Annotated in this window: 110 protein-coding genes and 3 tRNA genes (1 of these 113 running past the window's edge); 38 read left to right on the forward strand and 75 right to left on the reverse strand. The window is 63.7% G+C overall.

Annotated features, from left to right (window positions below; translation table 11 throughout):
- From DVO78_RS14835 to DVO78_RS14865, 7 genes are all read right to left on the reverse strand, one after another.
- The coding region (locus tag DVO78_RS14835) for a metallophosphoesterase (protein ID WP_157984068.1) at positions 1 to 2,313 on the reverse strand (2,313 nt) is incomplete at its 3' end.
- A gap of 113 nt (positions 2,314 to 2,426) precedes the next feature.
- The gene (locus DVO78_RS14840) at positions 2,427 to 3,431 is read right to left on the reverse strand and encodes an endonuclease/exonuclease/phosphatase family protein (RefSeq protein WP_120005946.1); all 1,005 of its coding nucleotides are present in this window, start codon (positions 3,429 to 3,431) and stop codon (positions 2,427 to 2,429) included.
- Positions 3,415 to 4,107, reverse strand: a complete 693-nt coding sequence (locus tag DVO78_RS14845; protein ID WP_120005948.1) for an HAD family hydrolase — start codon at positions 4,105 to 4,107, stop codon at positions 3,415 to 3,417. The genes DVO78_RS14840 and DVO78_RS14845 overlap by 17 nt, the downstream gene beginning before the upstream one ends.
- On the reverse strand, positions 4,104 to 5,183 hold the full coding sequence (locus tag DVO78_RS14850) for an ABC transporter ATP-binding protein (protein ID WP_120005950.1): 1,080 nt from the start codon (positions 5,181 to 5,183) through the stop codon (positions 4,104 to 4,106). The genes DVO78_RS14845 and DVO78_RS14850 overlap by 4 nt, the downstream gene beginning before the upstream one ends.
- Positions 5,180 to 6,088: an ABC transporter permease gene (locus DVO78_RS14855; RefSeq protein WP_120005952.1), complete on the reverse strand. Its 909-nt coding sequence runs from the start codon at positions 6,086 to 6,088 to the stop codon at positions 5,180 to 5,182. Before DVO78_RS14855 ends, DVO78_RS14850 begins: the two co-directional genes overlap by 4 nt.
- Positions 6,076 to 7,041: a spermidine/putrescine ABC transporter permease gene (locus DVO78_RS14860; RefSeq protein WP_157984069.1), complete on the reverse strand. Its 966-nt coding sequence runs from the start codon at positions 7,039 to 7,041 to the stop codon at positions 6,076 to 6,078. The genes DVO78_RS14855 and DVO78_RS14860 overlap by 13 nt, the downstream gene beginning before the upstream one ends.
- Positions 7,038 to 8,171, reverse strand: coding sequence for an ABC transporter substrate-binding protein (locus DVO78_RS14865; RefSeq protein WP_120005956.1), 1,134 nt, complete (start codon positions 8,169 to 8,171; stop codon positions 7,038 to 7,040). Before DVO78_RS14865 ends, DVO78_RS14860 begins: the two co-directional genes overlap by 4 nt.
- Before the next feature lie 345 nt (positions 8,172 to 8,516).
- On the opposite strand from DVO78_RS14865, the gene DVO78_RS14870 reads away from it, so the two are divergent.
- Positions 8,517 to 9,278 (forward strand): GntR family transcriptional regulator, encoded by a 762-nt coding sequence (locus DVO78_RS14870; RefSeq protein ID WP_120005958.1) that lies wholly within the window; start codon positions 8,517 to 8,519, stop codon positions 9,276 to 9,278.
- A gap of 27 nt (positions 9,279 to 9,305) precedes the next feature.
- On the opposite strand, the gene DVO78_RS14875 is transcribed toward DVO78_RS14870, so the two are convergent.
- From DVO78_RS14875 to DVO78_RS14885, 3 genes are read right to left on the reverse strand one after another with little or no spacing between them, the layout of a single operon-like run.
- Complete coding sequence (locus DVO78_RS14875; protein WP_120005960.1) at positions 9,306 to 9,815, reverse strand: hypothetical protein; 510 nt, start codon at positions 9,813 to 9,815, stop codon at positions 9,306 to 9,308.
- Entirely contained in the window at positions 9,808 to 11,538 is a 1,731-nt protein-coding gene (locus tag DVO78_RS14880) for an asparagine synthase-related protein (protein ID WP_120005962.1), read from the reverse strand. Before DVO78_RS14880 ends, DVO78_RS14875 begins: the two co-directional genes overlap by 8 nt.
- Entirely contained in the window at positions 11,535 to 12,743 is a 1,209-nt protein-coding gene (locus tag DVO78_RS14885; RefSeq protein ID WP_120005964.1) for a glycosyltransferase, read from the reverse strand. The genes DVO78_RS14880 and DVO78_RS14885 overlap by 4 nt, the downstream gene beginning before the upstream one ends.
- Before the next feature lie 37 nt (positions 12,744 to 12,780).
- Between DVO78_RS14885 and DVO78_RS14890 the strand changes: the two genes are divergently transcribed.
- The 5 genes from DVO78_RS14890 to DVO78_RS14910 are packed head-to-tail and all read left to right on the forward strand — an operon-like array spanning position 12,781 to position 19,373.
- A complete protein-coding gene (locus DVO78_RS14890; RefSeq protein ID WP_120005966.1) occupies positions 12,781 to 13,887 on the forward strand; it encodes a hypothetical protein in 1,107 nt (368 codons plus the stop codon).
- A 32-nt stretch (positions 13,888 to 13,919) separates the two neighbouring features.
- Positions 13,920 to 15,281, forward strand: a complete 1,362-nt coding sequence (locus tag DVO78_RS14895) for a glycosyltransferase (RefSeq protein WP_120005969.1) — start codon at positions 13,920 to 13,922, stop codon at positions 15,279 to 15,281.
- Positions 15,278 to 16,900, forward strand: a complete 1,623-nt coding sequence (locus tag DVO78_RS14900; RefSeq protein WP_120005971.1) for a glycosyl hydrolase family 28-related protein — start codon at positions 15,278 to 15,280, stop codon at positions 16,898 to 16,900. The genes DVO78_RS14895 and DVO78_RS14900 overlap by 4 nt, the downstream gene beginning before the upstream one ends.
- Positions 16,897 to 18,144, forward strand: coding sequence for a glycosyltransferase (locus DVO78_RS14905; RefSeq protein ID WP_157984070.1), 1,248 nt, complete (start codon positions 16,897 to 16,899; stop codon positions 18,142 to 18,144). Before DVO78_RS14900 ends, DVO78_RS14905 begins: the two co-directional genes overlap by 4 nt.
- Positions 18,141 to 19,373, forward strand: a complete 1,233-nt coding sequence (locus DVO78_RS14910) for a polysaccharide pyruvyl transferase family protein (RefSeq protein WP_120005975.1) — start codon at positions 18,141 to 18,143, stop codon at positions 19,371 to 19,373. The genes DVO78_RS14905 and DVO78_RS14910 overlap by 4 nt, the downstream gene beginning before the upstream one ends.
- Here DVO78_RS14910 and DVO78_RS14915 read toward each other — a convergent pair.
- The 3 genes from DVO78_RS14915 to DVO78_RS14925 all read right to left on the reverse strand — a co-directional run bounded on the left by DVO78_RS14915 (position 19,367) and on the right by DVO78_RS14925 (position 24,314).
- Positions 19,367 to 20,554: an ATP-grasp domain-containing protein gene (locus tag DVO78_RS14915; RefSeq protein WP_157984071.1), complete on the reverse strand. Its 1,188-nt coding sequence runs from the start codon at positions 20,552 to 20,554 to the stop codon at positions 19,367 to 19,369. The two genes, DVO78_RS14910 and DVO78_RS14915, sit on opposite strands and share 7 nt — an antisense overlap.
- 68 nt (positions 20,555 to 20,622) lie before the next feature.
- The gene (locus DVO78_RS14920) at positions 20,623 to 23,412 is read right to left on the reverse strand and encodes a glycosyltransferase family 2 protein (protein WP_120005979.1); all 2,790 of its coding nucleotides are present in this window, start codon (positions 23,410 to 23,412) and stop codon (positions 20,623 to 20,625) included.
- Between the two features lie 83 nt (positions 23,413 to 23,495).
- Positions 23,496 to 24,314, reverse strand: coding sequence for a methyltransferase domain-containing protein (locus DVO78_RS14925; RefSeq protein ID WP_120005981.1), 819 nt, complete (start codon positions 24,312 to 24,314; stop codon positions 23,496 to 23,498).
- A 183-nt stretch (positions 24,315 to 24,497) separates the two neighbouring features.
- On the opposite strand from DVO78_RS14925, the gene DVO78_RS14930 reads away from it, so the two are divergent.
- Entirely contained in the window at positions 24,498 to 25,433 is a 936-nt protein-coding gene (locus DVO78_RS14930; protein WP_120005983.1) for an ABC transporter permease, read from the forward strand.
- Positions 25,434 to 25,443: 10 nt separating this feature from the next.
- Complete coding sequence (locus DVO78_RS14935) at positions 25,444 to 26,490, forward strand: ABC transporter ATP-binding protein (RefSeq protein WP_238385341.1); 1,047 nt, start codon at positions 25,444 to 25,446, stop codon at positions 26,488 to 26,490.
- 205 nt (positions 26,491 to 26,695) lie between these two features.
- On the opposite strand, the gene ndk is transcribed toward DVO78_RS14935, so the two are convergent.
- The 4 genes from ndk to ileS are packed head-to-tail and all read right to left on the reverse strand — an operon-like array spanning position 26,696 to position 32,364.
- On the reverse strand, positions 26,696 to 27,106 hold the full coding sequence (gene ndk, locus DVO78_RS14940) for a nucleoside-diphosphate kinase (protein ID WP_120005985.1): 411 nt from the start codon (positions 27,104 to 27,106) through the stop codon (positions 26,696 to 26,698).
- Positions 27,103 to 27,606 (reverse strand): DUF4233 domain-containing protein, encoded by a 504-nt coding sequence (locus DVO78_RS14945; RefSeq protein ID WP_120005986.1) that lies wholly within the window; start codon positions 27,604 to 27,606, stop codon positions 27,103 to 27,105. The genes ndk and DVO78_RS14945 overlap by 4 nt, the downstream gene beginning before the upstream one ends.
- Complete coding sequence (locus DVO78_RS14950; protein ID WP_120005988.1) at positions 27,606 to 29,054, reverse strand: bifunctional folylpolyglutamate synthase/dihydrofolate synthase; 1,449 nt, start codon at positions 29,052 to 29,054, stop codon at positions 27,606 to 27,608. The genes DVO78_RS14945 and DVO78_RS14950 overlap by 1 nt, the downstream gene beginning before the upstream one ends.
- Positions 29,047 to 32,364 (reverse strand): isoleucine--tRNA ligase, encoded by a 3,318-nt coding sequence (gene ileS, locus DVO78_RS14955; protein WP_120005990.1) that lies wholly within the window; start codon positions 32,362 to 32,364, stop codon positions 29,047 to 29,049. The genes DVO78_RS14950 and ileS overlap by 8 nt, the downstream gene beginning before the upstream one ends.
- Positions 32,365 to 32,739: 375 nt before the next feature.
- Here ileS and DVO78_RS14960 point away from each other — a divergent pair, with 375 nt between their 5' ends.
- Together DVO78_RS14960 and DVO78_RS14965 are read left to right on the forward strand one after the other, a co-directional pair.
- Entirely contained in the window at positions 32,740 to 33,255 is a 516-nt protein-coding gene (locus tag DVO78_RS14960; RefSeq protein WP_120005992.1) for a GNAT family N-acetyltransferase, read from the forward strand.
- 325 nt (positions 33,256 to 33,580) lie between these two features.
- Positions 33,581 to 34,288, forward strand: a complete 708-nt coding sequence (locus DVO78_RS14965) for an MgtC/SapB family protein (protein WP_120005994.1) — start codon at positions 33,581 to 33,583, stop codon at positions 34,286 to 34,288.
- Positions 34,289 to 34,383: 95 nt separating this feature from the next.
- On the opposite strand, the gene valS is transcribed toward DVO78_RS14965, so the two are convergent.
- Positions 34,384 to 37,011: a valine--tRNA ligase gene (gene valS / locus DVO78_RS14970; RefSeq protein WP_120006150.1), complete on the reverse strand. Its 2,628-nt coding sequence runs from the start codon at positions 37,009 to 37,011 to the stop codon at positions 34,384 to 34,386.
- Positions 37,012 to 37,106: 95 nt separating this feature from the next.
- On the opposite strand from valS, the gene DVO78_RS14975 reads away from it, so the two are divergent.
- The gene (locus DVO78_RS14975; protein WP_120005996.1) at positions 37,107 to 37,868 is read left to right on the forward strand and encodes an SDR family oxidoreductase; all 762 of its coding nucleotides are present in this window, start codon (positions 37,107 to 37,109) and stop codon (positions 37,866 to 37,868) included.
- Between the two features lie 101 nt (positions 37,869 to 37,969).
- Positions 37,970 to 38,569: a mycothiol-dependent nitroreductase Rv2466c family protein gene (locus DVO78_RS14980; protein ID WP_120005998.1), complete on the forward strand. Its 600-nt coding sequence runs from the start codon at positions 37,970 to 37,972 to the stop codon at positions 38,567 to 38,569.
- 11 nt (positions 38,570 to 38,580) lie between these two features.
- Here the strand turns inward: DVO78_RS14980 and DVO78_RS14985 are convergent, their stop codons facing one another.
- The 20 genes from DVO78_RS14985 to DVO78_RS15080 all read right to left on the reverse strand — a co-directional run bounded on the left by DVO78_RS14985 (position 38,581) and on the right by DVO78_RS15080 (position 55,568).
- Complete coding sequence (locus DVO78_RS14985) at positions 38,581 to 40,014, reverse strand: mycothione reductase (RefSeq protein ID WP_120006000.1); 1,434 nt, start codon at positions 40,012 to 40,014, stop codon at positions 38,581 to 38,583.
- Between the two features lie 3 nt (positions 40,015 to 40,017).
- Positions 40,018 to 40,824 carry a ParA family protein gene (locus DVO78_RS14990; RefSeq protein WP_120006002.1) on the reverse strand — a complete coding sequence of 269 codons (807 nt, stop codon included), beginning with the start codon at positions 40,822 to 40,824 and terminating at the stop codon, positions 40,018 to 40,020.
- A gap of 71 nt (positions 40,825 to 40,895) precedes the next feature.
- Positions 40,896 to 41,225, reverse strand: coding sequence for a putative quinol monooxygenase (locus DVO78_RS14995; protein WP_120006004.1), 330 nt, complete (start codon positions 41,223 to 41,225; stop codon positions 40,896 to 40,898).
- 41 nt (positions 41,226 to 41,266) lie between these two features.
- Entirely contained in the window at positions 41,267 to 41,884 is a 618-nt protein-coding gene (locus DVO78_RS15000; RefSeq protein WP_420799098.1) for a MerR family transcriptional regulator, read from the reverse strand.
- A 106-nt stretch (positions 41,885 to 41,990) separates the two neighbouring features.
- Entirely contained in the window at positions 41,991 to 42,542 is a 552-nt protein-coding gene (locus tag DVO78_RS15005; protein ID WP_120006006.1) for a bifunctional nuclease family protein, read from the reverse strand.
- Between the two features lie 25 nt (positions 42,543 to 42,567).
- On the reverse strand, positions 42,568 to 43,323 hold the full coding sequence (gene ftsR, locus DVO78_RS15010; protein WP_120006008.1) for a transcriptional regulator FtsR: 756 nt from the start codon (positions 43,321 to 43,323) through the stop codon (positions 42,568 to 42,570).
- A gap of 97 nt (positions 43,324 to 43,420) precedes the next feature.
- A complete protein-coding gene (locus tag DVO78_RS15015; RefSeq protein ID WP_238385342.1) occupies positions 43,421 to 43,861 on the reverse strand; it encodes an FHA domain-containing protein in 441 nt (146 codons plus the stop codon).
- A gap of 64 nt (positions 43,862 to 43,925) precedes the next feature.
- Positions 43,926 to 44,309, reverse strand: a complete 384-nt coding sequence (gene gcvH, locus DVO78_RS15020) for a glycine cleavage system protein GcvH (protein ID WP_120006012.1) — start codon at positions 44,307 to 44,309, stop codon at positions 43,926 to 43,928.
- Positions 44,310 to 44,392: 83 nt separating this feature from the next.
- A complete protein-coding gene (locus DVO78_RS15025) occupies positions 44,393 to 45,064 on the reverse strand; it encodes a response regulator (RefSeq protein ID WP_120006014.1) in 672 nt (223 codons plus the stop codon).
- A gap of 74 nt (positions 45,065 to 45,138) precedes the next feature.
- Positions 45,139 to 46,401, reverse strand: coding sequence for an ABC transporter ATP-binding protein (locus tag DVO78_RS15030; protein ID WP_120006016.1), 1,263 nt, complete (start codon positions 46,399 to 46,401; stop codon positions 45,139 to 45,141).
- Positions 46,402 to 46,427: 26 nt separating this feature from the next.
- Positions 46,428 to 47,267 (reverse strand): carbohydrate ABC transporter permease, encoded by an 840-nt coding sequence (locus DVO78_RS15035; protein WP_120006018.1) that lies wholly within the window; start codon positions 47,265 to 47,267, stop codon positions 46,428 to 46,430.
- A complete protein-coding gene (locus DVO78_RS15040) occupies positions 47,267 to 48,253 on the reverse strand; it encodes a carbohydrate ABC transporter permease (RefSeq protein WP_238385343.1) in 987 nt (328 codons plus the stop codon). Before DVO78_RS15040 ends, DVO78_RS15035 begins: the two co-directional genes overlap by 1 nt.
- The gene (locus DVO78_RS15045) at positions 48,250 to 49,530 is read right to left on the reverse strand and encodes an extracellular solute-binding protein (RefSeq protein WP_120006020.1); all 1,281 of its coding nucleotides are present in this window, start codon (positions 49,528 to 49,530) and stop codon (positions 48,250 to 48,252) included. The genes DVO78_RS15040 and DVO78_RS15045 overlap by 4 nt, the downstream gene beginning before the upstream one ends.
- Positions 49,531 to 49,618: 88 nt before the next feature.
- The gene (clpX, locus tag DVO78_RS15050) at positions 49,619 to 50,911 is read right to left on the reverse strand and encodes an ATP-dependent Clp protease ATP-binding subunit ClpX (RefSeq protein ID WP_120006022.1); all 1,293 of its coding nucleotides are present in this window, start codon (positions 50,909 to 50,911) and stop codon (positions 49,619 to 49,621) included.
- Positions 50,912 to 51,171: 260 nt separating this feature from the next.
- The gene (locus DVO78_RS15055; protein WP_238385344.1) at positions 51,172 to 51,849 is read right to left on the reverse strand and encodes an ATP-dependent Clp protease proteolytic subunit; all 678 of its coding nucleotides are present in this window, start codon (positions 51,847 to 51,849) and stop codon (positions 51,172 to 51,174) included.
- 59 nt (positions 51,850 to 51,908) lie between these two features.
- A complete protein-coding gene (locus DVO78_RS15060; RefSeq protein ID WP_120006024.1) occupies positions 51,909 to 52,517 on the reverse strand; it encodes an ATP-dependent Clp protease proteolytic subunit in 609 nt (202 codons plus the stop codon).
- A gap of 538 nt (positions 52,518 to 53,055) precedes the next feature.
- Positions 53,056 to 54,477, reverse strand: coding sequence for a trigger factor (gene tig, locus DVO78_RS15065; protein WP_157984072.1), 1,422 nt, complete (start codon positions 54,475 to 54,477; stop codon positions 53,056 to 53,058).
- A gap of 100 nt (positions 54,478 to 54,577) precedes the next feature.
- A tRNA-Pro gene (locus DVO78_RS15070) sits at positions 54,578 to 54,651 on the reverse strand.
- Between the two features lie 188 nt (positions 54,652 to 54,839).
- A tRNA-Lys gene (locus DVO78_RS15075) sits at positions 54,840 to 54,912 on the reverse strand.
- Positions 54,913 to 55,025: 113 nt separating this feature from the next.
- The gene (locus DVO78_RS15080; RefSeq protein WP_120006028.1) at positions 55,026 to 55,568 is read right to left on the reverse strand and encodes a hypothetical protein; all 543 of its coding nucleotides are present in this window, start codon (positions 55,566 to 55,568) and stop codon (positions 55,026 to 55,028) included.
- A 49-nt stretch (positions 55,569 to 55,617) separates the two neighbouring features.
- Here DVO78_RS15080 and bcp point away from each other — a divergent pair, with 49 nt between their 5' ends.
- The 5 genes from bcp to DVO78_RS15105 all read left to right on the forward strand — a co-directional run bounded on the left by bcp (position 55,618) and on the right by DVO78_RS15105 (position 60,268).
- Positions 55,618 to 56,085: a thioredoxin-dependent thiol peroxidase gene (gene bcp, locus DVO78_RS15085; protein ID WP_120006030.1), complete on the forward strand. Its 468-nt coding sequence runs from the start codon at positions 55,618 to 55,620 to the stop codon at positions 56,083 to 56,085.
- Between the two features lie 48 nt (positions 56,086 to 56,133).
- A tRNA-Leu gene (locus tag DVO78_RS15090) sits at positions 56,134 to 56,215 on the forward strand.
- Between the two features lies 1 nt (position 56,216).
- Positions 56,217 to 57,878, forward strand: coding sequence for an ABC transporter substrate-binding protein (locus DVO78_RS15095; RefSeq protein WP_120006031.1), 1,662 nt, complete (start codon positions 56,217 to 56,219; stop codon positions 57,876 to 57,878).
- 92 nt (positions 57,879 to 57,970) lie between these two features.
- The gene (locus DVO78_RS15100) at positions 57,971 to 59,467 is read left to right on the forward strand and encodes a malate:quinone oxidoreductase (protein WP_120006033.1); all 1,497 of its coding nucleotides are present in this window, start codon (positions 57,971 to 57,973) and stop codon (positions 59,465 to 59,467) included.
- Between the two features lie 18 nt (positions 59,468 to 59,485).
- Positions 59,486 to 60,268: an alpha/beta fold hydrolase gene (locus DVO78_RS15105; protein WP_120006035.1), complete on the forward strand. Its 783-nt coding sequence runs from the start codon at positions 59,486 to 59,488 to the stop codon at positions 60,266 to 60,268.
- Here the strand turns inward: DVO78_RS15105 and DVO78_RS15110 are convergent.
- From DVO78_RS15110 to DVO78_RS15120, 3 genes are read right to left on the reverse strand one after another with little or no spacing between them, the layout of a single operon-like run.
- A complete protein-coding gene (locus DVO78_RS15110; RefSeq protein WP_120006037.1) occupies positions 60,210 to 60,740 on the reverse strand; it encodes a hypothetical protein in 531 nt (176 codons plus the stop codon). The two genes, DVO78_RS15105 and DVO78_RS15110, sit on opposite strands and share 59 nt — an antisense overlap.
- Positions 60,737 to 63,760: an AAA family ATPase gene (locus DVO78_RS15115; protein ID WP_120006039.1), complete on the reverse strand. Its 3,024-nt coding sequence runs from the start codon at positions 63,758 to 63,760 to the stop codon at positions 60,737 to 60,739. Before DVO78_RS15115 ends, DVO78_RS15110 begins: the two co-directional genes overlap by 4 nt.
- Positions 63,757 to 64,974: an exonuclease SbcCD subunit D gene (locus DVO78_RS15120; RefSeq protein ID WP_120006041.1), complete on the reverse strand. Its 1,218-nt coding sequence runs from the start codon at positions 64,972 to 64,974 to the stop codon at positions 63,757 to 63,759. Before DVO78_RS15120 ends, DVO78_RS15115 begins: the two co-directional genes overlap by 4 nt.
- A 71-nt stretch (positions 64,975 to 65,045) precedes the next feature.
- Here DVO78_RS15120 and DVO78_RS15125 point away from each other — a divergent pair, with 71 nt between their 5' ends.
- Positions 65,046 to 65,888, forward strand: coding sequence for a hypothetical protein (locus tag DVO78_RS15125; protein ID WP_120006043.1), 843 nt, complete (start codon positions 65,046 to 65,048; stop codon positions 65,886 to 65,888).
- Here DVO78_RS15125 and DVO78_RS15130 read toward each other — a convergent pair.
- From DVO78_RS15130 to DVO78_RS15160, 7 genes are read right to left on the reverse strand one after another with little or no spacing between them, the layout of a single operon-like run.
- Positions 65,803 to 66,927 carry an exonuclease domain-containing protein gene (locus DVO78_RS15130; protein WP_238385345.1) on the reverse strand — a complete coding sequence of 375 codons (1,125 nt, stop codon included), beginning with the start codon at positions 66,925 to 66,927 and terminating at the stop codon, positions 65,803 to 65,805. The two genes, DVO78_RS15125 and DVO78_RS15130, sit on opposite strands and share 86 nt — an antisense overlap.
- Complete coding sequence (gene rdgB / locus DVO78_RS15135; RefSeq protein WP_238385346.1) at positions 66,928 to 67,587, reverse strand: RdgB/HAM1 family non-canonical purine NTP pyrophosphatase; 660 nt, start codon at positions 67,585 to 67,587, stop codon at positions 66,928 to 66,930.
- Positions 67,584 to 68,324 (reverse strand): ribonuclease PH, encoded by a 741-nt coding sequence (gene rph, locus DVO78_RS15140; protein WP_120006047.1) that lies wholly within the window; start codon positions 68,322 to 68,324, stop codon positions 67,584 to 67,586. Before rph ends, rdgB begins: the two co-directional genes overlap by 4 nt.
- Positions 68,325 to 68,344: 20 nt before the next feature.
- The gene (locus DVO78_RS15145) at positions 68,345 to 69,130 is read right to left on the reverse strand and encodes an MBL fold metallo-hydrolase (protein WP_120006049.1); all 786 of its coding nucleotides are present in this window, start codon (positions 69,128 to 69,130) and stop codon (positions 68,345 to 68,347) included.
- 18 nt (positions 69,131 to 69,148) lie between these two features.
- Positions 69,149 to 69,784, reverse strand: coding sequence for a DUF2017 family protein (locus DVO78_RS15150; protein WP_120006051.1), 636 nt, complete (start codon positions 69,782 to 69,784; stop codon positions 69,149 to 69,151).
- 2 nt (positions 69,785 to 69,786) lie between these two features.
- Positions 69,787 to 70,086 carry an ATP-dependent Clp protease adapter ClpS gene (gene clpS, locus DVO78_RS15155; RefSeq protein ID WP_120006053.1) on the reverse strand — a complete coding sequence of 100 codons (300 nt, stop codon included), beginning with the start codon at positions 70,084 to 70,086 and terminating at the stop codon, positions 69,787 to 69,789.
- A gap of 31 nt (positions 70,087 to 70,117) precedes the next feature.
- Complete coding sequence (locus tag DVO78_RS15160; RefSeq protein WP_238385351.1) at positions 70,118 to 71,395, reverse strand: nicotinate phosphoribosyltransferase; 1,278 nt, start codon at positions 71,393 to 71,395, stop codon at positions 70,118 to 70,120.
- A 142-nt stretch (positions 71,396 to 71,537) separates the two neighbouring features.
- On the opposite strand from DVO78_RS15160, the gene DVO78_RS15165 reads away from it, so the two are divergent.
- Both DVO78_RS15165 and DVO78_RS15170 read left to right on the forward strand, forming a co-directional pair.
- Positions 71,538 to 72,182, forward strand: a complete 645-nt coding sequence (locus DVO78_RS15165; RefSeq protein WP_120006055.1) for an isochorismatase family protein — start codon at positions 71,538 to 71,540, stop codon at positions 72,180 to 72,182.
- A 2-nt stretch (positions 72,183 to 72,184) separates the two neighbouring features.
- A complete protein-coding gene (locus tag DVO78_RS15170; RefSeq protein ID WP_120006057.1) occupies positions 72,185 to 72,550 on the forward strand; it encodes a VOC family protein in 366 nt (121 codons plus the stop codon).
- A gap of 29 nt (positions 72,551 to 72,579) precedes the next feature.
- Here the strand turns inward: DVO78_RS15170 and DVO78_RS15175 are convergent, their stop codons facing one another.
- The 12 genes from DVO78_RS15175 to leuC all read right to left on the reverse strand — a co-directional run bounded on the left by DVO78_RS15175 (position 72,580) and on the right by leuC (position 85,588).
- The gene (locus DVO78_RS15175; protein WP_120006059.1) at positions 72,580 to 73,899 is read right to left on the reverse strand and encodes a S41 family peptidase; all 1,320 of its coding nucleotides are present in this window, start codon (positions 73,897 to 73,899) and stop codon (positions 72,580 to 72,582) included.
- Positions 73,896 to 74,087 carry a hypothetical protein gene (locus tag DVO78_RS15180; protein ID WP_120006061.1) on the reverse strand — a complete coding sequence of 64 codons (192 nt, stop codon included), beginning with the start codon at positions 74,085 to 74,087 and terminating at the stop codon, positions 73,896 to 73,898. Before DVO78_RS15180 ends, DVO78_RS15175 begins: the two co-directional genes overlap by 4 nt.
- A gap of 228 nt (positions 74,088 to 74,315) precedes the next feature.
- A complete protein-coding gene (locus DVO78_RS15190; RefSeq protein ID WP_157984073.1) occupies positions 74,316 to 75,377 on the reverse strand; it encodes a hypothetical protein in 1,062 nt (353 codons plus the stop codon).
- A gap of 240 nt (positions 75,378 to 75,617) precedes the next feature.
- Positions 75,618 to 76,583, reverse strand: coding sequence for an NAD-dependent epimerase/dehydratase family protein (locus DVO78_RS18255; protein WP_120006067.1), 966 nt, complete (start codon positions 76,581 to 76,583; stop codon positions 75,618 to 75,620).
- A gap of 207 nt (positions 76,584 to 76,790) precedes the next feature.
- Positions 76,791 to 78,590 carry a DEAD/DEAH box helicase gene (locus DVO78_RS15200; protein WP_120006069.1) on the reverse strand — a complete coding sequence of 600 codons (1,800 nt, stop codon included), beginning with the start codon at positions 78,588 to 78,590 and terminating at the stop codon, positions 76,791 to 76,793.
- A 118-nt stretch (positions 78,591 to 78,708) separates the two neighbouring features.
- Positions 78,709 to 79,050, reverse strand: a complete 342-nt coding sequence (locus DVO78_RS15205) for a DUF3039 domain-containing protein (protein WP_120006071.1) — start codon at positions 79,048 to 79,050, stop codon at positions 78,709 to 78,711.
- A 9-nt stretch (positions 79,051 to 79,059) separates the two neighbouring features.
- Positions 79,060 to 80,208 (reverse strand): D-alanine--D-alanine ligase family protein, encoded by a 1,149-nt coding sequence (locus DVO78_RS15210; protein WP_120006073.1) that lies wholly within the window; start codon positions 80,206 to 80,208, stop codon positions 79,060 to 79,062.
- Positions 80,205 to 81,254 carry an NAD(P)H-dependent glycerol-3-phosphate dehydrogenase gene (locus DVO78_RS15215; RefSeq protein WP_120006075.1) on the reverse strand — a complete coding sequence of 350 codons (1,050 nt, stop codon included), beginning with the start codon at positions 81,252 to 81,254 and terminating at the stop codon, positions 80,205 to 80,207. Before DVO78_RS15215 ends, DVO78_RS15210 begins: the two co-directional genes overlap by 4 nt.
- The gene (locus tag DVO78_RS15220) at positions 81,251 to 82,012 is read right to left on the reverse strand and encodes a lysophospholipid acyltransferase family protein (protein ID WP_120006077.1); all 762 of its coding nucleotides are present in this window, start codon (positions 82,010 to 82,012) and stop codon (positions 81,251 to 81,253) included. Before DVO78_RS15220 ends, DVO78_RS15215 begins: the two co-directional genes overlap by 4 nt.
- Before the next feature lie 76 nt (positions 82,013 to 82,088).
- Complete coding sequence (murA, locus tag DVO78_RS15225) at positions 82,089 to 83,411, reverse strand: UDP-N-acetylglucosamine 1-carboxyvinyltransferase (protein ID WP_120006079.1); 1,323 nt, start codon at positions 83,409 to 83,411, stop codon at positions 82,089 to 82,091.
- A 107-nt stretch (positions 83,412 to 83,518) separates the two neighbouring features.
- Positions 83,519 to 84,118 (reverse strand): 3-isopropylmalate dehydratase small subunit, encoded by a 600-nt coding sequence (gene leuD, locus DVO78_RS15230; RefSeq protein ID WP_120006081.1) that lies wholly within the window; start codon positions 84,116 to 84,118, stop codon positions 83,519 to 83,521.
- Between the two features lie 12 nt (positions 84,119 to 84,130).
- Entirely contained in the window at positions 84,131 to 85,588 is a 1,458-nt protein-coding gene (gene leuC, locus DVO78_RS15235) for a 3-isopropylmalate dehydratase large subunit (RefSeq protein WP_120006083.1), read from the reverse strand.
- A gap of 168 nt (positions 85,589 to 85,756) precedes the next feature.
- Here leuC and DVO78_RS15240 point away from each other — a divergent pair, with 168 nt between their 5' ends.
- Entirely contained in the window at positions 85,757 to 86,560 is an 804-nt protein-coding gene (locus tag DVO78_RS15240) for an IclR family transcriptional regulator (protein ID WP_420799099.1), read from the forward strand.
- A 188-nt stretch (positions 86,561 to 86,748) separates the two neighbouring features.
- Positions 86,749 to 88,101, forward strand: coding sequence for a UDP-glucose dehydrogenase family protein (locus tag DVO78_RS15245; protein ID WP_120006085.1), 1,353 nt, complete (start codon positions 86,749 to 86,751; stop codon positions 88,099 to 88,101).
- Between the two features lie 73 nt (positions 88,102 to 88,174).
- Here the strand turns inward: DVO78_RS15245 and thiL are convergent, their stop codons facing one another.
- On the reverse strand, positions 88,175 to 89,272 hold the full coding sequence (gene thiL / locus DVO78_RS15250) for a thiamine-phosphate kinase (RefSeq protein WP_162301600.1): 1,098 nt from the start codon (positions 89,270 to 89,272) through the stop codon (positions 88,175 to 88,177).
- A 40-nt stretch (positions 89,273 to 89,312) separates the two neighbouring features.
- Between thiL and DVO78_RS15255 the strand changes: the two genes are divergently transcribed.
- Positions 89,313 to 90,539, forward strand: a complete 1,227-nt coding sequence (locus tag DVO78_RS15255; protein WP_120006089.1) for an aminotransferase class I/II-fold pyridoxal phosphate-dependent enzyme — start codon at positions 89,313 to 89,315, stop codon at positions 90,537 to 90,539.
- Positions 90,540 to 90,549: 10 nt separating this feature from the next.
- A complete protein-coding gene (locus DVO78_RS15260; protein ID WP_120006091.1) occupies positions 90,550 to 91,743 on the forward strand; it encodes a trans-sulfuration enzyme family protein in 1,194 nt (397 codons plus the stop codon).
- A 265-nt stretch (positions 91,744 to 92,008) separates the two neighbouring features.
- Here DVO78_RS15260 and DVO78_RS15265 read toward each other — a convergent pair whose 3' ends face one another.
- Positions 92,009 to 92,374: a type II toxin-antitoxin system VapC family toxin gene (locus DVO78_RS15265; RefSeq protein ID WP_120006093.1), complete on the reverse strand. Its 366-nt coding sequence runs from the start codon at positions 92,372 to 92,374 to the stop codon at positions 92,009 to 92,011.
- Positions 92,371 to 92,616 carry an AbrB/MazE/SpoVT family DNA-binding domain-containing protein gene (locus DVO78_RS15270; protein ID WP_120006095.1) on the reverse strand — a complete coding sequence of 82 codons (246 nt, stop codon included), beginning with the start codon at positions 92,614 to 92,616 and terminating at the stop codon, positions 92,371 to 92,373. The genes DVO78_RS15265 and DVO78_RS15270 overlap by 4 nt, the downstream gene beginning before the upstream one ends.
- Positions 92,617 to 92,738: 122 nt before the next feature.
- Here DVO78_RS15270 and DVO78_RS15275 point away from each other — a divergent pair, with 122 nt between their 5' ends.
- The gene (locus DVO78_RS15275; protein WP_238385348.1) at positions 92,739 to 93,716 is read left to right on the forward strand and encodes an alpha/beta fold hydrolase; all 978 of its coding nucleotides are present in this window, start codon (positions 92,739 to 92,741) and stop codon (positions 93,714 to 93,716) included.
- On the forward strand, positions 93,713 to 94,471 hold the full coding sequence (locus tag DVO78_RS15280; protein ID WP_120006099.1) for a phosphotransferase: 759 nt from the start codon (positions 93,713 to 93,715) through the stop codon (positions 94,469 to 94,471). Before DVO78_RS15275 ends, DVO78_RS15280 begins: the two co-directional genes overlap by 4 nt.
- Positions 94,472 to 94,561: 90 nt before the next feature.
- Here DVO78_RS15280 and DVO78_RS15285 read toward each other — a convergent pair whose 3' ends face one another.
- Both DVO78_RS15285 and DVO78_RS15290 read right to left on the reverse strand, forming a co-directional pair.
- Complete coding sequence (locus tag DVO78_RS15285) at positions 94,562 to 95,473, reverse strand: SDR family NAD(P)-dependent oxidoreductase (protein WP_238385349.1); 912 nt, start codon at positions 95,471 to 95,473, stop codon at positions 94,562 to 94,564.
- A 57-nt stretch (positions 95,474 to 95,530) separates the two neighbouring features.
- Positions 95,531 to 96,088: an alpha/beta fold hydrolase gene (locus tag DVO78_RS15290; RefSeq protein WP_238385354.1), complete on the reverse strand. Its 558-nt coding sequence runs from the start codon at positions 96,086 to 96,088 to the stop codon at positions 95,531 to 95,533.
- On the opposite strand from DVO78_RS15290, the gene DVO78_RS18080 reads away from it, so the two are divergent.
- Positions 96,002 to 96,190 carry a hypothetical protein gene (locus DVO78_RS18080; protein WP_238385355.1) on the forward strand — a complete coding sequence of 63 codons (189 nt, stop codon included), beginning with the start codon at positions 96,002 to 96,004 and terminating at the stop codon, positions 96,188 to 96,190. The two genes, DVO78_RS15290 and DVO78_RS18080, sit on opposite strands and share 87 nt — an antisense overlap.
- 5 nt (positions 96,191 to 96,195) lie before the next feature.
- Entirely contained in the window at positions 96,196 to 96,837 is a 642-nt protein-coding gene (locus tag DVO78_RS15295; RefSeq protein ID WP_120006103.1) for an alpha/beta hydrolase, read from the forward strand.
- 24 nt (positions 96,838 to 96,861) lie between these two features.
- Here the strand turns inward: DVO78_RS15295 and DVO78_RS15300 are convergent, their stop codons facing one another.
- The 7 genes from DVO78_RS15300 to DVO78_RS15330 all read right to left on the reverse strand — a co-directional run bounded on the left by DVO78_RS15300 (position 96,862) and on the right by DVO78_RS15330 (position 100,583).
- Positions 96,862 to 97,257 (reverse strand): type II toxin-antitoxin system VapC family toxin, encoded by a 396-nt coding sequence (locus tag DVO78_RS15300; protein ID WP_120006105.1) that lies wholly within the window; start codon positions 97,255 to 97,257, stop codon positions 96,862 to 96,864.
- On the reverse strand, positions 97,254 to 97,481 hold the full coding sequence (locus DVO78_RS15305; RefSeq protein ID WP_120006107.1) for a FitA-like ribbon-helix-helix domain-containing protein: 228 nt from the start codon (positions 97,479 to 97,481) through the stop codon (positions 97,254 to 97,256). The genes DVO78_RS15300 and DVO78_RS15305 overlap by 4 nt, the downstream gene beginning before the upstream one ends.
- Before the next feature lie 532 nt (positions 97,482 to 98,013).
- Positions 98,014 to 98,394, reverse strand: coding sequence for a type II toxin-antitoxin system VapC family toxin (locus tag DVO78_RS15310; protein ID WP_120006109.1), 381 nt, complete (start codon positions 98,392 to 98,394; stop codon positions 98,014 to 98,016).
- Positions 98,391 to 98,648, reverse strand: coding sequence for a ribbon-helix-helix domain-containing protein (locus tag DVO78_RS15315; RefSeq protein ID WP_120006111.1), 258 nt, complete (start codon positions 98,646 to 98,648; stop codon positions 98,391 to 98,393). Before DVO78_RS15315 ends, DVO78_RS15310 begins: the two co-directional genes overlap by 4 nt.
- Before the next feature lie 112 nt (positions 98,649 to 98,760).
- Positions 98,761 to 99,174 (reverse strand): methyltransferase family protein, encoded by a 414-nt coding sequence (locus DVO78_RS15320; RefSeq protein WP_120006165.1) that lies wholly within the window; start codon positions 99,172 to 99,174, stop codon positions 98,761 to 98,763.
- Positions 99,175 to 99,345: 171 nt separating this feature from the next.
- Positions 99,346 to 99,969 (reverse strand): hypothetical protein, encoded by a 624-nt coding sequence (locus DVO78_RS15325; protein ID WP_120006113.1) that lies wholly within the window; start codon positions 99,967 to 99,969, stop codon positions 99,346 to 99,348.
- Entirely contained in the window at positions 99,960 to 100,583 is a 624-nt protein-coding gene (locus DVO78_RS15330; protein ID WP_202912214.1) for a uridine kinase family protein, read from the reverse strand. The genes DVO78_RS15325 and DVO78_RS15330 overlap by 10 nt, the downstream gene beginning before the upstream one ends.
- Before the next feature lie 89 nt (positions 100,584 to 100,672).
- On the opposite strand from DVO78_RS15330, the gene DVO78_RS15335 reads away from it, so the two are divergent.
- The 3 genes from DVO78_RS15335 (at position 100,673) to DVO78_RS15350 (ending at position 102,529) form a co-directional block, all read left to right on the forward strand.
- Positions 100,673 to 101,227 carry a pyridoxine/pyridoxamine 5'-phosphate oxidase gene (locus tag DVO78_RS15335; protein WP_120006167.1) on the forward strand — a complete coding sequence of 185 codons (555 nt, stop codon included), beginning with the start codon at positions 100,673 to 100,675 and terminating at the stop codon, positions 101,225 to 101,227.
- 121 nt (positions 101,228 to 101,348) lie between these two features.
- Complete coding sequence (locus tag DVO78_RS15340) at positions 101,349 to 101,774, forward strand: NUDIX hydrolase (RefSeq protein ID WP_120006115.1); 426 nt, start codon at positions 101,349 to 101,351, stop codon at positions 101,772 to 101,774.
- A 191-nt stretch (positions 101,775 to 101,965) separates the two neighbouring features.
- Positions 101,966 to 102,529, forward strand: a complete 564-nt coding sequence (locus tag DVO78_RS15350; protein WP_120006117.1) for a dihydrofolate reductase family protein — start codon at positions 101,966 to 101,968, stop codon at positions 102,527 to 102,529.
- Positions 102,530 to 102,582: 53 nt separating this feature from the next.
- Here DVO78_RS15350 and DVO78_RS15355 read toward each other — a convergent pair whose 3' ends face one another.
- Positions 102,583 to 102,783 (reverse strand): hypothetical protein, encoded by a 201-nt coding sequence (locus DVO78_RS15355; RefSeq protein ID WP_120006119.1) that lies wholly within the window; start codon positions 102,781 to 102,783, stop codon positions 102,583 to 102,585.
- Positions 102,784 to 102,892: 109 nt separating this feature from the next.
- On the opposite strand from DVO78_RS15355, the gene DVO78_RS15360 reads away from it, so the two are divergent.
- The 6 genes from DVO78_RS15360 (at position 102,893) to DVO78_RS17635 (ending at position 109,559) form a co-directional block, all read left to right on the forward strand.
- Entirely contained in the window at positions 102,893 to 103,648 is a 756-nt protein-coding gene (locus DVO78_RS15360; RefSeq protein ID WP_120006121.1) for a MerR family transcriptional regulator, read from the forward strand.
- A gap of 132 nt (positions 103,649 to 103,780) precedes the next feature.
- On the forward strand, positions 103,781 to 104,548 hold the full coding sequence (locus DVO78_RS15365) for an arginase family protein (protein WP_202912215.1): 768 nt from the start codon (positions 103,781 to 103,783) through the stop codon (positions 104,546 to 104,548).
- A gap of 110 nt (positions 104,549 to 104,658) precedes the next feature.
- Positions 104,659 to 105,768: a low temperature requirement protein A gene (locus tag DVO78_RS15370; protein WP_202912216.1), complete on the forward strand. Its 1,110-nt coding sequence runs from the start codon at positions 104,659 to 104,661 to the stop codon at positions 105,766 to 105,768.
- Positions 105,765 to 107,141, forward strand: coding sequence for a DUF2252 domain-containing protein (locus tag DVO78_RS15375; RefSeq protein ID WP_157984075.1), 1,377 nt, complete (start codon positions 105,765 to 105,767; stop codon positions 107,139 to 107,141). The genes DVO78_RS15370 and DVO78_RS15375 overlap by 4 nt, the downstream gene beginning before the upstream one ends.
- Before the next feature lie 1,022 nt (positions 107,142 to 108,163).
- Positions 108,164 to 108,571: a RidA family protein gene (locus DVO78_RS15380; RefSeq protein WP_120006126.1), complete on the forward strand. Its 408-nt coding sequence runs from the start codon at positions 108,164 to 108,166 to the stop codon at positions 108,569 to 108,571.
- A 28-nt stretch (positions 108,572 to 108,599) separates the two neighbouring features.
- Positions 108,600 to 109,559, forward strand: a complete 960-nt coding sequence (locus DVO78_RS17635; protein WP_157984076.1) for a hypothetical protein — start codon at positions 108,600 to 108,602, stop codon at positions 109,557 to 109,559.
- Between the two features lie 193 nt (positions 109,560 to 109,752).
- Here the strand turns inward: DVO78_RS17635 and DVO78_RS15390 are convergent, their stop codons facing one another.
- Together DVO78_RS15390 and DVO78_RS15395 are read right to left on the reverse strand one after the other, a co-directional pair.
- Entirely contained in the window at positions 109,753 to 110,250 is a 498-nt protein-coding gene (locus DVO78_RS15390; protein WP_120006130.1) for a GNAT family protein, read from the reverse strand.
- Complete coding sequence (locus DVO78_RS15395) at positions 110,250 to 110,726, reverse strand: hypothetical protein (RefSeq protein WP_120006132.1); 477 nt, start codon at positions 110,724 to 110,726, stop codon at positions 110,250 to 110,252. Before DVO78_RS15395 ends, DVO78_RS15390 begins: the two co-directional genes overlap by 1 nt.
- A gap of 1,065 nt (positions 110,727 to 111,791) precedes the next feature.
- Between DVO78_RS15395 and DVO78_RS15400 the strand changes: the two genes are divergently transcribed.
- Positions 111,792 to 112,370, forward strand: the 5' portion of a protein-coding gene (locus DVO78_RS15400) for a hypothetical protein (protein WP_157984077.1). The gene runs 366 nt beyond the window's last position; only the first 579 of its 945 coding nucleotides appear in the window; it begins with the start codon at positions 111,792 to 111,794; the stop codon falls past the right edge of the window.

A 112,370-nucleotide genomic window follows, 5' to 3' on the forward strand; every position in this document is an offset into this window, starting at 1 on the left:
GGAGTCCGGAGATTCGGTGGGTTCCTGAGTAGGTTCCGGGGTCTCAGTAGGTTCCGGATCCGGTTCGGGTGCACGTTCACCGTCGAAGGGAACCAGTGGATTGGGAATCGTGATCTCGCGCATCTGCTCGCCTTCCTGATGGAAGTCATAAGATCTGATCACGACACGGTCGCCATAAGAATCCAGCGTCAAGCCCTGATTGATATCCCTGGTGACCACTTCACTCACGTCCTCGGTATTCTCACCTTCTGCATCCCATTCGTTGTGCATAGCCAGGGTGCTGATGGCCCAGAAACCGTCCGGGTGTCCGTTCTCGGTCCTGCGCTGCACGGCCCAGTCTCCCAGCTCCGCGGGGTAGTGGACGTGGCCCGCCAGCAGGATCGCATTGGGATAGTTGGCCAGCGTCTCGGTCAAGAGGTCATTGTGCTGGTGATGGTCGCTGTACCACGGCAGCCAGGATGCTGAGGTGGTGTTTCCCAATGGGTAATGGTTCATCAGGATGACCTGCTTGTTCTGTTCAGTCCAGTACTGCAGGCGATCGATGACGAACTGCACCTGTTGAGTGCTCATCGGCACATCAGGTGGGTCAGCAGAGTCCTGACCGAATACGATGAGCGGCAGATCGCCGGAAGGACCTTCTAAGACATACTCACCCCAGACCTCGTCACGCTCGGCGAAGTCCAGGAATCGATCCCGGTTCGCTTCGAAACCGCCTGGGAAATATCGCTCATGGTTGCCGATAGATGCTATGACCTGCCGCGGCAGAATGTCGGCTGCATCATCCATGACCTCATAGATTTCGTCCCATTCCCACGGAGCGCCGGTGTCGACGATGTCTCCGGCCATCAGCAGGGCATCGGCATGAGGCAACAACTCGTTGTAGATAGGCAAGGCCTGGGCGAGATCGTGGGGATGACCTTGAATGTCCGAGACCACCCATGCACTAGTGGGGTCGGAAGTGGCGGGCAGCAGGTGCTGGTGAACGGCTACGGAATCAATACCCCAGTAGCGGGCGTCCTCACCGCCGGTGAAGGTCCAGGAGAAAACCGCCTCATGTGCCCCTTCCGGCACTTCCACGGTGGCTTCCTGCATGGAGTTCATGTGCCGGGCATCGTAGTCGTTCTCCACGCTGTTCTCGTCCAGACGCAGGATCTCCTGGGGCTCGCTACCATCAAAACTCACCGTGACGACACCGGATTGCCCGGCTGCGCCTCGATAATGGCTGTCGAAGGTCAGTCGAAGAGCGAGCTCGCGGTCAATCGGCACTGGAGCACTGTGGAGTGTCGAAGAGAAATACTCACCTCCGTATTGCTCAGCATCGGCAACCACTATGGTCTGGTCGGAGCGGCCGAAACGGTCGCGCATCAGATCAAGATCCTGGGACCAATGTGAACGGCTGCTGAAGGTCCAACCCTCCCAGGACTCCGCACCCCCGGCTGTGGATTCATCGACAGTGATCGTCCAATCCTGGGGAGCCTCATGTGAACCTGGGAGCTGGTTGTTGAAGTCTTCGCGCCAGATGACGCCGTCAGTCTCGGGGCTGGTGCTCTGCAGAGTGATGGGATCGAGATTCAATGCCTCTGGGTCGAAGTCGTAGCTGTCCTCAGGGTCATCCTCGTCGGCGGAACCGGTGTTGACGGTGAATGCGACGGCGTCAGTCAACGGCTCATACCCATCCTCTGCAAGGAACCAGGCCAGATAGTCGCCGGGTTCCAGACCTGCAGTAGAAAACTCCACCTGCCCCTCGCCCTCGGGGGTGTATTCCCACATCAGCGATGGGACAGGTCCGGGAGTCATGTCATCGCGGTAGATCCCGATCCAGTTCTGCGGATCAGGGGTGTCCGTGGAGTACGTGACAGTCAGTGTTTCTCCCTGATCCAGGGCAGAAGCACTGAGGTCGACATGAGAGTCCTCAACGCCCTCGTCCTCATCATCCTCGGAGGTCACGATGGTGAACTCGACGGGGTCAGCGAGACGATCATAACCGTCATCGTGAAGGTATTCGATGCGGTAACTGCCTGCAGGTAGCGGGTCATCGTCGCGATCGTTGAGCTCCAGTGACGCCGTTCCAGACTCTCCTGGCGCGTAGGCCCACGCCATCCCTGCTTCAGGGGCAGGATCTGGCTGATCCTCGGTATAGACGGCCACCCAGTTTGTGTCGGCAGGCTGGTCGGTGAGGTACTCAACATCGATGGAGCCGGCTTCGAGGACCTCAGTGGTGCTCAGGACGATTTCGGATCCCTCTGGCTCCTCTGCGAAAGCTGCAGGAGAGATGGAGAGGGCCATCACCATCGTCATTAATGCGGCAGTCATAGCTTTGAGACTCAAGGGCGAGGGCGGAGCGGGTGGTGAATGTGTCTGGGACACAGATCTTCTCCTCTTATGTGTTATGTATTTAGGTTTCGTCAAGTGGTTTTGAAGGTTGTCTATGTGCCCGGATGGCGGAGGGTTGCTCGGACGGCTAGATGGTCTGAGGGAAAGGCGTTGTTGCGGTGATCCGGGATGTGACGGCAGATGCCTCCGTATTCGGTGAAGCCGGCGTCCTCGCGGGTATCGGCGCTATCAGCCGCGCCGCCCAGATGGTCGGCCTCCACCACTTCCAGTCCCTTGACGTAGATGAAGTCGATCCGGTCCCGCGGTTCCGTTTCTCGCAGCTCAATCTGCGACCAGGTCAACCCCGGGGACGCCCCCGGATCCGGATGCACCGCACGGAAGGCATCGGTGAAGCCGTCTCCCATGAAACGCTGCGGTGCCGGCCACTGGGCCGCGGGGCTGTGCTCACCGTTCCAGTCCAACGAGGACGGTACATTGAAGTCACCGGCGATCACCACCGGCGCATCGCCCAGTTCCTCCAAGAGCCGGTGCGTCTCAGCCAGCACGTGCTCCGCTTGAACTGTTCTCTGCTGCTCGCCCGCTTGGGCGAACACATCCTCTGCCGCCTCAGGAAAATCCCCGGCGCGATACGGGCCGTAGTCGGCAGAGGCCAGATGCACCGACCAGGCCAGCACATCTCCCATGCGCGTCTGTACCAGAGCCGCCGTGGCGAAGGGCGCCGTTTCAGTGGGCAGTAGCCGCACCGGTGCCGCGCTGAGCACCGCACAGTTGAAGTCCTGCTGGGCCACCGTCATCCCTGCTGTGCGCCCCAGCCGCATTCCTGCAGTGCCGAAGCATTCCTGGAGCAGCACGATGTCGGCGTCTTGGGCATTCAGCACAGCAGCTTGCTTGGCCGCGGCGTCGTCGATCTCCCGGCCGCCGAACCAGAGGTTCCATGAAAAGACCTTCAGCGAGCGCAGCTCACGCAGCTTGGCGTGGAAAGCCTCCTCCGCAGTGAGACACGCAGAGGTGTTCTGACCGGTGGGAGTATCGGCCAATGTGTCCTGGGGCCGGCGAGAGTTCTCAGGTGGGAGCGTGCGCTCAGCGGGATGGGACATGCTGCTCCCTCAGGCGTATGTGGTCCAGGCTCTCCACCCGGTGCGTGCAGGGCAGCTTAATCTGCGGGTTCGCGTTGACCCCCACCACCAGCAGTCCCGCGGCCAGAGCCGCCTGAGCCCCGGCGGGAGAGTCCTCGAACGCGACAGCCTGCTTCCTCTCTGCACCCAGGTGCTGGCAGGCCTGTTCGTACAGGTCGGGGGCAGGTTTGCCGGCAGCAACATCCTCCAGGGTGAAGACTGCCTGTGCCAGATCCATCAGCCCGGAGTTGGACAGCATAGCGGTCACATCGACGCGAAGCCCGTTGCTGGCCACCGCTACAGGCACCTGCTTGGCCAGCGCGGAGAAGAGCCGTACGGCCCCCGGCATCGGGGACACCCCGGCCCCCAGCAGTGAGGAGTAACGGTGAGTGAGCTGGTTCGCAATCGCCCCAGCTTCGTCTTCGCTGGTGAAATGCTCAGCGAGCCGGCCGGCCGTATCATCCACCGACAGGCCCAGGAAATCCTCGGCCTGGGCCTGTGGAGTCTGATGCTCGGCCAGCCAGTCCGAGATCATGTTCAACCAGATGGACTCGGAGTCCACCAGCAGTCCGTCACAATCAAAGACCGCCGCGGAGATCCGGATCTCCGCCGGCCCGGCAGTAGTGTCCAGGTGCAGCAGAGCGTGCCGCCGGCTCACGGGGCGACCCGCTCGCGCACCTCATGGGCAAAGACGCGCAGAGCAGCGTCAGACATCACATGGGGAGTGACGCGAGTGCCTGGTGTCAGGTCGGCGGCCTCCGCCGCGGAGACTGAAGAGGTCACTTCCAGTCCCTCCACCGCAGTGGTGGTGTTGACTACGGTGCGCTCGCCGGTATAAATCTGCGAGACCACGGTACAGGTACCGTCCTCGTCCGGGATCAGGGTGATGTCCTCGGGCCGGACGAACAAAGTGTCGAGATCCTTGGCCGGGGCCTGGACCGGAAGCTCACCGCCGCGGTAGTCGGCAGGTACTCCCACCTCGGTGACCGAGCCCACGAACCGGGCCACGAACTCGGTGCTCGGGTGTTGGTAGACCTCCCGCGGCTTATCGATCTGCTCGATCACACCGGAGTTCAGCACCGCCACACGATTGGCGATGGCCAGCGCCTCTTCCTGGTCGTGGGTGACGAACATGGTGGTGATGCCCAGCTGCTGCTGCAGCCGGCGGATCTCCTCACGGATCTGCACACGCACGATGGCATCCAGCGCTGAGAGCGGCTCGTCCAGCAGCAGCACCTCCGGCTGGGTGGCCAGGGCGCGGGCTAGGGCGACTCGCTGTTGTTGGCCGCCGGAGAGCTGGTGGGGGAAGCGGGGGGCGAATTGGCCCAGGCCGCACATCTCCAACATGTCCGTCGCAGTCTTCCGGCGCTTCTCCGCTGCGATCTTGCGCACCCGCAGTCCGTATTCGACATTGTCCTGAACACTCATATTGGGGAAGAGGCTATAGGCCTGGAACACCATGCCGATGCCCCGCCGATTAGGGGTCACGGAGGTGATGTCCTTGCCCCCGACCAGCACACGCCCGGTAGTGGGTTTCTCAAAGCCGGCCAAGATGCGCAGCGCGGTGGTCTTCCCGCAGCCGGAGGGTCCTAGCACCGTGATCAGCTCACCGGCTCCGATGCGCAGGTCCATGTTCTGCAGGACAGTGGTGGGGCCGAACGCTTTGGAGATGCCGTCGAACACCACTTCGTTGGAGGCCTGGTCAGTGACAGTCCGAGTCGCAGGTGTACTCATGAGGCAGCAGCTTTCTGTTTCTGAAGGGAATGTTCGGCTCGGGCCGCTCGTCCTGCCGGAGAGAACCGGTCGGCCGAGAGGGTGGCGATGAACAGCAGCGCCCAGGTGGCGAGGTTCAGCAGCACTGCGATGGCGATCGAGGCCCGGAAGTTGTTGGAAGACACGTCGTAGAGCCAGACCGGGATGGTCTGCTGACCCAGAGTGGCCGCGATCGAGAACTCGCCAAAGCACAGGGCAGTGGTGAAGAACACGGAGAACAGCATGGATCCGCGGATGTTCGGGATGACCACCCGCCAGATAGTGCCCCAGATACTGGAGCCTAAGATGGCCGAACCCTCCACCATGGCCTTCAAGGGAATGGTCCGCAGCCCGGCGTCTATGGAACGGAAGGTGAAGGGCAGGCAGAGCACCACATAGGTGCCCACCAGGATCAGCGGCAGATCAGGGTTCTGCAGGAACTGGCTGATCTGGCTGGGCACGGAGCCGCGGCCCTGCTGGGCGCCCCAGCGCAGCAGGGCGATGACTCCTGCGGCGATAGCGATCGGCGGGACCACCAGTGGCAGGGTGCACAGGATTTCCAGGATGGGCCGCAGCTTGGGCGCCCACAGGTGTACCGCCACCAGGGCAGGAACCAGCGTGGCGACCAGCACCACAATGGTCAACCCGGTGATCAGGAACGTACGGCTGGCTGCGGCGGCCAGGCTTGCGTCCTCGGTGATCACCGAATAGGCGGCCAGTGAGAAGTTCCCGCCCGGGAAGACGGCGTAGTAGATGCTGCACAGTACCGGGATGGTGACATACAGCGCCACAGCGATCACCGGCAGCCAGCGCGAGGTGCGCACTGCAATGCCCGGCCCTGATGTCTGCTGGCCGGACTTTTCGGCCTCGGTGGTTACTGCACCCATCGGGCGCTCCTCCTCTGCAGTCGGTTGAAGCCGAAGAGGACGACCACCGCGATGACCACCATCGTCACGCCCAGCGCCATGGCTATCGGCTGGCTCGCGGGGCTCTGTCCCAGCAGCGAGGAGATCGACAGTGGGATCAACGGGAAGCCGCCGGCGCCGATGAGCACCGCGGCGGAGGCGTGAGTGGCGAAGGCGGCGCCGAAGCACAGGATCCAGCCGCCCAGCAGTGCGGGCATGGCGATCGGCAGACCCACGCGCGTCCAGAAGGTCACGGCAGAACCGCCGAGCGCGGCATTGGCCTCACGCCATTCCTTGCGGATGCCCACAAAGGTGGGCAGGGTCACCATGACCATGGTGGGGATGAGGAAGTACTGGTACATCACCACCAGACCCTGCCAGGAGTAGAGGGAGAACCCGATGGCTTCCAGATTCAGTGCGGCGTAGATGATTCCGGCGTTGCCGAGGGTCACGATGAAGGAGAACGCCAGCGGAGCGCCGCCGTCGTTGGCCAGCACCGAGGAGAAGACGGCGACCACGGAGTCTAGCTTCTTGGACTTGATCTGGGCGATGCAGAACGCCGTCAGGGTGCCGACCACAGCTGCCACAGCGGAGCCCACCAGGGAGACCTGCACGGAATTGAGGACCGCCTGGGAGTGCGAGCCGCTGGTCAGTGCTATGAAGTTGTCCAAACCCACTGTGCTCCCGCCGTCGTCGGTGCTGACAGTGAAGGCGATGATCGCCATCCCGACGATCGGCAGGATGAAGAACAGCAGCAGGATCAGCCCCAGTGGCAGCAGTGAGAGCGCGGCGGGGGAGCACAGCGCTCCACCCACGCCTTTCCAGCGCTCACGGCTGAACAGCGGAGGCCTGACAGCAGCCGGGCTGCGGCCACCGGGGCCATTGCCTCCGGTGGCGCCGCCCGGACCAGCAGGCTGAGTGAGCGGGAGACTCACTGCACCGTACCGTCCCACTGCTCGTTGACGAGCTGCTGGTTGGCCTCACGCTGCTCCAGAGTAGGCTGCGGAGCCTCGATGCCGTCCTGGCTGGGCAACTCGGCCAGAGCATCCTCATTGACGGTGCCCTGCTCAATCATGGCGTCCAGGCGGACCGGGGAGACGTAACCCTCCAGCAGGATGTTCTGGCCCTCATCGGAGAAGAGGAACTCGAAGAACAGGCGAGCCACAGCCGGGTGGGGGGCGTCGTCATTAATGGAGGCGGCGTAGAAGGAGGAGACTTGGCCATCCTCCGGCAGGTTGATCTCCAGCTCGATATCGGCATCGGCCTCCAGATCGTTGGCAATCGGCTGCAGCAGGTAATCCCAGTCGATGACGATGGGTGTTTCGCCGGTCTCGATGGTTCCGGCGTCGGCCTCAACCGGAATCAGGTTGCCCATCTGGGAGAGCTCTCCGAAGAACTCGATACCGGGCTCGATATCGTCGAAGCTGCCACCATTGGCCTCGGCCGCGGCGTGGACGATCATGAAGGAGCCCTCCGAGGCGGTCGGGTTGGAGGGCAGAGCGACCTGACCGGAATACTGCTCATCCAGCAGGTCGGAGAAGTTCGTGGGGCATTCCTCCACGCGGGAAGTGTCGCAGCCGATGGCGATGGTGCCGCCCAGGTGGTTGATCCAGGTGCCGGACTCGGAGACGAACTCCTCGGGGATATCGTCAATGGTCTCCGGGGTGTACTCGGCGAGCAGACCGTCCTCGGCGGCCTCTTCTGCGAAACTGACGCCGGTGTCCAGGTAGTCCAGGGAGTTGTCCTGGCCCTGCCGGTTGATCACGGCGTTGATGAGGTCTTGGCTGGAGCCGGTGGAGGTGTCGTTGTTGATCTCGATCCCGTACTCCTCGGAGAAGGCCTCCAGCAGACCGCCGTAGTTGGCCCAGTCCTCGTAGAGGCCCATGGCGTTGAAAGTGCCTTCGGCCTGAGCATCTTCGATAAGCTGCTCCATGCCGCCGCCGTCCTCCACGGAGGTGGCATCGCGCCAGTGCTCGGTGTCGGTGCCTTCGCCGTCTCCGCTGCCGCAGGCAGTCAGGCCCAGGGCCAGCACAGTGGTGGTTCCGAACAGGATGCGAGTATTCATTCTGCTTGTCAGTCCTTTGCCTCGTGTGGGCGCGGCGGGGAGTCGGTCGGTGCTGCGCCCCCTTGACACGGCCGCTCCTGGCGGCCCTTACCTTTCCATCCTCACTAGTGAACTACTAATGGTCAAGTGAAAGTTCACCAGTGAATATGACATTTGTGTGAACTCTCGGTGACTGGCCAGGACCGTAGAACAGCGTAGTGAAGGGGCTACAGCCGCGCCGGGTGTCAGGATTCTGCGCGGCATCGTAGACTTTTGGGCTGATACACATCGTGAGACAACTCGCTGCAGAGAACGACGACGGCGGAAGACGCCAGCGTTGTCCGGACTTTTTCAGGAGGATGCCTGGTGGGGACATTCGCATTCGCGGAGATCGCTCAGGCCATGGTCGAGGAAATCCGGGAGGGCACCTATCCCCCGGGCAGCTCGCTGCCATCGGAGCGTGAGCTGAGCCAGCGCTTCGGCGTCTCCCCCGGCACAGTTCGCATGGCACTTCGTGAGCTGGTGGCCGACGGCACAGTGGACGGTGCCCGCGGCCGGCCCAAACGCGTGGTGCGCGTACCCCGGCGCCCCGCCCCCTTCGATGAGTTCCGCAGCTTCGCCCAGTGGGCGCGCCGGCAGGGCTACGCACCCGGTGGCGAGGTGATTCTCTCCCAGTGGCGGATCGCCGATGCTCAGGATGAGCAGATGCTGGACGCCGCGCAGGGGCACCGGGTGCTCGACGTGGTGCGTGTGCGCACCCTGGACGGGGAGAAGGTCATGCTGGAGCACACCCATTACCCGGAGTGGCTGGGGGAGATCGTGGAGACGATCGCCGACGACGCCCCGTCGGTGACCTCGCTGCTGGCCGAAGAGCACCACGTCCACTTCAGCCACGCCGAGCACGCCTTCGGCGCAGAGCGGGCCCGGGTGCGCGACGCCGAGCACCTGGGAATTGCGCGCAACTCGGCGCTGCTGGTGCACCGCCGGGTCTCCCGGGACCCCAAGGGCCGCCCGCTGGAGTGGTCCACGGACCGTTACATCGCCGGGAAGATCATGCTCTCTGTGGGCAACTCCTGGCACTCCAACCCGCTGCAGTGGATCACTCCCGAGGCCTTCGGGGCACAGTAGTGAGGCTCAGTGCGAGGGCCTGGGCAGCTAGGACTTTTCGACCGGTGTGTGTGTTCTGGTCAGCTCCAGCAGAGCTGCCGTCTGCTCCCGGCTGCTGCCCAGCTGGTCCAGCAGCGCCGAGCGTTCCGCTCCGGCGAATCCCTCCACTGCGGAAAACAGATGCTGGTCGGCAGTCACCAGGTGGGTCACCACTGCTGCCAGCGGGTGGTTGAGATCGGCTGCGGAGTCCACCAGAAGCACCGTGGGTATGCTGTGCTGCTCGGCGGCAATGAGCGCCTCGCGCCAGATGCCCGGGATGCTCGCCCGCTCGGGAACGCCGACGACGATGACGTCGCAGCGCCTGAGGCGGGCCCGGCCGCTGGGGCCGGTGAGACCGACGGCGGAGGCGTTCAGGGGCACCGCTCCCACAGCTCCTACCTGCGGGGCGAGCCTGCTACGTGCGGCGCGGCCGAGCTTGCGCCCGGCTCTTCTGGCCCGGCGGGCTGTGGGGAACACCCGGGTGCCTAGCCAGCTGGTCTCCAGGGGTTTGTCAGGCACGAGCGATCCCTTCTGGATCCGCCGAGCGCAGCCGTGATCCGTATTCGTCCAGCCAGAGGGTGAGCATGGCCAGCCCCCGGATCAGATGCTGTGGCCGTTGGGAGTTCAGCAGCCTCTGCCAGGCCACCAGCCCCTGGGGATCTGCGGGGTTCAGCGCCGCAAGATCCGGGGAGAGCAGCCCGGAGACTGATTCGCGCTGAAGGAGGCCGGCAAGGTATCTGGCGCCTTCCCGGCTGGCGATCCGCCGCTTGTGATGACGGGTACCGGTGAGGTCGTCAGCTGTGGGCATACCCCGCAGTCTCTGGTCAGCGGCCACCAGAAGCTGCGGATACCATGCCCCCTCAGTCTTCACCGCATGTGGCAGCTGCAGGGCCAGGCTGGCCACCTCATCGATCACCATCGGCATCACCGTGGGTTGGGCACCACCGAGCACCTTCGCCGGCGCCTGGGCGATCCCGGGAACCGTCCGCAGCAGATAGGAGGTCAGGGTGTGGGCGTTGGGATGGTCGGCGTAGCGCGCCGCAGTCCCCCCGGCCCCGCTGCGCGCCCGCTCCCCCACCGCCGAGGTCATGTCGCGGCGCAGCACCTTCGGCGCATCGCTGAGGTAGCGTGAGCGGGCCCGCACTCTGGCGGCGATCAGCTCCTGACGGCTCATCCGATGCCCATCCTGAGGATCGGCGAAACCGCCTCCGAGCAGCACCCCGCCGCCGATCCCGTCGAAGACTGGGCCCGGGTGGCACCGGAGCCGGCGCGCCACTGGCATCAGCCAGAAATGGAGGGACGACTGATGGTCGACGGCATCGGCGTAGTCGGCGAAGTCCTGGCCGAACTGGTCATAGTGCCCGGTGACAATCCGGTGGTCGATGCCCAGAGTCTCGGCGACCCGCGCGGCCACGAGCTCCTCCAGCGCCGAGCCGGCGTCTGAGCTGGTGGACCAGGCCGTCAGCAGCTGTGGTTCTGCGGCCTCCCGCAGGGCCAGTGCAGTGAGCATCCTGGAGTCCCTGCCGCCGGAGAGCATGGGATTCCCGGCCCCGCGGAGGTGGGGCCTCATGTGTTCGGCCATGGCCTCCACGGTCGCTCCGGTGGTCTCTGCCAGGTCCGCGGACCGCTGGGGGAGGTAATCTTCCCACGGCCAGTGAGCCTGCTTCAGCTGCGCAGTGTTGTCCTTGCCCTCAGCGGCGTCCCCGACTTCCACGTACTCCATGGGCATCAGTCGGCGAATCTCGGTGAAGGTGGTGCGCCCTGACAGCGGAGCGCCGAAGGCCAGGATCTCACTCCAGGCCTGCCAGTCGGCAGTGAGCTGCTCAGCAGTCTCGGCCAACCAGCGCAGCCGGGTGGAGAAGAACACCGCGTGATCAGTGATATGCACGTAGAGCACCTGACACCCGGAGACGCTGCCGTGGAGGACTCCGGTCCCCCGAGCCGCTGCCCGCAGGCCGCAGAGGTCTCCCCGTCTGGCGGTCTCTTCCCAACTCCGATCCAGCAGGGTCTGATCAACCGCCCCTGCGGCATTCCAGGCCGCGGTGATGCTCCGCTCATCGCGCTGAAACGCCGCTGATGAGGTCCTGCGCAGAGTCAGGCCCGGCAGCAGGTGCGAGGGCTCCCAGCGGACTCCCTCGGATTCTGCGATCTCGGCCATCCGATCAGCACGCTGCCGGTGGGCCTCGGTCATCCGGCCGAGGACTCCGCAGACTGCGCCGGGCTGCAGCCGCTGCGCGATCATGAGGCGCTGACTCCGAGTTCCTGCAGACGCTGCAGGTGACGGGTGGGCCCGTGCTCGGCAGCGAACAGCTGACCCCGGCGGGACTGCTCCAGGTAGGCTTCCTGGTCCTCCCAGTACCGGTTCACCAACGCGAGGACCTCTGACGGTTCAGCGTAGAGTGCCGCCTCGCCGAAGATCTCTCGCAGATATCCGGGAAGCACCACCACACATCCGGCCGCGAGCGCCTCCATGATGGCGCGGCCGAAGGCCTCCCGCCAGCTGTGATGATGCATGTAGACCCAGAAGTCGATGCGCTGGAGAAACGCCGCCGGCTCCTCCGCGCCGAAAGGCTGCACATGCCATGCCGCCGGCACCGCGCCGAGGATCTGCTCGGGGATTTCAGCCCCGCCCAACACCTCGACCCGGTAGTCGCTGCTGTCTGGGTACGCCGCCAAAATCCCTCCGGCGGTGGCAGGCCATTTCTCCGGCTCAGGTCTGGAGTGCCGGCCGATCACCGGTTTCTCGTCGACGAAACCCGTTCGCGGCGTCGTCGTCGGCACTGTCCCGAAGATATTGACCCAGTCGTCTGCAGCAAGTCTGATGTCCCGGTGGTTCTGCGCCAGGATGCTGGCGCGCACCACCGGACTGATCGGGGCCCACTCCGGTGTGACCCCGAATTTCTCGCGGGCCCTTTGGTCAACCAGCGCCACCCTGTAGTGCCAGCTGCCCTCGGCGTCGACCGCAGCGTGGTTGGCCACCACCACGACCTGATCCGCTGTGAGCCTCTCCAGGGTGGGGGCACTGGTGGCTATCACATGCGGATGCCGGATGATCAGCAGTCTGACATGGGTCTCGGAGCGCGGTGAGACAGCACAGACACCGGGGAACTCCAGTGCCGACCGGATGTGGTCGCTGAAACCCATGATCGAATTGGTGACCCCGGACTGGACATGGATCAGTGCGGTGGAGATCCCTGCTGCCGACTGCACCTGGGCCTCCTGGGCAATCGAGGCCGTGGTGCCCCCGCGGAGGCGGAAATCGGAGAGGAGGCCCACCTCTGCGGCCGCTGGAGGCTGCCATCCGGACTGGCGCAGCTGAGCTGCCAGTGTGCTCACCTCGCCGGACAGTTCAGCCACCCGATTGCGCAGCATGTCGAGATCGTCGCCGGTGACCCGTTGCCTGATGCGTCCCAGGCGACGCCGCAGCCCATAACTTTTGCCCATCATCCACACTTTATCCTCTGTGCCCATTAAGCTGTGGATCGTGCCTGCGCTGACAACTGTGCCCGATGCCCAACGGCCTACCGGCAAATTCATCACCGAGTATGTGCTGCCGCGCTGGGAGCAGCTGAACTCTTTTCGCAGCCTGCTGAGACACAGCCGTATGATGGCCCTGATGCTCAGGCGCCGGCGAGTGCATGTCCATCAGGTGCAGGGCATCATCGCCGCCTACCTCTTCAACGGAGAGACCGTGGGCGGACAGTACGGGCGCCTCACCACGCTGGTCAGCGATCAGGCCTTTGAGGCCTGCCACTCCAAGAGCCTGGCCCGCCGGTACTTCGCCGCGGCCGGTCTTCCGGTTCCCGAAGGACGAAGCTTCAGTGCTGATCAGAAGGGGGCCGCGGCTGACCTGATCTCCGGCACCGGCCCCTGGGTGATGAAGCCAGACGCGGCCCGGCACAGCCGAGGAGTGAGTTTCGGGGTCACCGAGAGCACCTTCGAGGCAGCCTGGGCCGGTGCTGTGGAGGCGAACCCCCGCTCAGCTGCGCAGGTGATGATCGAACAGTTTCAGGATGCGATCAGTCTGCGCTTCTACGTGGTGGGCAGCATGGTCCAGGCGGTTGCCGCTCGGGTGCCGCTATTCGTGGTCGGCGACGGGACCAGCAGCCTGAGGCAACTGCTGGCCGCGTCCTTCGAGGCACGCCAGGTCAACCCGTTGCTGCGGATCACCCTCCCCGAGATCTCGCAGGGACTGCTGGGGAGCTCCGGGCGGTCTCTGGACGAGGTGCCCGGCCCCCACGAGCTGGTGCTGCTGAGTGAGGACGGCAACCTGCGGCTGGGCGGCATCCCCGTCGATGTCACTGAAGCGGTGCACCCGGCGCTCAACGACCTGGCCGTCAGCGCTGCGCATGCGATTCCGGGGCTGGGTGCTGCCGGGGTGGATCTTCTCACCCCAGATGTGGGCAGCACCGAGGACGCGGTGGTGCTCGACGCCGACGCCTGGTCCAACACCAGGATGCACCGCTACCCGGCGTTGGGCCGGCCCCGCCGTGCAGGGGCGATTGCCGCGGCCGAACAGATACTGCTCAGGGCAAAGTACTGGGACAAACCGGTACTGCCCCCGGAGTCTCAGGACCCCGACGACGACTAGACTCGGAGACCAGTTCAACGAATGGGAGATCCATGGACGTTCTGACAGCTCTCCGGCGCCGCACGCTCGGCGCCGCGCGACGGGTCAGGAAACTGGTGCGGCGGCAGACTGCCCCAGCACCCACCAGAGCCAGTCCTGAGGAGGCGTCGGCCGCGCTGTTCGTCGGACACACCCGTTTCAGCGTCCATCAGTTCGGCTCCCGCTACTTCAACGCCACCCGTGAGGGTCAGGCCGGTGCCGGATTCACCGAGGACCAGTACACCGCCTGGCTCTACAGCGATGAGCGGCTGAACCCGCGAACGGAGATCTTCACCCAGCTCAGCCTTCCTCAGCTGGCCGAAGCCGCCAAGGACTTCAACGTGGTGCACTACGTCTCATACTCCCCCTCGCTGCCGCAGAGGCACAAGGACGCTCTGCTGGCAGCGGCAGAACGCTATGACTTCCTGGAACTGAATGAGACGGAGAGAACAGTCTCATCCACGCCGGTCAACAGCCTGATCCGCAGAGCCGCACAGAAGCACGGCTTCGAATCGGGAGCAATCGGGGTGTATCGGCTGGACGACGACGACGTCCTCTCCGTGAACTACTTCCACCTGATGGCACCGTATGTGCGCAGCAGCCATATCGGCTGGTGGGCCTCCCAGGGACGCGGGGTGGCCGGCATCAGGGTCGGTGACGAATACGTCTATGTCCGCGACTACTACTATCCCAAGAGCGCCTTCGGCCCGCTGTGCATCGCCGGCTACGACCAAGGGGACGTCACTCATACCCGGGCACCCAAACACACGATCATGGACCACACCAATCCCACGATTCTGGACTCGCGGGAGCCTGCGTACTTCCATATCCGGCACCGGGGCCAGGACAGCACACTGGGGGGAAAGCCCATGCCCTTCTACCCAGAGGCGATGATGCGGATCCGCAGCCAAGGGCCTGCAGACCTCAAGCAGGTGCAAACCCTTTTCCCACTCCTGGCAGATAAGCTGCATCTGACCCCGGGCCGCGAGCAGGAGGCCACCGACGTAGCGTCCTCTCCGTTCACTGTGACTCAGGAACCGGTCACCTTCGGCTGGGAACAGCCGGGCTCGATCGCGCTGCGCCTTGAGCTGGAGGAAGGCAGGAAGCTCACTCCGCAGCAGGTCCGTGTGCTGTTCTCCACCGAGCAGGATGAGGGCTGTGAGTACTCCCCGGAACAGGAGCGGGAGTTCTTCGCGGCGGCAAAAGTCCAGTCAGAGCACCGGGGCTACTGGACGTGGATGCCTCACCAGAGCACCGGGCTTGGCCACCTGCTGGTGATCGAGCCCCCAGAGGGAGTCCAGGTGAAGAGTCTGAGCCTGCAAGCAGAGCACGGTGAGACTTTGGATATTCTGCGGCTGACCGCCTACCCGCTATGACCAGATTCTCTGTGATGAAGCGTCTTCGGGGTCTGTTCATCCCCCAGCGGGTCTCCCATCCCGAGCAGCTGTGGCGTGAGTACACCGCGAGCCCGGACACCCACCCGCTGCTGCCGAATATCTCCCACGCAGGTTACCGCTCAGGCGATACCCCCATTCCGGACCGAGACGGCCCAATCTTCGATGTCCGGGACTTCGGCGCTCAGCCGGGCGCCACCAGCGGCTCAGATGAGGCGGTTGCCGCCGCTGTTGCTGCTGCCGAAGAGGCCGGGGGCGGCGTCGTGCTCTTTCCCGAAGGGACGTTCTTCCTCTCCTCGGTGATCTGGCTCCACTGCTCTCATACAGTGATCCGTGGAGCAGGCGTGGGGAAGACCACCTTGTCCTTCACTGCCCCGCTTCAGGAGGCCTACCGCCGGTCCCGCATGGGTGAATGGTCCTGGACCGGCGGGTTGGTCTGGTTCATTCCGCGCCAGCTGCGCAGCGAGCTCGAAGCCTCCGACTGGACGTGGGGCTCCAACGAAGGGTGGACCGGCGCCGAGGAACTTGCCTCAGTCTCACAGCCTGTCCGCCGTGGCGCCCGGGAGATCTCGGTCTCCGATGCCTCGGCGATCACTGCCGGTGACTATGTTGTGCTGACCGTGACCAGCCCACCGGACAACAGCCTGCTTGCGCACTTGTGCGGGGATCTGCCTCCGGGCAGCTATGACTTCGCCGCGCTGGCCAGCTCCCTGCACCGGCAGAGGAACTACCGGCACTACCGATGGCCGGTTCAGGTGCAGGATGTCCGTGGCAACCACCTGATCCTGGCTCAGCCCACCAAGATCGACCTGCGCTCTGAGTGGAGCCCCACGGTGATGTCACTGGGGCCCCATATTGCCGAGTCGGGCATTGAGGATCTCACCATCCGCATGCCGGCGGCGCAGCAGCAGCCGCATAACCAGGACCTCGGGTTCAACGGACCGCATTTCCAAGCCGCGCTGAACTGCTGGGCCCGACGCGTGGAGATCATCGACAGCGAGAACGGCTTTGGACTGACCTCCGCCAAGGGCATCACACTGACTGAGGTTTCGGTTGCCGGGAAGGCTCGGCACCACAGCTTCATCTGCCGTGAGCAGACCCACGACTGCCTGGTCCATCGATTCTCCATTGCCCCGGCCACCACCAAGCTGGCAGAAGGCGCCCAGACCCACGGGCTCAATGTGGAGGGCTACTCCTCGGGAAACGTGTGGTCTGCAGGCGATATGGAAGGGACCTTCGACTCACACCGGAGAATCCCCTTCGAAAACGTACGAACTGATATCAGGGTCACCAACACAGGCTCACTAGGCGGCGCCAAGAAGGCAGGACCGCACTGGGGAGCACGGTTCGTCCACTGGAACATTGAGGTGACCAACCGGCGGGCCTACGCTGTGCGCCTGGAGCAGCATGCACCGTACAGCGCCATGGTCGGGGTGCGGGGCCCAAGTAAGCCCCACCCCCGGCCGAGTGAATATTCTGGTGACCTCCAGTCAGTCCTGCTCCATGCCGGCCCTGAGATCTCACCCAGCAATCTCTACCTTGCCCAGCTGAGGCACCGGCTGGGATCTGCTCCCACCCGGACGAGGAAGGAACCGCAGTGAACACTCTCTTCATCGGATACACGAGGTTCAGCGTCCACCAGTATGAGTCGGGGAGCTTCAACGCCACCCGAAAGACTGGTGGCTTCTCCAAGGAGGAATACACCAACTGGCTCTATGACCGTCAACGGCTGGATACTCGCACCGACATCTTCCTCCAGGAGAGCCTGCCCCAGCTTCAGCAGGCTTCGCACAGCTGCGATCTGGTCCACATCGTCACGATCTCACCCTCTCTGCCGGAGAAGTACAAGGAGGCGCTTCAGCAGGCGCGCTCACGGTACAGGTTCCTGAGAGTCCATGAGACCAAGAAACGTGCCGCACCCAGTCATCCCAGCCTCCCCTTGGTGAAGACCATGCTGGTCAAACGCGGTATGCAGGGCCGGAGCTTCGGGATGTACCGGCTTGACGATGATGATCTTCTTCCGATCGACTACTTCGAGCGGATGGCCCCCTACATCACCGACGAGCATGTGGGATACCGGGTCTCTTTCCCGCAGGGCATCGGCGCCGTTCGCGCACAGAACGGATACGTGCTTCCCTGGACCTTCTACGAGGCGAAGTCCTCGGCCGGCTTCCTGACCGTGCACAAGCTCTCTTCCGACGGGCAGAAGATCTATGGACTGGAGGCCCGCCATCATCTCAAGGGGCACCACCGGGCCGACCGGAACTTCCCGGTCATCCTCGATGGCCGCAGTCCCGGGTTCTTCCGCGCTCGTCATGAGACCCAGGACAGCACACTCAGCTCCTCTGCCGGACCGTTCTTCACCCGGGTGGTCAACCAGGTGATGGACCGCCCACGTGCCGAACAGGACGCCATCGGGTCCTTCTTCCCCCACGTGGCGGCACGCATTAGCGCCTCTGCCGAACACCTCCCTGCCAGTGAGAGTCTCCTTTCAGCCCCTGCTCAACTGGCGGTAGGCTTCTCCGCCGAGTGCCACTACCAGCAGCCCATGCTGCTCAGCGGAAGCCTCCACAGCTCTGTCTCCTCCCCGGCGGTGCATCTGGGCATCACCGTCGATCAGCAGCAGAGTGCCGGGGCCGAAGAGTTCTTCGCGGAGGCCGGCTTCACCCGGGAGGCGGAGAATCGATACGTGCGGCCGCTGCGCTGCGCCGAGAAGCAGATCACCGATGTGCTCGAGCCTGCACACGGAACGACTATCACCGAATTCGACCTCTCCAGCTCTGAGGAGGGCGCTCTGACGTCTCTGTTCGCTGCCCCTCTGAAATCTCAGGGAGTTCTCACATGACATCTGGTCCTGATTCATCGGCGATGGGGACCCTCCGCAGACAGGCGATGCTCAGTCTCAGAAGCAGGCGGCTGCTGGGGCGGCCGGTCTCAGATGCGCGCTCGATGACCTGGCCCCTCAGCACCGCTCAGGGCGAGGCAGAACTGGTTCTGCGCAGCTCCGGGGCGAAAATCACCCTGGAATGCCGCAGCCATGACCCCCTGACGGCCCGCTCGCTGCGGGCGGCATTGGTCGCCGATGCCCGATTGGTCGCAGAGCCCCACGAGCATCATGTGCTCGCCACCTTAGGGTCAGAGAGCAGGGGGTTTGCTAAGCGGGCGCTGCGCGAGACGACCGCCTGGGCCACCACCGTGCAGGAGCGAACTGCACGCAGCAAGCAGATCAATGGCGGGGACACCGCGCTGCAGCACCTCGTGGCCCAGGGCATCTGGTACGACCGGCGGCCCAACTTCGGTGATGCGGTCGGCCCTTGGTTGGTGGCAACCATGACCGGCAAGGAGATCGTCAACGTCCGGAAAACCCGCGAAACCCCCTCGAAGGCTCGGGGACGCGCCACTTTGCTGGTGGGGTCCATCATCCAGATGCTCAATCGGCACAATGTTGACATCTGGGGAAGCGGTCTGATGCGCCCCCTGTCTCAGGAGCAGGTGGTGGCGTTCTCCCGGCTGCGGAAGATTCGGGTCCGTGCAGTCCGCGGCACACTGACCGCAGACGAGCTGCGGACCAAGCTCGGTTGGGAGGTGCCAGAGGTCTACGGCGACCCCGCGCTGCTTCTGCCGAGGTTCCTTCCGGTACAGACCCGCGGAGACCACATCACGGTTGTTCCGCACCTGAAGCACCGAAACGCCATGACTGACCTGCACAGCGGCAGGCTGCTGGTGGCAGACGTCCGCGAGGACCTTGAGACGGTGGTGGCCCAGATCGCCTCTGCGCGGGCCTGCATCTCCACGTCACTGCACGGAATCATCGTGGCCCAGGCCTACGGGGTCCCCTGGCTGTGGCTGAATGTCACCGACTCCCCGGTCGACGGCAGGGACTTCAAGTTCGACGATTTCTTCACCACGATCGACTCATCGGCCGTCGCGCAGACCGATGTGCCGCTCCACGATCTGGCCGGACTGGACTTCGCTGGATTGGCCGAAGGGGCAACGCTTCCTGAGCTCAGAACCGACCTGGACCTGCTGGAGGCTGCACTGCCGATCCGCAAAGCCTCTCAGCAGCGTCAGTAGCACCAGTTGCTGCAAGGCCGATGAGTGCGCTTCCACGCCGAGACGTGCTCCTGCTCTGCAGACGGTGACAGCTCGCCGTACCACCAGGGATACTTTCGCCGACCATAGAGAGGACCGTAGGGCCTCCCTGCAGCGAGGTCTTCCTCAAGCCTGACTTGGGCTTTGATCCACTCCGCCCCCATGAACGCATCATGTTCTCCCCGGTAGCGCTGACGGCCGCCGGGGGTGGGGGTCAGCTCGCCCAGGACGAGTCCTCGAGGGGACTGGTACAGATCGACGCGGATAAACGGCGTCCCCACAGCTCGAGACAGGTGCTCTGCAGTCCCGACGACTTCTTCCAGGCTCTCTGGCACAGGGATCCCCGGATCGTGGGTGCCCATCTCTGCGACCTTGCCGAGGTCCTCTCCCTGGGCCCCGATGTACCGCCGGGTGAAGGTTCGCCGGTCCATCGACCCCTCTGGACCCGCCTGCATCAGCAGAATCTGCAGCACTTGACCATAGGCGGTGTAGACCTTGATGTCCTCTGGCACCACAGACGCTGAGACGCTCTCCAGAAACTCCTCGGCAAAATAAGGTCCGTGCCAGGTCTCCAGGCGGTCGAGGATCTCTTGGGGCGGCTGATCGCCCGGGAAATGGAATGCCCCGTCCAATGTGCGCCACCCCTTGCCCTCACGCTGGAGGATGAAGACCCCATGACCGCTGTGACCGCCGTCTGACTTCAGGACAAACCTGTCAGAGGCGATAGATCTCAGATGGATCTCCTCTGGGCGGTGCCACACCTGAAACACCTCAGGCACATCGACGCCGTGGCTCTGAGCCAGCGAATAGTTGCGCAGCTTATAGGGAAGCTGCCACATGGAGACCCGGCCCGGGGACAAGCTGGTGAAACGCTGCTCGTAGAGCTCCCGGTAGGCGGTCAGCAGGGCCAGGAACGAGGGCGAGTCCAAGCGACCGCGCGAGCGCTGGAGGTCCTTCTCGAGGCGCCGGATGCTCCTGCTGAGCTCCTCAGTCTCCTGGTGGTGCTGGTCCAGGAGTTCGATCCTCTGACGCTCCAAGCCCTCACTGCGCTCACGAAAGGTCTCCACGCGGCGCAGCGCTCTGCCCACGCGGTCCTCGAGCCGAAGCCGTTCAGCCTCGTTCCACCGGACTTTGCCCTCCAGCCGCCGAGTCTCGGTCTCCAACGCGTTGATGGTGCGCTCTCGGCGGGCAACCGGCGGAAACCGTCGAACCGCTCGTGCCCCTAAACGTCTCATGAGACCAACTGGCCCTCCAGGATCTGGTCTGCGGAAGCGTACTTGATGCGAGCCAGATAGTCCGAAGCGCTGCGATTCTGCTGGAGAAAAGCAATACCGCTCTGCTGTTGCCGAGCATAGCTTTCGGGGTCCTCCCACAGCTTCTTCAGCGTGCGCCGCACATCCTTGGGCTCAGCGTAGACCGCAGCCTCGCCGTAGACCTCTCGGTACTCTGGGCTGAGAACCACGACCACTCCGGTCTTCAGCGCCGCCAAGACGCTCGGTTCCACCGATTCGTGCCAAGGGCGCTCATCGAAGCAGACCAAGAAGTCCAGAGCCTGCAGATAGTCCAGGAAGCTCTCCTCCCCCGGAGGCTCAACGGTCCAGGTCGGGGGCACTCCGTCGGGGCCGATCACGCCCCTCTGGCGCAGGGCTTCCGGCTGGGCCCGGAGCTCAACTCTGATATCGCCTCCACTGGGATAGATCTGGGACCTCAGCGTCCTGCTGGGCCAGTGCGACTCCGTCTCATAGACCGGCCTGCCAATCACCGGTACGCGGGCGACGTCGTGCTCGTCGTGCCTCAGCTGCGGCACATAGCTGATCACGGAAATCCAGTTGTAGTCCAACAGCTCCTGAGGCGGCAGCTGACCGGTCAGATAGCTCCGGGCCAGAGCAGACTGCGGTGCCCACAACGGTTGCTGGCCCAAAGCCGCCAGGCAGTTCCGGCTCACCTGGTCGATCGAGTAGTACCGGTCGTCCGAGGACAGCGCGGCGGGAAGCTGATTGGCCACCACCACAATCTGAGCGGCATCGACTTTCGAGACCAGACCGGGGTCCAGCTGCAGCACCGTCGGCCAGTGGATGACCATCAGCGGGGTGATCGCTGCTCGATCCAGACTGAGCCAGTCGATCCGTCCTTGCAGAAACAGCCGCTCCACCTCCGGTACCAGGCGGCGCTTGGCCGCGGAGGGCACCAGCCCGTTCTGCAAGGCGATGAACCCGACCGTGAGGCCAGCTTCAAGGGCCGCTTCGATTTCTTGCACCAGCCCCAGGGTGTTGCCGCCGAGGGCACCGAATTCGGACAGGTAGATCACGTCATAGTGCGGAATATGGGTCTTGTCCCGCTCCGGAAGAAACGAAGGCGGTGCCACGAACAGCCGCTTGTCCGGGTTCATCGGCATATACGCGCTGGCGCCGGCCCGAATGTCCTGATGCCAGGCCCCGTACGCCCGCTGATAGATCTCCCGGTCAGGGTGGCGGTACCCAAGCCCGAAGTCCGCAGACGTGAGATTGTCCTCACCCAGCAGTGAGAAGGCCAGGGGAATGGGATCATCGGCGACAAGCTTGGTGTTGAACACCAGCTCGAACCGCTTCTTGTACTCGTTGTCGGCCGATTTGCGGACAGCGTCCCAGTAGCCGAGCTTCTCCTTCACTGTTTCCCTGCGGAACATGATGGAGGCGAAGCTGGGATGAATCACCCGGTCGGGCCCCCAGCGGACCTGGAACTTCAGGTGCTCATCCACCCGTACCCACTGGACAATGTTCGCGTGTTTCTCCGGATGTCTGATCAGATCACGAACCTGCCGCTCAATACGCTGAGGGTGGTGCCAGTCATCCTTATCCGCGATCGTGACAAACTCACCGGTGGCCAGCTCAAAGGCCTCGTTGCGGACCGAATAGGCCCCGCGGTTCTGCTCACACAGGATGAGCCGGATCCGGCTGTCCTGTGCGGCCCAGCCTTCAAGCTGTGCCCGGTACGCAGTGGGGCTGCCCTGCTCGTCGTGCTGCGGGGAAGCATCATCAATGATGATGATCTCCAGATTCGACCACGACTGATTGAGCAGCGATCGGATGGCCACATCCGTGGCAGCGTTGGGTTCATAGATGGGCATGATCACGGTGACCAGCGGCAGGTTCTTGCCTTGCGCGGGCGGAGCCTCGCACCGGATCTGGTAGAACGACGGCGCGGCGGGGTCTTCGAACGTTGGCTGGGCAAGGTGGTACCTGCCGAACTCTTCGGCGAGTAGGGAACCCCACTGCCCCGCCTGGTGCCTATCACCGGTGACGTTCGGGTTGACGGTGTTCAGGCGCAGATAGCGTTGGGAGTAATCCCGCTCAGCATCGGGGTCCTGATAGTCCAGCACCTCATCGGCCTTGGAGAATTCACCGTTCCAGGTCAGCAGGTCCGAGTAGTGGGAGCGGTCCACGCCGTCTGTGAAAACGCGCAGTCCGTAAAGTTCCTCAGCCAGTGCGTACAGAGAGAGACAGGTGAAGAGATCCCTGTTGTCCAGACGCTGGCTGTAGAGCACCCGCGCCAGCGACAAATACGCCGGAAGCCACAGCAGTTCCTTGAACTGTGAACGCCGTTGCAGATCCGTTGAACGAAACCGCAATGACTCGATCTCCCTGGCCAAGGCCCGGTAGTCGTAGGTTCCGGAGGTGGCGCTCAGGGCCAGCACATCGCGGGCACCGGTCAGACGGGTCTCACGTGCCGTATTGGCGAACCACTGCAGCCTGCCACCGCGTCGCAGCTCCTTGGCCCACTGCAGCAAGGTCGGGTCATGGCCGGCTGCCGCCCGGTCGGCAGCTCCGCTGTGCTGGAGCACCGGGGCGGGCAGGTCGAAGGCATTCCCGAACAGACGCCGCCTGGCCTCCTCATTGCCGTAGATGACAAGGCAGAGAATTCCTACCAGCAGGGCAGTGAGGCATATCAGCGCCAACTCCCACAGCTGGAAAAGCCCGGCGGCAACGGCGAACAGCGCCAGAGGTCCCGCCAGAGCCAGGGTGATTTTGTGGATGCGGCTCATCCGCCGGACTCCCCGCTTGACCTGCCCAATTATGCTCAAGACGCTGAACTTCCTTCATCGACACTGGCCTCGTTAAGGCAAGTCTAATGCCCCGGAGAGGCCCGCCGGGCAATGAAGAAGATCCGGCGGAAGGAAAGAATGGTGCCGATCCGGGTTCTCGGATACGCCTCGCGCAGGGCCGCCTTGTATTCAGCAGTGAACTGTTCCAGCTCCTGCGGCGGAAGAGCCGAAAGCACCGGGCGTGCTGCGGCGCCGGATATCCAGTCGAACACCGGGTCTTCGCCCTGGAGAATGTGCTGATAGGTGGTCTCCCAGGCTTCGACCTCCCAACCGTCGCCGGCGACATCGAGCATATAGTCGATGACTCCGGCGGTCGGGTTCAGCAGCGAACCTGGAACGATATGCTCTGCGTAGGGGCTGCGCCCGGCAAGTTCGTAGAGCAGCCGATGGCTGGGGGCGGCGAAGTTCCCGGGAATCTGGACCGCCAGTACACCGCCGGGGGCGATATGCCGCTGAATCTCCGGCAGCAGGTCACGGTGATCCGGCAGCCACTGCAGGGCAGCGTTGGAGACCACAAGGTCCACCTGCTCAGCCGGGGCGAAGGTGCGGATGTCTGCGCGCTGGTAGGTGATCTTCGCGTCGTCGCGCGTGTACTCCCTGGCGGCATCCAGCATCTGGGCGCTGGAGTCCACTCCGGTGATGTGTGCGGCCGGCCAGTGGTGCCGCAGCACCGGCATCCCATTGCCGGGGCCGCACCCATAGTCGATGATGCTGCGCGCATTCGGGTGGTTGACCCTGCTGAGGAGATCGATGAAGGGGCGGGTGCGCTCAGAGGCGAATGCCAGGTAGCGCGACGGGTTCCAGGCTGTCTCAGCGGACTCGCCGGAGGCGGGTGTGGGCATGAGCTGATTCTAGGGTTCCGGCAGCATTGCCACTGCAGACCATGACATGGAACGCAATGAATGAGTCAGATCTCACCTGTGCGGGGTGCTGCTTCCACGGCTCATCAGAGGCCCACTGATAGAATGGGCTGCGCTTTGCCCCGCCGTGAGCGGAGCACGCACTTCACCCTCGGGAGGACTTTCATGGCAGCACCGGCCGCTGAACGGCATGCGCCCAGTTTCCAGCTCGGGCCCCAACGCGTGATCCAGATGGACGGCAGCACGCTGGTCCGAGTCGGGGCACGTCCCTCGCTGCTGCAGTACGTCAGAGACATCTGGACCTTCCGTCACTTTCTGCGGTACGACGCCCACGCCCGGACTTCCTCGCAGAACAACCTGGACTCCATGGGCCGGGTGTGGATGGTGCTCAACCCCATCCTGCAGGCTGCGGTGTACTTCTTCATCTTCGGCTACATCCTGGAGACCCACCGTGACGTGGTGAACTTCATCGGGTACCTCATCATCGGGGTGCTGACCTTCCGCTTCATCTCAGGGGCGGTGACCAGCGGCTCCAACTCGATCGCCAATAACCAGCAGGTGGTGCAGGCCTTCAACTTCCCGCGCGCCTGCCTGCCGATCTCTGCGACAGTGCGCGAGCTCTTCGCCACCGTACCCACATTCTTCGTGATGGCAGTCCTGGTGTACTTCATCGGTGATTATCAGGTCGGAGATATGGAGCGCGCCGAAATCGTGTTCAACTGGAAGTGGCTGATGTTCTTCCCGGCGATCTTTCTCGCGCTGCTGGTGATGACCGGGTTCAGCCTGATCCTGGCCCGGCTGGTCTCCAATTTCAACGATGTGAAGCACATCATCACCATCGGCACCCGGCTGTGGTTCTACGCCTCCGCCGTCATCTTCAGCGTGGAACGCTTCGCTGACGTGGGCCATGACTGGATCATCACAGTGATGTACTTCAACCCGGCGTTCTGTGTGCTGGACATCATTCGCGATGCCTGGCTCTACGACGGTCTGGGTGATCCGTTCCGTTGGATCGTCTTGGCCAGCTGGGGCGTGGGTTCGCTGGTAATCGGGCTGATCATCTTCTGGCGCGGCGAAGAGACCTACGGACGGGAGCGCTGAGCCTGAACTGATGAGCACACCTGCTTCAAACTACACCCCCCGCCGGGCCAACTGGATGTCCACCAACGGCAAGACCAGCGACGGGCTGGACCTGGACCCGGAGAGCTTCGACGAGGGCTTCGGGTTCGACGAGATCGAAGAGATCGCCTGGGACGATCATCCGCTGACCCAGAGTGCTCCCCTGGTGGAGACGGTGGACCCCAAAAACGTCTCGGTGGTGGTGGACGCTGCGTCGAAGACCTACCGCATCCGCTCCGGCAACGAGCACCTGAAGTCCACCAAGCGCCTCAGCAAGCAGGTCCAGAGGGTTCTGGGCTCCGGCTGGTCAGAGGTGCATGCACTGGATGAGCTGAGCTTCGTGGTCAACCGCGGTGAAACAGTGGGCGTCATCGGGACGAACGGATCTGGAAAGTCCACCCTGATGAAGCTGCTGACCGGCAAGATCCGGCCCAGCACCGGAGAGGTCTATGCCACCTCCACCCCGATTATGCTCGGTGTCAATGCGGCCCTGGTGAAACAGATCTCTGGGCGGGAGAACATCCGCCTCGGTTGTCTGGCGATGGGCCTGTCACCTAAGCAGGCTGAGCAGAAGTTCGACATGATCGTCGAGATCTCTGGCCTCAAGGATGCGCTGGATATGCCGCTGAAGGCCTATTCCTCCGGCATGGCCTCACGTCTGCAGTTCGCCATCGCGACCAGTGTGGACCCGGACATCCTGCTCATCGACGAGGCGCTGAACACCGGTGACGCCCAGTTCCGCGCCAGGACCAAGAAGCGGCTGGACGAGGTCCGTTCCCAAGCCGGCTGCGTCTTCCTGGTCTCCCACTCACTGGGGACCATCAAGCAGATGTGCACCCGGGTGATCTGGATCGAGCAGGGCAGGATGCTCGCTGACGGTGACCCCGAATGGGTGTGTTCGCAGTACCAGGAATACACCGACCACAAGTCCAACGGCCGGATGCGCTCAGCCCAGATCGTCTACGACCGCACGCTGCTGAAGCTCTCCCCCCTCCAGATCGAGTTCGCCGATGGCACCCGCCCCACCAAAGCCGGGTAGCCAGCGGCGGGTGCGCCCGGCCTGCAGATGAGCAGTGTGCTTGCGCGCTGCGACTTCAGGACGTGAAGTCCGGCGGAAGCCGGACAAGAGGGGCCGGGTGACCCGATTGGGCCGAGTGAAGACTCGAGCTTGCGCGATATCTTCCGAGGCGATTGAGGGTTGGAGCACCGTGGGTGCGGCACATGTGCCCGGCCCCGGAACTGGCTCAGAACCAGATAGAAATCTCGCGCTCGGCCGACTCCACCGAGTCGGAGCCGTGGACGAGGTTCTTCTGCACCTTCTCGCCCCAGTCCCGCCCCAGATCCCCGCGGATGGTCCCTGGGGCTGCCACCGTCGGATCAGTCTGGCCCGCCAGGGAGCGGAAGCCCTTGATGACCTCATCGCCCTCCACCACAGCTGCCACCACGGGCCCGGAGAGCATGAAGTCCACCAGCGGCTGGTAGAACGGCTTGCCCTGGTGCTCTGCGTAATGGGCGGCGAGCTGATCCTCAGACGCCGAAAGCTGCTTCAGCTCTGCGATCCTGTATCCCTTGGCCTCGACGCGGCGCAGAATCTCACCGGTGAGTCCGCGGTCCACCCCATCGGGCTTGATCAGCACCAGAGTGCGTTCGCTCATTCTTCGTTCTCCTCACTGTTCGCGTCTTCAGGGCCGGGGGCGCCTTGACGCTCGCCGTGCAACTGTTCTTCCACCCTGTATCTTTTCATCTTTTCCTCATCGAGCTGAGCGCCCTTTGACACCGCGTACCACCAGCAGACGGCAAAGGCGATACCTGGCAGCACCGCCAGCGGCACCACCAGCCCCTGCGAGGTGATCAGAGCGACCATGGCGAAGCTGAAGATGATGGCCCCCTGCATCACCCAACCCGCCGGATAGCCCCAGCGCTTGTGCAGCACACCGCAGAGGGCCACGCAGAGCAGGGCAATCGCGCAGGCCGCGCCGAAGAGCCACCACGCATAGGGCTCGTTCTGGTTCAGTCCCCAGGCGGCCAGCCCGAAGAAGAACATCAGAGCACCTTCTAAGCACAGCACCGTGGAGGCGAAGAGTGCCTTGACCGAACGCGGGGGCCGTGTCTGACCTGACTCCCATTCGCGCTGGGCACGGGTTTGCCGGGCCATCAGTCATCACCTCCCGGAGCGTCACCGTCCGGTATGCCGGTGTCGACGGCGCCGAATAGCGCGCGGGCCTCGGCCACCAAGGTGATCGACCCGGTGATCAGAAGTCCCCCAGTCTCGGAGGCCTGGCGCTCATCGATGCGCGTCACCGACCAGGCGATGGCCTCGTCGAGCTGATCTGTGGTGTGGATCTGCTCCTCGCGGAAGCCGGCATCCAGCGCCAGCTCTGCCAGCTCCGCCGCGGGGACGGCCCGGGCTGACGTGGACTGAGTGAGACAGAGGTCACTGGCCAGTCCGCTGTACTGGTCGAAGAGCGTCTGGAGCATCTGCCGCGCATCCTTGTCCTGCAGCACGCCGATCACCAGCACCAGCTGCGTGAACTCGAAGCTCTCCTTCAGCGCCAGAGCACTGGCCTCGAGGCCGGCCGGATTATGGGCAGCGTCGACGAGGATGGCCGGGGAGGAGCGCAGCGTCTCCAGCCGCCCAGGTGAGGTGATGTGCTCACATGCTGTGCGAAGGTTCTCGATGTTCAGCGGACGCTCCCCGCCGCCGATGAACGCCTCCAATGCGGCGACGGCGAGCGCGAAGTTCTCCGCCTGGTGGGCCCCCAGGAGAGGAACCAGCAGATCCGGGTATCGGCCCGCCAGGCCTTGGACAGTGACCTGCTGACCGCCGACTCCAGGAAACCGCGATTCGACGCCGAATTCCACGCCCTCAAAGCGGAAGGGCACTCCGGCGGCCCGGGCGGCCTCCAGCAGGACATCGGCGGCGTCGCGCTCCTGCGCTGCGGAGATGAGGAATCCGCCGGGTTTGATGATCCCGGCCTTCTCCTCAGCGATCTCCTCGATGGTCTCACCCAGCATCTCGGTGTGGTCCAGGCTGATCGGTCCGATGACCTGGACCGCGGCCTCGGCCACGTTGGTGGCGTCCCAGGAGCCGCCGAGGCCGACCTCCAGGACCATGACGTCCACGGGTTCGTCGGCGAAGATGGCGATGGCCAGCACAGTCAGCAGCTCGAAGAGGGTCAGCGGCTTCTCACCGCGCTCGGTGAGCTGTAAGTCCACCATCCCGATGTGCGGTCTGATCTCATCCCAGATCCGCACAAAGGTCTCATCCGGGACAGGTTTTCCGTCCACCGCGATGCGTTCGGTGACCGGGCCCATATGGGGCGAGCTGTAGCGGCCCACTCGCAAGTCATGGGCCAGCAGGCCGGCCTCGAGCATCCGTGCGGTGGAGGTCTTGCCATTGGTGCCTCCGACCTGGATGACCGGTGCGGCCCGCTGCGGCTCACCCAGGATCTCCATGACCAGCTGCATGGGTTCCAGACGGGGGCGCATATCGGACTCCGGCGCCCGGGCCAGCATCTCGGCATAGATGCTGGCCACGGAGAACTCGTCCGCGGCCTCCGGACCGGTGAAGTGCTGGCCGGGGAATTCGGCATGCTCAGGCATGGGTCTCCTTGACTGCGGCCACACTGGCGCGGGTCTCCTCGGTGTGCTCACCGGCAACCAGGTTCAGCTCCACGGTCAGCGTCTCAGCCTTGACCAGCTGGGTGTGAGCCTCCACGGCGCTGATCACCTCGGGAGAGCCGGTCAGGGTGGTGACGATCCGGTCGGAGACGTTCAGGTCAGCATCCTTGCGGGCGGCCTGGACGCTGCGGACGACGTCGCGGGCGATCCCCTCAGCGATCAGCTCAGGGGTCAGTGCGGTGTCCAGGACCAGGAAGCCGCCGTTGTCGAGAACGGTGACGGCGGTATCGCCGGTCTCCTCCGAGACTGTGGTGGTCAGGGTGTACTCCCCCTCCTGCAGCACCAGGCCACCGGCGGTGATCATCCCGTCCGTCACGCTCCAGTCACCGGATTTCGCACCCCTGATGGCGTGCTGGACATCCTTGCCCAGCCGAGGACCTGCCACCCGGGCGTTGACCACCAGCTGCTGGCCGATGCCGAACTCCGAGGCAGAGACCTCGGCAGCCTCCAGCAGCTTAATCTGCTTGATGTTCAGTTCATCCGCGATGATCTGCTCATAGGTTCCTGAGAGGGCCTCAGCCTGCGGCACCACGACGGTCAGGGTGGCCAGCGGCTGGCGGACCCGCCGTTTGGCCTGCTTGCGCAGCGCTGAGGCGGCAGAGGTCACCACACGGGTCAGTTCCATCAGCTCCACGGCCTGTTCGTCCCGGACATAGGCGGCAGGGTCCGGCCAGTCGGCCAGGTGCACGCTGCGCCCGCCGGTGAGCCCGCGCCAGACCTCTTCGGAGATCAGCGGCAGCAGCGGCGCGGCCACCCGGGTGAAGGTCTCCAGCACGGTGTAGAGCACGTCATAGGCGGTGAAGTCTTCCTTGTAGAAACGCTGCCGGGACCGCCGGATGTACCAGTTGGTCAGGGTCTCTGCGAACCGGCGCAGCGCATCGCAGGCGCTGGAGACGTCGAACTCATCCAGGGCCTCGGTGACCTCGCGGACCAGATCCCCGGTGGCGGCCAGGATGTAGTGGTCCAGAGGTGAGAGGGCTGCGTCGTCATCAATGGCCTTGGCGGTGTAGCCGGCACCCTGATTGGCCGTATTGGCGTAGAGGGCGAAGAAGTGCCAGGCGTTCCACAGCGGCAGGAGCACCTGGCGGACTCCTTCGCGGATGCCCTCCTCGGTGACGACCAGGTTGCCGCCGCGCAGGATGGGAGAGGACATCAGGAACCAGCGCATGGCATCGGAGCCGTCGCGGTCGAAGACCTCGTTGACATCGGGGTAGTTCTGCAGCGATTTGGACATCTTCTGCCCGTCGGAGCCCAGCACGATGCCGTGGCTGATCACGTTGGAAAAGGCCGGCCGGTCGAACAGGGCGGTGGCCAGGATGTGCATGGTGTAGAACCAGCCGCGGGTCTGGCCGATGTACTCCACAATGAAGTCTGCCGGGTGGTGGCCGTCGAACCAGTCGGCGTTTTCGAACGGGTAGTGCACCTGGGCGAAGGGCATCGATCCGGAGTCGAACCAGACATCCAGCACGTCCTCCACCCGGCGCATGGTCGAGGTGCCGGTGGGGTCGTCGGGGTTGGGCCTGGTCAGCTGGTCGATCCAGGGCCGGTGCAGGTCCGGCTCCCCGGCCGCATTGCGCGGGTAGTCGCCGAAGGCCTCCTTGAGCTCTTCCAGCGAGCCGTAGACCTCAGTGCGGGGGTGGTCCGGGTCATCGGAGACCCACACCGGGATGGGACTGCCCCAGTAGCGGTTGCGGGAGATCGACCAGTCACGGGCGTTTTCCAGCCATTTGCCGAACTGGCCGTGCTTGACGTTCTCCGGGATCCAGTTGATGTCCTCATTGATCGACAGCATCCGGTCCTTGAACTGGGTGACGGCCACATACCAGGAGGTGACGGCCTTGTAGATCAGCGGAGTCTTGCAGCGCCAGCAGTGCGGGTAGGAGTGCACATAGGACTGTTCGCGGACCAGCCGGCCATCGGCTCTGAGTCGGTTGATGATGGTCCGGTTGGCCTCGAAGACCTGCACTTCGGCGATATCGGCCAGTGGGGTGCTCCCGTCGGGGAGGGCTTGGGCGAACATGGGAAGGAAGGCCCCGGCGGCGTCCACGGAGAGGATCACCGGGATTCCGGCGTCTTCGGAGGACTTCTGGTCCTCCTCGCCGTAGGCGGAGGCCTGGTGGACCAGACCGGTGCCGTCGGTGGTGGTCACATAGTCCTCGATCAGCACCCGCCAGGCGTTCTCGGTGCCCCAGGCCGACGTGTCCGCGTAGTAGTTCCACAGCGGTTGGTACTCCAGCTGGGCGAGATCCTTGCCGAGGTAACGTCCCACCACGGCAGCCTGAGCAGATTCTGCCGCGGAGACGTCCTCGTGATCCTCGAATCCGAGGTCTTTGGCGTAGTCAGCCACCAAATCCGCAGCGATCATGTACTTGCCCGGCATAGCGCCGTCTGCGGGAGCTTCGACCACCGCGTATTCGACCTCTGGGCCTACGGCGACTGAGAAGTTGGTGGGCAGGGTCCAGGGGGTGGTGGTCCAGGCCAGCAGGTTCACCCCTTGGAGCTGGTCACCGAGCATGCCTCCGCCGGTGATCGGGAACGTGACGGTCACCGAGGGGTCCTGGCGCTCCTGGTAGACCTCGTCGTCCATGCGCAGCTCATGGTTGGACAGCGGGGTCTCGTCCTTCCAGCAGTAGGGCAGCACCCGGAAGCCCTGGTAGGTCAGGCCTTTGTCGTGAAGCTGCTTGAAGGCCCAGATGACCGATTCCATGAATTCGACGTTGAGCGTTTTGTAGTCATTCTCGAAGTCGACCCAGCGGGCCTGCCGGTTGACGTAGGCCTCCCACTCTTTGGTGAACTTCAGCACGTTGTTGCGGCAGGCGTCGTTGAAGTGCTCGATGCCCATGGCTTCGATCTCGGCCTTGTCCTTCATGCCCAGATCCTTCATGGCGGCCAGCTCGGCGGGCAGACCGTGGGTGTCCCAGCCGAAGCGGCGCTCCACACGCTTGCCGCGCATAGTCTGGTAGCGCGGGACCAGGTCCTTGACGTATCCGGTCAGCAGGTGCCCGTAGTGCGGCAGGCCGTTGGCGAAGGGCGGGCCGTCATAGAAGACGAACTCCTCAGTCTCGGGCCGGGAGTCAATGCTGGCTTGAAATGTACCGTCGGCCTCCCAGTACTTCAGGATGCGCTCCTCGATCTCCGGGAAGCTCACAGAGGCGGGGACCCTGCGCTCACTGCTGGTCTGGGCCGAGGCAGAGCTCGCGCGGGGGTATGTGGGAGAGGAATTCTCAGTCATGAAGGGCATCCTGGCGGTACGGGCTGATGGTCGTCTCTGCAAGGACGTCTCTCTTTGACCCCAGCGGGATTCGAACCCGCATTACCTCCCTGAGAGGGCGGCAAGGCCAAGAACAACGCGGTACCACCTTGCTTGCACAGTGCCTGGTATTCACACCGTGCCGCTTCATGACTGCTGTGACGGGCTTACCCGTCCGGTTCTACTGGGGAGACGGGGCGACGTCGTCGTCCTCTTCTCCTGTTCCTCCGGAAGCTCACCGGTGATAGCCGGATCAAAGCTGCTGGACTGATTCTACGGGATGCCACCAAAACCGGCCCAATTGCGCCGGCCCCTCAGTGCGGGATCCCGTAATGAGGAAGCACGTACAATATCTCAATGCGCCGGATCAGGATTCTTAAGCCCACCGACTCCGGAGCGATCACCAGCCTTCTGCGAACCAACCGAGAATATCTGGCACCGTGGGAGCCAGAGCGGACCGAAGCTTACTTCACCGATGATGCTCAACGCGAACTTATCCAAGAAACCCTCAAGGAACACGCAGCTCAGCGCTCCACTCCATTCGTGATTCTCGATAACGGTGACACCGTCATCGGACGGTTGACGCTGAGCGGCATTACCCACGGTGCCTTTCAATCTGCCGCTATGGGCTATTGGCTCAGCCAAGACTGTCGAGGGAGAGGATTTGCTACCGAAGCAGTTGCTGAAGCCGTTCGGTTCGCCTTTGACGACCTGGGACTTCACCGCGTACAAGCCGAAACCCTCCCTCACAATGCTGCTTCCCAGCGAGTCCTCGAGAAGAACGGTTTCCGAGAGTACGGGTTTGCGCCGAAATACCTGAAGATCGCAGGGCAGTGGCAGGACCACATCCTCTACCAGTTGCTGGCCGAATAGCCTTCGCTCTTCCTGGACCGTTTCTCTGCCAGACCGGCCCATTTGCGCCGAGCGAGACGCTGCGGACGATCCGCCGCTTCGAGTACGCCGAGTTGCTCACGCCAGCTGAGGCCGAGCGGTATGTCCACGTCATCTCCACCACAAGGTGAGCCCCTACGACGCCGCCTATGTTGCCATCGCTGAGCGGACCGGCCGCTTGTCACACTTGACAAGCGACTGGCGCGGGCTGCCACGAACCTGGGCGTAGAGGAGAGCATCCCTCAGTAGGGCAGGTATCTGGAAAGTGAGAGGTGTGGATTCAAAGCTCCCGGCGTAGGGTCGGGGGATGGAGATCGACCTCATCCCTGACACCCTCGGCACCGAGGCCCTGCTGCTGTTCTGCGCGTTCGTGCTCTCTGGGGTAATCGGCCTGGAGCGGGAGATGCGGCAGAAGTCCGCCGGGTCCCGCACCCATATTCTGGTGGGCCTGGGCGCGGCACTGTTCACCCTGGTCTCTGCCTACGGTTTTTCTCACCTGCTCGGCGACGACGTCATCCTGGACCCTTCCCGCATCGCCGCCCAGATCGTCTCCGGGATCGGATTCATCGGTGCAGGAGTGATTTTTGTGCGCCAGAACATCGTCTCCGGACTGACCACTGCTGGGTCCATCTGGGTCACTGCGGCGGTCGGCATGGCATGCGGAGCCGGGATGCCGATCATCGCCGGGCTGACAGTGGTGTTCTACCTGCTTGCCGTCACTGTGGTCACTTGGGTCGCCAAGAAGCTGCCCAAGCAGGGCCGAATCAGTCGCTATGACATCCGCTACCAGGACGGCCGTGGCATCCTCCGCGACGTGCTGGTCACCGCCTCGGAGCTGGGCTACGAAGCGGCGTTGGACAGCACCCGGCGCAAAGAGACCGACGAGGGCCCGGTGGTCGATGCCCAAATGGCCTTCTCCCGCAAGCAGTACCTCTCCCCCGATGCCCTGCACCAGCGTCTCAGTGAGCTCGACGGCGTGTTGGAAGTCCGCACCATCGAACGCGACCACGACTGATGTCCGTGGGTGCTCCTGCTGCGCACATGGACCAGTGATCCGTCTCCATGCAGCAGGAGTGCCCACAACACCTCTGGGAGGGCAGAGCCAGGGATCTACTCCTGGTCTGCAAGGACCACATCGGAGATGCTGATCTCCTTGGCGGTCTCCCATTCGCTGACCAGTTCCAGGGCACGGGCCCTGGTGGCGGCGCCCAGATCAGACAGTGCTGACTCAAGGTAGCCCAGCGCCTGTTTGGGGCCGGTGATGCGCGCTGAGAGGATCTCGGTGCGCTGTTTGACCTTGGCCTCGGCCTTGGCCCGGCGCAGTCCGGTCAGCGCCTCAGAGACCGCATCCAGCACCGCGGGTGAACCGGCCACCGCGTCAAGGGCTGCCGCCTGCGGCCAGGCTGCCGCATGTACCGACCCGTGCCTCCACCAGCGCCACACCTCATCGGTGGCGAAGGGCAGCACCGGGGCGAACAGCCGCAGCAGCACATCCAGCGCGGTCGCCAGGGTGGCGCGCACAGAGGCCTGGGCGGCCTCCCCCTGAGCACCATAGGCGCGGTCCTTGACCAGCTCCACATAGTCATCGGTGAACGACCAGAAGAAGCTCTCCATGATGTCCAAGGCGCGGGCGTAGTCGTAATTCTCGAACTGCCCGGTGGTCTGGTCGACCACGGTACGCAGCTTGGCCAGCAGGGCACGATCGAGAGGCTCGGTGATGACCTGCGCTGCGGCGTCGTCGGCCACGATGTGCTCTTCAGTGACACCCATGCCGAAGGCGAACTTGGAGGCGTTGAGCAGCTTGATCGCCAGCCGGCGGCCGATCTTCATCTGGCCGACCTCATAGGCGGTGTCTGCGCCCAGCTTGGCACTGGCCGCCCAGTAGCGCACCGCATCGGCGCCGAACTGCTCCAGCGGCTCGGTGGGGACCACCACATTGCCTTTGGACTTGGACATCTTCTTTCGGTCCGGGTCCAGGATCCAGCCGGAGATGGCGGTGTTGGTCCACGGGACGGTGTCATGCAGTGAGTTGGCGCGCACCATGGTGGAGAACAGCCAGGTGCGGATGATGTCGTGGGCCTGCGGCCTCAGGTCGAAGGGGAAGACCTTGTTGAACAGTTCCGGGTCACGCTCCCACTTCCCGGCGATCTGCGGGGTCAGTGACGAGGTGGCCCAGGTGTCCAGCACATCGGGCTCGCCCATGAAACCATCCGGCTGACCACGCTGGGACTCGTCGAAGCCGGGGGCCGGCTGGGAGGCAGGATCCACCGGAAGCTGGGACTCCTCGGGCAGGATCGGGTTGTCGTAGTCGGGTTCCCCGGCCGCGTTCAGCGGGTACCAGACCGGGATCGGCACGCCGAAGAAACGCTGCCGGGAGATCAGCCAGTCACCGTTGAGGCCCTCCACCCAGTTCTCGTAGCGGGAGCGCATGAACCCGGGGTGCCAGTCGATCTTGCGTCCACGCTCCAGCAGCTGGTCGCGGCGCTGCGCGTCCCGTCCGCCATTGCGGATGTACCACTGGCGTGAGGTCACCACCTCCAGTGGTTTGTCACCCTTCTCGTAGAAATGCACCGCATGGGTGATCTTCTCCGGCTCGGCCCGCAGCAGGCCACCGGAGGTCAGCAGCTCGACCACCGCCTCCTTGGCCGAGTGCACGGTCTTGCCGGCCAACTGCTCATAGTTGGTCCGGCCCTCTGCGGTGGTGATCCACTCCGGGGTCTCCCGCTGGAAACGGCCGTCACGGCCGATCAGCGCACGGGTGGGCAGCTGCAGCTCACGCCACCAGGTCACATCGGTCATATCACCGAAGGTGCAGATCATCGCGATGCCGGAGCCTTTCTCCGGGTCGGCCAGTGGATGGGCCTTGACCGGCACCTCCACACCGAACAGCGGGGAAGTCACCGTTTTCCCGAACAGCGGCTTGTAACGCTCGTCCTCGGGGTGGGCCACCAGTGCGACACAGGCCGGCAGCAGCTCAGGGCGTGTGGTGGCGATCACGGCCTCGTTGCCAGACCCGTCGGTGAAGGGATAGCGGTAGTAGGCGCCCGGGCGTTCCTTGGCCTCGAGCTCGGCCTGGGCCACCGCGGTGCGGAAAGTGACGTCCCACAGGGTGGGAGCCTCCGCGGTATAGGCATTCTCGGAGCAGACCTCGCGCAGGAAGGCTCGCTGGGAGGCGGCTCGGGAATCGTCGTCGATAGTCCGGTAGGTCTGCCGCCAGTCCACCGACAGTCCCAGGGCGGTGAAGAGGTCCTCGAAGACCTTCTCGTCCTGAACCGTCAGCGTCTCACAGAGCTCGATGAAGTTCTGCCGGGAGATCACGTCCCAGTCCCGCTGGTTCTTGGCCGGGCTGGCCGGCGGGCTGTAGTCCGGTTCGTAGGGTTTGGTCGGGTCGCAGCGCACACCGTAGTAGTTCTGCACCCGGCGTTCGGTGGGCAGGCCGTTGTCGTCCCAACCCAGCGGGTAGAAGACCTTTTTGCCGCGCATCCGCTTGAAGCGGGCCATCACATCGGTCTGGGTGTAGGAGAACATGTGGCCCACGTGCAGTGAGCCGGAGGCAGTGGGCGGCGGGGTGTCTATCGAGTACACCTGGTCACGGCTGGCGGTGGAGTCGAAGTGGTAGATCTGCTCAGCCTGCCACGCGGTGTTCAGCTTAGGCTCCAACCCTTCCAGGGCGGGCTTCTCGGGGACTTCAGGAATCTTGTATGCGGGCGTGTCGGTGCCCTTTATATTTTCGGCCATAGCGCCCATTCTGCCATGCCGCCGGCACCACCCAGGCGTCTCACATGCTAAGAAACACAACGCACGACGACGCCGTTTCTCAGTACGCTGGAGCCATGATCACTGAAGCTGCCCCTCGCCGCGCACTTGTCACCGGTGCCTCCTCCGGGATCGGCGCCGCCACCGCCCTGCGTCTGACCTCGGAGGGGTGGCAGGTTTTCGCCCTGGCCCGCCGAGCCGAGAAGCTGGAGCACCTGGCCGAGCAGGAGGGCATCATCCCGCTGGTCTGCGATGTCACCGACCCCGAACAGGTCGCCGGTGTGGTCGAGACGATCACAGCAGCCGGTGGAATCGACACGCTGATCAACAACGCTGGCGGGGCACTGGGAGTGGACCCGGTGGGCACGGGCAAGGTTGAGGACTGGCGCTGGATGTTCGAGGTCAACGTGCTGGGCACCCTGAACGTGACCCAGGCGTTTTTGCCCATGCTGCGAGAACACGGCGAAGGGACAGTCCTCAACGTCACCTCCACCGCCGGCTACACGCCCTACGAAGGAGGCGGCGGCTACAACGCTGCCAAGTACGGCCAGCATGCCCTCACCGGCGTCCTCCGGCTTGAGGAGGCCGAGCACAACATTCGTGTCATCGATGTGCTGCCAGGGATGGTGCACACCGAGGAGTTCACCGCCAAGCGGTTGCGCGGGGACACCGCTGCGGCGCAGAAGGTCTACGCCGGGGTGGAGAAGCCGCTGGTCGCCGAGGACATCGCTGAGGTCATCACCAACGCGGTGACCCTCCCTCACCACGTGAACCTGGACCAGATTGTGGTTCGTCCGGTGGCCCAGGCCGCCCAGCACAAGGTCATTCGGAAAAACTGAGGCGCGGCGGACACTGCTGGTGCTCGGCGATGGAATGACTCGGAGCTTCTCAGGGTTGGCATGGGCGGAACCTGATTGCCTCTGATGAAAGGACCGAGCTGATGGCTGAGCGCGTTGATTTCTGGTTCGACCCGATTTGCCCCTTCGCCTATGCGACCTCCCGGTGGATACTCGAGGTCGAAAAGGTCCGTGACATCGAGGTCCGTTGGAACGTGATGAGCCTGGGTGTGCTCAACGAGGGCAAGAACCCCGCACCTACTGAGGACGACGACGTCCTGGCACGTTGGATCCCTGCCCGGACCTCCACCGCTGTGGCGGCCACAGCCCCGGACAGGCTCGGTGACTTCTACACCGCCATCGGCCACGACATCCACGTCACTGGTCACCGCGACTTCGAGGGGGCCGCACGCCGCGCGCTGACCGAGATCGGCCTTGATGAATCACTGGTCGAGGGGGCCAAGACCGATTCCTACGACGAGGCCATGCGCAAGACCCATGAGGAGGGCATCTCCCAGGTCGGACAGGATGTGGGCACCCCCATCGTGGCCTTCGAGGGCACCGCCTTCTTCGGTCCGGTGATCACCCGGGTTCCCACTGGTGAGGAAGCGGGAAAGATCTTCGACGCCGCAGTGACGCTGGCCGGATACCCCTACTTCTTCGAACTCAAGCGCTCACGCACCGAAAGGCCCCAGCTCGGCTGACGGAGGTGCTCCTACAGCGGAGCATCGGGTGGCACCGTGACATCCAGGCCGAGCAGGGCGTTCTCAGTGACCTCCATCAGTGCCGGGTGGATCCAGTACTGTCCGCGGGCCACGCTGTAGGCGTCCTGCCCGAAGCTCATGGCGTGCACGATCGGCTGGATCAGGTTGGAGGACTGGTACCCCATCGCGTGGGCCCCCAGGAGCCGCCCGTCGCGGCGGTCGGCGATGACCTTCATGATGCCGTAGTCGTCCTCCATGGCCCAGCCGTAAGCAGTGTCCCCGTACCGTTGGGTCTTGGTGGTGATGTTCTCCGCTCCGACGGCGGCGACAGCCTGAGCCTCGGTGAGCCCCACCTGGGCGATTTCAGGGTGGGAGAAGATGGCCGAGGGGATAGCTTGGCGCCGGACCTTCCGCAGATTCTCGGGGTTCTCCAGGTTGTGGGCGACCACCCGCGCCTCGTGGTTGGCCACATGTTTGAGCATGGGTTCGGAGCTGATATCGCCCAGGGCGTAGACCCCCTCGAGGGCCTCTCCCCCGCTGAGCACCTGCTGGTGGTCGTCCACCGCGATCCGGCCGTCGGCCAGCACGTCGATCCCCGCTTCTTGGGCACCGACCAGGTCGCTATTGGGGGTGCGCCCGATGGCGATGAGGATGACGTCGACGGCGTACTGCTCGGTCCGTCCGTCAGAAGTCACCAGGCGGGCAGTCACCGTCCCGTCCTCATTCTCGACGACACCGGCAAGGGTTCGCTGGTAGAGCACCGACCAGTTCTTCTCCGCCTCGGCGGAGTAGGCTTCGGCGATGTCGCTGTCCAGCTGGTTCATCAGGCCCAAGCTGCGGTTGGCCTGGATCACCTCAGCGCCGAGGCCGGAGAAGATCCCGGCGAACTCACAGGCGATGTACCCGCCGCCGATGATCAGGACCCTCCGGGGGCGTTCCTCGAGCCGCATGATGGTCTCGGAGGTGTGCACCTGCGGCAGATCAACCCCGGGGACATCCGGGAGCACTGGGCGGGAGCCTGCGGCGATGACCAGCTGGTCGGCCTGCACCTCGGTGCCCGACTCACTCCGGAAAGATGTGGGAGAGGTGAGGACGACCCTCTCAGGGATGAGGTCCACGTTGCCGAGCTGTTCGCGGTACTGACGGCCTGCGGAGGATATGGCATCGATGCGCCCGAAGATGCGGTCCCTGATCGCCGGCCAGTCGGCGCCGAGGGTATTCATCTCTACACCGAGCCGAGCGGCTTCCTCTGGGGTCCGGGCCAGGGCCGAGGGCCGGACGAACATCTTGGTGGGTATGCAGCCGACGTTGAGACAGGTTCCTCCGAAAGCGCCGGTGGCCTCAATCCCCTGGTCGGCCAGGGCTACCTTTTTGCCGTCCCAGAACGGGGTGATCAGGGAGTTGCCGGAGCCGGAGCCGATGATGGCCAGATCGTGGGTCGTCATGGATCAGGGGTTGAGCTTCTTGGCCGGCACCAGCTGCTTGATGAGCTCGTCGAAGCTCTTGGCCATATCGCGGACCTGGTCACCGGGCCACTGGTGCACCGGATAGGCTGCGCCCTGAATCTGCTGCCAGTGGGGGTTCTCCTCCAGCACCGGAAGCATCAGCTTCTCGGCGTAGAGCCGCTCCATCTCCAGCAGCCGGTACTCGTGTTCGGCCGAGTCGGCCCGAGCACGGTTGACCACCACCCCGGCCTGGGTCAGTTGGGGGGCGAACTCGTTGGAGAACATGCGGATGGCACGCATGGTGCGTTCGGTGCCGGCCACGGAGAACAGACTCGGCTCAGCCACCAGAAGCACCTGGTGGGAGGCTGCCCAGGCAATGCGGGTCAGCCCGGACAGTGAGGGCGGGCAGTCCACCAGCACCAACTCGTAGCCGGTGAGCCCCTCCAGCAGAGTCTTGAGCCGCCTCATATCGCGGAGGCGGATATCAGGGCGGTCGAAGGTGGCCGAGAGCGCCGAACCTACTATCACATCGAGCGTGGCATCCTTCTGCTTCTCATCATCCAGCAGGTCGACCCAGCCGGAGCGGACCACATGGTCGGTGATGGTGGCCCTGCGCGACTCTTTCAGCAGTTGCCCGGCCTCCCGCCCTGCTCCCCGGGACACGTTGAGCCCGGTGGTGGCATCAGCATGCGGGTCAAGGTCTATGACTAAGGTCTTGACCCCGCTGTTGAGAGCCGCTGAGGCCAGGCCCATGGTGACCGAGGTCTTGCCGACCCCGCCTTTCAGACTGGAGACGCTGAGAATCTGCACCTGTCCATCCTATGCCGAACAGCGGTCTTGCCGGATGACCTGAGAGGGCAGGTCGGAAGTTCGGCAGCCGATCAGCTGACTTTCATCTCTCCCATCTCTTCCCATCCGTCGGCGTCGATGGTGCGGGAGATGATCCGCGGGGTGGACGAAAGAGCCTGGTACATCCGGCCCTGGGGCGAGATGGCCTTCTGAAAGTGGTCAGAGGTGACATGCGCCTCGGCGGCGTCGTCCTCAAACCCCTCCACCAGCACATATTCGTGCGGGTTCTCCACGCCACGGGACCATTCGAAGAACTTATTGCCCGGTTCGGCCCGTGTGGCCTCGGTGAAGTCACTCACGATCTCCGGCCACTGGTCGGAGAGTTCAGGCTTCACCGGAAACTTCACGACGATCAGAATCATAGAATGCACCTTTGGTAGGAGTGTCTGATGAACTCAGGCGTTCAGGAGGCCTGCTGCCGCCTGGCCCGCAGCTGGGCCAGTTCGTCGGTGCTCCCGAAGGCGGAGAGCTCGGCCTGCTCAGCGCGTCCCGGCGACTGCTCCTCGCTGCGCTCCCGGGGCAGTTCGGCCAGGCTTCCCTCCACCTCGCGCCAGACCCGGCCCACCGCGATGCCGAAGACGCCCTGACCGCCCTGAACCAGGTCGATGACTTCATCGGTGGAGGTGCACTCGTAGACGCTGGCGCCGTCGGACATCAGGGTGATCTCTGCGAGGTCCTCGACTCCGCGTTCGCGCAGGTGCTCGATGGCTGCGCGGATCTGCTGCAGGGAGACTCCGGTGTCCAGCAGGCGCTTGACCACTTTGAGCACCAAAACGTCCCGGAAGGAGTAGAGGCGGGCGGAGCCGGAGCCTGAGGCGTTGCGCAGGGACGGCTTAACGAGTTGTGTGCGCGCCCAGTAGTCCAGTTGGCGGTAGGTGATTCCGGCGGCGGAGCAGGCTACCGGTCCCCGGTACCCCATCTCCTCGTCGAGATCGGCCAAGCCGTCGTCGAACAGGGGGTCCTGAGCTACGTGGCGGGAGTGCTGGCTGTGGCGCGGCACTTCTGCGCGTTGGTCCTTCACTCAGGCACCTCTCGTCTTTGGTGTGTTCGGGGAAGCGAGTTCTCTCTGCCAGTGTATCGGCGCAGTGCGGCCAAGTGGCGGCAACAGTGGAGAGGCTCGGCGTGTCTCATGAACGGTCGAAGTCCTCCGGGCCAGCTTCGGAGAGGAACTTCTGGAACTCACGAATCTCGTCCTCGGAGATGGGGCCCTTGCCCGCCAGCTGCTGGGCCTCCGGGCTGGCGCCTTGGCTTGAGTCGGCGGTGGTGTACCGGGGCCGCACCGAGACCGCTTTGAGAGTCTCCCGGTCCATGGTGACCCGGCAGTGAGCGCGAACCGCCACCGCAATAGCGTCAGACGCGCGGGCGTCGACGGTCTTGCCGCTGTTGAGCTGGATGGAACCGGCGTAGGTGCTGGTGTCGAGCAGCCTGATCTCCACCGCATCGATGCCCTGCCCGAAGCTCTCCAGCACGCTGGTCAGCAGGTCGTGGGTCATCGGACGCGGCGGCACATCCCCTTGAAGGGCCCGGGCCACCGCGGCCGCCTCAGCGGGTCCCACGATCACCGCCACGTGCAGGTCCTCGGTGCTGGGCTCTGCGCCCCGCAGTATCAGCACAGGCTGGTTGCTGGGCAGCTCGACGCGTACGCCGACCACCTCCAGCTGCACCTGTGACTGGTCCATGGGTCCAGTCTAGGCGCTGCGCGGCTCAGCGGCGATCGATTCTCTCAACCGCTGAGTCCATGATGGAGGCTCGGAGGTCTTTCAGGCACTGCAGCATCTCCTTGGAGGACTCGGCGACTCGGGCCCGTGCCGCGGCGTCCTTGCGGGCAGCCTGCGGGGCCATGGCCCGGGCAATCAGGTCGAGCTCAGCGTCGGCGGAGCGGCGCAGGGTGGCCAGATGCTTGGGCTCGAGCCCGTAGCGGGCAAGCACTCGCACGGCCTTGACCGCCTTGAGGTCGTGGTGACTGTAGTTGCCCTGAGCATCGGCGGAGATGATGCGGAACTTCTCCAGCGTGTCGAGCATCCCCCGGGTCGCACCAGAAAGGGCACGCAGCTCCTTTCTGCTCATCGGCCGGGTGCGCCCGGTCAGCTGTGCGGCAAGCTCCCCGGTGACCTCGCGCGGTCCCACCGGCGCGGACTCCGGCAGCGCTTCGGGCTTCTCCCCGGAGTCGATGGCGTCCATCGTCTGTTTGATGACATCAAGGGGCATATACCGGTCCCGCTGCAGAGCAAGGATGAACCTGAGCCGTTCGACATCTGCGGCAGAGTACTTGCGGTAGCCCGAGGAGGTGCGGGCAGGCTCCACCAGATCCCGTTCCTCCAGGAATCTCAGCTTTGAGGCCGAAAGGTCGGGAAACTCGAACTGCAGTTCGCGCAGGACCTCGGAGATGGTGAAGACATGCGAGTCGGCTAGACCGGCATTCTCAGCCGGCTTGGGCTGGCGAGCTGGTGTTGCACTCACAGGCGCATCCTCTTTCAAGTTTCAGGGGAAGGAAAGAAGTTCAGCCTCAGAATAACCTGTCCATACCGGAATGCAGGGTATTTGGCGTACCGGGAGGTCAGCTGGTCCCGCTGTAGAAGGTCAGCCTGAACTTGCCGATCTGCACCTCGTCACCGGCGCTGAGGGTGTGGCGGTCCACCCGGTCATGATTGACATAGGTGCCGTTGAGGCTGCCCAGGTCTTCGACGTCGAAGCCTTTGTCAGTGCGTTCGATCTTCACATGCCGCCGCGAGACGGTCACATCGTCAAGGAAGATATCGGCTTCAGGGTGACGCCCTACGGTGGTCTCATCCCGGTCGACCAGGAAGCGAGCGCCCTGGTTCGCGCCGGTGTGGGCGATCAGCAGCGCAGAGCTCTTCGGCAGAGCATTGATGGCCGCATTGTCCTGCTCAGAGAGTTGAGCCTCCAACTGCCCGGTCTGAGCCGGCGGCAGTGCGATGGAGGTGGTCTCCGAGGCGCTCTGCGGCGGGTGCTGCCGATCATGGTGCTGTTCGGGCAACGGTTCTCCTCCCCTCAGACGAGGTGTGGTGCTGGGATAACAACCATATAACAGCAGATCGGGTTCAGCCCACCTGTTCGGTGTACTGCTCTGAACTGAGAAGTGCATCAGCACCGGAGTCTTCGGCCAGTTTGACCTCGAAGAGCCAGCCTGCGCCGTAGGGGTCGGAGTTGATGGCCTGGGGCTCGGCGTCGAGGGTTTCGTTGACCGCCACGATCTCCCCTGCCACCGGTGCGTAGATGTCGGAGACCGACTTGGTGGACTCGACCTCGCCGACCACGTCCCCGGCGGCGACTGTGGAGCCTACCTCGGGGTGTTCCACGTACACCACCTCGCCGAGGGCGTCCTGGGCGAAGTCGGTGATGCCGATGCGGACCACCCCTTCGGATTCTGCGGCGACCCATTCGTGCTCGGCGCTGTACTTCAGCTCAGCGGGGATGCTGCTCATCTGGCTTAGGCTCCTTGGGGTGGTGAGACAACTGGTGCTGAGGACAACTTAGCACCCCGGAGGGAACTGCGGCAGGCCGGTGCTCAGCCGAGTATGCCTTCGCGGATGGCGCGCAGCACGGCATTGGTGCGGTCACGGGCCCCGAGCTTCACCAGAATCGAGGAAATGTGGTTTTTCACCGTCCCTTCGGCCAGATGGACCAGTTGGGCGATCTGCCGGTTGGAGTATCCTTCGGCCACCAGACGGAGCACCTCGGTCTCACGCTCGGTGAGACTCTCCAGCACCACGCCTGCGGATCCCGCCGGCGGCGGTGAGGTTCTGATGGCCCGCACCAGCCGGTCGGTGATCGAGGGGGCGATGAGCGTTCCGCCTTCAGCCAGCGCATGGACGGCCTGGGCCAGCTGCTCCACGGTGACGTCTTTGAGGAGGTAGCCGCGAGCCCCGGCGCGCAGAGCGTCGAGCACCAGGACATCATCGTCGAAGGTGGTGAGCACCAGAACGGGGATCTCACTGCCGGACTCCTGCAGCCTCTGCAGCAGCCACAGACCGTCGTAGGCCGGCATGCGCAGATCCAGGAGTATCACCTCGGGAGACTGGCCTTCGAGCGCGGCGAGCGCCTCTGCGCCGTCCCCAGCCTCTGCCACCACGGTGATCCCGCCGAGCTCCAGCAGGGTCCTGATGCCCTGCCTGACCAGGGTCTGGTCATCGACCACCATGACCTGCGGCTGCTCAGCGGTCGCGGCGAAGTCCTCCATAAAGTCTCAGCCTACTGCCCGGCGACCTTTGTCCAGAGGTGCCGAAAGTCATGGGCCAGTTCAAGACCGCTGGCTCAGCCGCCGTTGGCCGCAGCCCGCTCCCGGTCGCGCCGACGGTCCTCGGCCGCCTGGCGGGTCAGCTCGGAGCCGGCCTCGGCGTCGCGGGTCAGGTTCTCCCCGGTGGCGGGGTCGAACAGGTGGATTCTGCCGGCGTCGACCCACAGCTCGGCGGTGTCGCCGCCGCGGACCCGTGACATGGCGTCGACGGCCACCACCAGTTGAGTGCGCAGTTCGTCGGTGTCCATATCCGCGGCGAGGTTCTGCAGGACCTCGGCCACCCGCGGGTCGTTCTCGTAGCTGATGTAGGCGTACTGCTCATTGCCCAGCCACTCCACGTGGCTGAGCTCGGCGGAGAAGACCGACCCACGGGCCCGGCGGCTCTCGCGCACCTGGGATGCCTCCTCGAAGAACTCCGGTCGCGCACCGGCCAGCACCACATCTTTGTCCTGACCGGCAGCGGCGATGTGCTCAGGAAGCTCGATCTCGCCCAAAGGGGTGCTCAAGCACATCGCTCCGGTGGAGCTGCGCTGAACAGTGCCGGGGATGAAGTTCATTGACGGCGCGCCGATGAATCCTGCCACGAACAGATTGGCCGGCTGCTCATAGAGCTCCCGCGGCGAGGCGATCTGCTGGAGCACGCCCCGCTTCAGCACGGCCACCCGGTCACCGAGGGTCATCGCCTCGGTCTGGTCGTGGGTGACGTAGACGCTGGTGGTGTTGAGTCTGCGCTGCAGCTGGGAGATCTCGGTGCGCATCTGGCCACGCAGCTTAGCGTCCAGGTTGCTCAGAGGCTCGTCGAAGAGGAAGGCGTTGGCCTCCCGCACGATGGCCCGGCCCATCGCCACACGCTGACGCTGGCCGCCGGAGAGGTTCGCCGGCTTACGGTCCAGGTGCTCGGTCAGCTCCAGCATCCCTGCGGCACGCTGCACCTTGTCCTTCACCTCCTCCTGGGTGAACTTGCCCTTGGCCAGGCGCATGGGGAAGGCGATGTTCTCGAACACCGTCAGGTGCGGGTAGAGCGCGTAGTTCTGGAAGACCATGGCCAGGTTGCGGTCCCGCGGGGGCTTGTCGTTGACCACGTCCCCGCCGATGCGCAGCTCGCCGGAGGTGACGTCCTCCAGCCCCACGATCATTCGCAGCAGAGTGGACTTTCCGCAGCCGGAGGGCCCGACGAGTATGACGAACTCGCCGTCCTCGATATCTATAGAGATATCGTTGACCGCCGGAAAGCCGTCGTCGTACTCCTTGACGATGTTGTTCAGGGTGATCGATGCCATGCGCTTTCCTTTCTACGCTTCTGCTCTCAGCCTTTGACCGCGCCTTGGGTCAGCCCTGAGACAATCTGTCGCTGGAACAGCAGGACCAGTACGACCACGGGGATGGTGACCACGATGGCGGCCGCGGAGATGGCCCCGGTGGGCTGTTCGAACTGTGAGGCTCCGGTGAAGAACGCCAAAGCGGCAGGCACTGGCCTGGCGGCCTCGGTGGAGGTCAGTGAGATTCCGTAGACGAAATCGTTCCAGGCGATGAAGAACGCAATGATCGCGGTGGTGAACACCCCGGGTGCGGCTAAGGGGACGATGGCCTTGCGGAAGGCCTGCCACTGTGTGGCACCGTCGACCTGAGCCGCCAGCTCCAGATCCCAGGGGATCTGGCGGAAGAACGCCGAGAGCGTCCAGATGGAGATCGGCAGCGTCAGGGACAGGTACGGGATGATCAGGCCGAGCCAGGTGTCGTACAGCCCGATCTGCCGCCAGACGTTGAACAGCGGTGTGACCACCGAGATCACCGGGAAGATGGAGACCGCCAGGGCCGCACCGAGTACCAGGCGCTTGCCGGGGAAGTCCAGCCTCGCTATGGCGTAGGCGCACAGTGTGGCGAGCACCACGGCGATGAAGGTGGCGATCAGCGTGATGCCGATCGAGTTCCGCAGGGCGGTGAGGAACAGCTCCTGCGCCTGCCCCACGAAGATCATCTCGTAGTTGGCCAGCGTCCAGCTGGTGGGCCAGAACCTCTGGTTGCCCAGGTCTCCGGGAGTCTTGAAACTGTTGGCGAAGATCGCCACCACGGGGAACAGCGAGTACCCCAGCACCAGCACCGCGGCAATGGCCCAACCCAGTCGGGTCTTCGTCGTGACGCTCATCAGCCTTTCCCTCCCTTCTTGGCTTTTCCTCCGCCGGCGTCTGTCCCAGAGGCGAGGTCGACTTTGAACAGCTTGATCGCCACGAAACAGATCAGCAGCACACAGGCGAACAGCACTACGGAGACCGCTGAGCCCAGCCCGATCTCCAGCCTGCTGATCGACTGCCGGTAGGCCAGCAGGGCGAGCACTTCGGTGTTGGCCTCACCACCGGTCATGATGAAGACATTGTCGAAGATCCGGAAGGCATCCAGTGCCCTGAAGAGCACTGCCACCATGATGGCGGCCTTCATATTCGGCACAGTGACCCGGTAGAACTGCTGCCAACGGGTGGCTCCGTCCACCTTGGCCGCCTCCACCAGCTCGTCCGGCACCTGGGCCAGGCCCGCCAGCAGGAGCAGGGCGATGAACGGTGTGGTCTTCCAGATCTCGGAAGCCATGATGACGGTGACCGCGGTGCCGAAATTGGAGAACCAGTCCAATTCGTCGCTGATGCCGGGCAGCCAGGAGAACCAGTTGTTCACGAACCCTGAGTTGATGTCGAACATGTAGTACCAGGCAAAGGCCGAAACCACGGTGATGATCCCGTAGGGCACCAGGATCGCGGTGCGCAGCAGACCTCGCAGGCTCTTGAGCGCACGGTGCATCACCAAGGCCAGGGCGAAGCCCAGAACCAGCTCCACGGCAACAGTGACGACAGTGATCAGCACCGTGACCAGGAATGGTCTCCAGAATCCCCAGTCGGTGAACAGCAGAATGTAGTTGTCCAGGAAGACGAAGGAACGATCGTCTGGTGCGGTGAGCCGGAAGGAGTACAACGAGTCGAAGACCGCTTGCCCGATCGGGTAGGCGGTGACCGCCAGCATGATGACAAAGGCCGGACCGGCGAGAATCCATCCCAGCCGAGTTTCGGCCCTGGCCCGCTCGGACTTCTTCGGCTTCTCCCGCTGCCGCCTAGAGGCTGGGGCGGACTTCACGGTGTCAGTCACAGCAGACGCTCCCCTCTGAGGACTTCACCGATGAAGGTATCGGCCCGCTGCGGTGCACGGTCGGGATCGATGCCGGAGATCGGTGTGAATTCATCCTGAATCACTTCGGAGATCTCGTTGTAGTACGGGGTCTGGGGTCTGGGTGCAGCCTCATCGAGCGCCTCGCGGATGACATCGGCCATAGGGTAGTCCTCCTCGATGCGAGGATCGTCGAATGCCGACTCCGAGGAGGGAGGATTGCCGTTGGTCACAAAGTACTCTGCCTGGTTCTCTGGCTGGACGATACACTCGATGGCCTCATACGCCAGATCATGGTGTTCGGAGTCGATGCCGACGCCCAAATTGATTCCTCCCAGCGGTGCCGCTGCCGGAGTCTCAGCGTCCACGCGCGGGTAGGGGGCCCAGCCGACATCGTCAGGAACGTCTGATTCGATGCTTCCGTCCTCAGCTGCCGCATTGGTGGCAGCCCAGACAAAGGGCCAGTTGACCATGAAGGAACCGTGGTCGCGCTGGAACATCAGCATGCCCTGATTCTCGTCCATGGACGCCACGCCTGGACCTGCTAAACGATCCTGACCGATAACACTGATGATCTCTGCGGCCATGCGTCCGGCATCCGAGTCCAGGGTCGTCTCCAGGTCCTCTGCCGAGGCTGCCGGATCCACCAGGATGGATTCCTCCTGTGATTCGACAAGCGCGTTGACCCAGACGGTCATGGACTCAGCCCGGACCCCTTGAATGCTGATGTACTTGTCCTGTTCCCTGACAGCATCGATGATCTCCTCCCAGGTCACCGGCTGGCTCATATCGAGTCCGGCAGCCTCTGCCACCGATTCCCGGTACCAGAGAATCTGCGTGTTGGCCCAGAAGGGCACTGTGACGATTTCGTCTTTCCACATCGCACCGGCAAGGGCACCGTCCAAGGTGTCCTCTGTGGTGCGCTCTGCGACATCGTCAGGGACCGGTGCTAAGAATCCGGGCTCGGCCAGCTCCGGGATGAAGGGCGGGTCGATGGACATAATGTCCAGCGAGGAGTCGCCTGCTGCCAGGCGGCGTGCCAGCTGTTCGCGCTGGTCCGGCGCGTCATTGGGCAGCAGCGAGGTCTGGATGCGGTATGCACCGTCGGCCTCTTCGGTGCACTGGTCAGCAAGTGCCTGCTGTCCGCCGTCGTCCGGGTTGATGTACCAGGTCAGCACTGGAGTGCCATCGTCGGTACCGCAGCCGGTGAGCAAGAGCGCCCCCACTGCGACAGCGGCGCCAGCCGTACGTCCTTTCACCGGTACCGAACCTCCTCGCTGGGGTGATATGAATCACATTACTCAGTGGAAACATTAGTACCTTCACGCGGCAATGGGAAGGGCTTCGCTACGCGGACTTCTTGCGGAGCTTCTTCGCCTCGTCCCGGGTGATCATCAGGGGCTCGGCGCCGTCGCGGACCACCTCTGCGGTGATGGAGACCGAGGCGATATCATCCCGGCCGGGCAGGTCGAACATGATGGGGTTGAGCACGTTCTCCAGGATCGAGCGCAGTCCACGGGCTCCTGTCCCCCGGGCCTGGGCGAGTGCGACCACGGCGGCAATAGCATCCTCGTCGAAGGTCAGCTCGACATCGTCCAGGCTGAAGATCTTCTGATACTGCTTCACCAGTGCGTTCTTCGGCTCGGTGAGAATCTCGGTGAGGGCGTCCTCATCAAGCTCCTCCACTGTGGCGACCACTGGGAGCCGGCCGATGAACTCGGGGATGAGGCCGAATTTGTGCAGATCCTCGGGCTCCACATCGGCGTAGCTGGCCTCGCCGGGAACAATGGTGGACAGCGGAGCCCCGAAGCCGATGCCTTTGCGGCCGGCCCGGGACTCGATGATCTCCTCCAGACCGGCGAATGCGCCGGCGACGATGAACAGCACATTGGAGGTGTCGATCTGGATGAACTCCTGCTGGGGGTGCTTGCGGCCACCCTGGGGGGCCACCGAGGCGGTGGTGCCCTCCAGGATCTTCAGCAGCGCCTGCTGCACGCCCTCACCGGAGACGTCCCGGGTGATGGAGGGATTCTCCGATTTGCGGGAGATCTTGTCGATCTCGTCGATGTAGACAATGCCCTGCTCGGCCTTCTTGACGTCGCCGTCGGCGGCCTGGATCAGCTTCAGCAGGATGTTCTCCACATCCTCACCCACGTATCCGGCCTCGGTGAGGCTGGTGGCGTCGGCGACGATGAACGGGACCTGCAGCTTCCGGGCCAAAGACTGTGCCAGGTAGGTCTTTCCGGAGCCGGTGGGGCCGACCATGAGGATATTTGACTTGCCGATCTCGACGTCGTCGTACGGGCCCTTCTCCAAAGAGGCGGTCTTGGACGCTGAGCCGGTGACTTGGATGCGCTTGTAATGATTGTGCACTGCGACCGCCAGCGCTCGCTTCGCCTTGACCTGACCTACCACGTACTCGTCCAGGAAGTCCTTGATCTCCCTGGGGGTGGGCAGTTCGACCTCAGCGGTCTCCTGGACCTCGTTGAGGTACTCCTCGATGATCTCGTTGCACAGCTCGATGCATTCGTCGCAGATATAGACACCGGGGCCTGCGATCAGCTTGTACCGCACCTGCTTCTGGGACTTGCCGCAGAATGAGCACTTCAGCAGGTCAGTGCTCTCACCAATTCGGGCCATAGTCAGGCAACCCTCTCACCGCGCAGATCGTTTCAGGAACTACATCAAGCCTACGGCAGAGCCAGGACATGGACCGGAACCGCCACGGATCATGACGTCCCGCTGAGGCGCAAGCCCGCTTAGAGGCGGCGCGACATGTGCCCGCCGCCGGGACAAACCGGGCCTCGAGCCAAGCGAAGCGACGGCGAGCCCTTCAGGCGTGAAGGCGAGCGCAAGCTCGCCGAGAGGCGGCGCGACATGCGCGCGCCGCCGGGATCAACTCAGACCGGCAGCTTGCGGGAGGACAGCACCTCGTCAACCAGGCCGTACTCCTTGGCACCTTCAGCCGAGAGGAACTTATCGCGGTCGATATCCGCAGCTACTTCCTCGGCAGTCTTGTTGGTGTGCTGGGCCAGCACCTCCTCCATCCAGGTACGGATGCGGCGGATCTCATCAGCCTGGATGCCCAGATCAGTGGCTGTGCCGCGGGCACCTCCCATCGCCGGCTGGTGGATCAGCACGCGCGCATTCGGCAGCGCCAGGCGCTTTCCCGGCGTGCCGGCGGCAAGCAGCACCGCAGCGGCCGAGGCCGCCTGGCCCAGACAGACAGTCTGCACATGTGGGCGGATGAACTGCATGGTGTCATAGATCGCGGTCATCGCGGTGAAGGAACCACCCGGGGAGTTGATGTAGAGGGTGATGTCCCGCTCGGAGTCCATCGACTCCAGCACCAGCAGCTGGGCCATGATGTCATCGGCGGAGGCATCATCCACCTGTGCCCCGAGGAAGACGATGCGGTCCTCGAAGAGCTTGGCATAGGGGTCCTGCCGCTTGAAGCCGTAGGGGGTGCGCTCCTCGAACTGCGGCAGGATGTAGCGGGACTCGATGCTGCCGGGGGCATGAGGCACAGCCTGCGGGCTCTGTGCGGGCTGGGGGTTCTGGTGGAAATCAAAGTTCATCTCAAAGTCTCCTGTGAAGTCCTGGTGGCCTGTGAGGTCTCGGAAGCCGGCGCCGTCGCTCAGACTCCTCCGCCGCCGGAGACGGTCGAGGACCGCTGGGCGATCTTGTCGAAGAAGCCGTACTCCAGGCCATCTTCCGCAGTGAACCACTTGTCGCGGGCGTTGTCCTTGAGGATCGTGTCCACCGACTGGCCGGTCTGCTCAGCGGTCAGCTCGGCCATGACCTGCTTCATATGCTTGATCAGCTCAGCCTGGATGCGCACATCCGACTCGGTGCCGCCGATGCCTCCGGAGGGCTGGTGCATCAGGATGCGGGCGTGCGGGGTGGCGAACCGCTTCCCGGGGGTCCCGGAGGACAGCAGGAACTGGCCCATGGAGGCGGCCAGGCCGGTGGCCACCGTCACCACGTCGTTCGGGATGAACTGCATGGTGTCGTAGATGGCCATCCCGGCGGTGACGGAGCCGCCCGGGGAGTTGATGTAGAGGTAGATGTCGCGCTCAGGGTCCTCGGCCGAGAGCAGCAGCATCTGGGAGCAGATGGTGTTCGCGTTATCGTCGCGCACCTCAGAGCCCAGCCAGATGATCCGCTCCTTGAGGAGCCGGTTGTAGATGTAGTTCTCCTGGGATGCCGGGTCCACGCTCGAGGCAGTGGGCAGCTGCTCAGACATCGAGTTCCTCCAAAGGTCTCTTCACGGGTTCTGCTACGACATTACTGGAGACAGAGCACGACGACGCCGAGCACACCGGACTGTTCGCCGTCGGCACAGCTTAGTTCCGCCGGCGGGGAAATCTCTCACCATGGTGAGGAATCATTGCCGAGTGTTGGAATCTCTCCGCGCCGCATGTCCCGAGGCGGAGGGATTCCAGCACTCGGTGCCACGGCCATCACACCTACAGCAAGTCCTATCGGTGCGCACACGGACCCCAGAGGTCTGGGACCCGCGCGGCTGCACAACTGCCGGGTGGGCCACGTCAGGGAGCCACGCTCACCTGAGCTGATCGCCAGACTGACATGATCGCACCCGCCATGTCACAAGTTCGCGGGTCAGTCGGCCAGCGGTGAAACATCGATGGTGTGATGGATGGTCAGCGCCGCGCCCGGACAGCAATCACTCTGTCTGTTCGCCGTCGCTGAGGAACTGTGCCTACGAGACAGGTATACCCCGGCACCATGGGCACCAGGGCACACCTCTGTGTTGAACGTGCTTACTTGTCCTCGGACTCCTCGGCCGGCGCTGTGTCTTCAGCTGCCTCTTCTGCCTCGGTGGTCTCGTCAGCGGCATCGGAAGTGTCTGCTGAAGACTCGTCCGGGGCGTCGTCGTTCTCCTGCTCGTCCGCGGGGGTGACGAACTCGGTAAGATCCACCTCGTTGCCGTCGGTGTCGGTGACCTTGGCCAGCTCCAGCACCTTGGCCAGGGCCTTGCGGCGGCGGACCTCTCCCATGATCATCGGGACCTGGCCGGCCTGATCCAGCATCTGGGCGAACTGGTTGGGCTCCATGCCGTACTGCTGGGCAGTGGCCACGATGTACTCGATGATCTCACCCTGGTCGACCCCGATCTCTTCCTTCTCAGCGATCAGGTCCAGGACGATCTCATTGCGGAAGGCCTCCTCGGTCTGCTCCCGGATCTCGGTGCGGTGCTCATCCGTGTCGTGGGAGTCGCCCTCAGAGTGCCCTTGCGAGCTGAAGTGCTGGTTGATCTGCTCCTCGACCACGGATCCCGGGACCGGAACCTCGACCAGGCCCATCAGCTTCTCGAGGACTTTGTCACGGGCTTCTACGCCCTGCTTCTCCAGGATGGTGGATTCGGCCTTGGACCTCAGGTCATCTTTGAGCTCATCAATGGTGTCGAACTCAGAGGCCAGCTGGGCGAACTCGTCGTCGGCCTCGGGCAGCTCACGCTCCTTGACGGCAGTCAGGGTGACCTTGACGTTCGCCTCTTCGCCGGAGTGCTCACCGCCGGCCAGGGTGGTGGTGAAGGTGGCGTCCTCCTCAGCGGAGAGCCCCTCCAGGGCCTCGTCCAGGCCCTCAAGCATGGTGCCTGCACCCACCTGGTAGCTGAGTCCGGTGGCGTTGTCGACCTCGTCATCGCCGATGGTGGCAACCATGTCGATGGTGACGAAGTCATCGGTCTTCGCCGGCCGTTCGACTTCCTTGAGAGTGCCGAAGCGGGAGCGCAGAGCGTCCAGCTCCTCCTGGACGGCCTCCTCGTCAGCCTCCTGGGGCTCGACCTCGACCTCCAGACCGGCGTAGTCGGGCAGCTCAACCGTGGGCTTGACGTCGAGTTCTCCGGAGAACTTCAGCACGCCCTCATTGGTCTTGACGTCAGGGATCTCCTCGACCTCTACCTCGGGGCGGGAGAGCGGGGTGACCTCTGCTTCGGCGAGACCGGCCTGATAGAACTCCTGCAGACCGTCGTTGATGGCCTGCTGGATGACGGCCTCGCGGCCGAAGCGCTGATCGATGATGGGGGCGGGGACCTTGCCCTTGCGGAAACCCGGGATCTGAACCTGGTTGGCGATGCTCTTATAGGCAGCCTTGATCTTGGGCTCAAGCTCCTCGCCGGACACCTCCACGGTGAGCTTGACTCGAGTCGGGTTCAGTTCTTCGACGGTGCTCTTGACCACGTATGGGCTCCTGAATATTGCTCTAGCTGAGATTGCTGTTGACGTGCCGGTCTTCAAGCCGGAGCCCGCCGCCACTGCTGGCGGCAGGCTTCCCACTCTGTCGGGAAGACAGGATTTGAACCTGCGACCTCTCGCTCCCAAAGCGAGCGCTCTACCAAACTGAACTACTTCCCGTTTGCCTGCACGTGCTCACACACGCCCCGGGGCGTACGCATGAACCGCTACACAATACCGTGATCCACCGCTGTGCGGCGAATCCTCATCACCTCTTGCTCGGCACTGATGACTGATCACCTCTCTGCCACAGCAGAAAAGGCCGCTGACTAATGAGGTCAGCGGCCTTGTTCCCGAGAGTCTGAGCGTGGGCCCCGCGGGACTTGAACCCGCAACCTGCAGATTAAGAGTCTGATGCTCTGCCAGTTGAGCTAGAGGCCCTCGAATGAGAACTTCAGCTTCTCAGAAATAGTGCCCGCCTTCACGCGGACAACGACATGCGACTTTATCACCTAATCATCCCTGGTGCCACTCTGCCTAGTGTGAAGCTGCTCTCAAGCACGCTTACGCTCAACCACATCCATGAAGTGGTCGAGGAAGGCGTAGAAGTCTTCCACGTCCAGCTGCTGGTTCAGCGCGACTTCAGGCAGCTGTGTGAAAGTGACGCGATATTGCACATCCAGCTTGACTCTTCGCCCGGTGGAAAGTGCGATCTCCACCGTCGAATCCTCAGCGGCCATTCCTGCCAAGTTGGTCAGGTTCACCAGTACCGGCACACTGGGCGAGGGCTTGCCCCTGCCCTCCGAGGGTGGCAGGACCTCAGCGGGGTCCAGGGGGCAGAGCACCAGCTCGGCCGGCTCCCGCCGGTATCCCACAATCAGGTGCCGTGCCGCTTCGGCCGCCTCCTGGGCAGAAAGCTCGGCGGTGGAGTCCTCACCGCTGGACACCACAGGCTCTGGATGCTCCGCACGGCCGAGCAGATTCTCCGCGTAGAGCAGATTGTAGGAGCCGAAGTTCATCACCGAGGCGTCGAAGACCTCGCGGAAGGCGGCAACCAGCTCCTCCTCCGGGGGACTGCGATCAGTACTGATGACCATGCAGGTAGTCTACGTGGGAGCACATACATGCCAAGGACAGGAGCCCTCCATGACTGCACAATTGAGCCCCGGAGATACCGCACCCGCGTTCACCCTTCCCGCTTCCGACGGCAGCAACGTCTCGCTGAGCGACTACCGCGGCCAGAAGGTGATCGTCTATTTCTACCCCAAGGCTTCGACCCCGGGATGCACCACCCAAGCCTGTGACTTCCGGGATTCACTGGCCTCCCTGCAGGCAGCCGGCTACCAGGTGCTGGGACTCTCCCCCGACCCGGTCTCCGCCTTGGAGAAGTTCAGCAGCATGGAGGACTTGAGCTTTCCCCTGCTTGCTGACCAGGACCATGCTGTGGCCGAGGCCTACGGGGCCTGGGGCGAGAAGAAGAACTACGGCAAGGTCTATGCGGGACTCATCCGTTCGACTGTGGTAATCGATGAGGAGGGCAACGTCACTCTCGCCCAGTACAACGTGAAGGCCACCGGTCACGTGGCCCGGCTGAGAAAGACCCTGGGCCTGTAGGATAGTGCGCTGTCGCGGTCGCTTATCCAGATAGCGTGGCGGCGATCCGGGCGAGTGGCGGAATTGGTAGACGCGCTGGATTTAGGTTCCAGTGTCTTATGACGTAGGGGTTCAAGTCCCCTCTCGCCCACGTGAACGTTCTGTCCCGGCGCCTGTTCCTGGGCGCCTCCTCCGCCGCGGGAGCTGCTGCCGCACTCTACTCCGCAAACGGTGAAGGAGCCGAGCAGACTGACCAGCCTCCGGAGGAGGACGACGGCGACGCCGCGCCGGAAACCTCCGGTGCAGTGACCATTGCCGGGATCCACCCCCCGGCATCATTGGACCCCGGTATGGCCACTGACACCGAAACCGAGCGGGTCCTCCGGCAGATCTTCGAGCCGCTGGTCGGGGTAGACCCCAGCACCGGCTCAGTGGCACCGCTGCTGGCGGACCAGTGGGAGGTCAGCGCCGATGAGCTGACCTACACCTTCATCCTGCGTGAGGGCGTGGTATTCCACGACGGCAGCGCACTGACCGCTGAGGTGGTGGTGGAGAACTTCGAACGCTGGGGACGGTTGGACTACCTCTACGGCTATGGGAACATCAGCCGATCCACCCCCCTGGCCTTCCCCTCGGTCTTCGGCGGGTATCTGAACTCCGATGACTGTGTGCTGGAGTCCGTGGAAGCCGAAGACGAACGCACTCTGGTGTTGACCCTGAGTACACCGGTGGTCTACCTGCTGCAGGCCCTGACCCTTCCCGCCTTCGGAATCGCCTCTGCCGAGGTGCTGGTCGACAATGACCCGGGGCTGATCTCCCGCGCACCCATGGGGACCGGCCCCTACCGTTTGGCCGAGCCGGAGAACGACGACGGCGCAACGGTCACCCTCCAGGCCTTCGATGAGTACTGGGATGCCGCAGAGGGACCCGCTGAGGTGACCATCCGCCCACTGCCCAAGAGCTTCGACCGACTCCGTGAGCTTCAGCGCGGCCAAGCCGATGTCTACGACCTGATCACCGCGGACAACCTGCGCTCACTCGTGCAGTCAGGCCGGCTGATCCTGCAGCGCGACCCGTTCTCAGTGCTCTACATGGGGTTCAACCTCGATCATCCGGTCATGTCCGACGTCCTGGTGCGGCAGGCTGCGGCCCGGGCGGTGAACCGTCCGGAGCTGGTGGAGAACATCTTCCTCGACGGCACCCGGCCCGCCTACCAGTTCACCCCGGCCGCGCTGGCAGTCCACTCCGACACCGCCTTGCAGCACAGCTACAGCCTCTCGCTGGCCCAGGAGCTGCTGGAGGACTCCGGCTACGACGGCGAGCCCTTGGACTTCTACTACCCGATCACCACCACCCGCAGCTACCTGCCCCGACCAGAGGCGGTGTTCGCCGCCGTGGCTGCGGACCTCACCGCCGCCGGGTTTGTGATCCGGCCCAAGCCGGTGCGCTGGTCCGACGGATATGTCGAACAGCTCATGGGTGACTCCTCCCGGGCCATGCACCTGCTGGGCCGCAACGGGGGCTTCCGCTCACCGCACACGTTCTTCTCTCCGCTGTTCGGACAGGCCAGCCGGGAGTTCAACTTCCACGACGAAGAAGTCATCGAGCTTCTCAACAGCGCCCGCGCCGAATCCGAGGAGGAGGACCGCATTCAGCTGTACCAGGAGGTGGCCGACATCATTCAGGACCGGCTTCCGGCGCTGCCGCTGGCCTATCCGATCTCGGGGTTGGCCCTCGGCTCGGGGATGGCGGACTATCCGATGTCTCCGGTGCTCAACGAACGCTTCGCTGAGATCCGCTTGGCCGAAAGCTGAGCAGCCTGCGTCAATTTCCTGCCCGCTATGGCCCGGCGGTAGAGTCGGAGCCGAATCCACTTGATCATCTGAGCATTCTGAGGAGCCCTGCCGTGAGCGAGTCACCGTCGACCACCTCATCCCAGCGTTTCGACGTGATTCTGATCGGCGGTGGCATTATGTCCACCACGCTCGGGGCCATCCTCAAGGAGCTGCAGCCCGAGTGGCGCATCGCCCTGTTCGAGAAGCTCGACGGCGCCGGCCAAGAGTCCTCAGACCCGTGGAACAACGCAGGGACCGGCCATACTGCTTTCTGCGAGCTCAACTACACCCCGCGGGGGACTGACGGTTCCATCTCCACCGCCAAGGCCTGCGGCATCGCCGAGCAGTTCCACGTCTCCCGGCAGCTGTGGTCGCACTGGGTCCGTGAGGGCACACTGGGTTCGCCCCGGACCTTCATCAACGCACTGCCGCATATCAGCTTCGTCTGGGGGGAGAAGAACTGCCAGTACCTGCGAGACCGCTACGAAGCGATGCGGGCCGAGCCGCTGTTCGCCCACATCGAGCACAGCGAGGACCTGGACGCCATCGGCGAATGGGCACCGCTGCTCTCAACCGGGCGCGCCGCGGAGCAGCCGGTGGCAGCCTCGAAGTTCGAGGACGGCACCGACGTGGACTTTGGATCGGTCAGCCGTCAGCTAGCCGGACACCTTGACTCCGAAGGTGTGGAGCTGCGCTACAGCCACGAGGTCACCGGTCTGTCCCGCGGCACAGACGGCCGTTGGGACCTGAAGGTCAAGAACACCGCCGGTGGGGAGAAGTTCACCGCCAGCGCCCGGTTCGTCTTCGTCGGAGCCGGCGGCGGCGCCCTGAGCCTGCTGCAGTCCAGCGGCATTGAGGAGATCAGGGGCTTCGGCGGGTTCCCCGTCTCCGGGCAGTTCCTGCGCGCCCTTGACACCTCTACCGCGGAGCAGCACCACGCCAAGGTCTACGGCCTGGCCTCGGTGGGCGCTCCGCCGATGTCTGTGCCCCATCTGGACACCCGGTTCGTGGAAGGGCGGCGTTCGCTGATGTTCGGCCCCTATGCCGGCTTCTCCACCAACTTCCTGAAGTCCGGCTCGTACTTCGATCTGCCGTTCTCCGTGCGCGGGCACAATCTGCTGCCGATGCTGCGGGTCGGGGCCACCAACACCTCTCTGGTGACCTACCTGCTCAAGGAGATCGCCAAGACGCACAAGAAGAAGGTGGAGGCGCTGCGAGACTTCTTCCCGGAGGCCGAGGCCGACAAGTGGGAGCTCATCACCGCAGGCCAGCGGGTACAGGTGATGAAGAAGAACGAAGACGGCAAGGGTGTTCTGCAGTTCGGCACCGAGCTGATCGCCGCCGCCGACGGTTCCATCGCGGGCCTGCTGGGCGCGTCCCCGGGGGCCTCCACTGCCCCGAGCATCATGTTCAAGCTCCTGGAGCGCTGCTTCCCGGGGCAGATCGAGGCGTGGAAACCCCACCTGGAGGTCATGGTGCCCTCTTACGGCCGGATCCTCAACGAGGACGAAAAACTCCTGTCAGAGGTGACCGAGTCCACCGCGGAGGCTCTCCAACTCGACGTCTGAGCGGAGGACAACGACGACGTGGGACAGTTGCGCTACCCCGCTCCGGACACCCGACGCACCGCACACGGACTGACGGTTCACACCTGGGAGCACCAGCAGCCGTTATCCGGCCCGATCATCCTGATTCACGGTTTCGCCTCCAATACCCTGTTCAACTGGGTCAAGACTGGCTGGCTGGATCCGCTGATGGAGACTGGGCGCAGCGTGATCTCCGTAGACCTCCCCGGCCACGGTGCTTCCCGGGATGTAGACCCCACCGGGCTGAGCATGGACGAGGTACTGACCGACCTGCACCGGCTGACCTCCGAAATGGGCCCGCACACCGCGGTCCACGGCTATTCCCTGGGCTCACGCGTGGCCTGGCAGTTCGCCCATGCCCATCCCGGTTCAGTGGCCCATCTGGTCATCGGCGGATCACCGGTCACCGCTGAGGCCTACCACGTGGATCCAGCCCAGGCCCGGGCCTGGGCCGCAGGCGGCTCCGAACCGGCCGATGAACTCACCCGTGGCTACATCACCGTAGCCGCTATGACCCCCGGGCAGAACCTGCCCCATGTGGTGGAGCTCAGGTTGGCACTGGGAGCTGACCTCATCCCTCCGGAGGAGACTGTTCCATCGGTCCCCACACTGGTGGTCGCAGGCGGCAACGATGAGATCGCTGCCGGGTCCGAGCAGATGGCGCAGTGGGTACGGCAAGCTGGCCAGCCGGCACGCTTCGTGGAGCTGCCCGGGCGCAACCATGTCAATGCGCTGACGTCCCGGGACTATAAGGGCGCGGTGACGGACTTTCTTCGGAGCTGACGCTGAAGCGCAGCATCACCAGCACCGGCACTGCTGCGGCGGCGATGATCCCGCAGGCCACCAGCGGCGCTGTCCAGGCGGCGAGGAAACCGCACACCAGCGTCAGCAGGAAGGAGAGCCCCAAGGCGGTGCGGTCCAGCCGGCGCTGCGGGGCGCAGATCCGCTCCGCCGGTGCTGCCGCGCCAGCGGCAAGGCTCAGCGTCAGGGCAAGCACCAGATGACCCTGTTCAGCTGACGTGACCAGCAGAATCACCAGCACCACGTAGATCACGGTCTGACACAGCAGCAGATTCCGCCAGCTCACCCACCGGGACAGGAGCCGGGCGATTCCGGAGGAGAGGAGGAACCCCGCCACCGCTGCCGCCCCCGCGCCCAAGGCAATCCACCATCCTGCCGCGGAGAGGCTCAGTCCGACGGCGAAGGGCAGCAGTGTCCCCGGCAGGCGGGCCAGCAGCTGGAGGACCCTGATCACGAGGCTCCCACCAGTTCCAGCGTCGAGCCGCGATGGGTCTTGCTGACTTTCAGCTGTACAGGGATCTGCTGGTGCATCTCGGTCACGTGGCTGACCACGCCGATTCTCCGACCTTCACCCTGCAAGGTATGCAGCGCCGCCATCACAGAATCGAGCGTCTGCTCGTCCAGGGAGCCGAACCCCTCATCGATGAACAGGCTGTCCAGTCCGATGCCTCCTGACTCGGACTGCACCATCTCCGCCAGCCCCAGGGCGAGCGCGAGTGCAGCCATGAACGTCTCACCCCCGGAGAGAGACTCTGCCGGCCGCTGCTGTTCGGCATACTCATCGTGGACTTTGAGGTCGAGTCCGCGCAGTCCGCGCCCACCGCGGTCGGCGTCGAGCAGAAGCTGGTAACGGCCATCTGTCATTGCGCTCAGATGCTGGGTGGCGGCCTCGGCCACACGTTCCAGTCTGGCGGCCAGCACGAAGGTGGTCAGGCGCATCCGTCGGCTGTTGTCGCCTCCCACACCACGTACTGCTTCGGCCAGTTCAGCACGGCGAAGGGTGTCAGCCGCCTGCTGGTTCCGGTCGGTGAGCGACTGCTGCAGCGCAGCAGCTGTGCGTTCGACACCACGAGCTTCAGCGGTGAAATCGGTGAGCCTGCGGTGGGCCTGCTCGTAGGAGTCCTGGGCTTGGGCGGCTGCCCGTTCAGCCTCCTGCAAGTCTTCTTGGCTGGGGGACTGCTCCTCAGCAGCGGCACGGCGCATACCGGCTTTGACGTCGTGGTCATATTCGGCCTCGTAGTCGAGGCTGGCAGCGGTGGCCATGAAGGACTCCAGCACTTCGGTGAGCCGCGGCAGCTCATCCTCTGGCAGCAGTGCGGCTGCGACCGCTTGAGCGTGGGGGAAGGCCGAGACGGTCAGATCCTCATTGACTTCCGCTCTGCGCTCATCAGCCAGCTGCTGGGACTGTTCAGTCTCCTGGCGCGCCTGTCGGGCAGCGGTGAGCCTGCCCTGCAGCGCGTCCAAGGCCGCGAGGCGGTCCGCCACGGAGTCATGGTCTCCGCGCAGGGTGGCCAACCTCTGCTCCAGATCCCTGACCTCCTGGTTCAGCCGGGCCGATTCTGCGGCCCCAGCGGCTTCGGCGTGACTGGCCTCGGTGTGCTGCTGGCGCAGCTGCGCCAGTTCCTCCCGGGTGCGCTCTGCCTCGTTGTGCAGACGTCGCTGCTCGGTGCGCTGCTGCTGGGCGGTCTCGGCCCGGTTGGTGGCCTCGGTGCACAGCCTTTCCGCCTCGGTCAGAGTGAGGTCTGCGCACTCCCCCAGGGCTGCCCGGGAGGCCTGCAGCGAGTCGGCAGCGCTGCGCTGGGCGGCGCGGGCAGCTTCCAAGGCTGAACGCGCCTCCTGAAGGGCTTCGGAGGCGGCCTCGAGCTCTTCCTCCGTGACACTGCTGGTACCGGCATCCAACGGTTGGGGGTGATCGGTAGATCCGCAGACCAGACACGGCTCCCCTGGTGAGAGCTCCTGGGCGAGCCGGTGGGCCACTGACTGCAGATAGCGCTGTGAGATCTCCCGGAGCCTCTGTTCACACGAGGTCTGGTGCTTCTGAGCCGCAGAGACGTCCTCGTCCAGCACTGCGACCTGTTGAGCCGTGCTGTCCCGTTCAGCCACCCGTTCTGCCCGGGTCTGGGCGGCAGCCAGCGCAGCCTGGGCGGCGTCGTACCGCTGATCGACCTGCTCGGCGCTGAGCAGCTGAGCCACGATCTCATCGCGCGCCTGCTGCTTGGCGCCTACCAGGGCCTCGAACTCAGTGGCGCGTTCCCGAGCCCGGACCAGTGCCTGCTGGCTCTGCTGCGCGGAGGAGACCCGCTCAGCGTGACGCTGCTCGACCTGGCCGGTCTGTGGATCGGTCAACCGTGCTCTGAGGTCCACCAGCTCATCGAATGCCTGATCGTAGGTCTGGGCAGAGATGTCGGACTGGGCCCGCAGGGCCAGCTCTGCCGCTTCCTCGGCCCGGTGCTGCTCGGCGCGGCGGTGCCTGACGGCCTGCTCGTGCTGCTCAGCACGCTTCAGGCTCTCCTGCAGCGCCGATGCCGCGTGATGGCTGGCGATCTGCTTCTCAGCGCGCTGCGCCTCTGGCTGCGCCTTCTGGTGGGCCTGGAGCCTGGCGGTATGCTCAGCCCAGCGCGTCAGCTGCCGATGCCGCAGGGTCAGGACCTCCAGCTCTTGGGCAGCGGTCTGCGCGACCTGCTGAGCCTGCGTGGCGGCCGCCTCCAAAGTCTGCCGGCATCGTCCGGCCTGCTCCAGCACGGCATCTGCCAGCTCTTCCTCCGGGAGGTCCTCGCTGCCCGGCATCTGCTCCCCCAGCAGAGCCTCCGCACTGGTGCGCAGCGACTCCGCATGCACATGGACCCGAGCCGCCAGCTCGTTGAGCTGAGACTCGGAGTCACGCTTGCGCTCCCAGAGGTAGTGTTCGAGCTGCTCATAGGTGGCAATGTCGAACAGCTGCTCGAGGATCTTCCGCCGGTCCTCGTTGGTGGCATGCATCAGCTGGGCGAAGGCCCCCTGCGGAAGCATGATCACTTTGGTGAACTCGTCCATGTCCAGTCCCAGAATCCCGGAGAGCTCTCTGTCGCCTTCGGCAATCTTGTGCACCGGGACAGGGCTCCACGCCCCGCGCTCGAACCGCTTGATGAACACCGCCGGGCCCTCGGCCTGATCAGCGGCACCGGCACGTTTGGCAGGCCGGTAGTGCCGGGGCTCACGCCGGACGTGGAAACGGTCCTGACCGCAGGAGAACTCCAGCTCCACATAGGGTTTCCGCTCTGCTGGGGCATGCTGGGACTTCAGTCCGTCGCTGCGCCGCTGACCGGGGACATCCCCATAGAGGGCGAAGGTGATGGCGTCCAGCACGGAGGTCTTCCCCGATCCGGTCTGTCCGCGCAGCAGAAACAAGCCGTCTGCGCTCAAGGCATCGAAGTCAACGGTCTCGGTGCCGGCGAAGGGCCCGAAGGCGCAGATTTCCAGACGGTGGAACTTCATGCCTTCTCCCCCGCCGACGCTGTCCTGACTGCCTCCAGGGCGGTCTCCACTGTGTTCAGCTCCTGCTGGGTCGCTGCCCGGCTGCGGACATGCTGGAGAAAACCTGCGACGACGTCCAGCTCGCTCTCTGCCTGGTGCAGCCTCTGTGCGTAGCTGCCGGCGGAATCGGTCAGTCCCGCGCCGGCGTAGCTGTAGTGCATCAGATGCGGGTATGCCTCACGGAGCCTCTGGTAGGCGCGTTCGGGCCGCTGATCATCAGTGAGGCTCACCTGAACAAAGGTCTCCTGGTGAGCCTCCACCAGCTCCGGGGCCAGGAGCTCATCGATGGTCCCCACAAGCCGTGCTAGTCGCCGTCCGATCGCCCAATCCAGCCCTCTGACAGCCACCGCGGCGTCGTCGAGCGCGGAGGTGTCAATCAGCCACGCTCCCTTGTGCTGGTTCACCTCGGAGAAGGAGTACCGGATCGGGGAGCCGGAGTACCGGACGCGGTCGGTCAGCCGCTGCCGGCCGTGGAGATGGCCCAGGGCCACATAGTCGAATCCCTCGAACAGCTCCAGGGGGACCACTGCCAGGCCGCCAGCGGTGTTTTCCCGATGGTCCAGAGTCTGTTCCGGCACGGCGGGCGCACCGATATGCCGTTCGGATTCGCTGGCTGTCCCGTGGGCGGCGAAGAGGTGGGCCATGATGATGACCCGGGTGCTGGCCTCATCGGTACTGCGCTGTGCCGCATCGGCCCGGATTCTGCGCAGCACCTCAGTCATGACTGCGGTGTGATGGGCCCGGTCCAGACCCAGCTGCTCGGCGTAGATCTGCGGCTCCAGGTACGGCACCCCATAGATGAGCAGGCGTTCGCCGGCGGCCTCGATCTGCACCGGGTCCCAGGCCTCCTCGAGCCCGGAGCGGATATGCACGCCGGAGAGTGCCACCAGCTCGCGGTTGAACCCCAGGCGCACCGCCGAGTCATGGTTACCGCTGGTCATCACCACTTTGGCACCGGCCCGGTGGAGTCTGCGCAGACACTGTCCCAGCTCGCGGACAGCCCATTCCGGGGGCAGCGCACGGTCGAAGACATCACCTGCCACCAGCACCACATCTACCGTGTGCTCCTCCACGGCGGAGCACACGGTCTGGATCATCTCCAACTGGGTCTGGCGCAGATCAGTGCCGTGGAAGCCACGGCCCAGGTGCCAGTCTGAGGTGTGCAAGACCTTCATGGTCCAACCCTACGGTCAGGCACCCACATCAGGTGCGCCGCCTGGAGGGATGTCGGCTATTCTTATCCGCTGTGGCAGCACAAGACCATTCCTCGGCAGCCAGTGGCGACCAGCGCCTCGTGGGGGCCTTCGAGCCTGCCATGCGGGATATGCTCCCGGGACCCGGTGAGCAGGTCCATGCTGAGACGCTGCTGGCGCTCTGCCTGGCAGACGGTGTGCTGGAGGTGCTGGAGTGGGCGCGTGAGGGTACCGGCGCAGACCCTGCGGCGACCATGTGGTTGGCCTCTCTGCGCTGGCACCGGCTGATCACCGGTGGCTTCCCCGAGGGCGCCCCGCAGCCGCCGCCCAGGCCCACCGACCATGCGCTGAAGCTGATCCTGGACTCCGGGGCGCTGGAGGTGCTGCCCGGCAGCGCCGAGGAGTCACTGGCCGGGCTGACCTCCGGTGAGATGAGACTCGCACCCCGACAACGAGCCGATGGCGACCGATTGAGCCGGGCCGGGACCGGAGTTGGCTCTAAGTCCTCCGAGGCGATGGAGGAAGACGCGAGAACCACGCTCACGGAGGATCCCGCACTGGCACGGATCAAGCCCATCGGCTTGGTTCCCTATGTGGAGGCTGAGATGAAGCGGGACTGGGCTGAGCAGGCCATCTGCCTGACCCACGAAGACCCGAAGCTGCTGGCCGCTGCACGCCGGCTCGCCGCCGATCTGCACAATGCCCATCTGCGCAATGATGCTGCGGCGTCTCAGGTCTGTGGTGCGAAGACTTCTCACCTCATGGTGGAGAACGACGGCGCCGGCGCTGACGATGTGCGCCATGAGCTGATCACCGTAGTGGTGGAAGACCTGGGGCGGCGGTGGCGGGCAGCGGCCAGGCCTGACCCAGCATCGCCCGGTAGCCGGCCTCAGTGACAAACCTGATCGACTGACCATTCCGCCTGCGTTTCAGCGCCGCCTGGACCTTACTGGCCCGCAGCGGAGGAAGGAACTCACCGGCCCCCAGATCCTCGGGGCTGACTCCGTCGCCGATCACCAGCAGCGTGGTGTAGCCGGTGACTTTGGAGGAGGTGGCTGCTCCGTGTGCGGCGGCCAGCGCCTTGGCATCGGGCCGCGGGATGGCCAGGTTCCCGCTGAAGACTATGTGCTGGCCGAACAGCGGATGACCGGGATCGGCTCCCGGATCGGGCGAGAGGTTCCTCCCCTCGTCCTGCCAGCGCATCAGGTCCGGGAGCATGTCGTCGCTGACCTCACTGTTGCGGGCGTCCAGCAGCTGGCCATAGCTGCGCACCTGGCGGGTGGCCCGGGATTCGTAGACCCGGGGCGCGGTCCAGGCCTCCAGCTCCTCGGGCTCGATCCTGTGGGCTGAGAAGAGATCATTGAGCTCCGCGAGCTGCTGCCGCTCGGCGATGTCCACTACGATCGCCGCGGCGGCTCGGGCGTCCCAGAGCGCATGGTGGTGATGCTTGAGGTGGAAGCCTGCTTCTTTGGCAGCGTGGGGCAGCGCGTGCGAGTCCAGCTGGTACACCGCCCTGGCCAGGCGCACTGAGCACAGCGCCCGCAGTCCCCCCGGGGAGTCCAGTCCGGAGACCTCCAGGGCGGATTCGAACACCTCGGTGTCGAAGCAGGCGTTGTGCGCCACCAACGTGTCTGCGCCGATGAACTCCGCAATCTCACCGAACAGTTCGCCGAACCGGGGCGCTGCGGCCACTTTCTCGGCGGTGATCCCGTGGATCTGCACGTTGCGGGGGTCGAACCGGTCGAAGCCGGCCGGTGGGCGCATCCGCTTGAAGTAGAGCTCATCGACAGAACCGTCACGCACCCTGACCATACCGATCGCGCACGGTGAGCCGCGAAAACCGTTGGCAGTCTCAAAGTCCACGGCGGTGAAGTTCAGACCTTCCAGCCGAGGCGGGCGCAGGCCAGCCAGCGAGCCCAGTGCACCCGGTGGCATCTAGCCCAGCGCCTCAACGATGCGAGGAGCCAGGGCGGCAAAAGCCTTGCCGCGGTGCGAGACGGCATTCTTCTCCGCCATGCTCAGTTCCGCGCAGGAGCGTTCATCGCCGGTCGGCTGCAGGACCGAGTCGTAGCCGAAACCCCCGGTCCCGCGCTCCTGGGTCAGCAGTGACCCTTCGAGCCTGCCCTCGGCTGTGTACTCCATGACGGCCTCGTCATCATCTGCGGGAATCACCAGAGAGGCCACACAGACGAAAGCCGCCCCGCGGTGCTCCGGGGCAATGTCTGCCAGCTGCTCCAGCAGCAGCCGGCGGTTGTTCTCGTCACCTGCCTGAGAGCCGGCCCAGCGCCCGGAGAAGATGCCAGGTGCCCCGTTGAGCACCTCCACAGCGAGCCCGGAATCATCGGCCACTGCCGGCAGCCCGGTCAGCTCAGCCACGGTCCGCGCCTTCAGCAGGGAGTTCTCCTCGAAGGTCACCCCGGTTTCGGGAATGTCACCCACTCCGGCGCTCGCAGCGTCGATGACTGCCGCATCGAGGTTCATATGCGCCAGCTCCGGCTGGCCGGCCAGCAGAGCACGGAACTCCCGCAGCTTTCCCCGGTTCCCGGTGGCCAGAACAATCTTGGCCGAGCCGAGTGCCACGGCATTGAGCGTCACTGGGCAAGCACCTGCCGCTGGAGCTCGGCCAGGCGCCCGCATCCGCCGAGGGCCAGGTCCAACAGCTCGTTGAGCTGATCACGGTTGAACGGCGCACCCTCAGCCGTCCCCTGGACTTCCACAAAGTCCCCGCCGCCGGTGACCACCACGTTCATATCGGTCTCAGCAGTGGAGTCCTCCTGGTAGGGCAGATCCAGCACAGCCTTGCCGTCGGGCAGCACCCCCACTGAGACCGCCGAGACCGAATCGCCCAAGACTTCGGCGCGTTTGCGGATGTGACCTTCGGCACGGGCCCATTCGATGGCATCGGCCAGAGCGACGAAGGCACCGGTGATCGCAGCGGTGCGGGTACCGCCGTCAGCCTGAAGCACATCGCAGTCCAGAGTGATCATGTTCTCGCCCAGCGCTTCGAGGTCAACCACTGCGCGCAAAGAGCGCCCGATCAGCCGTGAGATCTCATGGGTGCGGCCGCCGATCTTACCCTTGACCGCTTCACGCGAGCTTCGGGTGTTGGTGGCCCGCGGCAGCATCGCGTACTCCGCGGTGACCCAGCCCCTGCCCTGGCCTCTGAGCCAGCGGGGCACGGTCGATTCGAAGCTGGCGGTGCACAGCACCTTGGTACCGCCGAACTCGATCAGCGCACTGCCCTCAGCATGGTCGGACCATTCTCTGATGATGCGGATCTCCCGCATGTCATCGACGGCGCGGCCGTCAGCGCGAACATACTTCTGCGTCATGAACCCTCCTGTGGCGTCTTTCAGATCTGGTAGGTGACCCCATCGGCGGCGATCGCGATGTTTCCCCCGTACCGGTGAGCAGCGTGCTCCCGCACTACATGGGGGTCCGTCCACGCCGGCAGATGGGTCAGCAGCAGCCGGCCGACATCGGCTTCAGCTGCTGCAGCCCCTGCCCGGTCACCATTGAGGTGAATACCCTCAATAGCGTCGTCACGGCCGTCCTGGTAGGCAGCCTCGCAGAGAAACACGTCGGCTCCCTGGGCGGCCTGCACCAGTCCCCGGCAGCTGTCGGTGTCGCCGGAGTAGGTCAGGGTCTTCAGCTGCCCCTGGTCGTCCAGCGCCTCGATCCGCAGTGCATAAGGCTCATCGATCGGATGCCGGACCGTCAGCGGCGTGATGCTGAACGGGCCGATGGTCACCGGCTGCTCGGGCGTCCAGGTCCGGAAGTCGAATTCTCCGTGCATTCCCGGGTCAGGATCTACCCCGTGAGCGGCAGCGATGCGCTCATCAGTGCCTGAAGGGGCATAGATCGGAATCCGGCCGACGGGCCAGCCCCCGGGGCGCCATTTGACCGCGATGTGCAGACCGGTGAGGTCCATGTAATGGTCCGGGTGCAGGTGGCTGAGGCAGACAGCGTCCAGATCCTCTAAGGCGATGTGCTTCTGCAACGGTCCCAGAGCACCGCTGCCCAGGTCCAGAGCGATGCGCCAGGTGCGTCCTTGATACTCCTGAGTGACCAGATAGCAGCTTGCCGAGGAATGCGGCCCAGGGAAGGAGCCGCTGCAGCCGATGATCGTCAGTTTCATATACCGCTCAGCATATCCTCAGTCGTCTTCTGGCATGACATCGAGCATGGCTGAGAACAGGGTCTCCTGCAACCAGGTGCTGAAGGCATAGAGCTCAGCCATCAGTGCCTCGGTGGTGGCCGCACTTCCGGCCTTGGCCATCTGGTGGATCTGTTCGGCGTCGGCCTCGTCCTCCACGCCCAGGCGCGAGGCCAGGGTCAGCCGCACATCATTGAGCGCCCTGCCGAACACCGGGGCCTGCTCCTCGGTCAGGCTGACCGGCTCCCCCTCCAGGGCCATCCGTGCCGCGCGCAGATCGGCGAGCTTCGACTCCCGCAGCGAGGACTCGGAGAGCCGCCTGAACTGTGCGGCCTCCTGCGGGTCGCTGGAAGCATCCGGGAGCAGCCGGGCCAGCGCAGCGTCGTCGGGAGGGGCGAGGCCGCCTGCGGCGTCACTGCCGTCGATCTGGTCTCCCAGCCCGGCCAGCTCACGGCGGAAGTGGGCGTAGTCGTCTTCGGCGTCGGTGCCGGCCGGCGCGTCGTCGCCAGTGAGCTGTTTGCCCCGGGTCTCCAGCATGGTGATGACATCGGCGCAGAGCTGGGAGAGCAGGCGGCGCTCATGGGACTCCAGGTCTGCCTTGTACCCGCGTGTGGTGGCGCGAAAAGCCCGGGCCATCTCTACTCAGCCTCTTCGAGGGTGGCCTGCAGCCCGTAGTTGTGCATTGCGGTGACGTGGCGCTCCATCTTCTCCCGTGCTCCGGAGGAGACCACGGCCTTGCCCCGGTGGTGGACCTGGAGCATGAGTTCTCGTGCTTTCTCCTTGGAGTGGCCGAAATAGCTGCGGAAGACCCAGGCCACATAGGACATGAGGTTCACCGGATCGTTCCAGACCACCACCTGGTAGGGCCTGTTGATCACTCCTTGCAGGTGGAGGTCAGTCTCCTGATGGGTCAGCGTCGATCCTGCAGTAGAGCTCATGGGTCTATTCTACGAACCCGTGCGGCGAGTTTCAGGCGAAGACTGTGGGGATCACCGGTTCCCCGTCGGAGAGCCGGTGGGCAGCTGCCGGCAGCTCGTCGAAGGAGGCGCGGTGACGCTGCGCGGCACGGTGCAGGCCCTCCGGCCCGGTGTGCCCGGACTGCACCTCGCCGCCGAGAACCAACGGCACCTGGAGTCCACGGCCGCTGTACTCAGTCTGGCTCAGCGGGGTCCGAGCCGCGATGATCTCCGCCTCGGCGCGGCCGTTGCCGTCCAGGCTGCGCAGCGCCTGCTTCTTTCCTCCGGCGCTGGCCTTGCCCACTGAGGACTTCTCCACCGCCACCGGGGTGCCGGCGTCGTCGTGCCGCTGGACCAGCTTGTACACCATTGAGGCGGTGGGCGCCCCCGATCCGGTGACCAGGCGGGTGCCGACTCCGTAAGAGTCCACCGGTGCCGCCGCGAGCCCAGCGATGGCGTGCTCGTCCAGATCGGAGGAGACGATGATCCTGGTGGCGGTGTTTCCCAGGGAGTCAAGCAGCCTGCGGACCTCATGGGCCTGCTCCAGCAGGTCCCCGGAGTCCAGGCGGACTGCGCCCAGCTCTGCTCCTGCGATCCGCACTGCGGTGCGCACCGCAGCCTCCACCTCATAGGTGTCCACCAACAGGGTGGTGCCCGGCCCGAAGGCCTCCACCTGGGCGGCGAAAGCCTCCTCTTCGGTATCGTGCAGCAGTGTGAAGGCATGGGCGGAGGTGCCGAGGGTGGGAACTCCCCAGCGCCGTCCGGCCTCCAGGTTGGAGGTCGCGGCGAAACCCACTGCCGCGGCGGCTCGGGCGGCGGAGGTGGCTGAACGTTCATGGGTTCGCCGGGAACCCATCTCCACGCAGGGCCGGCCGCCGGACTCAGGCGGGCCGCCTGCGGCAGTCACCATCCGGGAGCCGGCTGCGGCGATCGCTGAGTCGTGGTTCATCACCGAAAGCACATAGGTCTCCAACAGGCAGGCTTCGGCGAAGCTGGCGCTGACCTGCAGCACCGGGGAGTGCGGAAAGTATGTCTCTCCCTCGGCGTAGCCGATGATGTCCCCGCCGAAGCGGTATCCGGCAAGGAAGTTCAGGGTGTCGTCGTCGACGATGCTGTGCTGGTCCAGATAGTCCAGCTCCTGCTGCCCGAAGCGGAACCGTTCCAGACCCTCCAGGAGACGCCCGGTGCCGGCGACCACGCCGTAACGGCGGCCGGCGGGGAGTCTGCGGGTGAAGACTTCGAAGGTGCAGTATCTGTTCGCCGCCCCGGAACGCAGCGCGGCCTGCACCATGGTGAGCTCATACTGGTCGGTCAGCAATGCGGTGGAGTAGTTCACGGCTCAATCCTATGCCTGTGGGCTTACCGCAGAGCCGGTGGTGATAGTACGGTTGAGGCAGGGATCACCCCCTGGTGTCGATGGTGAGGAGAGGATCATGGCCCAAGCACTGATCATCGTAGATGTGCAGAACGACTTCTGCGAAGGCGGCGCACTTGCCGTGGCTGGCGGAGCCCAGCTCGCCGCAGACCTCAGCGAGTTCTTGGAGGAGAGCCACGGGGAGTTCGACGCCGTAGTCACCACCCAGGACTGGCACATCGACCCCGGCTCCCACTTCTCTGACACCCCGGACTTCAGCCGGTCCTGGCCGGTGCACTGTGTGGCCGGCACACCTGGGGCGGAGCTGCATGACGATCTGGACACCGATCACATTGAGGCCAGGTTCCTCAAGGGTCTCTATGACGACGGCTACTCCGGCTTCGAGGGGCGCCTCGGCGAGCCTGAGCGGGTGGGAATCCTGGAGGGTGAGAAGGGAATCAAGGTGGAGCCCGAGGATGTGACCGCCGCCGACTCCCCGGATTTGGACTCCTGGCTGCAGGAGCGCGGTATCGATTCGGTCACCATTGTGGGCATCGCCACCGATCACTGCGTGCGCGCCACCGCCCTCGACGCCGCGGAGAACGACTACGCGGTCCGGGTCATCACCGACCTCACCGCAGGCGTGGACCAGGACAAGATCGCAGAGACCCTTGAGGAGTTCCGCGACGCCGAGGTCGAACTGATCTCACTCGAGGAACTCTAAGGATGGACTTCCTGCGACGTACGGTGGTCTTCGACGCCGTCGATGTCGAGACAGAGGCCCGTTTCTGGGCTGCGGTCTTCGACGGTGCGGCCCTGGGCAACGACGAGTGGCAGAAGGTGCGCGCTCCCGACGGCACCACCCCGGTGGGTGTCCAGTACTCCTCTGACCACCGCTCCAGCCATGGTTGGCCGGAGGAGCCTGTCCGCACGCACCTGGATCTCTGGGTCGCCGATATCCGCACAGCGCACCGGCAGATCATCGCCATCGGCGCTGAGGTCATCCAGCTGGCCTCAGGGGAACAGAACTGGAATGTGTACCTCTCCCCGGCCGGGCACCCCTTCTGCCTGGTCTGGGACCCACAGCAGTAGATTCGGAGGGCCCCTGAGCAGCGCACTGCCTATCCGCCGATGCCTTGGTATTCGATGGGTTGCCCGTCAGGGGTATAAGTGATCGCCGTGCTCACCCGGAGTGTGTACCCGTCCTTCAGGGGCACCGTGCGCGGACGTCCCGACCCGCCGCCGGTCGGGCCTCCTTCCACACGCACGTGGCCCAACCACGCCAACGGCTGCAGAAAATCTTCCGCAGCAGAGTAGGTCATGGCATCGACCAGCACCCGCACCTGGCCGTGGAACTCGACGTCGTCCGGCTCTAGGCAGATGGGGTACGACGCCGAGAACCCGCCTCGGCCATCGGAGTACCGGATGGTCCCGTGCTCACCCGCTTCACGAATCAGCATCCTGCGGCATTGATCGGCTGCCACCAGGCTTCCGCCGACGTTGCCTCGCAGGTCGATAGTGATCTCGGACTGATCCTGCCTCGCGCTGAGTTCGCCGGCCAGCAGTTCAGGGGTTCGACTGTCGAAGCGAGAGATTCGGATTGCTGCTGCTGATCCTCTCACCGAAGGTTCGGCGTCGGGGGCTGGTTCGTCCCAACTGGTCTTCTCCCCGCCGGGACTTTGCGCGGTGAAGCGAGACGGCACCGTCGTCATCTCCATGAATCTACGTGCAGCAATCATCTCCCAGTGCTGCGGAGAGGCACCTGTGACCTCCAGCCAGTACGCGGACTCTTCGGTCGGAATCGTCCAGCCATCACGAACCCCTGAGACGTATGCCGCAGAGTGCTCCGGCACGTCCAGGAGTCGGGCTCCCATGCTCGTCATCTCCACAATGTAGGGCGGGTGATGTCTCGGGCCGGGCGGGATGATCGCGCTGTGTGCATCTCCGAGTTCGGCCACCCAACGTCTTGCCTGCTTCCAAAAAGCCCCGCCCTCCAGCAGTCCGACATCTGCGTACCGGGCACTGATCGCCTGCCAGTCAAGCTCGCGGAGGCCGAAGGAGGGGTAGCTGTTGGCGATCTCACGGAAGATTCGCTCGGCAACTTCGCCATAGGACTCTGCCTCTTGAGAGGCGACCTCATCTTGTGGGGAGTGGGCGAGTGTGTGCAGCAGGTTCAACGTGTCTGCGAAACTCTCAAGGTGGGGCAGCACGCTGGTCACAGTCCTTCGGCGCATATCTGCCTGGAGCCGCGGAGGGCCAGACTGAGCATCGAGGTGTATCTGCCACACGTGGTGGTCCTGGCGACCTGGTGCGGTGATCTCCACCGGCTGGCCCAGCACAGCGGCGAACTCGTGGCGCTCCAGGCGCAGCAGCGGCAGCAGCCGCTCAAGCCCAGGAACGTCCCACTCAAGCCGAACCGGACGGTCGAACGCAGGAATCATCGGATCCCCTGCCGGTCAGCACTGAACTCAACGATGCCGATATCAGCGTCCTCGCGCAGGTCTGGACGGTGCTGCCGGAGTCCATTCCGCTGGTCAGCTGAGAGGCCTGCCAGTGGTCGAGGCTGGATCCCGGTCACGGTGCCCCGCAACGTCCGGTTCTGCTCATCGTCTTCGAAGGAGAAGATCACCGGGCTGGGAATGTATCGGGCCGGCGTGACGAAGGGGGCTGGTCCTCTCCCAGCGTCCGGGCCATCTCCTCAACCTCAGCAATGACTCGCTTCTCAGATTCGTTCGGCTCCATGCTGCCCAGCCTATGCGACCAACCCATCTGCCCAGCGAACTTTGCATCACGGCTGCTGGTCCGCATGTTCTTGGGCATTCGGCTGTGCAGATCAGTCAGATCGGACACTCGCGGATCACCGCTTCGAGACTCCTTTGAGCAGAAGCTTGCGCTCCAACCGCCTCGGATCGTCCAGGTCCGCCCAGCGCCAACGCACGAACCGCTTACCCGTCAGCTCCTCGATCTCATCCTCACGCCACTTCTCCTCCCAGTACGCCGAAGCTCCGCTCTGCAAGACTCCCGTGCCCTCCGCCTGGTACTTGAGCTCCCCGTCGAACTCGCCGATGACGCCGTCGTCGTGCCAGTCGAAGTCGAGCCGGCGACGACGGCCGCAGGGAAACGCCACCACCCTCTGCAGCACCGGGGAGGCAAAACCCAACTGGTCGATGATGACGCGGGAGCGCGATTCCCCCGGTGACTCGGAACGAGGATCGGAGAAGCTCAGCACCGAGTGCCAGGAGGATTGGGCACTGCTCGACCAGAGCCACTCCTCAACTGCTTTGAGGTGCCTGTGCCTCACCATGAGCCGATAGCTGTACCGACCCGCCAACGCAGCGTCGAGGGCCACAACAGCGGACTCGAAGGACATCCGGGGAAGGGTATCGATGAGCACGAACGGCAGCGGTTCAACAGCCACCATGGGCCGGTACCCGTCACTGAGCAGAACACCCGGAACCTCAGCCCGTACCGGCCTGACGGCGCCCTTCCCTGCCCTGTGGGCCTCCCGTGCATCGCTGGCTGTGAACCCGCGCGGGACCGGAGGATCGATACGGCGTACCGGGAAACGAACTGCTGTCCCGGTGCTGGGCACCGCGATCCTGGACCTGCCGACCATGCCACGGCTGAGCGTACGCAGTTGCACTTCACGAGGAACCCTCAACAGTGGCACACCATAGATCGCCATGGCTGTCTCGCGGCAGAGGACGGCCGAGGGTGCGCTCAGAGCTACCGCGGCGGCAGCTGCCCGGTGCTTGATCCACAAGGGCACGCACTCCCATACACGCCGCTCGACGAATACCCCGGGCTTCAGCCGCAGCAACGCACCCTGCCCCACTCCTCTGCTGAGGGTCGACGACGACTCCCCCGGCTGAGAGCTGGGGCGCAACAGCACGCATTCTGCCCCCTCATTGGTACTCATAAGTACATAATGACACTAAACAGAATCGAATTAACCCTGGAGTGTAGAACTGTGGATAACCTAGGGCCCGTACCCTGAAGACTCACTGGCCTCGCCTCGAATGCACCGCTTGTTTCCCAGCATCTGGGGTTCTGCGCGCGATTCTGGGAATCTACAGTGTGCAGATGCAGGGTGAGAGTCATCTGACCCAGCTGTCGCGGGCAGTCAGCACATCGCGGCCGAGCAGATGGTATCGGTGCGCTAGAGCCGCTGCCGAAGGGTGCGCTCATCGTCATCGCTCAGCCCGGCAGGACGTACGCCAGACCTTTTCTCCTCATAATCCAGGGCCGCGCGGAGTGTCTCCCGCAACGGTCGTGATCGCAGACCGTGCGCCCTGGCAGCGGTGGTGTCCAACGTGGCGACGTACCGCCAGCTTTCTTCGTCGACCCACAGGGGCAGTGACTTCGGCCCCATCCAGGCAATGACACCGGCATCGGCCAACGCGCTGCTGCCCACAACACGCACGGTTGCTGGGCTGTGGCTAATCTCTCGGGACAGCCGAAGAACTTCGGACAGCGTGGTTGTCGGACCAGCTGCGTTGAAAGTCCCGCGGTGCCGCCGCTCTGCGCAGCTGATGATCCACCCGGCCAGATCTGCTGCGTCAATGAGCGAAAGGGGGAAACTTGGGTCAGGTACCAGAACATCATCACCGGTGGGGTGCGCGAACCTCCAAGGATAGTAACCGCTCCTGCCGCTGTGGTCGCCGGCCCCGCCGATCAGACCTGACCGGACGATGGTGTGGGATGAGCTGTGATCGCGGTAGGCACTCTCACACGCGACCTTTGCCGGACCGTACTGATTGGCTTCCGACATGAAATCCTCAGCGAGAGGACTGAGCCTTTCAGCCGACTCTTTCCGCCCCGGCACGTCATTTCGAGCATAGACGCTGCTCGATGACACATAGACCCAATGGCGGGTGCTCAGATCTCGAACGGCTCTCCGCGCATGGACCGGTTGGCGTGTCAGGTCGATCACGGCATCCCAGATCTGGTCTGGCACATCAGTCAGCGCCTCATCCTGGTCTCGGTCGGCCCGAATAAGAGTGGCTCCGGCTGGCACAGGTCGACTTCCCCGCGCCAGGCACGTGACCTGATGATTCCGCACAATCGCTTCGTTCGTGATGGCACGGCCGAGGAAAGCTGTTCCGCCCAGTAAGAGGATCTTCATGATCCCACGGTGGCATAGTGCACGGAAGAATCGGTGCTGGTGCTGCTCCCAGCTGCATCGGGCCGTTGCATTCAGCTGGCCAGCCAATACGCCACATGCACAGTGAGTTTCCCCGACTAGGGCTCACAACCGCAGATTCTGGGAAACTGACTGTGCAAATGCGGACTTTGGTCCGCGGTGGCGGGGCGCGGCGTCAGGAAGAGGCGGTCAGCCGCGGACGAACCAGAGCTGGAGCTGCTTGAGGCGGGCCTCCAGCTGCGCCTGGGTGGCCTGGCCGACCGGCGGGCCGCCGCACTTCTCGCGGAGCTTGGTGTGGATGCTTCCCTGGTGCATGCCGGTCTTCGCCGCATACGCCGACACCGACTTGCTGAGCTTGCTGCGCAGAGTCTTGAGCTGACGGTGATCCACCACCTCCGTGGTGTCGTGAGTCCGCGCAGGTCGGCGTTTGAGCTGCTCAGCCTGCTGCTTGCGCAGCAGCTCGGAGACCTGCTCCGGCTCCAGGAGCCCGGGAATTCCCAGGAAGTCCATCTCATCCTCGGAGCCGACCGCACCGCCGAGGCCGAACTCCTCGCCGTCGAACATGACCCGGTCGAAGGAGGCATTAGACCCCAGGGCGGCGAACTCACCCTTAGTCAGCTCCTCGCTGGCGCGATCCTCCCGCTGGGCGTCCTCCAGCACATCGTCTTCGAGGTTCTCTCCGTCCTGCGGAATCTTCGGATCTGGCACCGCAAGCGCATGGTCACGCTCGGCCTCCATGGCGTTGGCCAGGTCGGTGAGCACCGGGACCGAGGGCAGGAAGACGCTGGCGACCTCAGCCTTCTTCCGCAGCCGGACGAAACGACCCACCGCTTGGGCGAAGAACAGCGGCGTGGAGGTGGAGGTGGCGTAGACGCCCACGCAGAGCCGCGGCACATCCACCCCTTCGGAGACCATCCGGACAGCCACCATCCAATACTTGGCTCCGTCCTCGCTGAACTCCTCGATCTTCTGCGAGGCCTCCTTGTCATCGGAGAGCACCACCGTGGTGCGCTGGCCGGTGAGCGCCTCCAGCTGGGCGGCATAGGCGCGGGCGGACTCATGGTCGGTCGCGATGACCAGACCGCCGGCGTCGTCGATCTTGTCCCGGACCTTCAGCAGCCGCTGGTGGGCCGCGCGCAGCACCGAGGGAATCCACTCGCCCTCAGGGTTCAAGGCGGTGCGCCAGGCATGGGCGGTGATGTCCTTGGTGGCCGCTCCGCCGAGCTGGGCCTCCATCTCCTCACCGGAGGCGGTGCGCCAGCGCATACTGCCGGAGTAGGCCATGAACACCACCGGGCGGACCACATGGTCTTTCAGAGCCGGGCCGTAGCTGTAGGCGTAGTCGGCTTGGGAGCGGGGCACCCCATCATAGTCTTCGGCATACTCTACGAAGGGGATGGCGGCAGTGTCTGAGCGGAAGGGGGTGCCAGTCAGTGCCAGCCTGCGGACGGCGGACTCGAAGGCCTCCCGGACCCCCTCACCCCAGCTCAGTGAATCACCAGCGTGGTGGATCTCGTCGAAGATCACCAAGGTGCGGCCGACCTCGGTCTTGTTCCGGTGCAGAGCCGGCTTATTGGCCACCTGGGCGTAGGTAACCGCCACACCGATGAACTGGGAGCCGTGCCGGCCGTCGCGGTTCTTGAAATTGGGGTCAATGGCCAGCCCCACCCGGGCGGCGGCGTCGGCCCACTGACGCTTGAGGTGCTCGGTGGGAGCGACCACGTAGATCCGGTTGACCTCACCGGACTCCACCAGCAGCTTGGCTACACGCAGCGCGAAGGTGGTCTTACCGGCGCCCGGAGTCGCCACAGCCATGAAGTCCCGAGGACGTTTCTGGATGTAGAGATCCAGGGCCTCCTGCTGCCATCGGCGCAGGGTTCCGGCGGTGCCGTGGGCGGCCCGGTGCGGATATACCGGGGGAAGCTGAGAGCCTACGTCAGTGCCGACGTCGAACAGAGTCTCAGTCTGAGTCCCAGAAGTTTCAGTCACAGTGATGGAGCGTGCCTTCTCAGTGGTGCGTGTGAATCAGCGGTGCGGACCCAGGCTACCGCCCGGGTATGACACACAGGTGAACTGCCGCGCGGCGGCGTACCTTCCTGAGCGGAGGTCAGTTTTTGCCGAAGCCGAAGAATCCGCGCCCCTGGCCAGAACCTTCGCCGCCCCCGCCTTTTTTCAGCCCATCGTAGATCTCTTTGCACTCAGGGCAGATGGGGAACTTCTTGGGGTCCCGGGACGGAGTCCACACTTTGCCGCAGAGGGCCACCACGGCGTTGCCCTCCAGGGCGGACTCCATGATCTTGTCCTTCTTGACATAGTGCGAGAAGCGTTCATGATCGCCGGGCTCAGCCGGCTGCTCCACTCGTTCACGCTCAATAGTCGCAGCGCCGCCCGGGGTGACTGCGGGATCAGCGGTGTGCATCCGGAACGTGTCAGGAAGTGAAGAGGTCATAGGAGGATTCTACCGGAGGCCGGTGGGACGTTCGAGGGCCAGTTCAATCAGCTCGGTGATCAGCTCCTGGTAGCTCAGCCCCGCGGCCTGCCACATCTGGGGGTACATGCTGATCGGCGTGAACCCGGGCATGGTGTTGATCTCATTGATGATGATCTGCGCACCTGCGGGAGCCCCGGCATCGTAGAAGAAGTCGACCCGGGAGAGCCCCTCACCGTCGATCGCGTCGAAGGCGATCACAGCCTGACGCCTGATCTCCTCACTGACCTCTTCACGCAGCACGGCCGGACAGGACAGATCGGTGGCGCCGTCGTCGGTGTACTTGGCCTCAAAATCATAGAACTGATGCGGATCCTGACCGTCATGGACCACGATCTCCCCGCACACCGAAGACCGAGCCGGGGCACCGGTGCGGCCGCCGAGCACACCACATTCAATCTCCCGGCCGGCGATCCCCTGCTCCACCACGATCTTCGCATCGAACTTGCTGGCGGTCTCCAGGGCCTGGTCCAGCTGGGTGAAGTCCTCCACCCGGGTGATGCCGGTAGAGGATCCCCCCCGGGCGGGCTTGACGAAGACCGGGAGCCGCAGCCTCTTGATCCGCTCCACAGCGGCCTGCGAGTCCTGCGCCCACTGACGCGCGCTGATGGTCTCCCATGGGCCCACCCTCAGCCCTGCGGCGGCGAAGGCCAGCTTCATGAAGTGCTTGTCCATGGCGACCGCACTGGCCAGCACACCGGCCCCCACGTAGGGAACCCCTGCCAGCTCCAACAGCCCCTGCAGGGTGCCGTCTTCGCCGAAAGGCCCGTGCAGCAGCGGCAGCACCACATCAACCTGCCCCAGTGAGCTCACGCTCAGGTCCGGGGCGATCTCCACCAGTTCGGCGCTGCGCTCGGAAGAGCCGCCGGCACCGGGGTTGAGCTGCACGCTGGATTCGGCCGGCAGCACCCTGGGAAGCTCGCCCTGTCCGAAGGCATAGCTGCGCGGGTCCACGGCAGGCCTGGTCCACTGTCCGGCAGCGGTGATGCCGACCTCCAGCACCTCGAACTGGGAGGTGTCGATGGCGTTGAGCACCCCCGCGGCAGTCACGCAGGAGACCGCGTGCTCCGCGGACTGCCCACCGTAGAGCACCAGGACACGGGGCTTTTCCGCGCTCATGTCTCGTCGCCTGTCAGCTCGGCCTTCAGTTGCCTGGCCAGCAGCAGCGTGGCGATCTTCTCCACGGCGAGCCTGCCGGTCAGCACCGCAACCACCGCCTCAGAGATCGGCATCTCCACGCCGTGCCGGTGGGCGAGTTCCAGCACTGCCGAGGCAGATTTCATGCCCTCAGCGGTCTGGGTGAGCTGCTCCGCAGTCTGCTCAGGTGTCAGCCCCTGGCCCAGCAGCCGCCCGGCGCTGCGGTTGCGGGAGAGCGGTGAGGCACAGGTGGCGACCACATCGCCCAGTCCAGCCAGCCCTGCGAAGGTCTCCAGCTTGCCCCCCAGCGCCACCGCCAGCCGGGTGGTCTCGGCCAGGCCCCGGGTGATCACCGAGGCCTTGGAGTTATCGCCCAGCTGCTGGCCGTCACACATGCCCACCGCCAGGGCGATCACGTTCTTCACGATGCCGGCGATCTCCACCCCGGCAACATCAGTGTTGGTGTAGGGCCGGAAGTAGCGAGCGCTGCACAGTGCGGCGATCTGCTCAGCGGTGGCCTCATCCTTGCAGGCCACCACCGAGGCAGTAGGTTCCTCCCGGGCGATCTCCATGGCCAGATTCGGGCCTGAGACCACCGCGATCTGCTCATCGGGCAGACCCAGCTCAGCGGCGATGACTTCCGACATCCGCAGATTGGTTCCCCGCTCCAGCCCCTTGATCAGGGAAACCACGACGACGCCAGGCACCAGTGATTGCCGGATTTCGGGGAGATAGCCGCGCAACTGCTGGGCCGGCAGCGCCAGTACGACCACACCAGCTCCGGTGACAGCCTCAGCCAGGTCATCGGTGGCGCTCACCGAATCCGGCAGCCGGGTCTCGGCGAGATAGGTGGTGTTGGTGTGCTGATGGGTGATCTCCTGCGCGATCTCAGCACGGCGAGCCCACAGCACGATCTGGGTGGGTTCGCCCTCTGCGGCGGCAGCGTCGGCGAGGACTTTGGCGAAGGTGGTGCCCCAGGAACCGGCACCCAGGACAGCGATCTTCGCTGAGGCAGCAGGCGGTCTCACCGGGCGGCCTCCCCATCGCCGCGGGCCCGGAGCTGGTTGCGCGGGACCCGTTGGTTCAGCGCCCGGTCCCAGATATGCTCCGGCGGTTCCTCGCCGCGCAATGCGGCAACCCCGGCAGTCAGTGCCTGCTCCACCCGTTGGGTGGCATCAGTCAGTGCTGTCCTGGTCAGCGCTCCGGCACGCAGATCGGAGAGGTCGATCTGCTCTCCGACCTGCAGGACGTATTTCTTGCGCGGCAGCGGCTGCGGGAATGTGGCATAGGGCGGCAGGAAATCCTGCACGCCCCAATGGGTGATCGGGATCAGCGGTGCCCCGGTGCTCAGCGCGAGCCTGGCAGCACCGGTCTTGGCGCGCATCGGCCAGAGGTCCGGGTCCCGGGTCAGCGTGCCTTCGGGATAGATGAGGATCGCCCCTCCGGTGTCCAGGACCTCCTGGGCGATCTGCAGTGACTTATTGGCAGCGGAGCGGTCCGCCCGGGCCACAGGCACCTGCCGGAGGCCGCGCAGCATTGAGCCGAGCAGCGGAACTTTGAACAGAGAGTCTTTGGCCAGAAAATGCGGGGTGGAGCCGGACATGTAGACCGCATGCGCCACGGCCAGCGGGTCCAGCTCACTGACGTGGTTGGCTACCACGATGAAGCCCTGCTCCGGGAGGGTCGCCAGACCACGCCAGTCCTTGCCCATGGCCAGGTTCATCCCGGGCCGGACCACTGAGGCGGTGGCGGAGAAGCCCAGAGAGCTGCGGCGTCGTGCTGTCATTGTTCCCTCGCTTCCGGTCTCATCAGTCCGCCCTGCGCCGGTTTGCCGACTCAGTCACTGCCACCCTATATCGGCTTCAGCGTTCGGAGATGGCGATATCGGCGCCCAGTCCGGAGATCTTGTCGATGAAGTGCTCGTAGCCGCGGGAGATGATTTCGATGCCGGTGACTTTCGAGGTGCCCGAGGCGGCCAGAGCGGCGATCAGATGGGAGAACCCGCCGCGCAGGTCCGGAATGTCGATATCGGCGCCGACCAGCTCCGAGGGTCCTGAGATTACTGCGGAATGGAGGAAGTTGCGCTGTCCGAACCGGCAGGGTGTGGAGCCCAGGCACTCCCGGTGCAGTTGAATGGAGGCCCCCATCCGGGTCAGCGCCTGGGTGAATCCGAAGCGGTTCTCATAGACCGTCTCATGAACGATGGACACGCCCTTGGCCTGGGTGAGTGCGACGACCATGGGCTGTTGCCAGTCGGTCATGAAGCCGGGGTGGACGTCAGTCTCCAGCACCAGAGGTTTGAGCGAGTCACCTCCATACCAGAAACGCATGCCTTCATCGTCGACCTCGAACTCGCCGCCGATCTTGCGATAGATGTTCAGGAACGCAGTGAGGTCCCGCTGTGCGGCACCGCGGACGTAGATATCGCCCTTGGTCACCAGCGCAGCGGAGGCCCAGGAGGCCGATTCGTTACGGTCGGTGATGGCCCGGTGCTTGAATCCCGAAAGCCGGGAGACCCCTTCGATCCGGATGGTGCGATCGGTGTAGACGGTGATCATCGCCCCCATCTGCTGCAGAATAGCGATCAGGTCGTGGATCTCCGGCTCCACCGCGGCGTTCTTCAGCTCCGTGATTCCCTCGGCGAGCACCGCGGTGAGCAGCACCTGCTCGGTGGCGCCCACTGAGGGGTAGGGCAGCTCCAGTTTGGCTCCGCGCAGACCCTTCGGCGCGGAGATGTGGATACCGTTGACCTGCTTGTCCACCACGGCGCCGAAGTTCCGCAGCACCTCCAGGTGGTAGTTGATGGGCCGGTCGCCGATCCGGCACCCGCCCAGATCGGGGATGAAGGCTTCGCCGTTCTTGTGCATCAGCGGTCCGCAGAACAGGATCGGGATGCGCGAATCGCCGGCATAGGCATCGATCTCGGAGTGCTCAGCGGAGTAGGTCTCCCGGGGGTCCAGAGTCATGGTGCCGGCGGTGGCATCGCGATCGACTTTCACCCCGTGGATGGTCAGCAGATTGGTGACGATCTCGACGTCTTTGATCTCCGGCACATTGCGCAGTTGAGAGGGTTCGCTGCCCAGCAGCGAGGCCACCATGGACTTGGGAACCAGGTTCTTAGCACCGCGGACGTGCACTTCCCCCTGCAGGGGTTTACCGCCCTGGATGGTGAGCAGCTTGGCCATGGGGTCAGGTGATCCCTTCAGTGGAGGCGAACGGAAACTCGGCGATGCCACTGTACCCGATGACTGTTCCTGTTCCCCCCGCGAGCCCCAAGCACCCGCGCCTGGTTCTAGACCTTGGCCGGAAGCGTAGTGGGCTTGAAGGCAGGCCTGGTGGCCTCAAAGGTGTTGATGGTCTCTTCCTGGCGCAGCGTCAGGGAGATGTCGTCAAGGCCCTCCATCAGCCGCCACCGGGTGTAGTTGTCGATCTCGAAGGCGGCGTCCACCGCCCCGCAGCGCACAGTGCGGGATTCCAGGTCCACGGTGATCGTCGCACCCGGTTCCTTCTCCAGTTCCTTCCAGATGAGTTCGACCTCGGGCTGGGCCACTTTCGCCGCCAACAGCCCCTGTTTCGCCGAGTTGCCGTAGAAGATGTCGGCGAAGCGAGAGGAGATGACGACTTTGAAGCCGTAGTCCTTCAGCGCCCAGACCGCATGCTCGCGGGAGGAGCCGGTGCCGAAGTCGGGCCCGGCCACCAACACAGTGCCCTGGTCATAGGGCTGCTGGTTGAGCACGAAGTCGTCGTTCTTCCGCCAGGCGTAGAAGAGGGCGTCGTCGAACCCGGTCTTGGTGATCCGCTTGAGGAAGACTGCGGGGATGATCTGGTCGGTGTCGACATTGGACTGCTTCAGCGGCACGCCGATGCCGGTGTGGCGGGTGATCGGTTCCATGGTAGGAGCTCCTTATGCGGGAACGGGTGCGTCAGCGAACACGTCTGAGGGTGCGGAGAGGGTTCCGCGGATCGCGGTGGCGGCGGCGACCACCGGGGAGACCAGGTGGGTGCGGCCCCCTTTGCCCTGCCGACCTTCGAAGTTGCGGTTGGAAGTGGAGGCGCAGCGCTCCCCGGGGGCCAGCTGGTCGGGGTTCATGCCCAAACACATGGAGCAGCCGGCAAAGCGCCACTCGGCGCCGAAATCCTTGAACACCTGGTCCAGGCCCTCCGCCTCGGCCTCGAGCCGGACCTGCGCAGAACCGGGAACCACGATCATGCGCACCTGAGGATCCTTCTCACGACCTCGGATGATCTCTGCGGCAGCCCTCAGGTCCTCCAGCCGCGAATTGGTGCAGGAGCCCAGGAACACCGTGTCGACCCGGATGTCCTTCATCGGGGTGCCGGGGTCTAAGTCCATGTACTGCAGGGCGCGTTCGGCGGTTTCGCGGTCCCCCGGGTCGTGGAAGTCAGTGGGATGGGGCACTGATTCGTTCAGCCCCACGCCCTGACCGGGATTGGTTCCCCAGGTGACGAAGGGCTCGAGCTCATCGGCGTCGAGGATCACCTCGGCGTCGAACTCAGCACCGGTGTCGGTGCGCAGGGACCGCCAGTACTCCACGGCGGCGTCCCACTCCTCGCCGGTAGGTGCGTGCGGCCGGCCCTTCACGTACTCAAAAGTGGTCTCATCCGGGGCGACCATTCCGGCGCGTGCACCGGCTTCGATGCTCATATTGCAGATGGTCATCCTGGCTTCCATGGACAGCTGCTCGATCGCGCTGCCGCGGTACTCCAGCACGTACCCCTGACCGCCTCCGGTGCCGATCTTCGCGATCATCGCCAGGATGATGTCCTTGGAGCTCACCCCGGGCTTCAGCGTGCCGTTGACGGTGATCGCCATGGTCTTGAAGGGCTTGAGCGGCAACGTCTGAGTGGCCAACACATGCTCGACCTCACTGGTGCCGATGCCCATCGCCAGGGAGCCGAAGGCACCGTGGGTGGAGGTGTGGGAGTCCCCGCAGACCACCGTCATTCCCGGCTGGGTCAGGCCCAGCTGTGGTCCCACCACGTGCACGATTCCCTGGTTGGCGTCGCCCAGGGAGTGCAGCCGGATCCCGAACTCCTCACAGTTGGCCCGAAGCGTATCCACCTGCTTGCGGCTGATCGGGTCGGCGATCGGCTTGTCGATCTCCAGGGTCGGGGTGTTGTGGTCTTCGGTGGCGATGGTCAGATCCGGCCGGCGCACCTGGCGTCCGGCCAGTCGCAGACCTTCAAAGGCCTGAGGGCTGGTCACCTCGTGCACCAGGTGCAGGTCGATGTAGAGCAGGTCCGGGCTGCGCTGCCCATCCTTGTCCTCGCCGCGGGCCACCACGTGGTCCCGCCAGACCTTCTCCGCCAGAGTCAGCGGTGCACCGGTTGAATTCTCAGCCATGAGTTCCTCCAGAAGTCTGTGGGCGCCGTCGTTGATATTCGGGATGGTGAATCACGACGGCGCCGGCCCGGTAGGGCTTCACCTATCTAGGGAACCACTGTTGCCTGGACGGCTCTAGAGCCTCGGCAACAGGTCTCATTATGTGAGACTCGCGCTAGACTGTGCTCCATGGCTGAGAATTCTGAGACGTCGGCCGGTGTGAGCCCCGCACCTGCCCGGCCGCTGCACTCGCCCTCCGGCATCGGGGTGATCGATAAGTCCGTGATGATCATGGACGCCCTGGAGGCCGGCCCGGCCACCCTGGCGCAGCTGGTCGAATGCACCGGCCTGGCACGGCCCACCGTGCACCGGCTGGCCTCTGCCCTGGTCCACCACCGGTTCCTGACCCGGGATGTGCGGGGCCGCTACGTGATCGGCTCTCGGCTGGCGGAGCTGGCTTCTGCCGCCGGAGATGACCAGCTGGTCTCCGCCGCCGGGCCCCTGCTGCTGAAGCTGCGCGATGTCACCGGTGAGTCCTCACAGATCTTCCGGCGTCAGGGCGAGGCACGCGTCTGCGTAGCCTCCGCTGAGCGGCCCATCGGTCTGCGCGATTCCATCCCGGTGGGCACCCAATTGTCTATGAAGGCCGGTTCGGCCGCCCAGGTGCTGCTGGCCTGGGAGGATCACGAACGGCTGGTCGAAGGACTGCGGGGGGCCAGGTTCACTCCCACGGTGCTGGCCGGTGTGCGCCGCCGCGGATGGGGTGAATCGCTGGGCGAACGCGAGGCGGGAGTGGCCTCGGTCTCGGCCCCGGTCCGCGGACCCTCAGGCCGGGTCATCGCCGCGGTGTCCATCTCCGGACCCATCGAACGCCTCTCCCGGCAGCCGGGAAGGAAGTTCGCCGGCGTCGTCGTTGCTGCTGCCCACCAGCTCACCGATCTGGTGCGGGCGAATCCCGAGGCAGACCATGGGCTAAAGGACCGTGACGACTGAGTCTGTGCCGCGCCTGCGGCACTCCAAGCCCTCTGTGAGCACTTCAGCTCTCGGCGGCGACCCCTCGGCACCTCAACCCGTTCAGTTACCCCCTGATGACGACATGTCGGCGTAATTCTGACCTGATTTATCGTCATACTGGGCCGCCGAACGCGAGATACCCTCCCTGCTCGCGCTGACCGCATAGGATGGCTCTCGTGAATGCGACTGTGGAGAATGTGTCTGTTATCGGTACCGGCTATCTCGGTGCCACTCATGCTGCGTGTATGGCTGAACTGGGGTTCAACGTCATCGGGGTCGATGTCGACCCGGAGAAGATCGCCTCGCTGGCAGCCGGTGATCTGCCCTTCCACGAGCCCGGCCTCCCCGAGCTGATCCGCAAACACGTGAACTCAGGCCGGCTGCGCTTCATCACCGACCCCGACTACACCACAGTGGGCGCCTGGGCGGATGTGCACTTCATCGCCGTGGGCACCCCCCAGCTCAAGGGCGGCACCGGGGCCGATATGACCTATGTGGACGCCGCGACCAAAGGCCTGACACAGGGCATCACCAAAGACTCCCTGATCGTGGGCAAATCCACCGTCCCAGTCGGCACCGCCGCCCGACTCGCCGAACTGATCCAGGACAACACCGGCGACGGGATCACCGTGTCTCTGGCCTGGAACCCCGAATTCCTGCGCGAAGGCTTCGCCGTCGAAGACACCCTCACCCCCGACCGGCTCGTCGTCGGCACCGCATCAGAAGCAGACGAACAGGTGCTGCGGGCGGTCTACGCCGAAGCCCTGGGCCGAGACACCCCCTGGATCAGCACCGACTACCAGACCGCCGAGCTGGTCAAAGTCGCCGCCAACGCCTTCCTGGCCACCAAGATCAGCTTCATCAACGCCTTCGCCGAAGTCACCGAAACCGTCGGCGGTGACATCACCACCCTGGCCGATGCCATAGGCCACGACACCCGCATCGGACGCAAATTCCTCAACGCCGGCATCGGCTTCGGCGGCGGCTGCCTGCCCAAAGACATCCGCGCCCTGCAGACCCGGGTCGCAGAACTGGGCCTGGACCACTCCATGCGGTTCCTCGACGAGATGGACCAGATCAACCTGCGTCGACGCAAAAAGGCCATCGCCCTGGCCTTCGATCTGCTCGACCAAGACATCGAGGGCAAAAAGATCGCCATCCTCGGAGTCACCTTCAAGCCCCTCTCCGACGATGTCCGCGACGCCCCAGGACTCGATGTCGCCGCCAGGCTGTTCAACGCCGGAGCCGATGTCGCCGTCTATGACCCCCAAGGCAACACCAACGCCGCCAAACGCTACCCACGCATCAACTACGTCAACACCCTCAACGAAGCAGTCACCGAAGCCGAACTGGTCATCCTCACCACCGAATGGGACGAGTTCAAAGCCCTCACCCCCACCGACCTCCACAACAAAGTCACCGCCCCACGCATCATCGACGCCCGCAACGTCCTCACCCCCACCGACTGGGAGAACGCCGGCTGGACCTTCGCCCAACTCGGACGAAAATTCGACAGCTGAGGGTCGCGCAACTCATTTGTCGTAGGGCTTTCGAGTCATCGTGGCGCTATAGCCCTACGAACGTTCGAAAGCCCTACGACAACAGTGAGTCCCACCCCTCGCCCACGCCCCGCAGTCCGGTGCGCACCTGCGGATCGCCCACCTCGACCCGGCCGATCGACCGGAATCCATCTGGGAGCGCAGCATCCTCGGGAAACGTGGCCAGCAGGCTGTAGTCCTCTCCCCCGGTCAGCACCCAGTCACGGCACGACGACGCCGCAAGCCCCAGCAGTTCAGCCACCGGCTCCAGGTGCACGGCCTCGGCGGCCAGCGCGGCGTCGTCAAGCTGGATCCGCACTCCGGAGGCTGCGGCCAGTCGCTGGGCATCACGCAGCAGCCCGTCGCTGAGATCCATCCCCGCAGTGGCACCGGCGGCGAGCGCGGCAGGACCGGCGGTCAGTGGTGGCTGGGGGTGGGTCTGGGCGAGCAGACACCGCCGGAAGGTCTCGGAGTGGGCCTCCCAGAGGCCCAGCTCCTGACCAGAGACTGTCTCATCGCCGGGTCGCTCAAGCAGCGCCAGTCCTGCTGCCGCGTCGCCGAGACCGCCGCAGACCGCCAGCGTGTCCCCCGCCCGGGCCCGGCTGCGCAGCAGGCCCGGCGAGCCCTCAGGCAGCCCACCGACTGCGGTGATCGTCACCGAGATGGTCTCTCCTGAACCGAGGTCTCCCCCGGCAATCGAGCAGTTCTCCGCTCCCGGAGCCTGACATGCCCGGATGATCCCGCGGTAGAAGTCCTGGACCCAGGCCAGGGGCGTCCCGGGCGGAAGCGTCAGGCTGACCAGGAGGGCCTCCGGCACCGCACCCATGGCGTTGATGTCGGAGAGGTTCTGCGCGGCAGCTTTGGTGCCCACATCCATCGGCCATTCTTCGGAGGGCTCGTATGGCGTGGCCCCCAGCGATTCGGGGCCCAGCCACCATTCACGCCGAAAGTCCTGGCCTTCGCTCATGGTGTCAACGGTCATAACGGTCTGGACACCCCGCGGAGGGCTCAGCACGGCGGCGTCATCCTCACCGGCTCCGGTCCGGACCCACTCCCCGCGGCCACCAGCAGAATGTGGTCCGACTACCTCCATCATCGCTGCCAAGACAGCGTCCTCTCCCACAGCGCCCACGGTCAGCTGATCATCGCTCATGCTCGTCATCTTCCCACCTGTTCGCCGCTACCATGAACCCATGTCTACTCCGCCCTGGGCCCGGTCAGCCGCCGGTGCCAATACTTACGACGCCGTCACCGGCACTGTGCTGCCGACCATCTATGAGCGCACCACAGCCGCCGCTGCAGCACACGGCGGGATCAACCTGGGGCAGGGCTTCCCGGACACCGAGGGTCCGCAGTGGATGCGGGAGTCAGCGGCGGAGGCGATCACCACAGCGGCCGGACCCACCAATCAGTACTCCCCCGGTCCGGGCTTCGGCTGGTTCCGTGAGGCGGTGGTCTCCCACCAGCAGCGGCACTACGGCACAGACCTGGACCCGGAGACCCAGGTGCTGCACACCACCGGTGCCACCGAGGCAATCGCGGCCACGATTCTGGCCTTCGCCGCTGAAGGCAGCGAGGTGGTGACCTTCGAGCCGTTCTACGACTCCTACGGGTCCATGGTGGCCCTGGCCGGGGCTCAGCTGCGGACCATCCCGCTGAGGGCACCGGACTTCCGCCCGGATGTCGACGCTTTGGAGGCCGCGGTGACCGATCGGACCTCCATGGTCCTGGTCAACACTCCGCACAATCCCACCGGTGTGGTGTTCAGTCCTGCGGAGCTGGAGCGGATAGTGGGCATCGCTGCCCGGCACGGGGCCGTCGTCATGGCCGATGAGGTCTATGAGCATCTGATCATGGACGACGCCGCGTACCAGCACCAGACCATCCTGACCATTCCCGGTGCGGCGCAGGTGGCGGTGGCCATCGGCTCCGCCGGCAAGTCGTTCTCGCTCACCGGGTGGAAGGTGGGCTGGGTGACCGGCAACCCGGAGCTGGTGAACAGAGTCCGCGGTGTCAAGCAGTTCACCACGTTCTGCACCGGCGGGGTGTTCCAGTACGCAGTGGCCCAGGGGTTGGAGGATGACCGTGGGTTCTTCGCCGCCAACCAGGCTGAGCTTCAGACAGGCCGGGATCTGCTGATGGAGGGCCTTGCTGCTGCAGGGCTGACGCCCTATCGGCCCGATGCGGGCTATTTCGTGCTGGCCGACGTCGCCGGTGTCACGGATAAGACCGCTGCCGAGTTCGCCGCCGAACTGGTCGCCCACGCCGGAGTGGGTGCGATCCCGGTGTCCTCGCTGACACTGCCGAGCACGCAGAAGGACCATGATGATGAGCTGAACTCCCTGCTGCGCTTCGCCTTCTGCAAACGCCATGACGTACTCGAGACCGCACTAAACCGGCTCGCGGCGTGGATTGGCTAGCCTAGAGGTGATGACACAGAATCAGCGCACCCGAGTAGTGGCCGCGGGCCGGCCCCATGAGCCCAACTCCCCGGTCAACCCGCCGGTGGACTTCACCTCCACCTATGTGTACCGGCCCAGTGTGGAGTACCCGCGGGTCTATGCGCGTGAGGGCATTCCCAGCTTCGAACCGCTGGAGCAGCTGTTGGCCGAGTTGGAGGGGGGCGAACACGGGCTGCTGTTCTCCTCCGGGCTTTCGGCTGTCTCGGCGGTGATCAACCAGCTGCCGCTGGGCGGGCACCTGGTCATCCCGAAGCACGCGTATATGGGGTACTACACCATGGCTCAGCAGATGGCGGCCAAAGGGCTGTTCACCTTGCACCGGGTGGATATCGCGCAGACCGATGAGGTCATCGAGACCCTCCGCGAGGTCGCCGCAGCCGTCGGCTCCGAGGATGCTCACCCGATGCGGGCGCTGCTGTGGATCGAGTCGCCCACCAATCCGATGCTCGAGGTGGCTGATGTGCCAGCACTGATCGCCGCAGCGAGGGAGCTGGGCATCACCACGGCGGTGGACAACACCTTTGCCACCCCGCTGCGGCAGAACCCGCTGGCCTCCGGGGCCGATGTGGTGGTCCATTCGGTCACCAAGTTCCTCTCCGGGCATTCGGATGTGATCATGGGGGCTGCCATCACCTCAGAAGAGTCACTGCACAGCGCACTGCACGGGCACCGGAATCTGCACGGCACCATCCCGGGTCCGATGGAGGTCTTCCTGGCCCTGCGCGGAGTGCGCACCCTAGCGGTACGGCTGGACGCGGCCGAGCGCAACGCTGAGTATCTGGCCGCCAAGCTCCAGAAACTGACCCACGACGACGACGCGCCGCTCATCGCTGTCTCCTACCCTGGGCTGACCAGCCACGCCCAGCATGAGCGGGCTAAGGCTCTGCTGGGCGGCTTCGGGGCGATCATCACCCTCGACACCGGTCGCCGCGAGGCGGCCGATGCCGTGCTGGAGGCTCTGAAGGTGTGGACCCCGGCCACTTCTCTTGGCGGGGTGGAGTCCCTGGCGGAGCGGCGTCGTCGTCATCCCGGCGAGCCGGACACCGTGCCAGAGGGCCTGATCCGGCTCTCCGTGGGCATCGAGGACGCAGAAGATCTCTACGAGGATCTGGCCCAGGCTCTGAGGTCAGCAAGCTCATCAGAGCCACCCAGTTTTGCCTGATCGGACGGGGTCTCTGGCCCCCTACTCGATTCTGCTGACGAATGGCTCTTCATTCCGATATTGGTGAATGCAGGCAAGGATTCTCACGGTGCGCCGGTCCTCATCGCCTACATACCACAGCTTGTAGGGGAAACTCCTCAGCATGGAGGAGGGGTAAGGGACGGTAGGGTCATCTCAACTTACGGCGAATCCGGGCCGAGAATTCCTCCGAGGAGATCTCATCGTCGGGATTGGTTTCACGATCAGCCAACAGGTCTTGGACCATTCATCTGATCTGCCGGACGTTGCCGCTGCTCCCCCACGCACGGTCTGCGGTCAGGATCGTCGCGTCCAGTCTCTCTCCGACTGCCAGACACAGTCTGTCAGCCAAGGAAAGCCCGCCCCCAGGCTCCCAGAGTTCAGCGGCCCGCTCGGCATCGGCCTCGGTCACCGATTCGATGTACAGCCCAAAACTCTTCAAAACCGCTCGCGCCATAGCCCAGTCCCCGCCCGCGGCTGAGACCTTTTGAGCCGTCTCGGACCAGTTGACCGCGCTAATATGCGTATCTCCGCCGAGCGCTTCTTCCACAACCTCGCGTCCAGGCTCTTCCTTCAAGAACGCCAAAACAGCAGAGGCGTCAAGAACCGTCATGCTGTCGCGTTCTCATGCTGGGCATCACGTCGCCGATCGGCCAGCAGCTCGTTGACGAGGTCCTTGCCCTCCAACTGCTGACGGATGCGCTCACGAGCTTGTTCGCGCGACATCACCACCACCCCGTCATCGCTGTCGATGAAGATCAACGATGTTCCGGTCTCCCATCGTTGACGGACCCGGACTTCGGCGGGCACAACGAGCCGCCCCCGATCACCAAGCGTCACATTTGTGGTACTCATGCATACATTGTCCCACTTAATGATTGTATGTGGTATCCCTCGTTTACTGTTCCCCTCCACCGAGGGGTCGCAGGATGCGCATCGGCAGTTCCTGTGAGATGGAATCCGGATAGTGTTTAAGCGTGAAGAGTTCTGAAATACGGGCCTCAGGCTTGCTGGCGGCTGGCAACGGACATCAGCTCTACTGGGAGGAGTCGGGGAACCCGGACGGAATACCAGCCCTCTACCTTCACGGCGGTCCAGGCGGCACGCTGGGCTCAGGCGGCTATCGCAATAAGTTCGATCTGGAGGATGTCCGTCTCATCGGTATGGACCAGCGCGGCTGCGGACGGTCCACCCCGCCGGCGAGCGCACCGGGCTACGACTTGGCTGAGAACACCACCCAGCATCTGCTCGCCGACATCGAAGCGCTGCGTACTCATGTGGGCATCGAGGCCTGGCTGCTCAACGGGGTCTCGTGGGGATCGACTCTGGCGATCGCGTACGCCCAGGCGTTCCCGCACCGGACGCTGGGAATCGTGCTCATGGCCGTGACCACCACCAGTCGTTTCGAAGTGGAGTGGATCACTGAGACGGTAGGCAATCTCTTCCCTGAAGCTTGGGACAGATTCGCCGCTCACGCGGAGAACGCCGAAATCGGGTACCGACGGGGCCAGGGCCGGCTGGTCGAGGCGTATCTGAAGCTGCTGCGGGATCCTGACCCGGATGTGCGCGATGCTGCCTCACGCCAATGGGCGCTGTGGGAGGACACCCATATCTCGCTTGGAACAGGCGGTATCATCAGGGATCCGCGATGGGACGACGGCGCCTTCCGGGCCACTTTCTGCACGCTGGCAGCTCACTACTGGAGCAACCTCGGCTTCATGGACCCACCGATCCTGGCACGGATGGATCGTCTGCGCGGCATCCCGGCGACGCTCATTCACGGCAGGCGTGATGTCAGTGGTCCAGTGCGCACCGCCTGGGAGCTGCATCAAACGTGGCCGGGCACCGAACTGATCATCGATGAGGGCGAAGGCCACGGGGGAACTGGCATGGTGGATCAGTGGCGGGCCGCGAACTCTCGTCACGTGCAACGACTCATCTCTCAGGGCAGATGACGTCCGAGGATCCTCTGCTTCTGACCGGTGGAAATGCCGGCGACGTGGTGCGGATCGGCCCCACGGTGCGGAAGCCGTGGTCCGCAGCCACGCCAAGTGTCCACAGCTTCATGTCAGCGGTGCGTGGGGCCGGGATCGATGTGCCCACCGTGCTGGGTCGTGATGATCAGGGCCGCCAGGTGATCGAATTCATTCCGGGCCGCCTCGCACTGGACTCCGGTCCGCTGACCTCCTCAGAGCTGATCCGCGCCGGAGGGCTGGTTCGCGCAATCCATGATGCCAGCCAGACCTTCCAGCCTCCCGGCGAATCACCCTGGGAGACCTTCATCCCGGCTCCAGGCGAGGAGCTCATCTGCCATCACGATCTTGCGCCCTGGAACCTGATCATCGGGGATCGCTGGGTGTTCATCGACTGGGACGGCTCCGGCCCAAGTACACGGATCTGGGATCTGGCCTATGCGGCCCAGGCCTTCACGCTCAACGATCCCGAACGGGCACCTGATGAGGCGGCGCGGTGCCTAGCCGTCTTCGTCGATGGGTACGGTGCTGGACCGGACATGCGCCAGGAACTGCCCGCGACGATGCATCGACGTGCCGCAGCCATGCATGAACTACTGAGATCTTCGTACGAATCCGGCCGTGAACCATGGGCAAGCATGTACATCAATGGTCATGGTGATCACTGGCGGGCGGCCACCGACTACGTAGAGAGGCACCAGGACGTGTGGGCGCGAGCGTTGAGTCAGCGTTTATGACCTCAGCCAGTCCCCTACGACCGTGGATTTTGGGCAGCAAGCTCGTTCGAGGACAGCCACGTCGCGGACGACGGCGCAGCCGTCTTTACATCAGTCATCGCCGCAGGTTCCGGTTTCCCGGACGCCGAGCTGCCACACCGCCTCAGCAGCGTCGTCGTCCTGCGCCAGGGATGAGGGTTTCTGAAGCGTGGGCTTGCCGCGCAGGGCACGGAACCCATCTGGACCCACGTAGCTCAACGGGTTCAGAGGGGACACGGCGGCGGCGAGAACCGGCAGTGCGCCTTCGGCGGCAGATTGAGCGATGGGCCTGCACACCGCGCTCACGGCAGCATCGAGCAGCCGATGACCAGTGACGTTCTGAATGTTGGTGAACGCCCACCCCGGATGCGCCAACTGCACGCTCACATCCGTAAGCCGTCCCTGGAGCGCACGTGCCCAGAGCATAGTGCACAGCTTGGACTGGGCGTAGGCGGCCGCCACGCTCCAGCGACGATGACGAAAATGCGGGTCGGCGGCGTTGACGACCCCTGAACGGTGGGCATCCGATCCGACGATGACCACCCGGCTGATCAGCTTTTCGCGGAGCCGATCGGTCAGGGCGAAGGGTCCCAGAAAATTGGTGGCCAGAATGAGTTCTTGCCCGTTGGCTGTTTCACGGCGGCGCGGAGTCACGGCTCCGGCGTTGTTGACAAGCACGTCCACCGGGCCCTCGACGGCTGCGGCGAACTGCTCGATGGAGTCCGGTTCAGTCAGATCCAGTGGCAGCAGCTGCACTGCTCCGCCGGCCTGACGCGCCCTTGCGGCGAGTTCCTGTCCGCGAGCGAGATCACGGGCGGGAAGGATGAGCCGGGCACCGGCCCTCACGGCCGCCTGGGCCACCTGCTGACCGACTCCATGGGTAGCTCCGGTGACCAGCCAGGTCCGGCCAGTCTGCGCAGGCATCTGCGATGCGTCAGTGAGCCGCACCGTGTGCAGAGTCCGGTCCATGCCCTCAGCGGTCATGGCTCCCACTTTGCTGGGCCGGCACTCCTCACGTCAACTGTCCATCGGCAACGGCAGCTACGTCCTGGCGAGCAGGTCTTCGACTGCGTGAGCGAAATCCTCGGGTGCGCCGGTATTGAGCTCATGGCCACCTCCGGCGATGATCCTCAGCTCGGCGTCGGGCAGGGCAGCTGCGATGGTCTTGGCAGCGGGTATATTGGCCAGATCCCTGCTGCCGCAGAGCACCAATGTCGGCACGGTGATCTGTGCCAGATCGTCCCGCAGATCGGCTTTCCCCGCGGCGTCGAGCACCTCCAGGAACTGCCGTTTGTTCAGGTCCTCGGGAAGCGGCAGCATCCGCGCAGGCAACAGACCCATGATGGCGCGCTGGACTCCCATCATCACCGGGTTCGGTCTGACCTGTGAACCGCTGAGGAGCAGGCCTGCCACCGCGTCTGGATATGCGGCAGCGTATCGGGTGGCCATCATGGCACCGACCGACAGCCCAACCATCACGACGGAGCCCGCGCCAGTCTGAAGAATGCGAGAATGGAGAGCCTCAACGGCGGACTCAAGACTGAACCTGGAACCGGCTACATCACTGGTGGTCAGAACCAACGACGAATACTCGCCTATGCGTTGAACCTGATCATCCCACTCGGCCGGTTCCTGGCCGGCTCCGGCAAGAAAGACCACAAGAGGTTTCACCCGCCCCAGCCTATACCCACCATACGATGAGAGGCATGAGGCTCTACATCCACGGGGCGGGGAGGACTGGACGGACCGCCTGGCCGCACCAGAACGACGACGACGCCGTCTTCGCCGAGTTCACCCCGGGCACCTCAGTTCAGCAGCGAGTGCAGCATCTGGTGGATATCGCACCGGCGGAACCGGTCGATGTCATCGCGCACAGTCTCGGGGCTGTTCCCGCTGTGCTCGCCCTGCACCATGGTGCGCTCCACGTCCAGAGACTGGTTCTGCTGGAGCCGTCGTTCTACGATCTGGTCCGCGGCAACACGTACATCGAGCGGCACATCAGCACAGTCTCCCGCGCTCGGGAGCACAGCAGTGCCGGAGACCTCTACGGGTTCTGGGAGATCATCTGCCCGCTGTTCTTCGGCGGGCCTCCTGATCCTGAGCAGTGGGATCAGGACAGAGCGGTGGCTGAGCATTTCGCCTCGCTTCCGCTGCCCTGGGGCTGCGGCATCACCCCAGCTATGATCCCCGCTGAACGGACTGTGGTGGCCACCGGCAATTGGAATCCGGAGTACGAGGCGATTGCCGCTGTGCTCTCTGCCCTGGGCGCCAGGCACATCCACGTCACCGGCTCGGCCCACCGACCTCAGGACCACGAGCACTTCGAACGGTCCGTCTTCGGCGGATGAAACGCGAGCCGCGCTGCGAGACGGTCAGCGGATAGTGAGCACCGCGGCAGTATGCCCTGGAGTGCGTTCAAGTTTGGCATCTGTGGTGATGAGGGGCGCTCCAAATACTTCGGCGAGGGCAAGATACATCGCATCATAAGCAGTGGTGTTGCTTCGCAAATCCCATACCCTCGCCAAAAGAGCCGTGTGCTCACATCGCCGAATGCCGAGCAGGAGAAACTCACTGAGTGACTCACGCCCGCGCTCGGCGGAGATATCTCCGATGCTGACGAACTTCCTGAGCCCTTGGGAAACCTCTGCATCGATCAGGTGTGGGGCGATCAGCACTTCGTCAGGATCAGCGATCTGAGCGCCGACTCGTTGCCCGAGACTGGTGTGCAGCAAGAATTCAAGAGCGGCAGAAGCATCGATCACCTTCACCGAGAGTCTCTCGCCTCCCGAATGACCTCTGCTGCTGGCAAGGTGGTCACAACGGGAGTCAGAGCAGCAACGCGCTTGATGATCTCCTGTCGATTCGGAATCTCAAGCACTTTCTGCAGTTCACGCGTCGCATATTCCGAAAGGGTCATACCCCGTTGAGCTGCTCGAGCCTTGAGTTCACGGTGCATATCCTCAGGCACGTTCCTCAGTTGAATCATGGACATGCTCCAAGAGTACTCTCATCACCATCACATGTGAATTGCTTTCGACGGTCAGGCCACAGACTCCCCCGGAAGCGGGTAGCGGCCTGGGGCGGCATGCATGCGGCCCAGGTAGGCACCTGCCTGCCGGATCTGATTTTCGGTGCCGGTATAGGGTGCACCATCAACCCAGGGGTAGACCGCCCCAGCGCCCACCGTTGATCTCTTGTGGATTCTCCGCCTCCAGGGGTGTTGGAGTTGTCACCGCGATGCCGGCGTCGTCGAGGGCTCTGGTCCATCTCATCAGAGCCTCAGTGCGTTCAGTAGCGCCCGGGGGCCGTTGGACGACAATGTCCCCCTGTGGCGGTCTGGGCTCGGTAGACTCTCGCGAACCGTGTCAGCGATTCTGGGTGGATGCCTGTCAGCCCGAATGCCGCAGCAAGCTCCTGGGTCCGGTCTCTGCTTTCTCAGGGTGCATAGTCCCCACCCTATCGAGATGGTTGCGCAGCTGATGGGACCGGGGCTGGTCAAGAGTTCAGCAGCGGTGGTCCTCGTCCTACACCGTAAAGGGCGGCGTCAGGCCGGAAAACATGGGGATATGCTTAATGTTCAACGTCACCAGCTCAAGCCCGCTGTGCAGAGCCGTCGCAGCGATGAGGTAGTCCGAGATTCCGATGCCTGAATGGCTGCGCCGATACTGCCTCTGCAGCTCGCCTGCCCGCCGGGCGATGGCATCGGTCACAGTGACCGTCTCCAGCGCTGAGAGCAGCGCCCACACCTCGCGCCGTTCCGCAGAGCGCATCCCCCCGGTGATTTCCGCGACTGTCACAACGCTCATTGCCAGAACATCGCGCTGAGCAGCCTCTCGGAGCCAATCCCTGGCGGCTTCAATGCCGCGAAGGTGGCAGATCAGCACGTCTGTGTCGACCAAGATCATGCGTTGAACTGCCAAAGCCGGTTGAGGTGATCCTCGCGAGCCCCCGAATCACGACTCGGAACCTCCACCTCGACCATGGAGCCGAAGGACAGGTCAATCGCAGAATGGATCGCGCTGGTCCCATCGCCGGCGGTGTGCAACCCCTTGTCGATCAAACGCCGGATCAGCTCGGCTCGGGAGATGCCTTCCTCAGCGGCTCGTCGGTCCAGCAGATCTGTCTGCTGGTCGTCGAGATAGATATTCGTCCGCCGCATACACCACATTATACATCACAATAGCCGCAGTTTGCACCGCACTGTCCCTTTGATTCCCCTGGCTTCCGCCGGCGATGCGGCGCAAACCGGGGAAACCCTAGGGCCAACTGACCTATCGGAGGGCACTCCACGAGCGGTTGTCCAGCCAGCGCGGGACTGACGCGCAATACTGTTCGAACTGCTCTCCGAACTGGTTGCGCAGAGCAGCCTCCTCGGCAGGGATCTGAAGCCTGTCGATGGCAACGACGAACCCTACAGCTGGAAGCATCGCAAGCACCGAGCTGCGATAGATCGCATGGGCAATCAGCAATCCACCCATGCCCACATACATAGGATTGCGGGTGAAGCGACTCGGTCCGTCGGTCACCAATGAGCTTGCCCTCTGCGGAGAGACCGGATCCACCGTGGTCTCTTGCTGTCTGAACCGGAGAATCGAGCCACCCAGCGTCCCGACCGAAGCGGCACCAACAAGCGCAGCTGTTGCCTTTCCCAGGGGGCCGCTGCTGCCCGAGTGACGAGAGAGCATCCACTGCGTTGCTGCCGCTGCACCCAGCAGCGCGACCGGGGGAATTCGGACATCTCGCACAGTGCGTCCTCACCTTCAGCCAGGAATCGGTGTCAGCTGACATGCCATCAGCTCTATCAGCTCAGCCTACCGGCAGGACGGGCGGGGCTCCGTACTATCCAGCGGGGCAGATCAAGCACCTTGGCGGATAGCGGCAAGCTCACCCGGCTCGTGCCAGGCGAGGCGTCGCAGCAGCTTCGTAGAGGTCCACGCCTCTCCGTCATTATTCCGGCTGAGATTCCGGGGCATAGCTCTGAGAGTCTTTCGCACATGCTCAGCTGAGTCTCGGAGTTCAGTGACCAGGTCCTGGGCCCGTGGCTTGGACGGCAGTCCAAGTGAGGGCAGATAGTAGCGGCTCTCCGTGTCAGCGATATGCCAGGCACGTTCACGGACCGTGGACCAGGCAGCGAAACCTGCGTCCTGCGTGATGGACCGGTCAAGGTCCGTCTCCGTGATCTCCAAGAGGATCACCAGCAGCTCAGTTCGAACCTCGGCCAGGATCTCCAAGGTGTGCTCAACCTCAGCCTCAGCCGCAGGCGTCTTGTCGCGGTCAAAAGCACTCTCATCTCCTTGGATGCGCTCGACGACGTTGAGAGCGGCCTCCGCCGGAAGCGCTGCCCTCAACCCCGCCAACGCCTCAGTCTCCGTCAGCCCTTGCCCGCAGAGACCCCAGAACTTAACATCGAACACCCAGGCCGCAGTCCCGAAGTCATAGGCCATAGCGACGCCGCTCTCCACATAGACATTCACCCGCATCTCAGCGCATCCTCCCTGCCGGTCGAGTCCTCCCCCGACGCCGCTTCTGTGGAGAAACGAATATCGGCTCTCTGCGCTGGCGCGAACCTCTCCGCAAAATCTCGCTCGTTCGGCTCCCACACCTCACGCCAGAGAGCGTCGTGCTTGCGTCCCAGTTCTCTGTCTCGCGCCATTCCCCTCTGGACCGCTGTCGGCAGACCGATGTCGCACCACACGGTGACATCCAGATGCTCCAGCGCCTCAGGATGAAACAGCCCGATCAGGTCAACGACGAGGACATCAGCGTCCGGAAGCGGTTCGGGGTCTCCGAGTGTTCTACGACTCCAGTCGAACCTCCGGAAAGTACCCGGCTGCTGCTCACGAATGGGTTTGAGCACTTCCTCTGTCAGCCGGATTCGCTCCACTCCGGCCCAATCTTGAGAGCGATGATGTGACAGAACTGGGTTCAGAAAGTCATCTCCGCGCACCCGCGCGGCGCCCGGCACCGCTTCGACAAGTCGCCGGGCCAGCGTGGACTTTCCAGAACCGGCGTATCCGGAGACCCCCACCACGATAGGGCGACTGGCGCTCTCCTGAGCTTGCGTGATGTGCTCAACCAGGCTGGCGAACTCCATCCACCGACGCTAACACCTCTTGGCTGGCGATCCCGCCACCTCTCGCTCCCGCCCGTGGGCCTCAGCAGAGGGATGCGAAGATGGGTGGCATGGCAGACAGCATTCGTTCGATGCTCCGGGCAGTCCCCTCGCTCACCGGCACTGCACCACCGCTCAATACGAGCGCCCTGCCCGATGATCCGACCACCCTGTTTCTGACGTGGTTTGCAGAGGCTCTCTCCGTTGGCGTACCAGAACCTCATGCGATGACTCTGTCCACCGTGGACTCGGAAGGTGTTCCCGATGCCCGGACGCTGATTCTCAAGGACCTCAACGAATCGGGCTGGGCATTCGCCAGCACGGGATCCAGCAGGAAGGGTTCGCAACTCGCCGCGCAGCCGGCCGCGGCCTTGAGTTTCTGGTGGCAGCCCGTCGCCCGAGCGGTGCGAGTCCGGGGAGAGGTCCGTGTGGCCAGCAGGGAAGAGAGCATTGCCGATCTTCGTGCGCGCAGTCCGCAGGCGCAAGCCGACGTGGCTGGGGACGACTGGACGCTGTTCTACCTCCAACCGGCACGAGTGGAGTTCTGGCAAGGCTCACCGGATCGGCGTCACATCAGAATCGTGTACACCGCGAACAACAGCATGTGGACTCGGTACGTCCTGTGAACTCCGGCTCGATCCCGCATGCTTGTAGGCGGATCGAGAGGCACGTTCACTCGGCGAGCGCCTTCCTCGAGCTGCGGATGCAGCCCCAGGACCGGAACCGCCCTGCCGGTAAGCTCTTATCATGCCTTCAATCCGGAATATTGCTGTCGCTCTGCCTGCCAAGGACGGGCACATTCTCGTGCAGACCGGCTACGACTCGGTCAAGGGACAGCATTTTTACCGCGCCCTTGGCGGCGGCATTGAGTTCGGCGAACTCGCCGCCGACGCGGTGCGCCGCGAGTTTCAGGAAGAGCTCGGAGTGGAACTCGATGACGTAGAGCTTCTCGATGTCGTAGAGAACATCTTCGATTATGAGGGCGCTACGGGCCATGAAATCGTCCACGTCTTCGCTGTCGGATCCGCTGCCTTGGCAAACATGACCCTCGGAGGGACCCGTTCGATCCTCGACGAGCCCGACTCAACGGCCCTGTGGGTTTCTGTCGATTCGCTCCGGCGTGGCGAAGTTCCGCTCTTCCCAGCCGGGTTGCTCAAGCACCTTGCCGGATAACGTCAAGCTCACCAGGCTCGCTTCATCGGAGCAGGGGCAGGTGGTAGCGGCCTGGGAGGTCGTCAGAGACGCATTCGGAAGCCACGATGGCCCTAGCATTTTGATGGAGTCACCGTACTCGTGTATTACGATCAACTCGTCGAGATCGAGGCTGCCGCTGCAGTGTCCTAGGCGTGGACTAAGCTCGCGCCATGAGCCGGATCATCTACGAAACTGCCACCAGCTTCGACGGTTACATCGCTGATGATAACAACTCGCTGGACTGGCTCTTCGCTGTTCCCGGCGGTGATGCACCTGACCCCGAGCTAGCGCCTCCTCATGCTGCGGTTCAGGTCATGGGATCAACTACTTATGAGTGGGTTCTGAATCAGCTCAACGCCATCGATGCACCTGACGAATGGGTTAAAGCGTTCGGTGAGACTCCGGTCTTCGTCTTCACCTCTCGCCGTCTCCCGGTTCCCGATGGGAGTACCGTGAGCTTCCTCAGCGGGAGTATCGACGGCGCGCTGCCCAAGCTGCGGGGGGCAGCCGCCGGTGGCGACATCTGGGTGGTTGGCGGCGGTGACCTCGCTGGACAGTTCATCGATTCCCAGGCGCTAGACCGGCTTGTTTTCACGATAGCTCCAGTGGCACTCGGTTCAGGGGCGCCGCTGCTTCCCCACCGAGTCGAATCCGACCGGCTGACCCTCACTTCAGTGAAGCAGGTCGGCCAGTTCGCCCGGCTCACCTATCACGTGTCGTATCCGTCTCTGTAGGCACTCACACCGTCGTTCTCGGTAGGCACCGCCGTCGCAGAGCGTCAACTGCATCAGGCCAGCGTCCACGTTCCGACTTCTTGGTACTCGGAATCCATCAGCGCTTCGGTATGCGCCGCGTTGAGGTCATAGTGCTTGAGCGCTCCAGCCCAGTACCGCAGGATCCGGGCAAGCTCTTCTGCACGGTCAGCGCTCACTTGTGCCAAGTCGATCTCGAGGGTGAAACGGGTGATCTGTTCTCTTCTATGGTTCATACTCTCAAGTGTAATATTCAAATGCAAAGTTAAACTTATGAGGACATAGCGGCTGATTTATCAGTACTTTTAGCATAAAAGTCTCAACGCTCGGTTAAAATCAGTGTCTATGCGTCCTATCGATTTGGCTCGCGCCGTGGGTGTCTCGACCCAGCACGTCCGCACTCTTGAAGCAGCCGGAGTCCTTCCGGAGGCGGAACGGAGCCAGACCGGATATCGGCAGTACACCGAGGCACATCTGCGATCCCTGCGCTGCTATCACGTTCTGGCACCAGGCCACGGAGCGGCGACTGCTCGGCAGATCATGGTCCTCGTGAATCAGAGACGCCCAGCCGAAGCTCTTGCTTTGGTCGACACCAGCCACGCACAGCTTCACTCCCAACGCCAGCAACTCGCTGAGACCACTACCGCCCTCGAGAAGCTCAGGCAGAATGCCGAAAGCATCCCAACACAGCACTCACCGATTTCCATCGGTCAACTCGCCCGGAACCTCAAGGTGCGGACCTCAACTCTTCGAGTATGGGAGGACGCCGGATTGCTCTGCCCGAGACGGATAGGAGCGCAACGCCACCGGCTCTACACGGCCACTGACATCAGGGACGCCCGTATCATTCATCTCCTGCGCCAAAGCCATTACCTTCTCAACCGCATTCGTCCAATCATCGAAGAGGTCGGAAACGCCGGAGGAACCGATGCCCTGCACAGCGCACTGCACCAACGGCGAATGGCGCTTTCACGCCGGTCACGGGCCATGCTGGATGGTGCCGCACACCTTAGCGAGCACATCGGTCACCTGGAGACCACCGACGACGACGCCATGGTTTCTACCGGTCACTCGGATCGAGGATCAGACCCGCAGCCCTGATCCTCGATGGTCGGAGCGTCAGCGGTACCCCTGAACAGTGAAAGGATGGTCACTGTGAAATCGCCTCATGTATCCAGCTCGATTGCGCTCATACACTTCGCCTCACGGGCGGGGGACCACAATGACCGAGCCATGGAAGGCTCACCATTGATCGCCAGCAAACTCTCCTCACGGCTCGGCGAACCTGTCACGGTGATCGGCGAACCTGCTCCAGCGATCAACTCTGGGTGGCAGGACGAACTCTCGGCCGCTGCCGGCGACCTGGATGCTATGGCAAAACATCTGCATTCTGTCATGAGCCTCGGTGCCATCACCTATACGGCGCTCTCACGCTGTTCGGTGGCGTTGGCGACTCTTCCCGTCGTCGCGCGTCACCATCCCGATGCGGTGGTTCTGTGGTTCGATGCCCACCCTGACCTGAACACTCCGGAGACCTCCACGAGCGGTTACCTGGGTGGCCTCGCCCTGAGCGGTGCTCTGGGATGGTGGGACTCAGGGCTGGGGTCAGGACTCTCCGAACACAACACGATTCTCGTAGGGGCACGTGATATCGATCCCCAGGAACAGCGTCTGCTTGACCGGTCTGACCTCACGCTCCTGGCGCCGGGACCCAACCTGACTGGACGACTTGCAAAGTCCATCAGAGGGCGCTCGGTCTACGTCCACATTGACTGCGACGTTCTGGGACCGAAAACTGTGCCGACAGACTACGAAGTCCCTGGCGGGCTGAGCCTTGCCGAACTCAAGGATCTCTCGTCGGTCATCGCCGAACACCATGTGGTAGGAGTCGAGGTCGGTGAGTTCGAAAGTGGCTCGACTCCGCTGAACACGGAGCGTGCAGCCCAGAGACTGCTCAACACACTCGATCCTTTGCTTCGCAGTGCGCAGTTGCCGAAATAGAATTTCGCTATACTCCCACATCTAACACGTTATCGGCATGGCAGAGGGGACACGTGGTCGGTCGGGTCCAACGCGGCAATAGCGAGTCGGAGCGCGCACACGTAGGCCCGGTGGAGCTGTTCTTCGACCTCGTCTACGTCTTCGCTATCATTCAACTCTCCCACCTGCTGGTAGCACATCTGAACTGGGAAGGTGCAGCCCAATTCGCAGTCCTCTTCGCCGCAATATGGTGGGGATGGAACTACTCTGCGTGGGCTATGAACTGGATCAATCCGCAGTCGGCCCCCGGTCGGATACTCATGATGGTCCTGATGGCGCTGGGCCTAGGCATCGCACTGGTATTGCCTGATGCTTTTGGGGATTCCGGATTAGTATTTGCCGGACTCTATGTGACGAGCCAGGTCCTGCGTCCAACGTTCATGGTGGTTTGTTTCCGCGGAACAATTCTCGGCCGCAACTACCGCAATTTGCTGGTGTGGTCAGCCACGGCAGGAATCTTCTGGATAACAGGAGCCCTACTGGAGGCCGATGCGCGACTGGTGGTGTGGGCCTTGGCGGTGGGAGTGGATTATCTTGCCCCCCGCCTAGATTTTCGCGTGCCGGGGCTGGGAAGCGCGCCCATGGGCGACTGGGATACCAACGCAGAGCACCTAGGCGAGCGCAACAGGCTGGTATTCATTATCGCCCTGGGTGAGTCCATTCTCATGACCGGATTCACCTTGAGAGAGCAACTCGACGTTCAGGGACCAAGCGCACTGCTTCAGTCAGCGTTCCCCGCGGTTACTGGATTTGTAGGCCTGTGCCTGATGTGGTGGAACTACTTTTCCATCGTTGACCGCACTGACCGAACTCATGACAGTGCCTCAACCTCCGCCCTTCGCGGCGCCTACGCCTACGCTCACGCACTGATGGTGGCAGGTGCCATCGTTTTCGCCGTCTTCATCGAGCTGTTGCTGACGAATGACCACGTCAATCCAGCCATCGCCAGTATTGCGGTGGCCGGCCCACTACTGTTTTTCGCCGGCCAGGCTTTGTTCTCCAGCTGGCGCGGAGGCGGCTCATTATGGCCTCAGGCGAGAGGCGCCCTGGGCGTCATGGTTGTTGGCGGTACAGCGCTCATGCTGCCGGCCATGAGCCTGCCCCTGTTGGGGGTTGCCATGCTTGCCGCACTTGCACTTCCCTTGGTCAGTTTTGTCTCCACGAAAGGAATCTCACCATGAAGACATTGACCACCGAAGATGGCCGCCGGTTGCGCAAGACACTGCCACGCGGCAAACAAGCTGACCTCTGCCTCCCTGAGGATCGCGACCCGGTCGCGATCTTAGAAGGCCAGCATCAGGCACGGTTAGCAGACCTGGTGCCGGTGCGCATTGGACGCATGCTCCAATCCCCGTTCGCCTTTTACCGCGGGACCGCGGCAGTCATGGCCAACGACCTCAAGGACGCCCCCACCACCAATGTTGACGTGGTGTCCTGTGGTGACGCGCATATCTCGAACTTTGGCTTTTACGCCTCTCCTGAACGTGAACTCGTCTTCGATCTCAATGACTTCGACGAAGGTGGAGTCGCACCATGGGAATGGGATCTGCGCCGGCTGGTGGGCAGCGTCCACATTGGTGGACGCGACCTGAGCCTCTCTGAAGACACCTGCAGCGAGGCAGTCGTGAAGGCCACAGAGACCTACCGAACTACCCTCAAGACAGTACTGCGCACCCCAGCTACTGAGCGATATTTCACTCGGGTAGACACCTCAGAAGTCGCCAAGCAGCTTGGGGAGACTGGCCAGAAAGCGGTGAAGAAGGCCACGAAAAAGGCGAGAACTCGAACTTCGGAGCAGGTGCTGCGCAAGCTCGCTACGACCAGTGAAGACGGACACATCCGTATCGTCGATCAACCGCCGATCCTCAGACACGTTGACCATGCCACTCTCGACGAGCTCACAGGCCTGTTCGATCAGTACCGTTCGACGCTGCGTGAGGATATCGCTTTCTTGCTGTCTCAGTACGAGCTGGTGGATTATGCCCTGCGCGTGGTGGGGGTAGGCAGCGTGGGAACCCGGTGTTATCTTTTGGCGTTTTCCGGCCCTGGCGGCGACGTCCTGTTCCTCCAGGCCAAGGAGGCTCCCCAATCGGTTCTGGTGAGTCATGGCGGACGGGCTCCTGCCGTAGCCGGCTATGAAGGCGATGCAGAGTTCAGCGAGGGACACCGCGTCGTCGCCGCTCAGCGCATTCTTCAAGCGAATTCGGACCCGTTCCTGGGGTGGATCACAGGGTGGGCCGGCGAGTCTGAAGAACGGCATCGTGTGGACTACTACTGGCGTCAGTTCAGGGACATGAAGGGCTCGATAGAGCCCTCGACGTTGGATGCCGAGCAGTTCTCTTCCTATGGTGCGCTGTGCGCATCGCTGCTCGCGCGAGCTCACGCGCAGTCGGCGACTGCGCCAGCTATCAGCGGGTACATGGGCGGATCAGAGCGATTCGCCGAGGCCACCAGCAGATGGGCGGCAGCCTATGCCGACGTTGCTGAAGCGGACTTTGACAAGCTCGCTGCGGCGGTGAAGTCCGGAAGAATCGCTGCCGAGACCGGAACGTAATGGTGTGTGTCTCTGCGGAGCCGGACAAGGCCCCCGGCACACATTCGATGCCACAGGAGCAGGACACCCCCCAGAGCTGGCGAGAAAAACCAGGAAAGAGTATGGCGCTCCTGGACATCCAGGAGCGCCATACTCATGTGCTCTGTGACCCCAGCGGGATGTTGCCATCCCCCTTCTGACAAGGGGTTTCGCAGTTTCGAGCGAGAAAACCAGCCAAAAAACCAGCCATTTTCAACACCCAGATCATACGGATCCCCATCACTGGAAACCTGCGATCTACTCGCTGGGAGGCGCTATGTCATTTTCAACTGGACTATCTGGACCCGAACCTGACGTCACCGTCAAATCGAGAAGCTCCTGTCTGCACCAGATCGAATGGCTGGTTTTGCACCGGAGTCGAGCAGGAACGGGAACTTCAGGAGCAGATTCGTCGAAAACCAGCCAATTCTGCGCCAACACGAAGACTCACTTCTCCCTTACTTCCCCGTGTTCTCGGGGATTTTGAGGGGAACCAGAGCGGATCTGGAGCTGCGCGAAAACCAGCCATTGCACGTATGGCCTCGAAGTTCGCACCCGGAGAATGCAAATGGCACGCCACCACTGCACTGCTACAGTTCTACGCTCCCCAGAGCGGCTTGACGCTCAGCCCCAGCAGGCTCCGCCTCGTCCTCAGTCGCAGTCTCCGATCACCCACCTGTGTCCGGCAAGTTCCCGACCACGACAGGGCACGAAGTTGGCCACCGACTGGAGCCACTTCCCTTCTCCGACTCGACACCTCCAGCACCACCACCTGATTGAATAGACCACATGCCCACAGGTGCACGCTGCAACGAGAGAGACGACCGTCCCGTCTCCGACCGCGAGAAAGCAGCAGTCGACAGAGGACTCGCAGAGATCGCAGTCAATCCCAACGGTGGCATGACCTCCGAAGAGTTCTGGGCACGCATTAGGACTGCACCTGCCAGATGACCGATGACCGAATCCAGCAGTTCTCAGCAGCCCTCAGCTGATTGAATGAAGGCATGACTACCCCTGTAAAACTCATCCGCTCCGACCGTCTCTCAGATGCTGCAGAGTACGCCTACGCTTCCAAACTCCCCGCTGACGCCGAACTGATCTTCCTGGCAGGCTCCTGTCCACTCAACGTTGACGGCTCCACTGCCGCAATTGGCGACTACGCAGGGCAAGCAGCCAAATGCATCGAGAACATGCACATCGCCCTAGAAGAAGCCGGAGCCACCATTGAGAATGTGGTCAGCACCCGCGTGCTCGTTGTATCCAACAAGCAGGCAGACCTAGTAAAAGCATGGGAAGTTATCCGCGATGCCTTCGGTGACCACGATGTCCCCAGCACCCTGATGGGCGTTACTGTCCTGGGCTATGACCATCAACTCATAGAGGTCGAAGCGGTCGCTGCGATCAGCGAGTAATGGTGCATATCAGTACTACTCTGTTTATATGTCGGTACCTGAGAAGTTCGATCGAAGACTGCGTCACCACGTTGCCGCCCAGTTCCGACGAGCGCCCAAATTCTCACGCCTTGGGGCAGGGGAAAACGGTGGCAAGTGGGTCTGGGCCTTTTGTCGAAACAGCAAGGCCGACTACGACTTCGTCAATCGCCTAGGACTCCCGAGCTCTTTCGTCGCGGAAGTAAATACCCGAGTTGAGAAACTAATAGGAGATGCCGAGGACCACCCAGATGGCATCAATCTCCCCCTTTCTCAAGCACGGGAACTACTGACAACTGCCGCTGGAGCTGTAGAAGCAGCGGCAACCCTGACCCAACTCACTTCAGCCGGAAGTGAGATGACGCGGAGGGCAAGCCTTGGCTCAGTTGCTCGTACTGCAGTCGAGAATTCCCTACGTGTCCAGTGGGTGTTAGAAGGCAGCACCAAAGAGGAACGAATCAAGCGAGCGGTCTTGGTGGAGCTGAAGTCCATCAATCAGTTGCTTCGGTACCTTCCTGCAGCACGCTTGAATAACAACGACCGCGATCTGCGTCATGCGCAGGAGGTCTACGTGAAACTCGTCGAGGACGAACTAGGCCTAGACGTTGATCTTCATGAGACTCCGAAAATCCAGGGGCTGCAACTACCAAATATTGGCAGAGAGGCCCAGAGAGTTCTGGGAGATGAGTCGTACATAGAGCTAAGCGCGTTCACTCACCCGAACTCTTATCTCGCTTCGGTTACCAGCAGTTACTCAGCGGGAGAGAAAGGTCAGTACATCATTGTTCCGGAGTCGACCCTTCACACTGAAGGACGACTCATGCGGCCAGCGCTGACTGCTTTTGTTAAAGCCACCACCTCAGTTGCCGAATACCTAGGGCGCGATGACAACACTGAACTAGTCACATGGATTAGCACCTGCGCAGACCTCTGGGATGAATGGTGCGAACGAAACGGCTGCCTCCAATAGAAAGCTCGGCACCCACCCTCTATCCGCAGACTGCCTACGATAGACGTGGCGACGCACTAACGATGAGGGCAAGGAAGCTAACCATCAGCCACATCGCTTGGACGAGGAAGTTCCAGGAGTAGCCCTTCATCCTCCAACGCTATCGCTGACTTCGGATACCCGTCTTTGAGGTGAGAACAGGTGGAAGTATTTCTTAAGCCTCCCCAACGGCTGCTGGGCGAAAATAAAACGCGAATGCTTGCTCACCATGCTCATGCTGGAGGCTGCGGATCCACCCAATCGAATCCCAGAACGGCTCAGATTCCTTCTTTGCCATAGCAGCCAATGTTCGATCAGAGAATCCCACCGAAAGAACATTGAGAATTGCGGTAGCAATACCTCTGCGCTGACAGGACTCTGCAACTTCGAGCTTGTTTATATCGATGGGGTCGATGAGTGGTGGCTTGTTGGCATAGTGTTGGAGGCTGTCGGCATCCCGGGCGTTCAACGCCAGACGTGCGACTTCAACACGATTCAATTGCACTTCGATGCATGTGCCGTAGCTGCTAGTTTCGAAATCGTTCCACCAGTCCTCTCGGAAATCCTCAGACTGGACGAAACCTCCATTGACAACAGTGCTAGGCCAGCCTGGACAAGGATCTTCCCTTTGCCAGAAGGACGGTACGTGGTGGCGAATAAACTCCAGCTCCATTATCCGCCCTTAGTACCCTCCGTCGAGGAATGATCGCGGTACTGCATCGACTCCACGAAATCACGGAGTGGATGAGTTATCGCCCAGGCTTCAGCCCCTTCAGATTGGACGAAATAGGCACGGATGACCTGCCCACCAGCACTTAGAATCTCAGAGACATACTTCCCAGGGATGTTCAAGCCCAGGCGCTCTAATAGGTGCTGCCGAGTCTCGGCAGAGAGTGCTTCCCACCAAGGACGAGGATCCGTCTGGAGCTTCTGCCAACCCCGTGTTGGGGTGTAGACCGCCACCATGCGTCCTTTACCGAAGCCAGTGTTTCCTGACTCAGCTTCCAGCATCCACGCGGCAAGGATGTCTTGATGTTCTAACGCTCGCTCTGTTGAATCCAGCGCAGCATCAAGCGTCGCTCCATGAGTACCTTGCCTATGCAAGTTGGCAGGTAGCTCAGCGTCCACATACTCAACATGTAAGGCCATCTCCCTACGCTATCTCAGCAAAGTTCATGCCGATTGGCAGGTCACCATCTCGGGGTGGGAATCGAACTCGGCCGCGAGCCCCTCATCGGTGTACCGCGCCCAAGCCGACTCTTTCTTCCAACTCACCCCTTCAGCGCCGACATCTTCCCCAAAATCATGGTTTCCAGAAAATTGTCGACACCCTCCCACACGGCAACGTCGGGCACCCCTAGACGCACCCCCATGATTTACCTCATAGCCTTTGTTTCCCTGCTGGTAGTCCTGGCTGTCGTCATTCTCGGGATGCTCCTCCTATGGTTCTTCATTCGTGCAAAACCAACTGCACACCGACGGCTCCTGGAATTCATCCGCACACTACGAGGTGACTAACGAAAGAAACCTCCGCTTCCGTCCGCTCCCCTGAACTCGCAACCTCCATGCGCCGACACAGTCGCGTGCCGGTGTCAGCAACTACGCTCATGATCAGAACTCATGCACGCTGCATCTTTCCCAACATGCGTGACTATTGATGGCAGAAACAGAGGGGTGAACAACAGAGTGGCACAGCGAGACGTGACACATAGCGAGTATGTTCAGCGAGTAAGGTCCGTCCCTCAGTCTGAACTGCTACAAAAACTATCCTCGGCAGCCTCACGAATCGTCCACCAGAGAGTCAGAGGAGAGAAACTCAAGCCTCTTTCCGTTCAAGAGTTCACTCTTGCTGGTATCGCTAGGACTTCACTTGCGCGAGGGAACGACTTACGCAGCCGAAAAATCACACGCGAATTAGTCATTCGTCTTTGTCAGGAGTATCTCGAAACGAGTTACACCCCAACAAGCGAGGGAACCCTCGGGCAACTGCTCCGCCCGATGTTCTTTGAGCAACTACTTGTGCAACTATCTCCAATGCACAACATAGCCCGTGCTCATGCCCTGTTTCAGCATTATCTCCCTCAGATCAAAGGAGCACCCTCCGCAGATGAGATCGGAGCCGTACTTGGGGTGCCTCAAGTAGCGGACTTTACTCGAATCGGCTTCGCGGTCCATGTGGGATGCATGCTCCACGCGGGCACTCTCCCAAAGTCGATGATCACCTCCAAGCAGGTCGCTCCACTGTTTTCGCCTTTAGAACCAGCAGAAATCGTGCCTCATCTTCAGACTCACTATGCATGGCTGCTGAAAGAGCACATACACAACGCCAGAGATGTCTTGGATACTGCCCCGAAGAGCCAAGAAGCCCTTGCTTTCAACCCCCTGCAGTCGCGGCCACTCATCGATATGGGCGATGAGTTCATCTGTCCTGCCCCTCATTTCTTGATGGACAAGTTCACAGGAACCGGGCTGTATTACACTCTGGCCTCCAAGCTGGGGGCTAAATTCACCAACGCTCTTGGGCATGCATTTGAAGACCACGTCGCAGACCAGTTACGGCTTCTCTGCGCCGCGACTGTGCACCGTGAGATCTCGTACGGCAAAAACAGTGAGAAAAGCTGTGACTTCCTCCTTGTGTTCAATGAGATGGTGCTACTCGTCGAGGCAAAATCAAGTAGGCCGCCAGAGAGCTTCCGGAAGAGTCTCACTCCGGCACGAGAGCTTCACGCTCTAACCAAGGCGCGTGATCAGATCACGAAGACGGCAAAGTTAATCCGTGACGGTCACGAAGCA

The organism is Nesterenkonia muleiensis (genome assembly GCF_003600155.1).
GTDB classification, from domain to species: domain Bacteria; phylum Actinomycetota; class Actinomycetes; order Actinomycetales; family Micrococcaceae; genus Nesterenkonia; species Nesterenkonia muleiensis.

Bases quoted from the DNA above. Each gene is read 5' to 3' on its own strand.
- DVO78_RS15210 (WP_120006073.1), bottom strand. From the start codon at position 80,208: ATGAGCGCGGAAAAGCCCCGTGTCCTGGTGCTCTACGGTGGGCAGTCC.
- DVO78_RS15005 (WP_120006006.1), bottom strand. From the start codon at position 42,542: ATGGACCAGTCACAGGTGCAGCTGGAGGTGGTCGGCGTACGCGTCGAG.
- rph (WP_120006047.1), bottom strand. From the start codon at position 68,324: ATGACGCAGAAGTATGTTCGCGCTGACGGCCGCGCCGTCGATGACATG.
- DVO78_RS15220 (WP_120006077.1), bottom strand. From the start codon at position 82,012: ATGACAGCACGACGCCGCAGCTCTCTGGGCTTCTCCGCCACCGCCTCA.
- DVO78_RS15205 (WP_120006071.1), bottom strand. From the start codon at position 79,050: ATGACCTCTTCACTTCCTGACACGTTCCGGATGCACACCGCTGATCCC.
- DVO78_RS14975 (WP_120005996.1), top strand. From the start codon at position 37,107: ATGATCACTGAAGCTGCCCCTCGCCGCGCACTTGTCACCGGTGCCTCC.
- DVO78_RS15390 (WP_120006130.1), bottom strand. From the start codon at position 110,250: ATGGAGCTGGAGTTTATTCGCCACCACGTACCGTCCTTCTGGCAAAGG.
- DVO78_RS15305 (WP_120006107.1), bottom strand. From the start codon at position 97,481: ATGTCCATGATTCAACTGAGGAACGTGCCTGAGGATATGCACCGTGAA.
- DVO78_RS15395 (WP_120006132.1), bottom strand. From the start codon at position 110,726: ATGGCCTTACATGTTGAGTATGTGGACGCTGAGCTACCTGCCAACTTG.
- DVO78_RS15025 (WP_120006014.1), bottom strand. From the start codon at position 45,064: ATGGAGGACTTCGCCGCGACCGCTGAGCAGCCGCAGGTCATGGTGGTC.
- DVO78_RS15160 (WP_238385351.1), bottom strand. From the start codon at position 71,395: ATGGTGCAGGCCGCGCTGCGTTCCGGGGCGGCGAACAGATACTGCACC.
- DVO78_RS15175 (WP_120006059.1), bottom strand. From the start codon at position 73,899: ATGATTCCTGCGTTCGACCGTCCGGTTCGGCTTGAGTGGGACGTTCCT.
- DVO78_RS15335 (WP_120006167.1), top strand. From the start codon at position 100,673: ATGGCAGACAGCATTCGTTCGATGCTCCGGGCAGTCCCCTCGCTCACC.
- DVO78_RS15375 (WP_157984075.1), top strand. From the start codon at position 105,765: ATGAAGACATTGACCACCGAAGATGGCCGCCGGTTGCGCAAGACACTG.
- DVO78_RS14935 (WP_238385341.1), top strand. From the start codon at position 25,444: ATGAGCACACCTGCTTCAAACTACACCCCCCGCCGGGCCAACTGGATG.
- DVO78_RS15130 (WP_238385345.1), bottom strand. From the start codon at position 66,927: ATGCCACCGGGTGCACTGGGCTCGCTGGCTGGCCTGCGCCCGCCTCGG.
- DVO78_RS15355 (WP_120006119.1), bottom strand. From the start codon at position 102,783: ATGAACCATAGAAGAGAACAGATCACCCGTTTCACCCTCGAGATCGAC.
- DVO78_RS14855 (WP_120005952.1), bottom strand. From the start codon at position 6,088: ATGGGTGCAGTAACCACCGAGGCCGAAAAGTCCGGCCAGCAGACATCA.
- DVO78_RS15315 (WP_120006111.1), bottom strand. From the start codon at position 98,648: ATGCGGCGGACGAATATCTATCTCGACGACCAGCAGACAGATCTGCTG.
- DVO78_RS15330 (WP_202912214.1), bottom strand. From the start codon at position 100,583: ATGGAGTTCGCCAGCCTGGTTGAGCACATCACGCAAGCTCAGGAGAGC.
- DVO78_RS14985 (WP_120006000.1), bottom strand. From the start codon at position 40,014: ATGACGACCCACGATCTGGCCATCATCGGCTCCGGCTCCGGCAACTCC.
- DVO78_RS14850 (WP_120005950.1), bottom strand. From the start codon at position 5,183: ATGAGTACACCTGCGACTCGGACTGTCACTGACCAGGCCTCCAACGAA.
- leuC (WP_120006083.1), bottom strand. From the start codon at position 85,588: ATGGCTGAGAATTCAACCGGTGCACCGCTGACTCTGGCGGAGAAGGTC.
- DVO78_RS18255 (WP_120006067.1), bottom strand. From the start codon at position 76,583: ATGAAGATCCTCTTACTGGGCGGAACAGCTTTCCTCGGCCGTGCCATC.
- leuD (WP_120006081.1), bottom strand. From the start codon at position 84,118: ATGGAACCGATCACCCGCCACACCGGCATCGGCGTGCCGCTGAAGCAG.
- DVO78_RS15080 (WP_120006028.1), bottom strand. From the start codon at position 55,568: ATGGTCATCAGTACTGATCGCAGTCCCCCGGAGGAGGAGCTGGTTGCC.
- DVO78_RS15340 (WP_120006115.1), top strand. From the start codon at position 101,349: ATGCCTTCAATCCGGAATATTGCTGTCGCTCTGCCTGCCAAGGACGGG.
- DVO78_RS15060 (WP_120006024.1), bottom strand. From the start codon at position 52,517: ATGTCTGAGCAGCTGCCCACTGCCTCGAGCGTGGACCCGGCATCCCAG.
- DVO78_RS15310 (WP_120006109.1), bottom strand. From the start codon at position 98,394: ATGATCTTGGTCGACACAGACGTGCTGATCTGCCACCTTCGCGGCATT.
- DVO78_RS15350 (WP_120006117.1), top strand. From the start codon at position 101,966: ATGAGCCGGATCATCTACGAAACTGCCACCAGCTTCGACGGTTACATC.
- DVO78_RS14840 (WP_120005946.1), bottom strand. From the start codon at position 3,431: ATGTCCCATCCCGCTGAGCGCACGCTCCCACCTGAGAACTCTCGCCGG.
- thiL (WP_162301600.1), bottom strand. From the start codon at position 89,272: ATGAGCGATGATCAGCTGACCGTGGGCGCTGTGGGAGAGGACGCTGTC.
- valS (WP_120006150.1), bottom strand. From the start codon at position 37,011: ATGGCCGAAAATATAAAGGGCACCGACACGCCCGCATACAAGATTCCT.
- DVO78_RS15115 (WP_120006039.1), bottom strand. From the start codon at position 63,760: ATGAAGTTCCACCGTCTGGAAATCTGCGCCTTCGGGCCCTTCGCCGGC.
- DVO78_RS15295 (WP_120006103.1), top strand. From the start codon at position 96,196: ATGAGGCTCTACATCCACGGGGCGGGGAGGACTGGACGGACCGCCTGG.
- DVO78_RS14895 (WP_120005969.1), top strand. From the start codon at position 13,920: ATGGACGTTCTGACAGCTCTCCGGCGCCGCACGCTCGGCGCCGCGCGA.
- ndk (WP_120005985.1), bottom strand. From the start codon at position 27,106: ATGAGCGAACGCACTCTGGTGCTGATCAAGCCCGATGGGGTGGACCGC.
- DVO78_RS15120 (WP_120006041.1), bottom strand. From the start codon at position 64,974: ATGAAGGTCTTGCACACCTCAGACTGGCACCTGGGCCGTGGCTTCCAC.
- DVO78_RS15280 (WP_120006099.1), top strand. From the start codon at position 93,713: ATGACGTCCGAGGATCCTCTGCTTCTGACCGGTGGAAATGCCGGCGAC.
- DVO78_RS15360 (WP_120006121.1), top strand. From the start codon at position 102,893: ATGCGTCCTATCGATTTGGCTCGCGCCGTGGGTGTCTCGACCCAGCAC.
- DVO78_RS15190 (WP_157984073.1), bottom strand. From the start codon at position 75,377: ATGAGTACCAATGAGGGGGCAGAATGCGTGCTGTTGCGCCCCAGCTCT.
- DVO78_RS17635 (WP_157984076.1), top strand. From the start codon at position 108,600: ATGTCGGTACCTGAGAAGTTCGATCGAAGACTGCGTCACCACGTTGCC.
- DVO78_RS15380 (WP_120006126.1), top strand. From the start codon at position 108,164: ATGACTACCCCTGTAAAACTCATCCGCTCCGACCGTCTCTCAGATGCT.
- DVO78_RS15255 (WP_120006089.1), top strand. From the start codon at position 89,313: ATGTCTACTCCGCCCTGGGCCCGGTCAGCCGCCGGTGCCAATACTTAC.
- DVO78_RS14980 (WP_120005998.1), top strand. From the start codon at position 37,970: ATGGCTGAGCGCGTTGATTTCTGGTTCGACCCGATTTGCCCCTTCGCC.
- DVO78_RS15270 (WP_120006095.1), bottom strand. From the start codon at position 92,616: ATGAGTACCACAAATGTGACGCTTGGTGATCGGGGGCGGCTCGTTGTG.
- DVO78_RS14965 (WP_120005994.1), top strand. From the start codon at position 33,581: ATGGAGATCGACCTCATCCCTGACACCCTCGGCACCGAGGCCCTGCTG.
- murA (WP_120006079.1), bottom strand. From the start codon at position 83,411: ATGGCCAAGCTGCTCACCATCCAGGGCGGTAAACCCCTGCAGGGGGAA.
- DVO78_RS14945 (WP_120005986.1), bottom strand. From the start codon at position 27,606: ATGGCCCGGCAAACCCGTGCCCAGCGCGAATGGGAGTCAGGTCAGACA.
- DVO78_RS14900 (WP_120005971.1), top strand. From the start codon at position 15,278: ATGACCAGATTCTCTGTGATGAAGCGTCTTCGGGGTCTGTTCATCCCC.
- gcvH (WP_120006012.1), bottom strand. From the start codon at position 44,309: ATGAGCAGCATCCCCGCTGAGCTGAAGTACAGCGCCGAGCACGAATGG.
- DVO78_RS15260 (WP_120006091.1), top strand. From the start codon at position 90,550: ATGACACAGAATCAGCGCACCCGAGTAGTGGCCGCGGGCCGGCCCCAT.
- DVO78_RS15265 (WP_120006093.1), bottom strand. From the start codon at position 92,374: ATGACGGTTCTTGACGCCTCTGCTGTTTTGGCGTTCTTGAAGGAAGAG.
- DVO78_RS14960 (WP_120005992.1), top strand. From the start codon at position 32,740: ATGCGCCGGATCAGGATTCTTAAGCCCACCGACTCCGGAGCGATCACC.
- DVO78_RS15240 (WP_420799099.1), top strand. From the start codon at position 85,757: ATGGCTGAGAATTCTGAGACGTCGGCCGGTGTGAGCCCCGCACCTGCC.
- DVO78_RS15055 (WP_238385344.1), bottom strand. From the start codon at position 51,849: ATGAACTTTGATTTCCACCAGAACCCCCAGCCCGCACAGAGCCCGCAG.
- DVO78_RS15030 (WP_120006016.1), bottom strand. From the start codon at position 46,401: ATGGCATCGATCACCCTGAACAACATCGTCAAGGAGTACGACGACGGC.
- DVO78_RS14995 (WP_120006004.1), bottom strand. From the start codon at position 41,225: ATGATTCTGATCGTCGTGAAGTTTCCGGTGAAGCCTGAACTCTCCGAC.
- DVO78_RS14920 (WP_120005979.1), bottom strand. From the start codon at position 23,412: ATGAGCCGCATCCACAAAATCACCCTGGCTCTGGCGGGACCTCTGGCG.
- clpX (WP_120006022.1), bottom strand. From the start codon at position 50,911: ATGGCCCGAATTGGTGAGAGCACTGACCTGCTGAAGTGCTCATTCTGC.
- DVO78_RS15170 (WP_120006057.1), top strand. From the start codon at position 72,185: ATGGACTTCCTGCGACGTACGGTGGTCTTCGACGCCGTCGATGTCGAG.
- DVO78_RS15165 (WP_120006055.1), top strand. From the start codon at position 71,538: ATGGCCCAAGCACTGATCATCGTAGATGTGCAGAACGACTTCTGCGAA.
- DVO78_RS15245 (WP_120006085.1), top strand. From the start codon at position 86,749: ATGGCTCTCGTGAATGCGACTGTGGAGAATGTGTCTGTTATCGGTACC.
- DVO78_RS14925 (WP_120005981.1), bottom strand. From the start codon at position 24,314: ATGCCCACACCCGCCTCCGGCGAGTCCGCTGAGACAGCCTGGAACCCG.
- DVO78_RS14910 (WP_120005975.1), top strand. From the start codon at position 18,141: ATGACATCTGGTCCTGATTCATCGGCGATGGGGACCCTCCGCAGACAG.
- DVO78_RS15145 (WP_120006049.1), bottom strand. From the start codon at position 69,130: ATGAAACTGACGATCATCGGCTGCAGCGGCTCCTTCCCTGGGCCGCAT.
- DVO78_RS14950 (WP_120005988.1), bottom strand. From the start codon at position 29,054: ATGCCTGAGCATGCCGAATTCCCCGGCCAGCACTTCACCGGTCCGGAG.
- DVO78_RS15035 (WP_120006018.1), bottom strand. From the start codon at position 47,267: ATGAGCGTCACGACGAAGACCCGACTGGGTTGGGCCATTGCCGCGGTG.
- clpS (WP_120006053.1), bottom strand. From the start codon at position 70,086: ATGAGCTCTACTGCAGGATCGACGCTGACCCATCAGGAGACTGACCTC.
- DVO78_RS14865 (WP_120005956.1), bottom strand. From the start codon at position 8,171: ATGAATACTCGCATCCTGTTCGGAACCACCACTGTGCTGGCCCTGGGC.
- DVO78_RS18080 (WP_238385355.1), top strand. From the start codon at position 96,002: ATGGAGAGCCTCAACGGCGGACTCAAGACTGAACCTGGAACCGGCTAC.
- DVO78_RS14930 (WP_120005983.1), top strand. From the start codon at position 24,498: ATGGCAGCACCGGCCGCTGAACGGCATGCGCCCAGTTTCCAGCTCGGG.
- DVO78_RS14885 (WP_120005964.1), bottom strand. From the start codon at position 12,743: ATGATGGGCAAAAGTTATGGGCTGCGGCGTCGCCTGGGACGCATCAGG.
- DVO78_RS15325 (WP_120006113.1), bottom strand. From the start codon at position 99,969: ATGCGGGTGAATGTCTATGTGGAGAGCGGCGTCGCTATGGCCTATGAC.
- ileS (WP_120005990.1), bottom strand. From the start codon at position 32,364: ATGACTGAGAATTCCTCTCCCACATACCCCCGCGCGAGCTCTGCCTCG.
- DVO78_RS15365 (WP_202912215.1), top strand. From the start codon at position 103,781: ATGGAAGGCTCACCATTGATCGCCAGCAAACTCTCCTCACGGCTCGGC.
- DVO78_RS14880 (WP_120005962.1), bottom strand. From the start codon at position 11,538: ATGATCGCGCAGCGGCTGCAGCCCGGCGCAGTCTGCGGAGTCCTCGGC.
- DVO78_RS15320 (WP_120006165.1), bottom strand. From the start codon at position 99,174: ATGCTCTCTCGTCACTCGGGCAGCAGCGGCCCCCTGGGAAAGGCAACA.
- DVO78_RS15150 (WP_120006051.1), bottom strand. From the start codon at position 69,784: ATGGCCCGGGCTTTTCGCGCCACCACACGCGGGTACAAGGCAGACCTG.
- bcp (WP_120006030.1), top strand. From the start codon at position 55,618: ATGACTGCACAATTGAGCCCCGGAGATACCGCACCCGCGTTCACCCTT.
- DVO78_RS15285 (WP_238385349.1), bottom strand. From the start codon at position 95,473: ATGACCGCTGAGGGCATGGACCGGACTCTGCACACGGTGCGGCTCACT.